This is a genomic window from uncultured Formosa sp., from assembly GCF_947500765.1.
In the GTDB taxonomy this organism is placed as follows: domain Bacteria; phylum Bacteroidota; class Bacteroidia; order Flavobacteriales; family Flavobacteriaceae; genus Formosa.
Map to the genome: position 1 here is coordinate 115,343 of NZ_CANMTH010000008.1, position 82,273 is coordinate 197,615.

The following is an 82,273-nucleotide window of genomic DNA, read 5'->3' on the forward strand; positions in this document are numbered from 1 at the left end:
TACAGGTAAATCTAATTGCATCATAGTCGATGTAGAAGGTGCAGTGTAACGCGATAATCCATCATATGTCGATTTACCAAAAGAGACAGCAAAAGGTTTAGATATATTATAGGTAGCGTATAAATCTAGTATTTTTAAATAGGGAAATGTTTTCCCTTTTGCATTAAAATTGTTTTCTCCAACCCCAAAACGGAATAAAAATTTATCAGAATATGTAAAGTTAGCTCCAAGTCTAAAACGTCTAATCGCTAGGCCAATGTCATCGTTTTTATACTTGCCAGATTCGCTTTTACTTCCAGGATTCCACTCGGTATACTGTGCACGAGGTTGTATATAACCACCTATTTTTACTTTTAAATCAGGGTTTTTAAATAGGGGATATTCAAACCTTGGTTTCTCAGTTTTTGGTGTAATACTATCTTTGTTTTGACTGTAAGTTTCAGAAGAAAGTAGTACTAAAAAAAGTAATAGTATTGGACTCCAACTCGTTAAGTTTCGTGTATACATATTAATAATCGCTTTATAATAATTTGATTTTTTGTTAAGCATTATAATATAATTTCAATTGAAATCGAGTTGTTAAAATTGATTTCTATTTGTTAAAATTTAAGAGTGCAAAATTCGGCTATCTATCCAGTGTATACAATGACTTATGTCATGTTTATTTGAGATTTTATTCGTAACTTTATCCTATAGAAATAGTATAATTTTTTTTGTACAGATGAAAAAAGTAATGAAAATTTTAGTACCATTTGATTTTACTGAAACTGCAAACAACGCACTAAGTTACGTTAAAAAATTTGTAGGTTATGATGAAAATACAGAAGTTGTGTTTGTTTATGTGAATGAAAATGAAGACAGTAAGGCTGAAGAAAAATTAGAAGCTGTCAAAACAGATTTCGAAGAACACTCTATCAGTAAAGTTAGGACTTTAGTTGTAAAAGGCGAATTTCATGCTGCGATATTAAAAGTTGTAGAGGCTGAAGCATCTGATTTAGTTTTTATTGGAACCAGTTTAGTTAACGATAAGAAGTTAAATACTAATGCATCTAAATTTGTACTTTCTGCAGACTGTCCTGTTATTGTGATACCTAAAGATTACGATGCTTTTAAAATTAAAAAAATAGCTTTAGTTATAGGAGAAGATCTTATACATAATAGTAAATTATTACAAACCTTATTAATGGTAGCTCGACGATTTAGCGCAAAAGTAGATGTGTTAACCGTTAAAAAGGGTGAGGCTGAATATGGCTATACTAATGAAGATGAAAAAAATGAAAATACGATTTCATATTATTTAGAAGATTTTTATTCTGGACATGTCTTTATTGATGGACCAGATATTCCTGAAAGTATTTTTAAATATGCTGAAGAAAAACATATAGATCTAATTAGTATTTTACCAAGAAACAATGCCGAAGGAGAATTAAGTTCTAAAGGGGCTTTAACTAAAGCATTATCTGAAGTTTCTAAAATACCATTATTAGTAATCGATTAATAATAAATGTATTTATTGAGTGATGTAAATCATGATTTAAATCTGGTTGAATATTTAAGGCTGTCTCTAGAGATGGCCTTTTCTTTTTATACAATTAGCGAGATTTAAATAAAAAATTATTTCAAAGCTAAAATAGTTTTTGCATTGTATCATATAATAGTAAATTAGCAGACAGTTGTAAGAAAGATCACTGTTTAGTAGACGATCTTTACGTTTTAATAGAAAATAAATAGAGCATGAGTAAAACTATAAATGGTAATAATACTTTAATAGATTCAAATTTAGAAACCTATTTTCAAACATTTAAAAAAGGTGTAATAGGAGATAAGTATACTTTTAAAAGCATATTTGGAGAACAACAAGTATTGTATGCAGATTGGATTGCTAGCGGACGTTTGTATGCACCTATAGAAAAAATCATGCAAGAAGAAATTGGCCCTATGGTTGCCAATACCCACTCTTTTTCTAGTGAAACAGGAAAAGCCTCTACTTACGCTTATAAGCATGCACGTAGTATAATTAAAGATCATGTTAATGCTAATGAAAACGATGTCTTAGTTACGGCTAATACAGGTATGTCTGGTGTATTGTCTGTTTTACAACGAATTATGGGGTTACGTTTTCCAGATGCTAAACAGAAAAAATCTGAATTAGCAGAAAACGATCGTCCTGTAGTTTTTATCTCACATATGGAACACCACTCTAATCATGTACCTTGGTTAGAAACCATTGCAGATGTGGTGATTTTAAAATGTAATGACCAAAAATTAATTTGTCCAGAACATTTAGAGACTGCTTTAATTCAATATAAAGATAGAACAACTAAAATAGGTTCGTTTACAGCCTGTTCTAATGTTACAGGCATTATTTCTCCATATGCTAATCTAGCAAAAATGATGCATAAACATGGCGGTTATTGTTTTGTCGATTTTGCAGCTTCTGCACCTTATGTAGATATTGATATGCATCCAGAAGATGAAGATGCTAGTTTAGATGCAATTTTCTTTTCGCCTCATAAATTTTTAGGCGGTCCAGGAACTTGTGGTGTGTTGGTGTTTAATAAAGATCTTTATAAAGCTAATTGTCCAGATGTTCCCGGAGGTGGAAATGTACAATGGACGAATCCTTGGGGAGAATATGCCTATTTTAAAGATATTGAAGTGCGTGAAGATGGAGGAACACCAGGGTTTTTACAAGTGATGCGTACCGCTTTAGCTATGCGTTTAAAAGATAAAATGAATACAGCATTGATTGCTAAACGTGAAGAAGAATTATTAGATTTTTGTTTTGAAAAATTAAAAGAAATTCCAAACGTATTTATTTTAGGAAACACAGAGGTTAAACGAATTGGTTGTGTGTCTTTCGGAATAAAAGATGTGCATTATAATTTAATCGTGAGATTGTTAAACGATCGTTTCGGAATTCAAGTACGAGGTGGATGGTCTTGTGCAAGTACTTACGGGCATTATTTGTTTGATTACGACGAAAATAGATCTTTAGAAATGGTTGATGATTTAAATTCTAAAAACTTAACCAATAAACCGGGGTGGGTACGTTTATCATTACATCCTGTAACTACGAATACAGAAATGACATTTATTTGCGACGCCATTAAACAAGTGGCAGATAATCATGAAGCATGGAGTAAAGACTATGTTTATAATAAAACAAATAATGAATTTGAAGATGCTACAAACGATGCAGATATCATTAAAAAAGTTAAAGATTGGTTTGTAATCTAATGCTAATAAAACTTCAAGATTATATTGAAATAAAACATACCAAAAACTTCATCTGTAACACATAGATGAAGTTTTTTAAGTTTAACAATTGTTTTAAGAGATAAAAGTTAACAAAATAAAATGCACATAAATATTAAGGTTAATCTAAATTTGTAGACAAATAGTAATTTATGAAATTTAAAATCGATCGTTTTATCATAGCAATTATATTAACCATAATATTTGCGTATTTCTTCCCACAGTGGGGAATAAAAGATAGTAGTTTTCCCATTTCTACATTAAGCTCGATCGGATTCTTTTTAATTTTTTTCTTTTACGGATTAAAATTAAGTCCGCAACAAATTAAGTCCGGATTATACAATTGGAAACTCCATGTTTTAGTACAATTATCTACCTTTTTATTATTTCCGTTAATTATTTTAATGTTTTATCCTTTTGTTCAAAACGCAGAGCAGCATAGTTTTTGGTTAGCACTTTTATTTATGGCGGCATTGCCTTCAACCGTGTCCTCATCTGTTGTAATGGTTTCTGTAGCTAAAGGAAATGTTCCTGCAGCTATTTTTAATGCGAGTATTTCTGGAATTATAGGAATATTGATTACACCTCTTTGGGTAGGTTTATTTCTAGAAAAATCAGGAACAGATTTTGATTATGGCTCCATATACATAAATCTGATTGTAGGAATAATTGTACCCGTTATTTTGGGGGTTTTACTTCAGCGATTTGGACATGCTTTAGCATTAAAATACAGTAAACAACTCACCCTTTTCGATAAATCGGTTATTCTATTGGTTATTTATAAAAGCTTTGCAGAGTCTTTTTACAATAATATTTTTAGCAGTATTAAGCTGTTAGATTTTCTAATGTTGTTTGTAATTGTAATCGCAATATTCTTCACAATATTTTATATCGTGGGGTATATTGCTACAAGATTAAAATTTAGTACAGAAGACAAAATCACGGCTCAGTTTTGTGGTACAAAGAAGTCTTTAGTTCATGGTACTATATTTTATAAAATACTATTCAAGAATACAGCAGCTTCTAGTGTGATTTTATTGCCACTCATGATTTTTCATGCTTCTCAAATATTCATTATTAGTATTATAGCTTCAAAATTAGCAAAACGAGAAGACATAATTGTGAAATAAAATTTAACTGTTTTTTATATGATTTTAATTGTTGGACGGATTAACTTTTTGCACCTTTATGTAAATTAAAGGTCATTTTTTTAATACTAAAATAATATTCTCATGTATACATTTCAGGAGCAATTAGAACGAATAAAAGAAGGAAAAGGATTTATTGCCGCTTTAGATCAAAGTGGAGGAAGTACACCAAAAGCATTATTAGGTTATGGTATTGCTGAAGATCAATATAAGGATAAAGCAGAAATGTTTCAATTGATTCATAACATGCGTACACGAGTAATTTCTAATAAAAACTTTACTCAAGATAAAATATTAGGAGTTATTCTTTTTGAAAGAACAATGAAAGGGATAATAGATGGTACATCTGTACCGTCTTATTTATTAGATAAGCATATTGTGCCTTTTTTAAAAGTAGATAAAGGATTAGAAGATTTAAAAAATGGTGTGAAATTGATGAAACCCATACCAAATTTAATATCTCGTTTAACTGAAGCTAAAAATTTAGGAATATTCGGTACGAAAATGCGTTCTGTTATTTATGAAGATAATTTTTCAGGTATTAGTGAAATTGTAAAACAACAGTTTGCTTTTGGGTTAGATATTCTTGGATGCGACTTAATTCCTATTCTAGAACCGGAAGTAGATATTTATGCTGAAGACAAAGCAGAAATAGAAGCTATTTTAAAGAAAAACATTCTATTAGAGTTAGATAAGTTAAAAGGCAATCAATCTGTTATTTTAAAACTTACGCTACCAACAGTTCCCGATTTTTATAAAGACTTAGTTAATCACTCTAAAGTAATTCGTGTATTTGCACTTTCGGGTGGTTACGATATAGAAACAGCAAATACTTTATTGGCTAAGAATAAAGGTGTTATTGCTAGTTTTTCTAGAGCACTTTTAAATAACCTTAAGTTTGAACAAAGTGATGATGAGTTCTCATTGGCTTTAGACAGTGCTATAGATAGCATTTATAAGGCTTCAATCACTTAAAAAAAGTTATATTATAGAATTAAAAGACTAGTCAGAGACTAGTCTTTTTTGTCTTCATTAAGTTCTAAAACGGCATTGTACCATATTTTTACTGTTTCTGGACCATAAATACGTTCTAACTTTCTAACAATAAAATGCCCTTTGGCAACATCTTGAAAATGGTCTATAAACAAGGTGTTTATTATACCTCCTCCTATAGCTCCAATGGCAGGAATGGCTTGTGCCGCTGCTTTTTCTGTAACAATAACATTAAATCGTGTAGCTACATTTACTATAAATTTCACAAGTGCAGGAGCACTTTCTTCAGATATTTTTTTTGTCGCTACAAATCTAGATGCTTCTGTAATAGAATTTGCTAAAGCCGCACGAACTATAAAATATCCACTTTCTGCATCATCATCTGTAGTGCTTTCTCCTCCTAAAGCAAACACCTCCATACAGGCTAATTTGGTGTCATAATCACTTAGCGATTCGCCCTGAGAACGTGCAATATCTGCAATAGAGCGTAACATTATGGTTGTAGATACGGGTAATTCTACTGCCAAACCAGGTAAACCAAAGAACCCGCCAACACCTCCAGAAAGTGCAGCACCAAACTTGTGCCATACATTAGAGGGGTGTTCTACTTGAATATCGTCTAGTGACCAAATGGCTGCTTCTGTAGCTTTTATTAAAGATTTTTGTGTGATTTTTCCAATATTAGCTTGCCAGTTCTCAGGAAGAAAATCGATTGCCTTTTCAATAGGCATACCAATAACATTGGTTATTTTTGCTGCTATACTAGGGTTTTCCAATAACTCAACAGCTGTAGTTAATTCTTGTATATGTATATCGCTTAAGGATGTGTCCATAAGTGTGTGTTATTTTATAAGTTCAAACTGAAAATTACAAAATCTATACCAGAGTCCTTTAAAAGTTATCTTAAGATGTCTGTTTTTTTCAAGAAGTTAACAGTAGTCGTTAATTTTGTTCAATAAACGAGGCCACTTTATATTAAGCACCTTCATTTGTTTTGTTTAAAATCTTTTGTTTATCATATAATGATAAAACTTATATTTGCCGACTTATAAAATACTTTTAAATGATTTCAATAGACTCGATTGCCGTGGAATTTGGAGGAACAACATTGTTTAGTGATGTTTCTTTTTCTATAAACGAAAATGATAAAATTGCTTTAATGGGTAAGAATGGTGCTGGAAAATCTACACTATTAAAAATTATAGCAGGAGCGAGTAAACCGAGTCGTGGAAATGTGTCTTCGCCTAAAAACTATGTGATTTCGTATTTACCACAACATTTATTAACAGAAGATGATTGTACGGTTATGGAAGAAGCGTCTAAAGCATTTGCTTCCATTTTTAAAATGAAGTCTGAAATAGAGGCTATAAACGAAGAACTTACAATACGTACAGATTACGAAAGTGATGCGTACATGAAACTGATTGAGAAGGTTTCAGAATTGAGTGAAAAATTCTATTCTATTGAAGAAATTAATTATGAGGCCGAAGTTGAAAAAATATTGGTTGGTCTTGGTTTTGTGCGTTCAGATTTTAATAGACCAACATCCGAGTTTAGTGGTGGATGGCGTATGCGTATTGAATTGGCAAAAATTTTACTTCAAAAACCAGATTTAATTCTTTTAGATGAGCCTACAAACCATATGGATATTGAAAGTATCCAATGGTTGGAAGATTTTTTAATAACGCAAGCCAAAGCAGTTGTGGTAATTTCTCACGATAGAGCTTTTGTAGATAATATTACAACGCGAACTATTGAAGTAACAATGGGACGTATTTATGATTATAAGGCGAAGTATTCTCATTATTTAGAATTACGTAAGGACCGTCGTGCACATCAGCAAAAAGCATACGACGAGCAACAAAAAATGATTGCCGATAATCAAGAGTTTATCGATCGTTTTAAGGGTACATATTCTAAAACCTTACAAGTACAATCTCGTGTTAAAATGCTTGAAAAATTAACACCTATTGAAGTTGATGAAGTAGATACAGCAGCCCTTAAATTAAAGTTTCCACCATCACCACGATCTGGTCAATATCCAGTTGTTGTTAACGAATTGTCTAAATCGTACGGAGATCATGTGGTTTTTAGTAAAGCTAATTTGGTTATCGAACGTGGACAAAAAGTAGCATTTGTAGGGAAAAACGGTGAAGGTAAATCGACTATGGTTAAGGCCATAATGAACGAGATCGATTTTGAAGGTAGTATGGAATTGGGACATAACGCGCAAATAGGATATTTTGCTCAAAATCAAGCTTCTTTATTGGATGGTGATCTAACGATTTTCGAAACGATAGACCGTATTGCAGTTGGTGATGTTCGCAACAGAATTAAAGATTTATTAGGTGCCTTTATGTTTGGTGGAGATATATCTACAAAGAAAGTTAAAGTGCTTTCTGGGGGTGAAAAAACACGTTTAGCAATGATTAAATTATTGTTAGAACCCGTGAATGTTTTAATTCTGGATGAGCCTACAAACCATTTAGATATGAAAACCAAAGACATTATTAAAGATGCCTTAAAAGATTTTGATGGCACTTTGGTGTTGGTATCTCATGATAGAGATTTTTTAGATGGATTAGCGACTAAAGTATTTGAATTTGGTGATAAACGCGTGAAAGAACATTTTGAAGATATAACCGGATTTCTTAAACATAAGAAAATGGAAAGTATGCGAGATATAGAAAAATAAATATTTAATTTATTTTCAATTTTTTAATATTAAACACCTTTTAGATTTAGTCTTTAAGGTGTTTTTTTGTTTCTTAAGATTGTATTCTTCAACAATCTTAATACTTTATACTATAGTCGAGTATTCAATTTTTTAGATCAATATTCTTTGTATTCACTTTCTCAGTGATTAAAATATGTAAAATAACAATAGGCTAACAATCAGTTGTTTTTGCAAAGAAATGGGGATAAAGTTGTGCGAAATGTAAAAAAATCATTCGACTCTTATGAATTCAATTATATTTGGTATTCTAAATCATCCAATTTAATGAAATTTAAAAGTTTTTTTCTAGTCCTTTTGTCCGTAGGATTTTGTCAAATTATGTCTTCTCAGATCACAGGGGAGATTATTAATTCTCAAGATAAAACTACTGTCGATTATGCAACTGTTGCTTTATTTAAAGTGAAAGATAGTACATTGGTAACAGGCGTTATTACAGATGAAACTGGGAGTTTTAAAATATTGGATATTAAAAAAGGAAGATATTATCTAGAAGTTTCTTTTATAGGATATGATAAAACAACTTCTGAAGTTTTTACAATTTCAAAACAAAATGAAACAGTATCATTAGGGAAAATATATTTAAACCCCAGTTTAGAATTGTTAAAAGAAGTTGTACTTCAAGGGACTACAAGCTCGGTTATTAATAAAGTAGATCGACAAGTGTTTTCAACCGAGAACTTTCAAAATGCTTCTGGAGGAAACGGAATTGATATTCTAAAAAATATCCCATCTATAAATGTAAATGGGGAAGGGCAAATCGCATTACGCGGAAGTACTAGCTTTATGCTTTTACTTAATGGCAAACCCATTCAAAGTAGTGCCACTCAAATATTGGGTCAGCTTCCTGCAAATGCTATAGAACGTGTAGAAGTCATAACTGCACCGTCTGCAAAGTACGATCCAGAAGGGAAAGCAGGGGTTTTAAATATTATCACTAAAAAAGGAGCAACTAACGGCGCTTTTACACAGATAAACTTAAAATTAGGATTTCCAAGTATAGAAGATTACGATAATGCAGAATCTGCGGGACGTTACGGTGGTGACTTTACTTATAATTTAAGACAAGATAGATGGAACTTATCATTGGGTGCAAGCTACCAACGTAACGATGTTTCTGGGCGTAGGGAAGGAGATGTGTCTACAATTATAAACGATACATTAACACGATTTCCTTCGGATGGAGAACGTAGTTTTGATGAGATTAATTATTCAGGACGCATAAATTTAGATTATACACCAGACGATTCTAATAGTTTTTCACTTGGCGCATATGCAGGAAAAAGATCTAAGGACCGATTAGCAACTATTTTGTATTACGATAATCATGCGATAACACCTATAGATGGAAGTGATGACAATCGTATTTATACTTTCCAGTATTTAAACGATAATTTGAGAATTCGTAAAAGTGATTTTGCTGTAGCAAGTTTTGATTATGGACATGTTTTTGAAAATGAATCTAATTTATCCACTTCGTTTTTATATGAATACACCTTTTTAGGAGGTCCGACAACCAATGAGAATTTAGGATATCCTGATACCTCAGAAATATTACAAGAAGAATATAACACGAATGACAATCCATTGCATGGGACTCGGTTTCAAATCGACTACAATTTCAAACCTATGAAAATGGGGCAATTAGCCGTAGGGTATCAATTCAGAAATTTAGACCATAAAGGGGATTTTATTTACGAACGCAAAGATTTAGATACAGGCGAGTTTGTTTTAATTCCAGAGTTTTCTAGTGAAGTAGATTTAACAAGACAAATTAACTCTGGATATGTGCAGTTAGATAAATCTACAGACCAATTCGATTACAGTGTGGGGCTTCGTCTAGAAAGTATGAATAGAGATCTCTATTTAAAAGATAAAGTGGGTGTAGTAGATACCACATATACATACGATTTTGTGAAATTATATCCTTCGGCCTCTATACAATATAAAGTAAACGATAATTTAATATTGAAAACGGCCTATAGCCGTAGAATAGAGCGTACAACTTCATTTAAAATGAATCCGTTTCCAGAGCGTGAACATTCAGAAACCTTAGAACAAGGAGATCCAACTCTAAAACCTGAATTTATAGATTTAGTAGAACTTGGTGTTGTTAAAGCCTTTGAAGGTGGAGCATCACTTTACGGAACGTTTTATTATCGCGATGTACAAAACTTAATAAATCGTGTAAATACTGTGTATAATGATAGTATTTTGAATAGAATTTACTCCAATGTTGGCTCAGGTAAATCTTTAGGATTTGAATTAGGTTCAGAGTTTAATGTTACCGACAAATGGAGTAATTTTATAGGAGCTAATTTATATAACTTTAGTATAGACGGAGCTTACAACGGAAATCCAATAGATACAAGTAGTTTTGTATATTCGTTAAATGTGAATTCTACTTACGACTTCTCTGACACGGCTTCTTTACAGTTTACATTTAATTATTTATCAGATCGTGTAACTGCTCAAGGTGAGGATTCCGAATTTTATTCGCCTAATTTGTCCTTTAAAGAGTCATTTTTAAACAATCAATTAGTTGCGACATTACAGTGGCAAAATATAGATATGGGATTATTAGACACGAACGAACAACGTATTAGTACATGGCAAGACGGTTCGTTTTATACCACAACTAATTATGTGTACGAAGTAGATATGGTGTTTTTAAACTTAACATATGCCTTCAATAAACGAAAAAATCAATCTAAATTTATTGAAAGTGAATTTGGAAAGCGTGAGTTTTAGATCGTATAAACAGCATACTTGGTCATATTATTAAATTGTCATTTTATATTTAATTTAGAATTATATGTAGCAGATAACTAGTGGATAATAATGGTAATCTGAATCAGGTTTTGTTAACGATTATCAATGTACTAGAGATAGTAAATAATTATATTTTAACAGCCTTACAAAATACTTTTGTAAGGTTGTTTTTTTATTTAAACCCCAAGAATTTTGGCATCTACATAAAAAATGGTTTTAATATCTATGTCGTAATCTTCAGTTAAAACTTCATCAGTTCCAGTTTCAATTTTCAGATAAAAGGAATCTTCAAAAATATAATCTTTTAAGTCTTCATCTGAAGTTTCTAAATACATCACATTCGTGTTATTTTCTATGGGGGTCGAATTCCAAGCTAATTTAGTATCTTCTAAACCATCGGCAGCAATATAAATTTCTATAGTTTCTAAGAAACTAAAATCTTCATCATTCGGATTTATTAAAGTGAGTTTAAATTCGGTTAACTTAATATCTTCAATTAAATCTTTAGAGGTATCATTAACCTCAAAAGTAGATTCAGAATTGGTTGAAATTTCTGGTGTACTTATTGTAAAAGGTAAATCTATAGGTGTTGTTGCAGGAATGGTAACAGACTCTTTATAGGAGATTTCAAATTTTGTAAAATCATCTAAAGTACTACAGGAAGTAATTATAAGTATAAAAGAAAGTGTAGTAAGCGATTTTATTTTTAAGTATAATGTTTTCATGATTTTTAAGTTTTAAAACGGTTAAAGATAGGGACTATTTAAAGTATAAATAAAATACATGTTTTATTGCTGTTTTTTACTCGAAAAACTTATCGATATTATAAATATTATCAGTTTTTTAACATCATGATTTCTAATGTAATACTATTTCATTGTAAATTTAAGAGAGAAATATAAAATGAATATTTGACTCTAAATTTTAAAGCAATGAAAAAAATACTTTTCCTTACAGGCGATTTTACTGAAGATTACGAAACTATGGTGCCTTTCCAAATGTTAGAAATGGTGGGGTACGAAGTACATGCGGTTTGTCCAGAAAAAAAGAAAGGTGATGTTATTAAGACGGCCATACATGATTTTGAAGGCGACCAAACGTATACAGAGAAACCTGGACACAATTTTGTATTGAACTATACTTTTAACGATGTAAATGTTACAGATTACGATGGCTTGGTTATTGCAGGAGGTCGTGCTCCAGAATATTTAAGATTAAATAAAAAACTTTTAGAAATGGTTCAGTATTTTTTTACTGAAAATAAACCAGTAGCTGCAATTTGTCATGGTATACAAATTCTTACTGCTGCAAATGTGGTGAAGGGTAGAAAATTAACAGCTTATCCTGCAGTAGCTCCTGAAGTTACGCTTGCTGGTGGTGAGTTTCAGGATATAGCAGCAGATAAAGCCTATGTAGATGGTAATTTAGTAACATCGCCTGCTTGGCTAGGACATCCAGCATTTATAAAAGGATTTTTAGATATTATGGGGGCAAAAATTACTTTATAATACTCTTTAAACTTAATAAAAATTCCAAGTATACTTTTGTTGAATATACTTGGGATTTTTTTATTGTGTTTTAGCGATTTTAGAAATTCCATTTACATAATTTGAAACCATGTGGAGTTCTGAAGCTAATTCAGAGCCTTCGAAACCAGAAATATCTGCATCTGTAATATTGGTGTTATAAAACTCTAAATATTGGCAGGATAAAGGCATATAAGACCAATGCCATTTTTCTTCATTGTATCCTGTTCTTCCGTTATTTTTAGAGGTATAAACTTGGTAAAACCCATAGTCATGTGCATGGGCTATTAACCAGTTGTATTCTTTTAAACCTTGTCCGCTTTCAAAATAAGAGTTTGATAGATTATTTATATCTAAATCGGTTCCCCAATGGTGTCTAGAAGTGCTAGGCATAGAACTGTAAAGTAATATTTTTTTAGCATTTTCAATAGGAGAGAGGTTGCTGTTTGTTTTCCATTTACGATCCCAAATAGATTTCTGGTAGAAAAAATTTCTTGTTCCAGAAATAACTTTAAATTGAACACCGTCTTTTTTTGCTGCTGTATTCATCTTTACAAAAGCATCATACACTTCTTTTTGAAGATAAATGGTTTTGTTAGATAATTCTGGAGCCACTTTTATAAAACACGAATCTGTTTCAAAATCGAATTTACCAAGTACAAAATCTTTTGTAATAAATTTGTAACATTCTTGTGCTTGAGTTTGTACTGAAAATAAAATAATGTAAAAAAAAGAAAAGGCAATACATGAAACTTTCATAAAAAGGATTTAAAATACTGATAATTTAGATACAATGATAACGTAATTTATAACCATTTCTTATCCTAAAATAGATTTATTGATTCTCGTAAAATTGTAATTTATTTTTTGTTTGCGATAGTTGATTTTGCAAATAATCTACTCTTTTTAGTAAATTAAACACCACATCTATACCTTCTAAGTTTACGTGTAATTCGTTGTGCATACGAATCATTTTTTCTAGATCGGTTAATGTATCTTTATGTAAACATTTATTATTTTCTATTGTAATAATATCTACTAAACCAATGCCTTGTAATTCTTCTATAAATACAGGTTCAATGTTGTATTGTATACAAATAGTTTTTACTAATATATAATGATTATCAGCCATGTTATCTTAGTTTTTTTAATTCTGAAAACAACTCTTTTTCTTTATCGGTAAGGTTTTTAGGTGTATTAATATGATAGGTTATTATAAAATCACCAAATTGACCATCTTTTTTATAAATAGGAAATCCTTTTCCTTTTAATTTAACTTTAGTTTCATTTTGTGTTTCTGGAGCGACTTTTAATTTTACTTTTCCAGAAAAAGTATCTACCATAATTTCACCACCTAAAAGCGATGTGTATAAGTCTAAATCTACATCTAAATGAAGGTTGTTACCGTAACGTTTAAATTTTGTATTATTTACAATATTAAATGTAATGTATAAATCACCATTTGGTCCGCCGTTTACTCCAAGGCCTCCTTTGCCTGGTATTTTTATAACCTGTTCGTTTTCTATACCAGCAGGAATTGTTAATCTAATTTTCTTTCCGTTTACAGTTAGAATTTGAGATTCTTTAGTGTAAACATCTGTAAGATTTAATTGGAGTTCTGCATTAAAATCTTGACCTTTAAATTGTACTTGGTTTCTGCCTTGTCTAGAACCAGAAGCACGTTGACTACCACCAAACATAGATTCAAAGAAATCTGAATAATCTTCGTTAGAATTTTGTTGGCTAGAATAACTTTGATAGCCTTGTTGTTGTCTAGAATTTTGTTGTTTCTGTGCGCGTTCAATATCGTCTGCATGTTGCCAATCTTTACCATGTTTGTCGTATTTTTTACGATTTTCTGGGTGTGACAATACTTCGTTCGCTTCGTTAATATTTTTGAAGTTCTTTTCAGCCTCTTTATCGTTCGGATTTAAATCAGGATGATATTTTCTTGCTAATTTTCGGTATGCTTTTTTTATATCACTTTCTGAAGCATTTTTGTCAATTCCTAAAATTTTATAATAATCAATAAAATTCATAATTAAGACGTATTATAAGTGGTTAAAAAGGTCGTGTTTAACTACTATAAATATCCGAAATTAATAAGGATTAACAAAGGATTATTTGGTATCAAATTTTAATTGTTCAAAAAAGAATGGTAAGGTTTTAGAGGCAATACGTTCAGCTATTTTATTGGTGTGGTCGCCTTCATAACTCTCGAACGTATGGTTTACATCATAATTTAATAAGGTGTTGTGTAGCTTTTTAGAGGCTTCATAGATTTCGACATCTTCTGTTCCTGCATCTATAGCAATGACTTTTAGTGTTTTTAGATTTGGAATGTACTTATCTATCATATTTAAAATCTGATTGTTTTTAAACTTTTCAAGAACCTCAGGTATAGCTTTTCCATCTTTATACGCTAAATCTATATACAGTGGAAATTTTTTAGGATTTGAAGCCCAAGCCGCAGAAAAAGCCATGTTAATTCCTTCTATAAAAGACAACTCTGCAACATCGTATTTTGAATGTACAGCTTCCATGTTTTTTATGTTTTCGGCATCAGGTATGTAACTTTCTTCCAAACAACATGCACTTAATACATATATTGAGGAGTAAATTTTTGGATGTTTCATCGCTAATCTCAAGGTGCCATAACCCCCCATAGAATACCCTGCCAAACCACGGCTGTTTGCGTTATCAAGTGTTCTAAATTTTTGATCTACAAACGAGACTAATTCTTTGGTAATAAAGGTTTCCCAATCTCCCATAGTTTCCGAGTTCCCATAAAAGCTCCCTTTATAAGTGGTGTAGGCATTGGGCATAACAACTATTATTTCTTTAGAACTGTTATTAAGCATGGTTTTGTTAAGAATATCGTACATATTTATCCAATGGTGTTCCCAACCAAACCATTTACTATCGTTATCTGTAAAGCCATGTAAAAGATATAATACGGGATATTTTTTGTCGAGTTTAGTTTGATACGATGGTGGTAAGTATACAGTAATATCTCTGGTAGACGGATCGTTTATTAAATTATTTTTAAGTGCTTCGCTTGGGACTTTTAAACGCATTCTAAAGCCTTGTGCTTGAATTGTAAGCAGACTAGAAAAAGTGAAAATTAAAGTGAAAATAATTGATTTTAATTTCATTTTTTATGATTTAAAAATTAGTTCACCTCTGTTTGAAAACACTGCTGAAGCATATTAAATAATGCTGGATGTTGTTTTTTCATAAGGCTTGGAGTTTCAAAAAAATATTCTGATGCTACAGCAAAAAACTCAGCCTGATTTGTGCCACCATAATGTCTAATATCCGATTTGTTATTATTTATAGCTTCCATTTCTTTGTGAATTAATTTTAACCAGGGAATGGTATAAGAGTTTTTCATAATAAATTCTGGAACACCATCTGTATCTCCGTCCATTTTATCTATTAAATGTATAAATTCATGAATAGCTGTATTGCTTTTATCCTTAGTATTTGCAAAACCATGATACAATGCTTTTTTAGAAAGAATCATTTGTTTCTCTAAACGTCCCGTACCAATCATTCCTGCTATAATTCGGTTTTCTTTTTTATTTCCGAATTCATAATCCGAATTAAAATTATCTGGATATAAAAGCACACCACTCAAATTACTATAGTGCCATTCTGGGAATCCAAATACAGGAATTACGGCACTAGCAGCAATTAATATTTTATCTAAATCTTGTAGTTCTAATTGTACACCTTCAATGTGAACTTCGCTTAAAAAAAGCATCATTCTATTCTGAAATTTTTTTTGTAATTCTGGGGGTAACGATTCGTAAAAATCAACATGTTTTAATAATACATTGTGCCAGTTTTTAGGAAATGGATCTGTTTTTTTTGCTTTTAATTTACTTAAAGCAAATACAGCGAATACTAAAATAATAAGGAAGGCTAAACCTATAAAAAACATAAATTTTATTTTTTTAATAATTGACAAGTTAAGCTAAAAAAACACAGTGATGTATTAGAAATTACCATAAATAAAAATGAATTTTCGAATCGAAATTCAAAAACTCATTTTATAATTGGTTTAATTATTTTTTTATTAGATTTATTTTTTTGAGCTATAAATTAGTAATACTAATTTGAGCTGTTTTTTAGTTTCTTTGTGTTAAAAAGCTGAATACTATTTTTTTAATTTTGTTAATATTGCTTTTGATTTATTCTGACGTATAAAAAAAACAAAGAGTAGAATTAAATTTGTTATAGCTAGAGTAAAGAAAATGAGACGTAATTGATTGTTTTGAGAGAAATCTAGAACTAATGAATTTAAAAATAATTTTATTGAAGGAAATATTAATTCTATTATATATAACAATACATAAACTGAACCTATAATTCTTAAACAAAAAATTATGTTTATTCCAATATTTAATTTGAAAACGTCGATGTATAATAGCCTATTTAGATTTTTATTAAAATCTATTAATTAGGTGTATGTAGGGAAGATTGTAATCTTAATTAATTGATTACTAGTAATGAAATTAAGTGTTTTTTATAATAAAAGGTGTTTTATTCTGAAAAAAATAATACAAGTGTAGTTCTAATTACCGATTTAAGGTTTTGTTAACTATTTAAAGAATATTGAATATGTAATTTTACTTCAAACTAAAAAGAAAAATAATGAAACAAATTATGTTAGGTTTAATGGCTTTAATAGCAACGTTTAGCCTTCAAGCACAAGTGAGCACACCGCAACCAAGTCCGTTAAGTAAAATTGAACAAACCGTTGGATTAACCAATGTAGTAATAGAATATTCTAGACCAAGTTTACGTGGTCGTGAGCTCTATGGTAGCCTTTTACCTTACGGTGAATTATGGAGAACAGGAGCAAATGAAAACACAAAAATTACATTTTCTGATGATGTAATTATAGATGGTAAACCATTAAAAGCAGGTACCTATGCAGTGTATACTAAACCAGATAAAGTAGCTTGGGACGTTATTTTTTACACAGATACAGATAACTGGGGATTACCAAAAACGTGGGATGAAAGTAAAGTAGCTTTAGAAACTAAAACAGAAGTATACCCAAATCCGGTTTCGCTTGAAACATTTACAATCTATTTTTCTGATTTAACAAACAATTCTGCCATACTACGTTTTTCATGGGGAGAAAGATATGCATCTTTTAAAATTAATGTCCCAACAGACGAGATTGTTACTAAAGACATTGAGCGTGCTATGAATGGTACCACTGCAAGTGATTATTATGCTTCTGCAGTGTATTATTTTGAATCGGGAAAAGATATTAATCAGGCAAAAATATGGATTGACAAATGTATTAGTATGACCGAAAATCCAGCTTTTTATCAATTACGTAAACAATCTTTAATCTATGCTAAAGCAGGCGATAAAAAAGGAGCTATTGTGGCTGCAAAAAAATCGTTGGAAGCAGCTAAGGTAGCTGGAAATACAGATTACATAAAAATGAATACAGCTTCGTTAAAAGAATGGGGAGCTTTATAATAGTTAACTAGTTAATAGATTATAAAAAAAATGCCATCAATTTTGATGGCGTTTTTTATACTTAATATTCTAAATGTATTAGGTTTCTAACCTTATCTAATGTTTTTATAAGTTTTAAGCTGAAATCGAAAGTCATAATATCACTTTCGGTTTTTCCTTCTCTAAGCAATTGGTTAAAATGAAGTGTTTCAAAATTATAACCAATAGTATCTCCTGTATAATCTAATATGTTTTCTTGTCCGTTTTGGGAGATTGTAACTGTAGTTGGTGCATGAAATTGCGTATTCAATGTTATGGTGCCATTCTCGCAAGTAAAGGTACAAGAGGTAGGCGTATCTTCAATTAAAGTACTTTTTAATAAAGCTTCAGTATTATTAGAATATTTAAAAAGCATATCGCAAGTTGAATCTGCTCCGTTTTCAAAGTTGGTGCAAGTGGCTTCAATATGTTCTGGTTCTCCTAAAGTAGAAAGCGTGGCAAAAATAGGGTAGATACCAATGTCTAATAAACTACCGCCTCCAACAGATTTATCAAATAATCTAGAGGATTCATCAAAAGGTCTTGTAAAGCCAAAATCAGCTTCAACTTTTAATAATTTTCCATAAGTTTCATTTTTTAATTCGGTTAAAGCAAACTGATAATGTGGTAAGAAATAAGTCCATAAAGCTTCCATTAACAGTACATTTTTTTCCTTTGCAAGTGCAATCATGTCTTGAACTTCTTCCAGATTCATGGCAAATGGTTTTTCGCATAACACAGCTTTTCCATGATTTAAGCATAACATGGCATGTGCTTTATGAAAACTATGCGGTGTTGCAATATAAACAGCATCTATGTCTGGATCTTTAGCTAAGGTGTCGTAACTATCGTAAGCTTTTATAGATTGAAATGTTTCTGCAAATTCACGTGCTTTATCAATAGATCTTGAAGCTACTGCTTGTAACTGTGCATCTTTAATAGTTAATAAATCTTTTGCAAATTTATGAGCAATGTTACCAAGCCCAATAATGCCCCATCTTATGGTTTTATATGGTTGAGATGTCATTTAATTTTGGATTTAAAAATTTAACGAATAGCGATATAATTAAAGCTATTGTAATTACTAAAATACAACCAAAAAGGTTAAGCCACAAATATGGCATCCAATCATTATACCATCCAAAAATTACAATGGCTTGTGTAATAATGGCTGCTGAGAAAACGGCATTTGCTTTGACGTGTTTAAAGAAAAATGCAAGTAAGAAAATTCCTAAAACATTACCGTAAAAAATAGATCCAATAATATTTACTAACTGAATTAAATTATCTGCTAAATAAGCAATGCAGGCAATACAAATGGCTAAAATACCCCAACCAAACGTAAACCATTTGGTGGCTTTTACATAATGCATATCGTCTTTGTCTTGCACAAAACTACGTTTGTAAATATCAATAGTTGTTGTAGATGCTAATGCATTTAATTCGCTAGCTGTACTAGACATGGCTGCACTTAAAATTACAGCAAGTAAAAGCCCAATTAATCCGCGAGGTAGATTGTTTAATATAAAATGAATAAAAACGTAATCTTTATCGTTAGTTTCAATTTTTGTTTGATGCTCGTTTGCAGCTTTTTCTAATACTAATTTAGCTTGATCTCGATTTTCTTTTTCAGCATTATTTATTGTTGAAATTCTAGATTTTAAACCATCATTTGGATACGTTATATAGGCATTTAATAACGTTTTCTTTTTTTCGAAAAGCTGATGTTGTTCGTTTTCTAATGTTTTAAATTCATCTGAATATGATGAGGCTGCAACGACTTCTTGTGCATGTGGATTAAAATGAATAGGGGATTCGTTAAATTGATAAAATACAAAAACCATAACACCAACAAGGAGAATAAAAAACTGCATGGGTACTTTTAATAATCCGTTAAATATTAGTCCCAATTGCATTTCTCGTAACGATTTTCCTGAAAGATAACGTTGTACTTGACTTTGGTCTGTACCAAAATAAGAAAGCATTAAAAATGTACCTCCAATAATTCCACTCCAAAATGTATATCTGTTTTCAAAATCGAAAGAGAAATCTAGAATATTCATTTTATTGTTAACCGTAGCAATTTCTAGAGCATTAGAGAAATTGATGTTTTCAGGTAAGTAACTTAAAATTAAAAAGAATGCAATAAACATTCCAGTGAAAATGACAGCCATTTGGTGTTTTTGAGTCACACTTACAGCTTTGGTTCCTCCAGAAACGGTATATATAATAACGAGTACACCAATAATAATATTTAACTGATTTAAAGACCAACCTAATACGGCCGATAAAATAATAGCTGGAGCATAAATGGTAATTCCAGCGGCTAAGCCACGTTGTACTAAAAAGAGTCCTGCGGTTAAACTTCTGGTTTTTAAATCGAATCTGTTTTCTAAAAATTCGTAAGCGGTGTATACTTTTAAACGATGATACAGCGGAATAAATACCATACAAATAATAATCATTGCAATTGGTAATCCGAAGTAGAATTGTACAAATCCCATACCGTCGTTAAACGCTTGTCCTGGCGTAGATAAAAAGGTAATGGCACTGGCTTGTGTAGCCATTACAGATAAGCCAATCGTCCACCATTGTGCTTGGTTTCCGCCACGAATATAATCCTGAACATTTTGGCTTCCACGTGTTTTCCATGTGCCATACCCAACAATTGTTAGGAGCGTTCCTATTAATATAATCCAGTCTAAAGTCTCCATGTTAAAAGGCTCTCATTAAAAAATAAAACAAAATAATGTAAACAGCATTAGCAATTAACACCCAAGTATACGAGCGTTTCCAAGTTTGTTTTATTGGTTTCTCTTCTGGCATATTAATTTTTTAAATTAGGTTTTGTATTTATATTTTCTTTTCCAATAGATAACATATTTGCAAACAATCTGTAAGCTCCAGAAACTCCTGCAGGAAATTCTCTAAAAAAACTTAAACCCGTATATATGTAGTATCCTTTACCGTATTTAGCAACTAGTAAACTTCCGCTTTTTTCAGTTTCATTTTTATCGTGCATGCCTAAAACGGGAGTAAATTCTTTGCCCCATACTTCAGGGAAATATAAACCACGTTCTTGTGTCCAGCCTTCAAAATCTTTCTCTGTAATCGTATTAGGGAAGTTTAGTAATTCGTTTTTAGGATCTAAGAATGTTATTTTTGCGTTTTCATCGGTTACGCGGTCTCTCGATAATTCTAATTGGTAAGGGGCTATATTATCTACTTTTAAACCGCGATTAGTATTGTATTGTGCAATTAAATTTCCGCCTTCTTTAACATAGTCAAATAAAATGTTTTGCTTGTATGCTAAATCATCTACAGTATTATAAGCTCTTATTCCAATAACAATAGCATCAAAACGACTTAAATTTGAAGGGGTAATATCTTCTGGTTTTATAATAGCAACGTGATATCCTATTTGTCTTAAACTCTCAGGAACAACATCTCCTGCACCTTGAATATAACCAATATTTTCTCCTTTTTTAATAATATCTAAACGCACAAATTTACTTGGTTTAGGCATTACAACAGTTTGAAACGGAATATGATCGTAATCAATTTCTATTAAGGCTTTATTATATGCTGTTCCGTTTACGGTTACGGTAGATGTGATTTTAACTTCACTCTGATTTTTAGGCGGAGTTACAGTAAAGAAAACTGTTTTAGATTCGCCTTGATGCGCTATTGAAATTGGTGACAATTTTGGAGAAATGGTCCAATCTTTAGGCGTGTTTAAGCTAACAGTTCCTTCTAGATTATTTTTTCCAGCCGTTACAATTACAGCCACTTGCTTAGGTGTATTGTTTTCGAAAATTAAAACAGGTTCTGCGAGTTGTGAGGCTACAGCAGGAACAATTTCGAAAGGTTTATAAACTTCACCTTTAACAGGATCGTTTGTTTTGTAAATAATAGATTTTGTAAATGGAATAGAAACGTTTTCAATAACCAAATTAAATGTTACATTCTGACTTCTTGGTGTTTCTGGTTTCCCAATTAACGATTTATCTTCTACTTTATACATCCCCAAGCTACCTTGTGTAGTTAACCAATACGGTGTGGTTATTTTTGTATTAGAAAGAACAGAATAATGCTCGTTAAAATTGAATTTAATGTTATTTGTTAAACTAATTTTTTTTGAAATTGAAACACCATTTGGATTTACAATACTTTGTAAAGTGATAGGCTCTGTACTTCTATTTATAATTTCAATATTTAAATTGACATCTTCATTAGTTGTTGCCCAATTGTTTTCTGCAGCAGCTTCTATATATAAACCAGCACAAGCTGCGATTACATTTTTAATATCTTCTGTTTTTATTGTTTTCCAATGCGTTTCATCTAATTTTTGAATTAATGTATACGCTTTTACTAATTTTGGAATACTTGCAGATGGATTTTTAAAATCGTATTCTTTTTCAACTTGACTTAAAAGTTGTCCAATAGCTTTTCCGTTTTTTACACGATTCCAACTGGTGTCTATACCTTCAAAAATATTAGATTTATCTTTTGGCATATCACCTTTAATTAATTCAATGTATTCTAGGCTAGATCCTCGTGTTCCTGTATTTCCGAAACCTTGAGATTTATGCTGACTTCTACTTAAAGAAGATATTTCTGTGTTAGATAATCCGCTTGACGGAAAATAAACACCTGTATCTATAGTAAGCATGTTGCTTTTATCTGCGGCATCAAATTTTTTCTGAGACCCATAAAACCAATATGATGTATTAAAAAACATGCGTTTTGGTTGCCAAATAGCTGTTGTTTTAAGTTGTTCTGGAAATTTAGAAGCATCATTAGTTAAATTGAAAGCCTCAACACTTAGCATAGCAGAACTGGTATGGTGACCGTGTGTTGTTCCTGGCGATCTGTGATCGAATCTGTTAATAATTATATCTGGCTGAAAGTTTCTAATTGCTAGAACTACATCGCTTAATACTTCGTTTTTATCCCAAATGGCTAAGGTTTCGTCTGGATGTTTCGAATATCCGAAATCGTTAGCGCGTGTAAAAAATTGTTCTCCGCCATCGGTACGTCTTGCTGCCAATAATTCTTCGGTACGAATAACGCCTAAAAGTTCTCTAATTTCTGGACCTATTAAATTTTGCCCGCCGTCACCACGTGTTAAAGATAAATAAGCTGTTCTAGCTTTAACCTTATTAGACATATAAGAAATCATCTTGGTATTTTCATCGTCTGGATGCGCTGCTAGATATAAAACAGAACCTAAGAAATTTAGTTTTTTTATAGATTCGTGTATTTCTGAAGCATTAGGTTTTTTAGGTTGTTGTGCAAAAGAGGTAGGTAATACTAACAGTACTGTTAGTATTGTGAGGATAATTTTTTTCATTAATTAGAGATTGTATTAAGGCTTTAACTTCAAATATAAAAAGTAGCTATGGCTTTTATAGTCTTTTAAGCTTTCTTTAACTCTAATTGTAGACGAAGTGGCATTAATAAAATTTCAAAATATGTTGAAAAAATATAGATTAAATACTTATAGCCATTTTTTACGCTTAAAGTAATAAATCATGATTGCAACCATTATTACCATAATACATATTAAAATGGGATAGCTGTATGGATGATGTAATTCTGGCATATTATCGAAATTCATTCCGTAGATTCCGGCAATAAAAGTTAACGGAATAAATATGGTTGAAATGATGGTTAAAACCTTCATCACTTCATTCATTTTATTACTAATTCCTGTCATGTACATATCCATTAATCCCCAAACCATTTCACGATAAACTTCAGTGTTTTCGTTAACTTGTATGGTATGATCGTAAACATCTCGAAAAAAGGGCAAGGTTTTTTGATCGATTAATTTGTGTTCACTTTTTTCTACACGATTAATAATGTCTCGAACAGGGAAAATAGCACGTCTAATTCTTAATATTTCACGTTTTAAATCTTGAATTTGAGTCGATAAGTTTCCTTGAGTAATACCGTTAAAAAGTTCGTCTTCTAAATCTTCAATTTTATCGCCTAAACGTTCTACAACTACAAAATAATGATCGACAATATTATCTATTAAAGCATAAAATAAGTAGTCGGAGCCTAAAGTTCTTAAGCGCCCTTTTCCGTGTCTTATACGTTCTCGTAATTCATCAAAAACATCGCCTTCAGATTCTTGAAAAGTAAGTACGTAGTTGTGTCCAAGTATTAAGGTAATTTGCTCAGATATTAATCCGTTTTTAGAATCGTAATACAACATTTTCATACTTAACGACAGATAATCTTCAAATTCATCAATTTTTGGACGTTGAGAAATGTTGGCTATATCTTCTAAAATAAGCGGGTGAATATTGTAAAGTTCACCAATATTTTCTATCGCTTTAGTGTGGTTTAATCCATTTATATTAATCCAGGTAACTTCTTCTGTAGAGTTGGATTTATAAGCATAAGAATCTTCAATTTTAGGAAGTTCTTTTTCATAAACATGCGTAGGACTATAATTAAAAACCTCGATAAAAAGTTGTTGTGTTTGTTTTTGTCCAGTGTAAACAATGGTTCCAGGAGACAGTCCTGTTTTTTGCTTATTTCTTTTTGTTCTAGGTTTTTTTTGCATAATGAAAATAACGTATGTTTAAATGGCATCATTGCCATCTGTTATCGCATCCTTCTGAACTAAAGTTACGGCTTTTTGTAATATTAAATTATTTGGATAAGTGACTAAATTGCCATTATCTAATCTTAAATGTAATTGAAATGCACGAATATCTTCAATAACGGCTTCAATAGGGAAATCTTTATCATGAATACTAATCTTGTCTCCAACTTTATACGGAAACGAGAAAAACATAATAACGCCAGAGGTTATATTACTTAAAATAGACCAAATTGCAAATAAAGCAATACCAATAACTGCAAAAACCGAAGAAAAAACTAAAGCTAAATCTTCAGGTTTTGCTCCCATAATAAAAGATAAAAATAGCAGCCCAATAAAAAATAAAGTTACTGTTGAATAACGTTGAATGAGTTGAATTCGAGCTTCATTAATACCACTTTTTCGTCCAATTTTCTTGACTAAAAGTAGAACGATTGCACGTATTATAAGAAGTACAATTAATAAGATTATACAAGATACAATAATTTTATAGTGAGCTTCAAAAAACATAAATAGAGTTGAATTTAATACTACAAATATAGATGAAGCAAACCACAATATGGATAACTATTTATGAAGTTTGAAGATGATTTTTTTAGGAAACCATTTCATTTAAAACGCGATAAACAACATCTGTAGGAAGTCCCATAACATTAAAATAAGAACCCTCAAGTTTAGTTACTCCAATATAACCAATCCATTCCTGAATGCCATATCCTCCAGCCTTATCGAAGGGTTTGTAGGTGTTAATGTAATAATTAATTTCGTTGTCCGTAAGTGCTTTAAAGGTTACTTTAGTTACAGAATTTACTGTTTTTTCAAAGTCAAGCGCTGTAAAACACACCGAAGTAATAACCTCGTGAGTGGCATTGCTTAACGATTTTAGCATTTGGAATGCTTGAGTTGTAGTTGTTGGTTTTCCTAGAGCAATTTCGTTATGCCAAACAATAGTGTCGCTAGTAATTAAAATATCATTAGAGCTAAGTTTATCTTTAAATGGAAGTGCTTTTAGTTGTGCTAAATAATCACTGATTTCAAAATGACGTAAACGTGGCGGATAAACCTCTTCAACAGGTTTTAGTTCTATTGAAAACTCTAAACCTAAGTCTTTGAAAAACTGTTGTCTTCTTGGAGAACCAGAAGCTAGTATAATATTATAATTACTTATGTTTTTGTGTAGCATTACGATAGTATTATTGGATATAAAAGTAACGATAATACTCCTGTTAACATCACTAATTTTAAAGCGTTACTAATTTTATTGTGGTCTTTTTTAGTTTTTGCACTAAATAGTTCTATAGAGACATATAGTAAGGGACCAATAACTAAAAATGTAAAATATGCAGCTTCTAGGGGTGTGTTATATAAAAACATAATAACATAATATACTAAGATCCCAAGGGGGATAAAAGATAATACAAAAGCAATTTTAGAAGATCGGCTTCTTCCTATTAAAACAGGTAATGTTGCTATGCCAGATGCATAATCGCCATCAATGTCTTCAATATCTTTTATAATTTCACGAATAAAATTTAGAATAAAGGCCATACCTGCATATTCTAAAACAAGTTTGAAAACCATGCGTTGACTGTCTTGATTTTCGAAAGTTATTGCAGGAATTAAATCGAATAATCCTACGATAACAATACTTAAAGCCACCAAAATAGAAATGATAATATTTCCAACTAAACAGGTGCGTTTTAAATAGCTAGCATATAAATATAACAATACAGAAATAATTACGAAAAGTGCAAAAAAGCCACCTTTTTCTACGGCATGAGATAAGTAAAAGCCAAGAATTACACCAATAACATTTAATGTAATAAACATGTTGTAAGCCGTTTTTTCTGAAATAGACTTTCCTACAATTACTCGATCTGGCTTATTAATATGGTCGGTATCTACATCGTAAATATCATTTATTATATTTCCTGCAGAAGCTAAACATAGCGTTGCTAAAATAAGAATAATAAATTGCCAATCTTGTAGGGCGGTATCTACATGAAAAACAGGGAATAACGCATATTTAATTAAAGATTGGACAAGAACGATTAGTAAGAGGTTTTTCCAACGTATTAGGTTTAATACCTTCATTTTAATCGTATTGTGCATTAAAATTACCACTCCATTTTCCTTGTACTTTTAGTACTTGCTCGATAACATCTCTAACCGCCCCTTTTCCTCCATTTCTATGAGATACGTATTTAGATATGTTTTTAATTTCTGGAACAGCATCTTGCGGACAAGTTGGTAAACCTACAATTAACATGACAGGGAAATCTGGAATATCGTCTCCCATATAAAGTATGTTCTCTGTTTTTATGTTATTGTTTTGTACATATTCGTCTAATTGGTCTATTTTATTATGGGCACCCAAAAAGATGTCGGTAATTCCTAAACCTTCTAGGCGTTTACGAACACCTTCATTAGATCCGCCAGAAATAATACAAATGTTATAACCCGCATCTATAGCTGTTTTTAAAGCATAACCATCTTTTATATTCATTACTCTAAGCATTTCTCCGGTTGTGGTTACTGTAACGTTTCCATCGGTTAAAACACCATCCACATCAAAAATAAAAGTGGTGATATGTTCTAGATATTCTTTATAACTTTTTTCTTCCATGTGTTTCAAGTATTGAGTTGGTTAGTAGTTTGTAAATGGCTTTATGCTGTGGGTTCTCTATTAGATTTAAATGCTTCTTAATCGTTTTTTTATCACCACGAACGGCAGGTCCAGTTTGCGCTACATAAGGAGACATGGTCTGAATTTTTTTAGCCGTTTCTAAAATTAGTGGTTTTAAAATTTCGAATTCCATTTGATTTGCTTCTGTAATCTCGTGTGTAATTCGGTATAATTGATTCGTAAAATTATTTGCAAAAACGGCGGCAATATGTAATCTTTTACGCTGTTCTGTAGATACTTTATAATCTGTGCTACCAATAGCTTGCGCTAATTTTTTCAACAATTTAAAATCTGCTTTTTTAAGCGCTTCAATACATAAAGGAATATTAGAAAAATCTATATCTGCTTCTTTTGTAAATGTTTGTAACGGATAAAAAACACCACGTCTATGTTTTTCGTCTATGTCGTAAAGACTTGCCGTCCCTGAGGTATGCACTACAAAACGATCTTGAAAAGGTAAGGCTTTAGATACGGATGAAATGGCATCGTCACTAATCGCCAATATATAAATATCGGCTATGTTTAAGGCATTTAAATCATCGGTAACTTCAACCTCATTTTTATAAGTTGAAATTTTATTAATATGCCTATTATACCATTGCGTAACAGTAATGGTATCAGAATTTTTAAACTCTTTATATAAATGTGTGGCAACATTTCCGGCGCCAAGTAATACAACTGAAATCATCCCGCTAAAATACAGTTTTTCAGAATAAATTTTTACAACAAAAGAAGATTTTAAAGTTAGAAGATATATTTACACGCTTTAATATAATGAGAACTATATTTGTAATGCATTACATAAACTAAACAATTAAAGAAAAATGGATGTTACAAAATTAGATATTAAAGATAGAGCAGATGTGTTTAAATTGGTTTCTACGTTTTATGATAAAATTAAAACCGACGATGTTTTAGGTCCGTTTTTTAATACTATAATTACAGATTGGCCAGCACATTTAGACCATTTAACTACGTTTTGGGAATCGAGTCTGTTTTTAAAAACTAAATATTATGGGAATCCGATAGAGGTTCATGTTAATGTAGATGAAAAAACCGATAATCGTATTTCTGAAAAGCATTTTGGAATTTGGTTAAATTTTTGGGTTCAAACGGTAGACGAACTTTTTGAAGGCGAAATTGCTAATAATGCAAAACAAAGGGCTCGGAAAATGGGAACATTTTTATACTTAAATATCTTTCAGGCAAGACAAAACAAAGGCTAATCTTCTTCTTGTCTTAAAATTAGGTTAATTTTAACAGACTTTAGATTTATACGTAACAGCCAACTGAACAAAATAAGCTAAATTTGCCCACTTAAAATTTAGAGAAACCATTATGCAAAATAAACTTGCCAAAATTCTTTTTTCTACCCGTCTAACTTCTGTATTATTTATTGCTTTTGCCGCAGCGATGGCTATTGGTACATTTATGGATGCGGGGCAGGATACGTCTCCAACTCCATATTCCAGAACTCTAATTTATAATACATGGTGGTTTACAGCCATTATGGTTGTTTTCGTTATAAATTTTGTTGGGAATATAAAACGTTACCAACTTTACAAAAAAGAAAAATGGGCCTCACTAATACTTCATTTATCCTTTATTTTTATTCTAATTGGTGCTTTTATTACTAGATATATTGGTTTTGAAGGGATGATGGCAATTCGTGAAGGTGCAACCGAAAATACGTTTCTAACACAAAAAACATATATCACAGCTTTTATTGATGGTGATTATATGATTGATGGTGTACCACAACGTTTACCTTTAGAGCAAGAAGTTGATTTTTCTCCACGTTTAGATAATGAATTCAGTATTAAAACAAAATACGATCAACAACCTATAAGTATAGAATTAGAATCGTTTATTAGCGGAGCAGAAGAAGATATTATTCCTGATGAATCTGGCGAAGAGTATTTAAAAATTGTTGAAGCTAGCGAAGGCAAACCACATAATCACTTTTTAAAAGTAGGAGAAGTTCAAAGCATTCACAACGTTTTAATTGCTTTAAATAAAGAAACCCCTGGAGCCATTAATATTACATCTAATGATGATGGAATTTTTATTAATTCACCATTTGAAGGTGAATATACAACCATGGCTACCATGCAGAGTGGTAAACTAGTAAAAGATAGTTTGCAACCTTTAATTTTGCGTTCGGGTTATGTTATTGCTAATATGCAATTTGTATTTCCAAAACCTGTAGTTAAAGGAAAATTTGATTTAGTGAAGAAAGCAGAATTCCTTAAAAATGATGAAGATGGAATCGTACTCAAAGTAACTACAAATGGTGAAACCAAACGTGTTGGCTTATTAGGAGGAAAAGGAACAAATAGCAATTTTAAACAAGTAAAAATTGGCGGGTTAGATTTTGCATTTAAATATGGTTCTAAAGTTTTGGAGCTTCCTTTTAGTGTAAAACTAAACGATTTTGAAGCCGAGCGCTATCCAGGAACAGAAAAAAGCTTTTCTGCATTTTCTAGTAAGGTTACTGTTATAGATGAGCAAGAAGGCGACTTCGATTATAAAATTTTTATGAATCATATTTTAGATCACCGCGGATATCGCTTTTTCCAATCTGGTTTCGATCCAGATGAAAAAGGAACTATTCTTTCTGTGAATCACGATTATTACGGAACGTTATTTACATATATTGGTTACTTCTTATTGTATTTCGGACTTTTAGCGACTTTAGTAGCAAAAGGTACACGTTTTGGAGATTTACGTAAAAAATTAGACCAAGTAAAAGCTAAGAAAGCTAAAATTTTATCAGTTTTATTAGTGTGTTTAGCTTTTAATGGCTTTGCTCAAGGACATTCAGAAAACGATGGTCATGCACATAATAACAAGCCAACTAAGGCTCAAATAGATTCTATTTTAGTCGCAAATAAAGCCCCTGAAGCACATGCCGATAAATTTGGGCATATGGTGATTCAAGATTTAAGCGGACGTATGATGCCAGTGAATACGTATGCATCAGAGTTGTTACGTAAGCTTACAAAAGCAGATACATATGCAGATTTAGATGCCGATCAAGTGTTTCTATCAATGCAAGAAAGTCCGTTGTTATGGTACAATGTACCGATTGTGTATTTAAAATATCAGAAAGCAGATTCTATTCGATCTTTAATAGGTATTCCAAAGGAGCAGGAATTTGCAACCTTAGCCGATTTCTTTACAGATCGTGGTGCCTATAAATTAGGTCCATATTTAGAAGAAGCTTATAAAGCGCCAATTCCTAACGGATTTCAAAAAGAATTTAAAGAAACAGATCAGCGTGTAAATTTATTATATAACACTATTGAAGGGCGTTCGTTACGTATTTTTCCTGTTCCAAACGATGAAAATAATAAATGGATTTCTTCTATTGAATATAAAAATGGAACCATTAAAGTTGAAGATTCTTTATACGCAAACTTTATAAAAAGTGGATTTTCAGCTTATTTAATGACGCTAAATCAAGCGAAACAAACTGGCGATTTTACAGATGCCGATAAGCTTTTAGAAGCATTTCATAAAACACAGCAACAATATGGAGCTAGTGTAATGCTTTCAGATAAAAAAATAAAAACTGAAATTTTATATAACCATTACGATATTTTTAAAGGATTATTTAGCTGGTATATGTATGCTGGAACATTAATGTTTATTGTGCTAATTATTCAGATATTTAAAAGTAAAAGCAAACCTGTAGATATTAGTGTGTCTGTGTTTAAATGGATAATTGTAGCCTTGTTTTTATTACATACTATAGGTTTAATTGCACGTTGGTATATTTCTGGACATGCACCTTGGAGTGATGCTTATGAATCGATGATATATGTAGCTTGGGCAACCATGTTATTTGGATTGTTATTCGGTAGAAAAAGTGATTTAACCATAGCGGCAACAGCATTTGTAACGTCTATGATTTTAATGGTTGCACATTGGAACTGGATGGATCCTGCCATTGCAAACCTGCAGCCTGTATTAGATAGCTATTGGTTAATGATTCACGTCGCTGTTATTGTAGCCAGTTACGGGCCGTTTACTTTAGGTATGATTTTAGGATTAACAGTGCTTTTCCTTATGATTTTTACAAATAAAGAGAATAAAGAGAAAATGCTGATTAACATTAAAGAGCTGACTATAATTAATGAAATGGCGTTAACCGTAGGTTTAGTAATGTTAACTATAGGAAACTTCCTTGGAGGAATGTGGGCTAACGAAAGTTGGGGACGTTATTGGGGATGGGATCCAAAAGAAACTTGGGCTTTAATTAGTATTATGGTATATGCATTTGTAATTCATATGCGTTTAGTGCCTGGATTAAGAGGTCGATTCGGATTCAATTTAGCATCAATTCTAGCATTTTCTAGTATTATGATGACGTATTTTGGAGTAAACTTCTACTTAGCAGGATTACATTCGTATGCTAGTGGAGATCAAATTGTAAGTGTTAAATTCATTTTCATTACATTAGGAATCATTGCTGTAATAGCAGGATTTGCCTATGTGAAATACGCTAAGTTTTACAAAAAAAAGTAAATAATTATTTTTAAATAAGCGGAAGTATTAATTTAAAAATTAATCCGCAACTTACAGCAAGACCGAAACTTAATAGGGTACCAATTAAAACGTATTCTGTTAATTTTCGGTCTTTTGCTTTTGATAAATCACCGAAACGAAATACAGATTTTGCAGTGATTAAAAAACCAATTCCTTCCCAATAATTCATAACTATAAATACGAATACAAACAAACGTTCTAACATTCCAATATAAGCACCAGCATCTTTAAGCGAAGCTTTATTTGTATCTTCTAAAGACCATTTAGATATAATAACCTTCATTATAATTGAAGCAACAACGGTTACAAAAATGATACAACATAAAACGAGTAGTAAGTGTGTATCGTAAAAATAAGCTATTAATATAGGAAAAGGCTCGTAAATACGTACGGTTAGAATGAGTATAACAAGATGCGCTAATTGATCTAAACTAAATAACCAACGCGAGTTTACTTTAATGTTTAGGTATAGTTTAATTGTATCGAAAAGGAAGTGTGATATTGTAATTAATAAAATACCCCATATATATTTAAAATTAAATTGAAGCACCACTAATAAAGCCATAAGATGTACTGCAATATGTGCATACAAATATTTAGATTTTAGTGTGTGTTTTTCTTTGTGTTTTACCCATTTTGTAGGTTGTAATAGAAAATCTCCAATTAAGTGAGCAAGTAATAATTTTATAAATAGCGCAATCATAGGTTTACGTTTTTAGAGTAGAATTGAATCATTTTTAGGATTTCGTCGTAACCTGCACGTTTTAATCCTTGGCTAATATTTCCTTGTGTACTTTGGGTAAGTTCTGCTAATTCTTTTTGATTAGATTCGGGATGTGTTAATGCTAATTTTACAAGAGAAGCTGTAGTAGGAGTCCATGTATTCATAGTTAATAAGGCTAACTCTAGCATGATATTTAGTGGAGCATCAAATTCTGGTCGATTTGATTTTAATGCTAAATTTGTTTTTTTGAGTTGCTCAAAACATTCTCCAGAGTTAATGAATGCACTTCCATTAGCTTCTGTTATATTATTAGCATCATAATTTTTATCTCCTAAACCAATAGCTATTCTTACGTCCATAGTTTTGAATTGCTTCAAGCTTGCTTTTATTAAAATAGCAGCTTTTAAGGCGTGTTTGGGCTCGATTTCTACCTGAAAACTATCTCCTCTATATATTTCCCATTGTTTAGGACTTTTTCCATAAAGGTTAAGTTCTGCTTTTAAAAGATTTAACCAATCCTTTGCATCATGTGTCCTAGAATTAATAATATCTCCTGTAAGAATACTCGTCATGTGTATTTTGCTTTGTATCAAATATATTTTAAATTTTATTAAGTTCAAAATTATTAGCTTAAAAACTAATATTTAAAAATATAATCTTAAAAGCTAATATTGTATTTTATAATTGAATTAGATAATAATAAGAAGTTAAGAATCATTTTGAGAAGCAAGAGATAAAAAATATATTTGTTAAAAAAGAATGTATGAAATTACTTCAAGAATTTAAAGAGTTTGCTGTAAAAGGAAACATGATAGATATGGCAGTGGGTATTATTATAGGGGCATCTTTTAATAAGGTTATCGATGTTATGGTAAAGCAAGTGTTTATGCCGCCATTATCATTATTGTCTGATGGTATTCATTTCCAAGATAAAGTCTGGGTATTAAGGAAGGCTGTTAACGATGCATCTGGATCTGTTTTACAGCCACAAATAGCAGTAGGATATGGAGCTTTAATAGAAGCACTTTTAGATTTTTTGATTATAGGATTTACAGTGTTCATTGTCGTAAAATTCATGAACAGACTAAGAAATAGGTCCGAAGATCCCAAAGATAAAAGAGTAGAAACACCTAAAGATATTCAGTTATTATCAGGGATTACAGAACTGTTAGAAGAGCAAAATACTTTATTAAAAACAAAAGTTAAGAGATAAAAAACTACCATAATAACTTGTATTATGATAGTTTTTGTAATTAACAGTTAATTAATAGCATTTTTATATGAAAAAACCTTAATTTTTAAAAAGGTTACATAGTCTTAGTAATATATTACAAATTTAAGATTAACATGTAACATATGGAATACCTGAATTCAGGTATTTTTTTATTTAGGAATACAAAATTTTAATTATCTAATTATAAATATTGTATAATTTTTAAGAATACATTAATTTTTAGTAAATGTATAATTTATACCTTTAGCTTATGAAAACAACCATGCTATTACTAGTTGCAATAGTACTTTTTAGTTGCAAACAAAAAATAAAAGAAAAGCCAGTTACAGCGAGTAACGCATTGCAAATATCAACGATTGAAAAAAATCCGATGAAAAAAGAAACTATTTATCAATTTAAAGTTGAAGATTTATATGGAAAACCATTTGATTTTTCAACTTTAAAAGGAAAAAAAATTATGGTGGTAAATACCGCTAGTAAATGTGGATTGACACCTCAATATGAACAATTACAAGAGATTTACGAGTCTTATAAAGATATTGGTTTTACAATTGTTGGTTTTCCTGCAAATAACTTTAAAAGTCAAGAACCAGGAACAAACACAGAAATTGCAGCTTTTTGTGAGTTAAATTATGGAGTAACATTCCCTATGATGAATAAAATTTCGGTTAAAGGCAATGACATGGATGATGTTTATAAATTTTTAACTCAGAAAAGCAGAAACGGATTTGAAGATTCAGAAGTAGAATGGAATTTTCAAAAGTATTTAATAGATGAAAATGGATATGTTGTTCGCGTAATATCGCCTAAAACATTACCAAACGACCAATCAATAATTTCTTGGATAAAAAGTTAAAAGATGACAAAAAAAATAGGATTAGAAACCACGTGTGTACATGTAGGAGAAGTAAAGGACGAACAGTTTAAAGGTGCTGTATCTCCAATTTATATGTCAACGTCATATCAGTTTGATGATGTTGATGTTAAACGTTATCCACGTTATTTTAATACACCAAATCAGGAAAGTTTATCTAAAAAAATAGCAGCAATAGAACATGCCGAGGCAGGTATGGTTTTTGGTTCGGGAATGGCTGCAATTAGTACTACGCTATTGGCCTTTTTAAAAGTAGGCGATCATATTGTAGTTCAAAACACATTATATGGCGGAACAAGTAATTTTATAAGAGAAGAATTTCCTAAATATGGTATAGAATTTACCTTTACAGATGGTTACGAAATATCTGATTTTGAATCTGCAATACAAGATAATACTAAAGTTATTTATATAGAAACACCTTCAAATCCGTTATTAACAATTACAGATATAAAAGGGGTATCAGATTTAGCAAAACAGAAAGGCATATTATCTATTATAGACAATACGTTTGCGAGTCCTGTAAACCAGAATCCAATAGATTTTGGAATCGATATTGTTGTGCATTCTGCAACAAAATACCTTGGCGGACATAGCGATATTTTAGCTGGAGCCGTAGCGTGTTCTAAAGAACATATGGATACCATTTGGAATGTTGGGAAAAATTTAGGTGGAAACTTAAGCGATTTCATGGTTTGGATGTTAGAGCGTAGCATGAAAACATTAGTATTACGTGTAGAAGCACAGAATAAAAATGCGAAGAAATTGGCTAAGTTTTTAAATGCACATTCAGATATTAAAAACGTGTATTATCCAGGTTTAAAGAGTCATCCTCAATACCGTTTAGCAAAATCTCAAATGAGAGGTTTTGGAGGTATGTTATCATTTGAATTAAATGATGAATTAGATGCATTAAAGTTTCAAAAAGAGTTGAAACTAATAAAACCAGCAATGAGTTTAGCGGGTGTAGAAAGTACAATGTTGTCACCTTATTTAACGTCACACGCCTTATTAACTCAAGAGGAACGCGATAGTATTGGAGTAACCAACGGACTTATTCGTTTTTCTGTAGGAATAGAATCTAAAAAAGATTTAATTAAAGATATTGAACAAGCTATAAAAGCGGTTAAAAAATAAGTTAAAGTAGAAGTTTAATTATAAAATAGAGCATTCTAGAATGCAATTAAAGTAAAACAAATGAAATTAGATATACTTGCAATAGGAGCACATCCAGACGATGTTGAATTAGGATGTGGAGCAACAGTTGCAAAAGAAATTGCCAACGGAAAAACTGTTGGGATTATCGATTTAACCAGAGGAGAGTTAGGAACCCGAGGAACAGCAGAAACACGAGATGCAGAAGCTAAAGATGCTGCAAAAATTTTAGGCGTTTCAGTACGAGAAAATTTAGGCTTCGCAGATGGGTTTTTTACAAATGATAAAAAGCATCAATTAGAAATTATAAAAATAATTCGTAAATATCAACCAGAAATCGTGCTTTGTAATGCTATTGATGATAGACATATAGATCATGGAAAAGGAAGTAAATTGGTTAGTGATGCTTGTTTTTTAAGCGGATTAAAGAAAATTGAAACTGAAGTAGGAGGAGAGTTACAAATACAATGGAGACCAAAACATGTTTACCATTATATACAGTGGAAACATATAGAGCCTGATTTTGTTGTAGATGTTACCGGATATATGGATATTAAAGAAGAAGCTGTTTTAGCTTATAAAACACAATTTTTTGATCCAGAGAGTAAAGAACCAGAAACACCTATTTCAAGTAAGAATTTTACTGATAGTGTAAAATATCGTGCAAAAGATTTAGGACGCATAATTGGAGTAGAATCAGCAGAGGGCTTTACTTCAGAGCGTTATGTTGCGGTCGAAAATTTATTTAAATTAAAATGAAAATTTTTTTTAAAATAATTTGGTATATCTGTAATTTCGTTTAAATTTGCACACGCATTACAAAAATGCAGTTACATGGTGGTTGTAGCTCAGTTGGTTAGAGCATTGGTTTGTGGTACCAAGGGTCGCCGGTTCGAATCCGGTCTTCCACCCAAAAAGTAAAAGCCTTTCGATTTTTCGAAAGGCTTTTTTTGTGGATATAAGTTTCGTGCTTTTATAATTCTAACTTAACACCTTGTTCAGGGAAAATTAAATCTAAACCTAAATCGTTTTGGTCATGTAATTGCGTTTTAATTTTTACCATGTTTTCTACAGGTGGCTTTTGGTGTGTTATTATGGTTTTAAATCCGTGTAAAGCGTTTTTTCCTGTTAATTTTTGTAAGTTTTTTAATTCTTTATAAAACCAATTTGGTGTTAAATGCCCGTACAAAGCAGTATTGGCTTGTTCATTAGGGAAGGAAACTTCTATAAACATGGCGCGTAATTTTTTTGTTTTAATTAACGGAGAAACAACAGTCCATAGCTGCTTTAAATCGTTACTGTTTTCAATAGCATCAGGTCCTGTGTCTCCTAAATAAAGTAGATAATCTTCGTGATAACGGACTAAAAAAGCAGTGCTTTCAAACGGACTTACATGGCTTAGAGGAAATGCAGTTACAAACATATCTGTATTTGTAACTGGAATTTCTTGTTGGTGATTTAAAGTCTGAAAATGATAGCGTTTAATTTGAAATCCAGGACCTTCATCACCAAAATTAGCCCATGTTTCTCCATTAAAATAATGGTCTTGCATCATTGTCATACATTTTTTAGTTGCATAAACTGTTTTTGATGAATCTGCAGGAGAATTAATAATCAAGCCAGAGACATGATCTAAATGCGCATGAGATATAAAATAACCTTTTATGTATTCTCGTAGTACTTGTTTTGCAGATATGTTAAAGGCTTTGTTTTCAATAGCTTTTTCTATTCCGTAATGCAGAGTTCCTGCATCTAAAGATATAAAGTCGTTAGTTCCTGTAGGAGCCACCAAATAAGCAGATAAGTTTGTTTCGTCTATACCCCCTTTCACACCAAGCGGAATCAATTGAAAGGCTGCTTTTTGTTGTGCAAAAAGTGTTGTTGTAACCCATAGAATACAAATCAAAAAAGATATAGTAGATTTCATTTTTTATACATTTTTTTAATAATCATGAAACCACAAATTTAAAGGCTTCATATTAATAAAGAGTTGCTTTTGTTTTAAAAAACAGAATATATTAACGTTTAGTAATGTTGTTAATTCATATGGTTAATCAATCTGCATTTTGTTTACTTGAAATGATATTAAAATCAATTTAATAATAATAAGTGATTTTAAATATGTTTTTGTTCTAATTTAGCCTGTTTTTTAAAGTATTTATAACCTTATTTCGTAAAATTTTATTTTTAATAATATGTGTTTTCGTAAAAAAAAACAATTCAATAAATATGTTCTATATTTATGAATATTATTCATTAATAAATAGATTGGAAATTGAATTTTATATTTAAATGTATCTTATTTTTTGCGGCTATACTAACGGTTTTACATGTGCATGCACAGAATGAATCTGCAAATTGGTACTTCGGAGAAACAGCAGCATTAAGTTTTAAAAGCGGAGAGCCCGTTTCTCTTGGAAATAGTGCGTTGTTTACTCACGAAGGAAGCGCAACAATTTCCGACCAACAAGGTAATTTAATGTTCTATACAGATGGTGTAACCATTTGGGATAAGCGAAATAGAGCCATGCCAAATGGTAATAACTTATTTGGAAATAAATCGAGTACAATGTCTGCTTTAATCATTCCAAAACCAGGTACCATTAATAGATATTATGTATTTACTATCGATGAGCCTGGGAAATCTAATGATGGATTGGATGATGGTTTTATTAATGGAGCAAACTATAGCGAAGTCGATATGACTTTAAATAGTGGTTATGGAGATGTGGTGTCTAAAAACAATCCACTAATTACATACGATGTTAATGATGATGCAGAACGTTATTTTAAATCTTCTGAAAAAATTACTGCAGTTACCCACGATGACGAAATTTCAATTTGGGTAATCACACATTTAGGAAACACCTTTTATTCTTTTTTAATTGACGAATTGGGAGTAAATGAAAACCCTGTAATATCAACAGTTTCAACAGAGATTCCTCCAAGAATTACTTCAGATAGTATAAATATATCAGCAATTGGGTATTTAAAAGTGTCTCCTAACGGAAAAACTATAGCTATAGCACATAGTTCTACAGCATTAGGAAGTCCAAGAACAGGAACTAAAAGAAGCGGAAAAGTGTTTTTGTACGACTTCGATAATATTACAGGAGCAGTTACAAACGAAATATTATTAAAAGATGGACTTTATCCTTATGGTTTAGAGTTTTCACCCAATTCTAAATTGCTGTATGCCACGATAGGTAATTATAATACAGATGATCGGTTTGTAGAGGGGTATTTATATCAATATGATTTGTTTAGTGATAATATTCCTGCTTCAGAGGTATTGATTCACAAATCAAATTATTATGCAGGGGCTTTACAATTGGCTATAGACGGACGGATTTATCGTGCAGGATATACTGGTGCTTCAGGAGTAAAGACCTTGTCTTATATAAAAAAACCTAATGTTCTTGGTACTGATAGTGATTATCAACATGCTAAAATAAAGATAGATCACGGACTTGTTAAGTTAGGCTTACCACCCTTTATACAGTCTATATTTAAATATAGATTTAATTATACATACGAATGTTCTGGTTCTGGTTTTAATGCAAATTTTACTATACTGCCTGATCCAGCAGAAGAAGATTCGGATTTTACAATGTCGTGGGATTTTGGTGATGGAACAACATCTACAACAAGTACAACTCATTTTTACGCTGTGCCTGGTGATTATGATATTGTAATGGAATTAACCATTAATAACGAAGTTCAAAACTATAAGAAAACCATTAATATTGCGAGTCTTCCAACTTTAGAAGATCAATACGAGTTTATTGCTTGCGATGCCTTTGATGAAGATGCTAACGATGGCTTAACCTTTTATAGTTTAACAAACCAAAGTAGTGCTAATACTGTTTTTACTACAGATCTAGTTCAAGTTTATTATTATAAAACAGAAGCAGAAGCAAATACCGATACCACGAATGTAAATAGTATTAATGACGTTTTTTATAATACGGTTAAGAATCAAATTGTGTATGCTAAAGTGTATGCTAATAATTCTAACTGCTACCAGATTGTTAAAGTGAAATTAACAACTAAAGATCCTATTCCTATTGGGCAGTTTGCTCTTAATTCGTGTGCAACAGATATTCCTGGAATTGCAAATTTTGATTTGTCGGATGATTATAAAAATCAGGTTAGAATTGCTGGAAATTTGCCAAACTCTGTGGCAATTTCATTTTATTCAAGTAGGGAAGATGCTCAAAACGGAGTTAACCCTTTATCATCTAATTTACAGTCTGCAGATACTACAATTTATGTAAAAGCAGAGAGTAGTGATGCTTGTTACGATGTAGGTGAAGTGAATTTAAAGGTCAATTCATTTCCAATTATAGAAGATCGTATTTATAATGTATGTCCGTCAGAATTTCCTATAATAATAGATTCAGGTATAGGAGATTCTGCTTATAATATTGATTCTTATACTTATAGTTGGGATGGTGTTGGGACTATAAAAAATGAAGCACAAAGTAAGAATGATGAGTTAGAAGTATATGCAGCAGGAGATTATTTTGTTACCATTTACGATGAAAAATTGAATTGTGATACAACTGTTAAGGTTAGTGTGGTTGTGTATCCGGCACCTATAATTAATAATTTAGATATAGATGATGATAATTTAACTGTAAGTTTAGCTAATGCAAGTTCTGATTATGAATTTTCTGTAGATTATTTAAATGGATTTCAAAGCGACAATACATTTAGAAATTTAAGTACAGGAGTACATACACTCTATGTAAGAGATTATTTTAGGTGTAATGTTATAGAACAAACGTTCTATGTGTTTGGATTACCAAAATTTTTCACACCTAATGGAGATGGAATACATGATTATTGGAATGTATTAGGTATTGATCCTTCTGCTTTTACAGATCCTGTAGATGTTTATATTTTTGATAGATATGGTAAGCTTTTAAAAGTTTTCGATCCGTTAAGTTCTAAGGGATGGGACGGTACAGCTAATGGTCAAAAAATGAGTACAGACGATTATTGGTATCGTTTTGCATTGCCCGATGGTAGGGTATATTCTGGCCATTTTACTCTGAAAAGATAAATAAGAATCTGAAACAATTGTGATGCATTAAGTATATAATTGTTTCAGAAATAGAACGGTAGCTTAAGCCTTTTTTGGTATTATTTTTTTTATTAAATTAACGATAAGTAAAACAATAAATCCGATTACAATTCCTAAAATTAATTCAGAAACAATACTTGGTAAGGCATGAAATAAATCGTGTAAATAAGGTATGTTGTGCATAAATATTCCTCCAGAAACAAGTAATAGAGCAATTGTACCAATAAATCCAAGACTTTTAATAACCCATGGCAGTGCGTTAACTAAAAGACGACCAACTTTATCTGAAAAACTATTATCTTCTTCGTTTAAATTGATAAGTTTTAATCCAAAATCGTCCATACGTACAATAAGCGCAACAATACCGTAAACCCCTACAGTAGCTAAAAGTGCCACTACAGAAACGACAATAATTTGGGTTGTTAATGGATGATTGACAACTGTACCTAAAGCAATAATTACAATTTCTACAGAAAGAATAAAATCAGTAACAATAGCTGCTTTTACTTTTTCTTTCTCCAATTTCAGTATCTCTGCTTCTGTACTTACTTCTATTCGAGCTTCTGCGTGATGTTCATGCGGAACAAAGTATTCGTAAATTTTTTCGGCGCCTTCATAAGCAAGATACAATCCACCTAAAGTTAGAATTATGGGAATAGATATTGGTAGAAAAGCACTTAATAAAAAAGCAAAAGGTAGAATAATTACTTTGTTTTTTAGAGATCCTTTAGTAATAGCCCATAAAACAGGAATTTCTCTAGAGGATACAAATCCAGAAGCTTTTTCTGCATTTACAGCTAAATCATCACCTAAAATTCCAGCGGTTTTTTTAGTCGCTAACTTTCCCATAGTTGCAACATCGTCCATAAGTACTGCGATATCGTCTAATAATGCAAAAAAACCTGATGCCATTAAAGTGTGTTTTAAATTGGTTGAAATATTACGTTTAAATAATTCTGAAAAATCAAAAAAATCGATTTAAACAGCTGCTAAAATAATATGTTTATATTTTACAGTAGGTCTCAATTGAAAATAAATGTGATTAATTTAAAGTTTTAAGCTCTGTATGTCATTTTACGGGTAATAATTTTATGGTGTAATATTATTTTTAATTTCATATTATGTTTATTTTTTGCTTTTGTAGCGTGTTATTGTATGTGGTTAAGTAATATAGTTGTTAATTTAATAGTATTCGTGATAAAAGTTTTAGGTTAAATTAAAAATAATTACATTTATTAGTTATAATACAACTCTTTAAAAATTATGATATTTAAGCATATAGAAGAATCACAAATAACCATGACACAATTAATGTTACCTTCTCATTCCAATTTTAGAGGTAATATTCATGGTGGATTTATTTTAAATCTGATGGATCAAATTGCATTTGCATGTGCTTCTAAACATTCTGGCCATTATTCGGTAACAGCATCTGTTAATAAAGTAGACTTTCTAAATGCAATTGCAGTAGGAGAATTAGTGACTTTAAAGGCATCTATTAATTATACAGGAAGAACATCTATGGTTGTTGGTTTACGTGTAGAGTCGGAAAATATACATACGGGAGTAATTAAACACTGTAATTCGTCTTATTTTACAATGGTTGCAAAAGATAAAGAACATAATAGTGTAGAAGTACCGGGGTTAATTTTAGATACAGAAGATAGTATTAGACGTTTTGCTAGAAGTATAAAACGACAAAAACAAGCCAGAAAACGAAGTGAGAATTTTAGTCAGGCAGATTTTAAAATGGATGAATATATTGAAGAAGTAAAATTACATAATGTGAAAATAGAATTGTAGACGTACAATTTGAAATAATATACAAGCAGTTAACTTATTTGAGTTAGCTGCTTTTTTTGTGCCTAAATTTTAACTAAAAAGAAGAATAAGCTTCTTTTTAGCACATACTGTTTACTAGGCTGTGTAAAAAGTGTGTAAATTTTTTACGGCTATATTTTGTTTTACACACCTGAATATACACTAAAAATTATTGTAAAAATATAATATATCATTTAAAGGCTTGTATTCAGTGCGTTGTTGAAGTTTGCTCATATATTTATTATGCATGGCATGTTTATTTCATATTATATATCAAATCACTTTAATTACACACAACATGAAGAATATAGCAATAGCATCGGCATTAACATTAGGAAGCGTTTCATCTTTCGCGTCAGCTTTTCAGACTACCTTTTTTCACGATGGAATTATGGATATTGTGTTTCAAGAAGATTTTACTCCCATAGAAATCGAAAATTTACCAACAGCTATTATAGATGCTGTTTTGAAAAACTATGGTGAAGATAAAATTGGTAAAGCTCATAAAAACGAATTAAAAGAATACAAGTTAGAACTACGTGTAAATAATGAAACACAAGTGGTTTACACAGATGAAGATGGGCATTGGATTAGTAAATAAATTAATAATGGTAGTTAAATGTATAATTTAAGAGCATTGAATTTATAATGCTTTTATAGATCTAAGACACATAGATTAATTTAATTTTTTTTACACAAAAAAATAACAGAGTAACCAGAATATAAATCAATTAAATCGAAAATTATGAAACATTTATTTTTATCAGCCGCAATTTTTGGAATAGTATTAACTAGTATGACTTTTTATGCAGCAGCTCCCGTAAAAGTAACATTTGAAGATGGTAAATTTGCTTTGCAAGATGAATATACACAAATAGAAGTAACGGCATTGCCAATAGCAATTACAGAAGCTGTTTCTAACGATTATCCAGGAGCAACTATAGCTAAAGCTTATGTAAACGAAGCAAAGACATATAAATTAATACTTACTAAAGAAGGAGCAATGGCAACTGTTTATGCAGATGAAACCGGACAATGGATTACTAAATAGTTAAAACCAACTAACCCTTATTTTGAACTATTTGTTTTACATGAAAAATGAAAATGAAATTATGAAAAAGATAATTATAACATTAGTATTTGTATTAGGTAGTGTCTCGATTTATTCAACGGCAACCCGATTTGAGAATAGTGAAAAACGAATTATAAAATCTCTACAAGATGAATTTAAAGAAATAGATATCGCTATTTTACCTACAGCAATAACAGAAGCTGTTGCAAAAGATTTTAAAAGTGCAGCAATTTCTAAAGCGTATATAAATGACGTTAAGGAATATAAGTTAATACTTAAGGAAGAAGGAGTATTAAAGACTGTTTATGTGACAGAAACAGGAATTTGGATTAATAAATAATTTTGAATTCATGTTTATAAAAGAGGGTGTTTTATTTTAACACCCTCTTTTTTTGTGTAATTTTATAACTTAATTTCTTAGACCATTTATTCCTACATGAAATCAATCCTTTTAATAGAAGATGATGTTGCTTTTTCTAATATGCTTAAACGCTTTTTAGAAAAACACAACTATAAGGTATCTATAAGTTACGGTTTTGAAGATGCAAAAGCGACAATCTTAAAAGACGATTTTGATTTAATTTTTACAGATTTAAGATTGCCTGATGGTGATGGATTAACCTTATTAGAAATTGTAAAAAAGAATAAAGAGAAAACGCCCGTAATTTTAATGACTGGTTACGCAGAGGTGTCTACAGCTGTTAAAGCGATGAAACAAGGTGCTATAGATTACATCTCGAAACCATTTAATCAAGATGAAGTTTTACATGTAATTAGTAATGCTTTAAACTCATCTAATCAAACGGCGATAACGACTAAAAAAGTAGAAAAGAAAGAAACCAAAATTAATTCTGATTTTGTTACCGGAATTAGTTCAACATCAAAAAAATTAAACGAGTACATACAATTAGTTGGACCAACAGACATGTCTGTATTAATAACAGGAGAAAGTGGCACGGGAAAAGAAGTTGTTGCAAAATTTATTCATAAATTAAGTTTAAGAAAAAATAAACCATTTGTTGCTGTAGATTGTGGAGCGATCCCTAATGAAATAGCTGCGAGCGAATTTTTCGGGCATAAAAAAGGATCATTTACAGGAGCTATTAACGATAAAAAAGGTCATTTTGAATCGGCAAATCATGGAACTTTATTTTTAGATGAAGTCGGAAATTTATCTTACGAAAACCAAATACAATTGCTTCGAGCACTTCAAGAACGTAGAATTAAACCTATAGGAAGTAGTGAGGAAATTGAAGTAGATATAAGATTAATAACGGCGACTAACGAAGATTTATTAAAAGCTGTTGAAAAGGGGCAATTTCGAGAAGATTTATATCACAGATTGAATGAATTTACTATTAAAATTCCTAATTTAAACGAACGTAAAGACGATCTTATTATTTTTGCCGACTACTTTTTAAGTAAAGCAAACGAGACATTAAATAAAAATATAATAGGTTTCTCAGACGATGTTTTAAAAGTATTTCATAATTATTCTTGGCCAGGGAATTTAAGAGAATTTGGAAATGTAATAAAACGCGCAACACTATTAACTTCAGGCGATTTTATACAAAAAAAAGTATTGCCTACAGAATTAACTCAAGATTCTACGGTAAGCGATTTACCACTTCAAACTAAAAGTTTTTCAACCAAAGACAACGAAAAAGATTTAATTATTCGTGCTTTAGAACAGGCTAATAACAATAAAACACATGCTGCTAAATTGTTAAGTGTTACTAGAAAAACATTATACAATAAAATAAAGGAATACAATATTAGTCTATAAATTGCTCCATTTCTATAATAGTTAAATGTGCTTCTTCTTTTAGTATTTTGAATGTAGAAGAGATGTTTGCGTCATTACTATCTTTTAATTTATCGAAATACGTTAAATGAGGAATTACCTTTTTAATTTCTAATTGCTTAAACATAGTCAGCATTTTATGGCTTGTTGCATGAATTACATCTAAGTCTTTTGTGTTAATTCCTGTTTCTAGTGTTTTTAGATTTATTTCTGTTTCATTTAAAAACAATTGTAGCGTATCTTTTAATGATTCGATATCGTCGTTTAAAAAAGAACTAATTGGAGCTAAATTAAAATGTTTAAAGCTCTGTGTTTTTGGTGCTGTAGTTTGTGTGTTAGATTTTAAGTTTGCATTTGGTAACCACTTACTCAGAGTATTAATCAAATCGTTAGCACCAAAAGGTTTAAAAATAATATCGGCAAATCCACTTTCTTTATATACATCTCCTTTTAGATCTTTTCTTCCTGTAGATGCTATTATAGGTTGATTTTTATAAAAATCAGATGCTTTTAAGGTTTCCATGAAGTGAAATCCATTCATTTTAGGTAATTGTATATCTGTAATCACCAAATCGTAATGCATGGTTTTCATTGCTTTTAATGCTTTTTTAGCAGTTTCAAAAGCAGTTACATTTAAGTTCTGATCTTCAAGAATATCGGTTAATAATTGTCTTAAAGAAGCATCGTCGTCAATTATGATTATATCTAAATGGCTTGTTAAGTGCTTTTTCTTTGGTTTTAGTTTAGCAATAGGTTTTACACTATATACTATAGGTAAGGTTAATGTAAAAGTACTTCCTTTTTGTGATTCGCTTACAAAAGATAATTCGCCACCAAGAAGATTAGATAGTTTTTTAGAAATGGTTAAACCAAGTCCAAAACCGTCATGTTTTATTTCATTTTCTCCTTCAATTTGTGTGAATTCCTCAAAAATGATAGACTGTTTTTCAATTGGAATTCCAATACCTGTATCTGTTACCTGAATTTGCAATATTGGTTTTCTATCAATGTTTTTAAAGGTTTTAGTTTCAATAGTAATTTCGCCAAATTCAGTAAATTTATAAGCATTTCCAACTAAGTTATAAAGTATTTGACGAATTCTAAAAGGGTCTCCTAAAATCGATTTTTCAATGTTGGTTGTGTCCTTAACTTTTAGTTTAATATCTTTATCTGGATAGACAGATTTTACACTAGTAATAACTTCATCAATAATCGGATTTAATAGAAAAGGAATATTTTCTATCGTAATTTTTCCGCGTTCTAATTTCGAAAATTCTAATAAATCATCTACTAGATTTTTCATGTATTTAGAGGCTTTAGAAATACGATCGATGTAGTGTTTAGACTTCGTGTTAGTTGTTATTTTTGCTAGTAAATCGCTATAACCTGTAATTGTGCTTAGAGGTGTTCTTAAATCGTGACTGACCATAGAAATTAATTGTTCACGACTTTGAAGTAGGGAAGATGTATAGGCGTTTGCCTTCTCTAACTCTTTTCTATATTTCTGACTTTTCCAGAAATCGTTTAAAATTATAAAAGAAAATAGTATAATTAAAAGTGTACCTATAATGGTAGAAAAACTTAAAATTTTAGTACTTCTATTTAATGCAGAATCACGTTCTTCGTTTATTTTTTTGGAATACTCTAAAATTTCGTGTTCTAAATTAAAGAGTAATTCTCTTAAACTGTGAGAGACATTTAAATCATTTTTTAAGAGTGAATTTTCTCTGTTAGATAAATTGTTTTTTTGTGCTAAAGCATCTTTTTTAACTTGCTTAAGCATATCTCTTGCCGCAATAATAATAGAATCTAAGGTCTTTTCCCTAGTGTTATTATCTTTCTCTTTAGGACGATATTTGTTTAAAATACTAATATACTCTTCTATAGATTTTCTGTACTCAGGTGTTAAAGATTCTGGGTTTTCGGCAAAATCAGCAATAGTTAAACGGCCAACAGAACTTTCAATAGTATTTATTTTTTTTAAAGCGTTTTCTATAGATTTTTCAGAGATATCATCTTCTTTTATACGTCTTAATGCTTTAATGTTTTCAAACTTAATCGCTATTAATTGTTTAACACTATCTAATAGTTGGACTTGATGCGTGTTATCTAATTTTACTTTTAAACTGTCAATATCATTATTTAAATTTTCGTTTTTTAATATATATAAGTCAAACTGATTCTGAGATCCACTTTGTATTGCTGCTCTTGCAAAACTTTCATTTTCATAAATGTCTGCAATTAATCGTCCAACTGTGATTACTTTATTTCTATCACTAACATCATCACGTTTTAAATTCAGGAAATTCTTTATTTCCGAAAAAACTAAAAGTGTAGTCGTTACAGCAACAATGGCTAAAATAATATAACCAATAATTACTTTTAAAGTGATTTTTCTGTTCGATATCTCCATGTGGTAAAATTAGTAAAATGAATGTGGATAATAAGGTAAACAAACTGTTTTTGAAGTGATTTTTAATGAATAAATATTTGATTTAATATATTTCATAAAATTTTGAAGCGGTATTAGAAAATGTAATATCAATTTTTTTTTGATAAATAGAAACAACTTATCGTTTACTTCTATATTTAGAACAATTTAAGAACATGTAATTATTTTTATCAATTTATTTTAAAAGAAACCTTTTGATAATCAATTAATTAAGAAAGTAGTTAAAAAATTACGGTAAAACCGCATGTATATTAAAATAGTATAGTTTATTTTTGTAAAAGCTATTAGTTAATTAGGGGGTATTACTAAACGGTAATACAAATAAGGCACACGGTATATACTGTGTGTCTTTTTTTTTTAATTGTTTTAATATATTAGCTTTGTATTCATGGTTTCTAAAAAAGTAATTTTATTTTTAATTATTATGTGTAGCTGTATATTTCTATTGGCTATATATTATTTTAGAATCGATTTAAGTATAATATATCATAGACTTAATCAGGAAGTAACTTCTGCAAACACAAAGAATGAATCTATTTTTAAAAGATACCCAAGGTCTTTATATGGGATAGATTTATCTCATTATCAAGGTGCAATAGATTGGAAACATGTTAATTATATTAACGACAGTATTCCTATAGCTTTTATAATTGTGAGAGCCACAATGGGTGTAGATGGTTTAGATAAAGAATATATTTCTCGTTGGGAAACCATAAAAAGTAAACGAATTATTCGTGGTGCTTATCATTATTACAGACCAAATCAACATTCTTTAAGTCAGTCTAAACAATTTAAAGATCATGTTAATTTAGGGCCTGGAGATTTACCACCAATTTTGGATATCGAAAATTTATCGACTATTCAGTCTGTCGAAAATTTAAAACTTGGTATAAAAAAATGGTTAGACGATATCGAGTTTTACTATGGCGTTACGCCAATAATTTATACAGGAGATCATTTTTATCGTAAGCATTTAAATACACCTGAGTTTGATAAATATCCTATTTGGATTGCAAACTATGGGAATTATGCAGAGCCTTTTGCACAACCATGGATTATATGGCAATTTACAGAACAAGGTGAAATTAAAGGCGTGGATGGGTTTATAGATCTAAATGTTTTTAAGGGAACCTATCCAGATTTAAAAGCATTATTAATTAAATAGTTTTAATTTTCGAATTCAGATTTAATCTTATCAAAAGTAATCTCGCTATAATCTGAAATTAATTTATTAGCTAAATCATAATTCTGATTTTTTGAATGCGGACTTTTATAAGCCACACAATAAATACCTGCAGTATGAGAAGCTTTAATACCACTTGTAGAATCTTCAATAACCATACATTCTGATGGTTTAAAACCTGCAATTTCTGCGGCACGTTGAAAAATTTCTGGATGTGGTTTAGACGCTTTTAAATCTGCACCTGAAATACGACCTTTAAAATATTGATCTAAATTAAATCTTGTAAAGACATCGTGAATGGTAATTTGAGAAGCAGAAGATGCCAATACTAAGGTTATTCCGTTTTCGTAATAATTTTTAATTAAATCTAAAACTCCTGGAAGAAGATCTAAATCAGGATCTGCTTTAAAAAGTTTTTGAAAGGCTTTACGTTTCAATTGTACTAATTCTTTAGGATCCTGTTCTAATCCAAAATGTTCACAAATACCAGTACATGTACTAATTGTAGAGCGCCCAGTGTAACGTTGATAGTGTTCTAGAGGCACTTCAATATTTACAGCTTTAAACATATCGTAATACGCTTTGTAATGTAATGGTTCGGTATTTACAATAACACCATCCATATCGAATAAAACTGCTTTTAACATAAAATTTTTGTTTGCTAAGATATAAAAGCATTTTAGCAAAGTAGATAAGAAATGATAAAAAAATAGTTTGAATTAATTATTCTAAATTTAGAATCTACACCTTTTTAAAATTGTAATTTTGAATTGTAATTTTGAAACTATGGCTAAAACAGGAAAAGAGAAGAATACAAAAAACAAAGCAAAGCATACCAAATTAATGGATCGTAAGAAAAATAAAGCACGTTCTGAAAAAGAGTTGCGAAAGGAACGACTACAGGCTATTGTAAAGAAATCTCAGGAAAATAAATCTAATTCATAATTAAAAATGAAATGTCCGTGTTGTAGTGATAAATTGTATAAAGATTGTTGTGAAATTGCACATAATGATATGCTGCAAGTCAAGACAGCAGAAGCGTTAATGCGTTCAAGATATTCAGCTTTTGTATTTGCAAATGGTGATTATTTAATGAAAAGCCATCATGAAAGTACCCGCCCTGTAAAAGAGAAAAAATCGATTGTAAAATGGTCTAAATCAGTAGATTGGATTAAACTAGATATTTTAAATACAACTAAAGGATTAGAAGCTGATACTGAAGGCACAGTCGAGTTTAAAGCCATTTTTCAAGAAGAGGGTGAATTACAGATGATACATGAAAACTCCCGATTTGTTAAGGAAAATGGGTGTTGGTTTTATGTAGATGCTCTGTAGATGATTACATCGGTTTTTTTAAGATTATAAGACTAATCTCCATTTAGTCTTTTTGTTTATTTAAAGCTGTTAGTATAAACTTTAAAGTTCTTGTTAAATACAATTCTAAAAGTATTTGGTTTAACTCAAGAATAAGTATTTAATAATTCAATTATCTGTCTTCATCACGTTGTTTTATCTACTATCTGTAACGTGATCATTATCAATAAAATTAAATTAAAGCTTTTTCAAATTTTAAGGATTTGTAAAGGCTTTATTGTGTTTATAGGTCTTTATCTAAGTGAAATTGACTTATAATTGATATAAAAAGACTTATAATTTATATCGACTTGTTTTTTTAATAACCATTTTAGTAATGTGTTAGAATTTTAAAAAATCAAGACAGTAATGATTGTTGACAAAGCATATCAAACGTCTGAAATTTTCCTTATTATTAGGTTGAACTCACCCAAAGTAGTGGTTTTATTATAGCATTGAAATTAGTGTAACACACATTAAAAATTTTAAACTCTATCAATAATAAATAAACGATTTAAAATGATGTCAGTAAAAACCAAATTCATAACCGTTATATGTTTAATGTTATTTTTTATAACACATGCAACAGAATATCATGTGTCTAAAATAGGAAGTGATTTTAATGTAGGAACTAAAGAGGCTCCCTTTAAAACCATTTCTAAAGCAGCAAAAATAGCACTGGCAGGCGATGTTATTATTGTTCATGAAGGAGTTTATAGAGAATGGGTAAATCCTTTAAATGGAGGGCTAAATAATAGAAAACGTATAGTTTACAAAGCAGCCAAAAATGAAGAGGTTTGGATTAAAGGTTCTGAAGTTATAAATACTTGGAAAAAGCATAAAGGTAAAGTTTGGAAAGTTCAATTAGAAAATAAATTTTTTGGAGATTTTAATCCGTATCAAGAAATTCTTAATGGAGATTGGGTGGTTAATACCTATGGAAGAGATCATCATTTAGGAGAGGTTTATGTAAACGGAAAAGCTTTGTATGAAATTGATAGTTTATCAAAAGTGTTTTCAGAAAAACCTCTAGAACGTGCTACAGATACAATTGGTTCTAAATATAAGTGGTACACAGAAAGTAATGATAAATTTACCACTATCTACGCTAATTTTAACGGCCGTAATCCTAATAAAGAAAACGTTGAAATCAATGTGAGACCAACCGTGTTTTTTCCTGTAAATACGGGGATAAATTACATTACGGTTAGTGGTTTTAATCTGAGTCAGGCAGCTACACAATGGGCACCGCCTACGGCTGCTCAAGAAGGGTTAATCGGTCCTAATTGGAGTAAAGGTTGGATTATAGAAAACAACTTAATATCAGATTCTAAATGTTCGGGAATTAGTTTGGGTAAAGAGCGTGCTTCTGGTCAGAATTTATGGCTATCCGAAAAAAATAAGCATGGCACACAACGCGAACGAGAAGTTGTTTTTAAAGCATTACAATTGGGGTGGTCTAAAGAGATGATTGGATCTCATATTGTTAGAAATAATACCATAAAAGATTGTGAACAAGGCGGTATTATTGGGCACTTAGGTTGTGTTTTTAGTGAAATTAGTAATAATCATATCTATAATATTAATGTAAAGAAACAATGGTTCGGATATGAAATTTCAGGAATTAAACTTCATGCAGCAATAGATGTTGTGATTAAAGATAATTTTATACATGATTGTCACAGAGGGATTTGGTTAGATTGGCAGGCTCAAGGTGCACGAGTTTCGGGGAATCTTCTTATAAATAATAATGATAATGAAGATTTATTTATTGAAGTAAATCACGGACCAATGATTGTTGATAATAATATATTCTTATCAAATAGGTCTATTCTTAACGCATCTCAAGGTACTGCTTTTGTAAATAATTTAATAGGAGGTTATGTACAAATGAGAACAGCTACAAACAGGTTTACACATTATCATTTTCCGCATTCTACAGAAGTTATGGGGATGATGTCAGTTATTTTAGGAGACGATCGTTTTTATAATAATATTTTAGCTTCAAAAATAGATCGTTTAGGTAAAAGTCAATTTTACGGATTAAATGCTTACAACGATTTCCCAACTCCTGATTTTGAATGGAAATTTAAGCGTAGTCTTGGGTATTATAATAAACAGAAATTCCCCGTGTTTATAGATGCAAATTTATATTTAAATAAAGCAGAACCTTCAAATATAGAAACTAATAGTGTAGTAAATAGAACATTAAAACCAGAGATTTCTTTATCTGAAGAAAGTGATGGTTATTATTTAAATATTACAATAGATAATAGTTTTAATTCAGTAAAAACGAAAACTGTAAATACAGAATTACTTGGTGTTGCTTTTCAACCCGAAACACCTTTCGAGAATCCAGACGGTACTCCTGTAACGGTTAACAAAGATTATTTTGGAAACCAAAGAACAACTAAAACACCATTTGTTGGGCCTTTTAATGAATTAAAATCAGGTAAGAATAAAATTAAAGTGTGGGATAAGTAACAGTTTTTTTATATGAAAAGCTTAGAATGACATAATTATGAAACGTAAAGAATTTATAAAAGCAATAGGATTAGGAAGCTTAGGGATTTCAGTAATTCCAAACGTTTTTTCGACTAATTTAAGTGATAAAACTAACGAAGAAACTTGCCGCTTACAATGGAACACGTTATGTGGCAATATTGGAGAAGTCTACAAAACAGATGCCTTTAAATATGTGCATCCTCAAAAGCAGAAACCTAATGTTTTAATTTATGGCGATTCAATTTCTATTTTATATACTTCGGAAGCGAGAAAACAATTAGCAGATAAAGCCACTGTTTTTAGACTCTTTAAAAATGGAGGCTCAAGTCATGATTTTATTCCGAATATGAATACACTTCAAGAGACTATGTTTCAGCCCAATTTAAAGGAAGGATGGGATTTTAACTGGGATATTATTCATTTTAATGTCGGGTTACACGATTTAAAATATTTAAAAGGAAGAAACTTAAATAAAGATGGAGTACAAGTGTCTTCAATTGAAACGTATAAATTAAACTTAACTAATAGTTGTAACTATTTGAAAATTAATTTTCCAAAAACTAAATTAATTTTTGCCACCACAACTCCTGTTCCTGCAAATGCAAAAGGCCGATTTGAAGGCGATAGTATACGGTACAACAAGGCAGCATTAGAGGTTCTTGCAAACTATCCAGATATTGTTATAAACGATTTATACACTTTTACAAAACCTCATTTAGAAGCATGGGCACAAGAACCAGGAAATGTGCATTATAAGGATGTAGGATTTCTTGCTCACGGTAAAGAAGTTGCTAGAATTATTTCAGAACAATTATAAGATGTTTTAATAAAATTTATAAGTAATGCTGTAAATATTTCTGAATGAATGGAGCTCTCACTTGTTCATATTCGAGAAGAAGTCTCTTAGGGATAGTAAAGTGTAAGAGGTTTATTATTAGGTGTTTGTAAAAATAATAATAGAAAATTATATGTTGTATAACAATTTAAAAAACGAAATCTGAAATGAAACTAATTACCAAAATTATATTACTATTGTTAACAACATTTCTCTTTAATTGTTCAACCCCAAAAGACCAATTTCTTGAAATTAATGGAAAAACAATTGGAATAGACTCAAAATCAATTCTTTTAGTTAAAGCAGGTGAATATTTGGATTCTGATTCAATAATTGAAATACCTATTACAGATGGAAAATTTTATTATAAAACAACATTAGATTTTCCTGAATCTGTTGAATTGTTCTTGGGAAAAGCAAAAACTCAAGGAGGCAGATATATGCCTTTATTTTTGAATAATGAAAAAATTGATTTAACAATATACTCTGAAGAAGAATTTGACAAAAACCAAGTTGTAGGTGGTAAACTAAATTCTGAATATAAAAAGTATAAAGAAAATTATGATAATACATTTAACTCAAGAATAAAACCTTTACAAGACAGCCTAAGTTTACTATTTGAAAATGACCAATATTATAGTGAAAAGGTGAAATTACTTTATGCTGAATTAAGAAAAACTAATAGCCATGATGAAAAAATTATTATCTATGAAAAGATAGGTAATTTAAAAGATTTAAATCAATATTTAAGCCCAAAAGCAGAACGTATAAATAATAAATTAAAGCCAATTTACGAGGAACAGAAAAAATTTCAGCAAGCATACATAGAAAATAATCCCTCTATTGTATCCTATTCATTCTTTATAAAAGACCTGATGTACAATAAAGAGAATATGGATATTAATTTGGCTAAAAATAATCTGCAGATACTTTCAAAAGGAAACCCTAATCATCCTTACAATGAATTGGCTTCGAAGTTAACAGATGCAATTGAAAATATACAAGTCGGAAAAAAATATACAGATTTTTCAGCACCAGATTTAAAAGGTAATGAAATCAAACTTTCCGATAAAATTGATGGAAAAATAGCATTGTTAGATTTGTGGGCAACTTGGTGTGGACCATGTATAGCAAGAAGCAGAACGATGATTCCACTTTATAATGAGTTTAAAAACAAAGGTTTTACCATTATTGGAGTTGCAGGAGAACGAAAAAATACGGATAGATTGGTTAAGTTTTTTGAAAAAGAAGAATGGCCTTGGTTAAATTTAGTAGAACTTGACAAACAAAATAATATATGGCAACAATATAATGTAGATGGAGGAGGAGGTGGAATGTTTTTAATTGACGAAAACGGACTGATTTTAGCTAAAGACCCGACTGCAGAAGATGTTAGAAATAAATTAGAGTCTCTTCTAAATTAAAAAACTTAGCAAACAAGTCTAAAATAATGCTTAACGTATTACTTAATTAAGGATGATGAACTGTTCTTCTTACGTAAAAGTTATACTTTACTACAAACTATCATAATTTTATTAGAATTTATATCTGTGGTAAAAAACAAATATATACCGCCACCATCTTTAATTTTAAATGTTTTTCTGATTTTAGATACGGGGTCAGGAAAATTCCTTGTTGTAATATTGGCTTTATCTATGCGTTCCTTTTGAATGGTTTTTTTATGGTAAGGAATTATTTTTTCAATTTTAAATACACGTCCAGGAAAATTTATTTCTTTTTCAGAAGTATATAAATGCGAATGTTTATGGAGTTTAAATAGGTCTAATTGGTGTGCTATAGAATTAAAAGCACCAGCTTTCATTACAGCCGAATTAGGTTCGTAAAGATAGTTTAATGGTTCTCGATAGGTTGTATTTAAAGTGCTTTCTAAATCTAAAGGAAAACTAAAAGTTTCTATGCCTGTTTTTGTAATATTGGCTGTATGTATAGTAAAAGAGTTGGTAGACTTAGGTGTTAATACCCAAAGCAGTTCTTTTACTTCATTATGTAGTGCAATTACATGTAATGTTTTAACGAATTTTAGTTCTTGAACACCTATTGAGATATCTAATAACGGAGACGTTTTAACTAAAACGTGTTTACCACGTTTAAAGAGTAAATCTAAATGTTCGGGAACATTAGGAAGGCAATCGTTTAAAAAAAAGACTTTGCCTTTACTATCGTTTCTACGAGAAGGATCTACATAAATCCAATCGAAAGACTGTGATGTGTTTCTTAAATATAAAATACCATCTTCACTAATATTTTTAATATTATTAACGTGTAACTGTCTAAAATTATGTGCTACTTTTTCGCTTAATTCGGTATTAATTTCGCAGTGAGTAACTTGTTTAAACTGTTTAGAAAACGCAAAACAATCTACACCAAAACCACCAGTAATATCAATAATAGAATCACCAGAAATTAAAGATGCTTTATAGTTAGCAGTCTGTTCTGAAGATGTTTGTTCTATATTTAATTTATTAGGATAATAAATATTTGGAGTTTTGTACCACGTTTTTAATTTGGTAACACAGCGGTTTTTAGCTTCAATTTGTTCAACAATATCTCGTGTTTCAACACCATTAAAAGACGTGCCTTTTAATAAAATTGCTGTGGGATCTGAATTTAAATTAGCTGTTATAAAATTCTGAATTTCAGTATTTAAAATAAGTGTGTTCAATAAAAACTAGAGGTCTTTAGTTAAGTGTTTAACAATTTCGTTTTCAGAAAGGAATTCTTTAAGAATAACTTTTAGAGCAGTATATGCAGGAACGGCGATAACCATACCTATAATTCCGAAGAGGATTCCTGTAATAATAATGATTAAAAATATTTCTAGCGGATGTGATTTTACACTTCTGGAGAATATAATTGGCTGGCTAAAAAAGTTATCTATTAACTGGGCAAAGCAGAACCCGATAAGTACATAAATTGTGGTAGGTAAGGTCACACTAAAGTCGTTATGCATGTTGCTAGAAAGTGTTAGCGCAATCATTAAAACAGCACTAATTAAAGGGCCTATATATGGGATTAAATTTAATAATGCACATAAAAAAGCAATAACTATAGAGTTTTTAATTCCGAAAACAGACAATACTATGGCATAAATAACAAACAAGATTAAGATTTGAATTAATAATCCTAAGAAGTATCTAGAAAGTAAATGTTTTATAGAATAAATTGATTTTTTAACGCGATGCTTTTTAGTTTCAGGAATAATCACCATAAAGCTGTTTTCTAATAGTTTTCTGTCTTTTAGGAAGAAAAAAGAGATGAATAATACCGAGAAAAAAGCAATACTAAAAGTTCCAAATCCGCTTAATAATGAGTTTAAAAATTCGGGTATAGCTGAGTAATTAATTTTAGATAGTAAGTGATAGTCTTCTAAAGAATCTTCTAAATAGATATGCTTACCTTCTAAATAATGAGCTACTTCTATGTAAACATTATTAAAATTACCTTGAAGTTTTTCAATATTTAAAAGCGATAAATTATGTCCTTGTTCTATTACTAAAGGTATAAAAAGCAGTATCAATCCAAACAAGGAGCCAACAATTAAAAACATGGCAAGAACCACAGAAAATGAATCGTTGAATTTAAAACGGTTTCTAAAAAGTTGCACTAAAGGCGATCCTGTTAATGAAATTACAGCAGAAATGACGATATACACAATTACAGATTGTATTTGGTAAAGAAAGTATACAAAAAGGGCAATCAGAACTAAAGTAAAGATTGCTCTTAAAATGCCGTTTGCTATGGTTTTAGAATTCATATAGCAAATATATATAAACGTTTAAAGACTTTGTTTGGTTATTTCGTATAAAATAATATTAGTTGCTTGAACCACATTCATACTACTATTTTGTCCAAACATATCGATGTGAATAACCATGTCCGATTGTTTTAATAGTGTTTCTGAAACTCCAAAATTTTCGTCGCCAATAAGAATCGCAATAGGTTGTGAGGTAGAAAAAGTGGCTTCACGAAGTGATATACTAGTATCTGTAATTTCTAAAGCAATAATTTGATAGCCTTCAGATTTTAAACGAGTAATAACTTCATCTGTGTTTTCCTTGACTTCAAAAGGGACTACTTTTTCTGTAGCACGAGACGTTTTAGTCATTTTTCGACCAAGCGGAATATAACTACCACAAAGTATTAATTTTTCTACACCAAATGCATCAGCAATTCTAAATAAACTTCCAATATTAGGCGCATTGGCTACATTATCACAAACTAAAGTTATAGGAAATGTTTTTTTGTTGAAATGTGTATTGTAGTGATTAAGCTGAGCCATTTAAATTTTAATGATTGAAAACGTAATATATAATATTTGCACCCATTTTTAGTGCTTTTTCTCTAACTTCTTCGGGATCGTTATATATTTCAGGATCTTCCCAACCATTTCCTAAATCACTTTCGTAGGTAAAAAGTACAATCATGCGGCCTTCATAAAAAAGAGCAAATGCTTGTGGGCGTTTGCCATCGTGTTCATGAATTTTAGGCAAGCCTTCAGGGAATTGATTTGGTTTCTGAAAAATCTCGTGAGATGTAGGTAACTCTACTAATTCTTGTTCAGGAAAAACCTCTTTTAGTGCTTTTGTAATGTAAGGTTTAAGTCCGTAATTGTCATCTACATGAAGAAAACCACCAGATATTAAGTAGTTTTTTAAATTGATTTTATCGTTATCATCAAAAAAAACATTTCCATGCCCAGTCATATGCACAAAAGGATATCGAAATAAATCGGGGCTTGCTGTTTCTACACTTACAACTTCTGTGTTTATTCTTGTATTTATATGTGCATTACAATATTTTACTAAGTTAGGTAGCGAGGTCGGGTTACCATACCAATCGCCACCACCTTTATATTGTAAAACGGCCACATCTTGTGCCGAAACACTAGAGGTAATCATAATTAAGGTAAGTGCCCAGTACCACTTCATAAATACTTTTATTCGTTAATTAAGGCTGCTGTATGGCAAGCTACAATAGCAGCTGTTTCTGTTCGTAATCTTGTGTGTCCCAAAGTTACAGGAATGAAATTGTTTTTAAGCGCCAATTCAATTTCTTTTATACTAAAATCACCTTCAGGGCCAATTAATATAGTAAGATCTGTTTTTGGTTTTATAAGTTGCTTTAACGATCTTTTATCTGTTTCTTCGCAATGTGCAATAAAACAATCGCCTGTTTGTTGCTTAGTTATAAAGGTTTTAAAAGGAATAGGTGCGTTTAAAATAGGCAAATAATAATGTAAAGATTGTTTCATGGCTGCCTGTAAAATCTTCTCATAACGATCTAATTTTACAACTTTACGTTCGCTATGGTCGCAAATAATAGGCGTAATACTATCGATACCTATTTCGGTTGCTTTTTCAAGAAACCATTCGTAACGATCGTTCATTTTAGTAGGTGCAACTACTAAATGTATGTTATAATCTCTTGCCTTTTGAAATGTTTTTTCTGTAATTGTAGCTAAGCAATTTTTAATATCGGCTAAATTTAATTCAGCCGTAAACAACCATCCTTTTCCGTTAGTCACGAAAACAGTATCTCCATTACTTTTTCTTAACACTTTTACAATATGTCTGCTTTCTTCTCTAGAAAAAGCAAGTTGCGCTGTGTTTTCGGTAATATCTGGGTTGTAAAATAGTTGCATAGTTTAAAGGTCTTCGGTTATTTTTAAAACCTTGATTTCCTCAATAGGTTTTGGCTCTTCCGTTTTTAAAATAATGTAATGCCAATTCTTCTCTGGAATATCTACAGTAAATAATTTATTTAAATAATGATTTTTGTTATTTCTAATCAATTCATCTTCTACTTCTACAGGCATTTTTCCATCAATAAACCAACCCGTATCACCACCTCGAGATGCATTTGCATCCATAGAGTAACGTTTAATTAAACTAGCAAAATCCATACCCTGATTATATTTAGAATAAATGGTCTGTTTTAATCGTTTTAAATCGGATTCGTTTAAATTGTCACTGTTTATAAAGATATAACTTGCACGATAATATATTGTTTCCGTTTTATCTATAATCTTATAAGTGGTTTTACTATATTCATTTTCATACACTTTAGAATAACCAATAGAGGTATCAAAAAGTTCTTTTGCTAAGGTTGTATTGTGTTTTTCTTTATTAAAAACAAAAAATTTACCTTTAAGTTTTTTGTGTGCTTTAATAAAAGCTTTGGCTTGTTCTTCTGATGTAATATTTTCTAATGGGCCTTTAAAAGATTTTTGGGCATAACATATAACAGAGCACATTATGGCTCCTGTTAAAAGTAGATTTTTTAACATAAAGTAGGTAAATAATTTGGGGTTAAGTATAACTTTAATTTGGACTGCAATTATACTACATTTTTGTTGAAAAATGGGTGCTTTTCCTAGATTTTTAATCGTGCATTGGCTGTAATATTAGATTTAGAAAAATCCTTGTCTAAGTATTTTAAATAGCCAACAATTGCAATCATAGCCGCGTTATCGGTTGTAAATTCAAATTTAGGAACATAAGTTGTCCATCCAAATTTTTGTTCTCCATCTTTAAGCGCATTTCTTATGCCAGAATTGGCAGAAACTCCACCACCTATAGCAATATGTTTAATGCCTGTTTGTTTACTTGCAAGCTTTAATTTATCAATTAAAATACCAATTATAGTATATTGAATAGACGCACAAATATCATTTATATTTTTGGTTATAAAATCTGGATCTGCTTTTGTTTCCTTTTGTATAAAATATAAAATGGCTGTTTTTAATCCTGAAAAACTAAAGTTTAAACCGTCTACTTTAGGTTTTGTGAATTTAAAAGCTTTAGGGTTTCCTAATTGGGCCCGTTTATCTATTTCTGGTCCTGCAGGATAACCTAAACCTAGTATTTTTCCGCTTTTATCATACGCTTCTCCAACGGCATCATCAATGGTTTCTCCAATAACTTCCATGTCAAAATAGTGTTTCACTTTCACTATTTGTGTGTGTCCACCAGAAATGGTCATGGCTAAAAATGGAAATGGCGGTTTATTAAAACCTTCTACATCTATAAAATGTGCAAGAATATGCCCTTGCATATGGTTAACATCGATTAACGGAATATTTAATCCGTACGCTAAAGATTTAGCAAAAGAAGTTCCTACTAAAAGCGATCCCATTAATCCCGGACCACGCGTAAAAGCAATGGCATGTAGTTGGTTTTTAGTAATATTCGCTTTTGCTAGTGCTTGGTGAACAACGGGAACAATATTTTGTTGGTGTGCTCTAGAGGCAAGTTCTGGGACAACGCCACCAAATTCTTCGTGTATGCTCTGGTTTGCAACAACATTACTCAGTATTTTTCCGTTGTGTATTACTGAAGCCGCAGTATCATCACATGATGATTCAATTCCTAAAATGTAAATATTTTCTGAATGCATTAGAATGTATTAGAAGTATTGTTATTTTTGGTCAAAGTTATAACTTTAAAACGTATCAAAAAATTTTTAAAAATACTATCTAAACTGGCAGCCATTATTTTGCTGCTCTTTATTATTTTAATTTTGATTTTAGCAATTCCAGCTGTACAAACTAGATTGGGAAAATATGCAACATCAAAATTAAATGAAGCGTATAATACACATATTAATATAGGTGCTGTTGGACTTCATTTTAATGGCGAAGTACAAATTAAAAACGTGTACATAGAAGATTATAAGCAAGATACGTTAATTAATGCGAAATTATTAGAAACTCATATTGTTAATTTTAGAAATTTATATAATGGAAGATTGGTTTTTTCTGATATAACAGCAACCAATTTAGATTTCAATATAAAAACGTATAAAGGAGAAAACGAAACAAATTTAGATGTCTTCGTTGCTCGGTTTGATGAAGATAATAACGATAAAAACCCGAGCAATTTCTTGTTGTCATCTAGCGATGTTTCTATATATAAAGGACATTTTACATTTGTAAATGAAAATTTAGACACTCCAGAGGTCATGGTTTTTAATGATATTACCATTAATGCCTCTAATTTTTTAATTCATGGGCCTAAAGTTTCTACAAGAGTTAATACTTTAGAATTTACAGATAGCAGAGGACTTCATGTAGATAACATGAGTACTAATTTTGCCTATACTTTAAACGATATTACGTTTGCTAATTTAGATTTAAAAACAGAAAAATCGACTTTAAAGGGAAACGTTAAGTTTGAATTTGATAGAGAAGATTTAAGTTCTTTTACAGATAAAGTTCAGGTAAATGCAAATATTACGTCCGCAGATTTAGCTTTGAGCGATCTTAATTATTTTTACGATGAGTTTGGTGTTAATCAGCGTGCAAATTTTTCAGTGTTGTTAACAGGAACTTTAAACGATTTGAATCTTAGTGCTTTAAATTTAACTACCAATCGTGGTTCAAGAATTATAGGAGAGTTAAACTTTAAGAATCTGTTTACCCGAACAGATAATAATTTTTATATGAGAGGGCGTTTTTCTCGCTTGTCTTCAACTTATAAAGATTTAATTATTTTAATGCCTAATTTATTAGGGCAGTCTATTCCGTCTAATTTCGAAAGATTTGGAAATTTTAATATTACTGGAACTACAGAATTAACCACTTCAAGAATTAATGCCGATTTAAATATAAATACAACCTTAGGTTTAATTAAGTCTGATTTGGTTTTAACTAATATAGATAATATAGACAAAGCAACTTACAAAGGAAATATTATTGTAACCGATTTTGATTTAGGAACCTTCTTAGAAAATTCTAATTTCAATAAAACATCTTTAGATATAGATGTTGATGGAAGCGGATTTACAGAAGAAAATGTAAACACTAAAGTTAATGGCGAAGTTTTTTATATGGATTTTAATAACTATTCGTATAAAAATTTAGATGTATTAGGAACCTTTAAAAGTAGTGTGTATAACGGTAATTTAGTAAGTAATGATCCTAATTTTAAACTAGAATTTAATGGGATTGCCGATTTTTCTAAAATTACAAAAAAAGTAGATTTTGTAGCCGATGTAAAATATGCCGATTTAAGATTACTGAATTTTGTTAAGAATGATACCGTTTCTACCTTTAAAGGTCTTGTAGAAATTAAGGCGTTAGGAACCACAATTAACGATGTAGAAGGTCTTTTTGCAATAACCAATGCTAGTTATAATAATGAGCACGATAATTACGTGTTCGACGATTTTACCATAACCTCGGTATTCCGAGATTCTATTCGATATGTAACAGTAAATTCTCCAGATATAATTGAAGGAGAAATGAGTGGTAATTTTAGGTTTCGAGATATTGGGATTATGTTTAAAAATGCTGTAGGAAGTATTTATAGTAATTTTGAACCTATAGCTGTCCCTAAAGATGAATTCTTAGATTTTAATTTTACCATTTATAACAAGATTGTAGAAGTCTTTTATCCCAATATAAAATTAGGTAAAAATACGTTTGTAAAAGGGCATGTACAAAGTAACGACCAGTTGGTAAATCTTATGTTTAGATCTCCAGAGATTAAACTGTACGATTATTTTGCAAGCGATATCGCTATAGATGTAGATAATAATAACCCATTATACAACACCTTTATAGAAGTAGATAGTATTAAGACTAAATTTTACAATCTATCGCGGTTTAACTTAGTGAATAAAACCATTAACGATACGTTGTTTATGCGTACAGAGTTTCAAGGCGGAATTCGGGATAACGATGTCTATAATTTAAACTTTTATCATACAATTAATAAAGAAAATAATTCTGTATTTGGTTTTAAACGATCAGATGTTACCTTTAAAAATAGTACGTGGCTTATTAACGAAGCACGAGATACGTTAAACAAAATAGAGTTTTCTAACGATTTTAAAAGTATAAATGTAGATAAACTACAAATGTCCTTAGGAGAAGAATTAATCTCCTTGTCAGGGTTTTTAAAGGATTCTACAGAAAAAGACTTAAAACTAACTTTTGATAAGGTAGATTTAGCAAAAGTGTCTCCAGAATTAGACAGTTTAGAATTAGGAGGAATCTTAAATGGTAAATTCGATGTTGTACAACAAAACGGTCAATATTTACCAAGTGCAGATGTTTCCATAGATTCATTAGAAGTAAACGATTTTCAATTAGGATCATTTACAGGAAATATTACTGGAAATGAAAACTTGACTCGTTTTTATGTAAATTCTAAAATTAAAAACGATGAAAAAAATTCATTTTTGGCAATCGGATATATTGATGCCTTAAACAATCAATCCTATATAGATATCGATTTAAAATTTGACGATCTTAGTCTAGAACCTTTTAGTCCGTTAGGAAAAGATGTTATAAGTGATATTAGAGGTTATGTCTCAGGTAATGCCAAAGTAATAGGTAATATAAAGAAACCAGCAATAGAGGGCGAGCTAAAATTAAGGGAAGCAGGTTTATTGGTTCCGTTATTAAATATTAATTTCGATTTTGAAAATGGGTCTCAAGTTATATTAAAAGACCAAGATTTTATTTTTAACGATATAAATATTACCGATAATGTATATAATACAAAAGGTGTTTTAGGCGGATTTATACGCCATAATAATTTTTCTGATTGGGAACTTGGTATCGATCTTAAAACTGATAGATTATTGGTTTTAAACACAGATGACTCTGAAGATGCACTATATTATGGTACAGGATTTATTGGAGGTCGTGCAACTATTTACGGACCTACAGACGAATTGGTAATATCTGTAGTTGGAGAAACAAAAGAAGGGACTATTTTTAAAATTCCGATGAGTGATTCTGAATCTTTTGGAGATAATACATTTATTCATTTTTTAACTCCAGAAGAAAAGCAAGCCAAATTAGAAGGTAAAGAACTTACAATAAAAGACATTAGAGGCTTAGAATTAGATTTTGATTTAGAGATTAATAACAATGCCGAAATTGAAATTGTTATGGACCGTGATTCCGGAAGCACAATAAAAGGCCAAGGAATAGGAGGTATGCTTATAGAAATTAATACCAATGGTAAATTTAATATCTATGGTGACTTTGCTGTGTTTAAAGGTGTTTACAATTTTATGTATGGTGGTTTAATTCAAAAAGTGTTTACCGTACAACCAGGAGGTACATTAAACTGGGATGGAGATCCATTAGGAGCTAGAATTAATCTTAAAGCAATCTATAAAACGCAAGCAAACCCATCGCCGTTGTTAGATAACCCTATAAATCAAAGTATACCTGTAAATGTAGAAATAGAATTAACAGAGCGCTTAGAGCAGCCTCAGGTTAATTTTGGCTTCGAATTCCCTAATGTAAACTCGACAGTAAAATCAGAGCTTAATTATAGATTAGAATCTAAAGAAGATCGCGATAACCAAGCCTTATACTTATTAACTACAGGATCGTTCTCAAGCGGACTAACAGGAATAAATCCTTATGGTACATTAACCGAACGTTTAAATGGTATTGTAAACGGTTTATTTTCAGATGGAGATAATATATTAAATATCGGATTGAATTACGAATTGGGAGAAAGTAATCCCGATTACGAAACCGATGATAGATTTGGAGTCACACTTCAAACCAAAATTAGCGACCGAGTTATTATTAATGGTAATGTCGATGTTCCTATTGGTGGCGTTAGTCAAACTGTTATTGCAGGAGATATAGAAGTAAACTTTTTATTAAACGAAGAGGGGACTTTAACGGCTAATGTTTTTAATCGCGAAAATAGTATTCAAGACTTCGGTGAAGAAATTGGATATACCCAAGGAGTAGGGATTTCTTATAATGTAGATTTCGATACTTTTAAAGAATTACTTCGCAAGATTTTTGATGGTGAGAAAAAGAAGAATGATGATAAAAAATCGAAAAAAGAATCACCTAATTCTAGTAGTACGCTTTCCGACCCTATTTTTGTGAAACCCGAAAATTCAGAGGAATAATTCGTCTAAATATTCCCATTTAATTAATTAATAAATAAGTTTTTAACTTTTTTGTCAATTCAAACGTTATAGTTTATAGGCTTTGTTAAAAAGTCTGTAAAGGGGTTTTTTATGTTAATATTCTTTAGTAAATTAGCTAATAAATCAATACAAGATGTCAAAAACAATTAAAAAAATAGGTGTTTTAACATCAGGGGGAGACTCTCCTGGAATGAATGCAGGTATTCGTTCGGTTGTTAGAACATGTGCTTACCATAATATAGAATGTGTCGGAATTGTACAAGGTTATCAAGGTATGATTCGTGGCGAATTTGTTCCTATGGATGCGCGAAGCGTGAAAGGAATTATTAATAAAGGTGGTACTATTTTAAAGACGGCAAGGTCTAAAGAATTTATGACTAAAGAAGGTCGTCAATTGGCTTACGATAACTTAAAGAAAGAAGGTGTAGATGCTTTAGTTGTTATTGGTGGTGATGGTAGCTTTACTGGGGCTATGGTTTTTAGTTCAGAGTTTGATATGCCAGTAATGGGAATTCCTGGAACTATAGATAACGATATTTACGGTACAACACATACATTAGGTTACGATACAGCTTTAAATACAGTGGTAGAAGTTATCGATAAGATTAGAGATACCGCAAGTTCTCACGACCGTCTATTCTTTGTAGAGGTTATGGGACGCGATGTTGGGCATATTGCTTTAAATGTCGGAGTAGCTGGTGGGGCTGAAGAAGTCTTAATACCAGAAGAAAATTTAGGATTAGACAGATTGCTAGAATCTTTACATAGAAGTAAAACTTCTGGTAAATCGTCAAGTATAGTAGTTGTTGCAGAAGGCGATAAAATTGGTAAAAACGTATTTGAATTAAAAGATTATGTCGATGAACATATGTCAGAATATGAAGTACGTGTATCAGTTCTAGGACATATGCAACGTGGAGGTTCACCATCGTGCTTTGACCGTGTTTTGGCAAGCCGTATGGGAGTAAAAGCAGTAGAAAGTTTGTTGGAAGGAAAGTCTAATTACATGGTTGGTTTATTAAGCGATGTAATGTCTTTAACACCTTTAGATCAAGCTATAAAAGGTCAATCGAAAATTAACTCAGAATTATTACGTGTGTCAGATATTATGACCACTTAAACATTAAATTTAGAATAAGAATATGTCAAAATTAAAAATTGGAATTAACGGATTTGGTAGAATAGGTAGAATTGCTTTTAGAGTAGCAGTAGCAAGACCAGAGATTGAAATAGTTGGTATTAACGACTTATTAGCTGTTGAGCACTTAGCTTACTTATTAAAGTATGATTCTGTACACGGAAGATTTGACGGTACAATTGAAGTGAAAAATGGTCATTTAGTAGTTAACGGTAATGAAATTAGAATTACTGCTGAACGTAATCCAGAAGATTTAAAATGGGATGCTGTAGGAGCTGAAGTAGTTTTAGACTGTACAGGTATCTTTACAACTCTTGAAGGTGCTCAAAAGCACATTACTGCTGGAGCTAAGAAGGTTGCAATTTCTGCACCATCTGCAGATGCACCAATGTTTGTAATGGGAGTAAACCATAAGCAAGTAACTGCTGCAGATACTATCGTGTCTAATGCATCTTGTACAACGAACTGTTTAGCGCCTTTAGCTAAAGTTATTAACGATAAATTTGGTATCGTAGAAGGTTTAATGACAACTGTACATGCTGCAACTGCAACTCAATTTACAGTAGACGGACCTTCTAAAAAAGATTTCAGATTAGGTCGTGCTTCTTTAAACAACATTGTACCTGCTTCAACTGGAGCTGCTAAAGCTGTAGGAAAAGTAATTCCTGAATTAAACGGAAAATTAACAGGTATGGCTTTTAGAGTACCAACTGTAGATGTATCTGTAGTAGACTTAACTTGTCGTATCGAGAAAAAAGCATCTTGGGATGAAATTAAAGCAGCATTAAAAGATGCTTCTGAAAATGAATTAAAAGGTATTCTTGGATATACTGAAGAAGGTGTAGTTTCTCAAGATTTCGTATCTGAACCAAAAACAAGTACATTCGATGCTAATGCAAGTATGGCATTAAACGATGGCTTCATTAAATTAGTTTCTTGGTATGATAATGAATTTGGTTACTCAACTAAATTAGTTGACTTAGCACAACATATCGCATCTGTAAAATAATTTGTATTAATTAATATAATAACTCCATAGAGTTATTGTGTATAAAGCACAGTATTCTGTGGAGTTTTTTCTATCTCAAAATTTATGATTTTAATAGTTGATAGTGGTTCTACAAAATCCGATTGGATGGCAGTAGATAAAAATGGGAAACAACTTCTCGAAAAGATAAGAACTAACGGGTTAAATCCTGCAATACTTTCTGAAAAGAAATTAAGGAAAATTATCAAAAAAAGTGAAGTCTTAAAAGAATATAAAAAAGACGTAACTCACGTGTTTTTTTACGGTGCAGGTTGTGGAACAGATAAGCCAAAAGAACTATTAAAAAATATTTTAGAAGAGTTTTTTGTAAATGCTGAAGTGACTGTAGACGAAGATACAATGGCTGCAGTATATTCTACAATAAATAAACCAACAGAAGCTGCAGTAGTATGTATTTTAGGTACAGGCTCTAATTGTAGTTATTATGATGGTGAAAAAATACATCAACGTGTTAAATCTCTAGGCTGGAGTTTAATGGACGATGCTAGTGGTAATTACTACGGAAAACAATTAATTCGTGATTATTACTTTAATAAAATGCCAGAATCTATTCGAGTAGCAATGGCAGATAAGTATAATCTAGAAGCAGATTATATAAAATACAATATTTACAAGCAACCTAACCCTAATGCATTTTTAGCATCCTTTGCAGAGTTTATGTTTTTGAATAAAGATTCAGAATATATTCAAAACTTAATTAAAACAGGAATTAGATTATTTGCTAGTAACCAAATTTTACAATTTAAAGACGAAATAAAAACAGTTCCAGTTCATTTTGCAGGATCTATAGCATATTTTGCTAAAGCTGAAATATTAGAAGTCGCAAAAGAAATGAATTTTACTGTTGGTAATTTTGTAAGACGTCCAATCGAAGGTTTGGCGAAATTTCATACAGAAGATATAGAATAATGGAGATAGCAATTATAGCTCACGACGGAAAGAAAGCTGAAATGGTTCAGTTTTTAAACGAACACCGAGAAATTTTAGATCAAAAGAAAATTTCTTTAGTTTCTACAGGAACTACAGGAACTAAAGTAGAGAAAGCAGGATTTAAGGTTACGCCTTACTTATCTGGACCTCTAGGTGGAGATGCGCAAATAGCAGCTCGTGTAGCAGAAGGTTTATGCCATATGGTGTTGTTTTTTAGAGATCCTTTAGAGAAACATCCTCATGAACCAGATATCTTTATGCTCATGCGTATCTGCGATGTGCATGATGTGCCTTTAGCAACTAATCCAGCTACAGCAGAATTAATGATAAAAGGCTTATAAAACACTAAAAAATCTCTAAACGAGATTTTTTTTTTGCTTAAATATGAATCTGATCTGTATTTAAGTGTAACTTGTATAGATTCAAATTATTAACAGAATTAAGCAGAAGTATTAGCTCCTGCTTTTTTAATAAGTGCTCTTTAAAACACATTTAGAATAATGTTTAGACATCAAGGTAAAAGCCGAACTTTAAAGCATAATCTTCGTATTGCTACAATACTATCTTTTGTAGCAGGTGTTGTAAATGTTTCTGGATATTTGGCTTTTAAACAATTAACAACCAATGTTACTGGTCACTTTGCTTTGTTTATTAAGGATGTAGAAGGTTTTGAGTTCTGGAAAGGTACCGTTTATTTTCTCTATATTTTCTCTTTCTTGTTCGGGTCTTTCGTCTCTAGCTTTTTAATCGAAAAATTTAAAGCAAATAAAAAACTTAATGTATTTGTATTGCCTACACTTTTAGAGTGTGTTATCCTTATTTCAATCGGACTGTTAAGTAATTTTATAACCTTTAAATATCCAGATTTTATTATTTGTTCTCTGCTTTTTGCTATGGGACTTCAAAACTCCTTTGTTACTAAAATTTCGAATGCTGTAGTAAGAACCACACACTTAACAGGACTTTTTACAGATTTAGGAATAGATATTTCTCAATTGTTTTTTCCAAAATTACACCATAATAGAGAGAAGCTAAAGTCTAATATAAAGCTTCGTATTTTTATTATATTGTTCTTCTTTTCTGGAGGATTTGTTGCTGGCTTTTTATTTTCTGAAGTGCACTTTAAACTAAATACTTTAATTTTTGCAGCAATAATTCTATTAATAAGTCTGTTTTTTGATGACTTTAGATTTTCAATAATTAAAACCAGACGTAAATATACCCGTAGAACTATTGTTGGTTAACCTTAGTGAGTCTTGCTTATATTTTTTAATATGACCCCATACTTTTTAGAAGTAAATTTAATAATCTGGTTTTGTTTAATTCAGATTTTATGATCATTTAGTCTAAAAGAGTTGTTTGTTGTTTATTTGAAATATCTAAACGATTTAGTACTTTAGTTCTATCGTTAAAGGTATTATTGAATTTAAATATACTATGGAATTGAAAGTTATAGAGGTTCATAAAAATGAATACACCATTTCAACAGATATTGAAAAATTAGACATCTCTAGTATCCACGAATTCCTTTCAAAGGAAACAGATTGGAGTAAAGGAATCCCTTTAAATACTTTAAAAACATCTATTGAAAACTCCCTCAATTTTGGGCTCTACTTCCAGAACAAACAAATAGGATTTGCTCGAGTTATTTCAGATTATTCTACAATTGCATATTTAGGAGATGTTTATATTCTAAAAACGTATAGAGGACATGGTTTAAGTACATGGTTGATTAATGAAATTATGGAGCATCCTAATCTTCAGGGGTTAAGACGGTGGATTCTATTGACAGATACAGCAGAATGGCTTTATGGAAAATTTGGATTTACAGCACTACCTCACCCAGAATGTTACATGGAGAAACATAACCCGAATGTTTATATAAAAAATAAATGATTTTAGTGTAATTAATTTAAGTTGTTCGTTTGCTAGATTCTCGTTTTTTATACCGAAGATATGATAAACAAATGTTCACCTTTTTTAATATTTTACCTTATGTATAAAACAAAAATAAGCATGAAAAGAATATTAATAATTGGCTTTCTATTTTTAAGTTTAACGAGTTGTAATCAATTAAAAGTCAATATTCCTGAAGAATTTGTTGAAACCAAAATTCCTACACTATTCTCTGAGGAATGGGCAATGCTAATTCACGATCGAAATGAATTCGGTGTAGAAATAATTGATAACAAACTTAATATTGAAAAAATTACAGAACGTAAGCAGGCAGAGTTAAAAATAGAAGGTGGAAAATTAAAAGGAATTAGTGAAGGGGAATGGAGCGGAAAATTATTATTTGTACCTAACAGCACAGCTAAAAAGGAAGTTGAAATTAAAAGCGGTAATATTAAATTTATTTTTCAATTTCAAGGAAAAACTTATTTTATAGAATCCCTTGAACATTTAACGTATACTGGAGGAGCTATTTATGAATTAAAACAAGATGGTGAACACTTTACCTACGAAAAACGTTTAGAATTTAAGGATGCACCCGAAGCATTTACTATTCATGGAGATTCATTTTTAATAGCTACACATCAGAATTTTTATGTGATTAAGGATTTTAAAACAAAAATAATTTTTAGAGATACATTTTGGTCTAGTTTATTTCCTCATTCCATTGCTGTATTTGATTACAAAAATGTATACATGGGGATTAGAAGCGGATTTGTAAAATTAGATTTAATAAATAAAAAAATGAAGTTTTATAAATACACAGAATAAAAATGAGATTATAAAAAGGTTGTATTATTTATTTCAACGACCGTTTATTATAATTTTTAGTAGAAGAATTCAATTTCACAAAACTAAGGAACAAATAAAAGAGTAGTGTTAGTCTTGAAAATATTAAGCAATACATTCTTTTTAATTAAGATATACGGTGTTTCTAGTAATTGTTTTTTTATTCGTTTAATACTGTTTTCATTTCGTCAATAGAATTTGTATAATCCGACATTTTTCTTCCTTTTCCGATATGAATCGGATTTGTATTCAATCGGTTTGTCAAATCTTTTATTGGCATATTTTCTAAATTTCCAAATTCGTATTTCCACAAATCTAGAGTTTCCAGATTATGATTTTGAAATCCAGTTGTGCTACGGTCATTATTGGTAGGTAGAAAATCTAGTCCGCCAATAATTGAATCCAAATTTTCAAAATCTGTCATTATTCCGTCATAAATTAGTTGTTCGAAGAGTGCTTCTTTAAAAATTTGTTCAATCTTACTTAAGTCAGATGATTTTATATCAGTCAGAATTACGTTGTATTTGGTCAATCCGTTTGTAATTAGCCAGCATTTTTTTCTGTCAATATGAAATATTGTTGCATTCCATTTTCCAAGAATTCCACAATCAGTATTTTGGTCTGTCTTGATAAGTTTCTTGACAAGCTTTTCTAATTTTTTAGTTGTATGTATTTTAGTTCGTATCAAATGTCTTGTTCTGAAATATGGCTACAGTTTAAAATTAAATTTACGCTGATAATAGATAAACCATATTTGTGTTTTATAGTCTAAAAATAAATATAATCTTTTTTTAGAGTTCTTAGGCATCCTTTTAACTCTAAATTATTACTAGGGCATAACTCACTACTTTTATATAATAGATATCTGTAATGAATGCTAAATAAATATTAATTACAGACATCTAATTATACTAATTAAAACCGTTACTTATTTGTTATAAACGGTTTCTCCTTCTTTAATAGTTTCAACGACTTGAATATCTTTTATTGTATCTGCTGTAACTTTTAATGGGTTTTTATCTAAAATCACTAAATCTGCCAATTTTCCTTTTTCTAAGGTACCTTTTTCGTTTTCCTCAAAATGTTGGTAAGCAGACCAAATTGTGATGGCTTTTAAAGCTTCATAAGGTGTTAATCTTTCCTTTTCACCAATAATTGCTCCAGATCTGGATGTTCTGTTAACTGCAGTCCAAACAACACGCATTAAGTTGGGTAGTGCTACAGGTGCATCTGTATGAATAGTGATTTTAACACCTTTGTTAAGAGCTGTTTTTACAGGACTAATTCTGTTTCCTAAAGAGTCGCCTATAATTTCTTTATGCCAGTCTCCCCAATAAAAGGTATGTAACGGAAATAAAGAGGTAATTACATTTAAGTTTTTAAACGCATCTAATTGATCGTCTCTAATGTATTGCCCATGAATTAAGACATTTCTGCGGTCGTTGTTACCATATTTTTTAACTAAAGGCGTCATTGTACGTATCATCTGGTCCATTGCTGCGTCTCCGTTGGCATGTGTTAATATTTGGTAATTATTAGCGAAGGCTTTCTCGTAAATAGCAGTCACGTCTGCGTCATCTGGAATTGCGGGATAACCTGAGTAGTTTTTGTCTGCTCCATCTGGTGGTAATAAATAAGGAGTTGTTCTCCAGGCAGTTCGTCCTTGAGGAGATCCATCTAAAGTAATTTTCATACCACCAACGCGATAGTGATTATTGTAATTTTTGGAATACCACTTTGTTTCTAAAGGCTCGGTAAACATATAATCTACATAGGAAACCACATCTAATTTCCAAAAATTCATCTCAGCTAATTTTGATAATAAAGCATGCTCTCCCATGGTACGCCCATCTTGGGCAGTTGTATAACCGTAACTTAAAGCCATCTCTTGACCTGCGGTCATAAATTTCATTACAGCCTCTTCTGAAGCAGGTGTTAAAGCTTTAGAATATAAAGGTATGGCTGCAAGTTCTTCTAGAACTCCGTTAGGTTCTGTAGTATTTGGCATTCTTCTAATAATACCTCCTTCTGGATTTTTGGTGTCGGCATTGATTTCTAACAGTTCTAATGCTTTAGAATTTAAGGAAGCAAAATGTCCGGAAATATGAATAATCATTATAGGTGTTTCGGTACTCACTTTGTCTAAATCTTCCTTTGTAGGAAATCGTTTTTCTTTAAGAACAGAATCGTCAAATCCCATTCCAAAGATCCATCCAGTAAGTGCTCTGTTTTCAGGAGTATTCCAATCTTTAAGAATTTTAATTAATTTAGAAATGTCGTCTGCTTTTGCATCAGGAGATGGCAGTATTTGTGCACCAATTGCTTGCGCAGCAAAACTTGCGAAATGCGCATGACCATCAATAAGTCCGGGAAGTAGTGTTTTTCCTTTAAGATCAATCATTTTATGTCCTTTTCCGGCAGCTTTCATAGCATCAGCGGAAGCCCCAACAAAAGCAATTTTACCATTATTTATAACAAGTGCCTCGGCATATTCCGGAGTATTACCTACCATTGTAATAATATCTCCACCATAATAAACGGTAGCGGTGTTTTCTGTTTGTTTCTTTTCGTTTTCATTACAAGAGAAAAGAATAATTCCTAATATTAGTAGTAAGATTTTTTTCATTTATTTCGTTTTCAAATTAATGTTAATGTGTTTGAGTAAGAGTTTAACACAAGCGCTTATATTAACTCTAGCTATTGTTATTCTTTATGTTCATTTAAAGTCCATTTTAAAGCCTTTTCTTTTGTTGCTCTAAAAATGGTGTTATGTTTTTCTTTTGGCTCGTCTGAATATTTCCAGTTTAGTTTATTGGGTGCATTATTTTCTAAAATTGTGTTCAGTTCATTTGTATATTCAGAAATATCTTCGGCACTTGAACCTGCAAACCAGAGTTTAATTTTTTTATCAGGAAATGTAACAAATAGGTTAGTAGCATTTCTAACTAAATAATGATTATTCCACCATAAAGAGGGATCGAATGCTATGTAAAAATCGAATAATTCAGGATGTTGCATAAATGTTTCCATTACAAAAAGTCCTGACAATGATTCTCCTATAATTCCTTTTTTATTAGAGGTTCTATACTTGCTATTTATCTCTGGTATTAATTCGTCGGTTATAAATGCTCGGAAGTTTTTTGCGCCATCTGTTAACGGACAATATTGCGCATCGTATTCCGATTTAGAAAAACCTGTTAAATCACGTCCTCTTTCAGTGTTTTCAATACCTACAAGAATAATGGGTTGAATATTTTTTTCGGCTATAAGTTTTGAAATGGTATTTGCTATGTGCGGAAAATCTTCTTTTATTCCACCGTCAGCCATATACAAAACAGTATATTTTTCATTGCTGTTTTGATAAGATGAAGGTGTCCAAACATTTATTGTTCTCGTTTCTCCAACTTGTTTTGATTCTATTCTAAAAGTTTCATGTTCTGGAATGGAGTCTTGATTTAGTTTCTGATTTCCGCAAGCGAGTAATAACATACTTACAAAACATAGTATAAATAATTTCTTCATATATTCAATGTGTTTGGCTGAATGTCAATGCGTTTGGATATAATTAGTTAAGTTGTTCGAACTACTAATTTAACAAATAAATAACAGATTATACATTCTAAATGAATATAAGTAAGCTAGAATACGCCATTAATTATAGGTGGATTTACAAATGGAGGTTATCCTTTTTCAATATTTATATACAATCGCTTTATTTACCATTGTTATAACTATTGGTTTTAAAGGTCTAAGATTAATATTTAGAATTGAGTTGTGTGTAGATTATTTTTTTATAGATACTAGTTTGTTGATGTACTCTTTTTCTTAGATATTTAAAGTGTTCTATAAGTAAATCAATTAAGACTTATCTTTTTTTTAACCATTCCTTAGCTAAATTAGGCCATGTTTCAGCGGCTATATTTCCAGAGCGTTTGCCATACCCATGCCCACCTTTTGGTAACAAATGTAATTCAACTGGTATTTTATTATCCCTTAAAGCAGTGGTCATGACAAGTGTGCTGTTGCTATAATTGTCATCTGCTGTTCCAAAAATAAAAAAAGGAGGTGTTTCTTTAGTTATTTGTAATTCGGGTGTAATATTTCTATTTTTTCCTTTGTCTAGATAAGCTGGATAAATAAGCATTGCAAAATTGGGGCGACTTGATAACGTATCGATATGGTCTGATTTTTCATAGGTATCTAAAGTAAACATTGTAGATGCACGTGCACATAAACTTCCTCCTGCCGAAAAGCCTAATACTCCTATTTTTTCATTGTTTAAATTGTATTTTAACGAATTACTTCTAATAATTCGAATCGCTCTTTGTATATCGTTTAAAGCCCCTTTTTGTTTTTTTGGTACTCTATACTGTAAAACAAAAGCTGTATATCCAAGCTTGTTAAGCCATTCGGCTATCTCATAACCTTCTTTATCAATTGCTAGAATATCATATCCACCACCAGGACAAATGATAATTCCTACACCTGAATCATTTTGTTTTTCAGGTTTAAAAACCACTAATGCAGGGTTTGTAACGTTGGTTAATCTAACGACATTACCTTTTGTATTGTCTGATTGTACTGGTGCGTGTTTTGCTTCATTTTCTCCAGGTACTGTGTTTGTCCATAAATAAATTGTATCCCTAGTTTGAGCTTGAACCATTGATAAGAACAAAAGCATCATTAGGGTTAAAGAAGCAGGTTTGAAATTGCTAAAATATGTTCTGTTTATGTACATCATTTTAATACAGTGTTGGCAATAGTAATTTAGTTTTTTCTTTTGTAATGTTACTTTTATAACCATAATAAACTACTTGACTTTTATTATTTTTAACTTTTTCTAATGTATTGTTATTTGCGTTTACATAGAAACTTAATTTTGAATTTTCTTTGAGTCACAGCAATACTTCGTGGTATTTGAAATTCCCATATCAAAAAGGAATATCGTTTCTTGTTCGAGAACGATAAGTTCCATCCAATTCCAGTTTATCAATATCCTCACATTGAGCAAATCCGCTAATTGAAATCAGAAAGATTATTAATATACTAAAAGTTTGTTTTATTATTATTGCCAACGGTTTTGTGAATGATTTCGTTGCGTGTTTAAGCCTTAAATTTAGCAAATAAATCACAGATAGAAAGTCCTCGAGAACTTTTGTAAGTAAGTTATAACTTGCAAAATTATACACATTGTTTTACTGGGTTTATTTCATTTTTGATGCAAATATAGTCTTAATGGTATCTAATTCTTTTTTGTATTTCAAATCTGTTCTTGATGCAAAATATAAGGTGTTTTCCGTTTTTACTTTTCCTTCCCAAACTAAATGTATGTCGTTTCTTAAAATTTGTTCTTGACATAAAAAATCTGGAACTAAAGCAAGTCCGTTACCATGGTTTAAACATCTAATAATAGAAGTGATGTTTGGTAAAATGTAGTTGGGTTTAAAAGCGGGTTTCTTATTAAAATTCTCAAACCAAAACCGTCTAAAATGTTCCATTTCGTTAGATGAACTATACCAAATGTTTTTAAGTAGTTCGTCTTCTAACTTGTTTAAATTATTAAATTTCAGGTGTTCTTGTAATTGGGTGGTGTCGGTTTTATTGCCTGCTATTAATACGATTCTTTCTTTTGAAAACGGAATATACTCCACTAACGATTTTTTTTCATGCTGTTTTTTAGGTGTGATTACTAAATCTAAAATGCCATTGTTTAGGTCTTTTATTAAATCTGTATGTGATCCAAATCTAGCGACTAGGTCAAAGTTTAGTTTGGGGATTTCGGGTTCAATAATAAGTTGAAACATTTCAGAACACATGCCAATGTTTAGAGATGGATTTTTTTCTTGCGTTGTTCTTTTAAAATGCTGTTCTGCAATTTCAAGTTTTTTTAAAGATTCAATAATATATTCATATAAAAATTTCCCATCTTCTGTAGGAATCATTTTTCTAGAAGTACGTTCAAACAGTTTTTTGCCAACATAAGCTTCAAGTGCATTTAAGTGTACACTAACTCCGGGTTGAGAAGCATATAAAGCAATAGAAGCTTTAGTTAACGTTCCGTTTTCATATATTTCTTTAAATGTTCTGTACCATTCTAAATTCACCATAACTATTATAATATTAATACAAAGGTATGATTTGTATTATTTTTACAATAACAAATGTTGCTTTAGTTTTGTCCTAAATAAAATAAGAGACAAATGAAAAATATATTTATAATTAACGGAAGTCATCCATTTGCACATTCTGGAGGAAGATTTAACGAAACACTTTTCAATACTACTATTTCATATTTTGATACGCTTGAAGAATTTGAAGTGAAATGTACTCAGGTTGGTGAAAACTATAACGTAAAAGAAGAAGTTGAAAAATTTAAGTGGGCAGATCTTGTGATTTATCATACGCCAATTTGGTGGTTTCAAATACCATTTGGATTTAAAAAGTATATAGATGAAGTTTTTACGGAAGGTCATCAAAATGGAATTTATGCAAGTGATGGAAGAAGTAGAAAAAATCCAAACATCAATTACGGGACTGGTGGTTTAATGCACGGAAAAAAATATGTATTGACTACAAGTTGGAATGCTCCTAAAACCGCATTTACTTTAGAAAATGAATTTTTTAATCAAAAAAGTGTAGATGAAGGTGCTATGTTTGGGTTTCACAGAATGAATGCTTTTACAGGAATGGAATTATTAGCCACACATCATTTTCACGATATGGAAAAAAATGCAGATGTTCCTTTTGAGTTGAATAATTACAGTGCTTTTTTAAATGATTTAATACTTAATTTGTAATTATCTAGTTTCGGTTCGAAAATGCAATATAAAGGTCTAGTATAAGAAAAGTAGGGCAGTTGTAAGCTATGCTTTTCGGACTAAGCTAAAGCCAAATTTTTAAATTTTGTTATTTATTTTTTTATTGGAAAGTCGCCAAATTTTTAAATTTGACGACTTTCCAAAAACGTCCAAGCCTTAGTGTTAGCAATGACTTTCTCTATTTTTTATATACATTGTTATCACATGTTTTATTTCTTCTAATTTTCTATTGTGCCGTCTTCATTAAACCAAATTTCTAAGGAAACACTACTTTCAATCGGTATTCCCTTTCGTTTAATTATATCAAATTGTAAACCTTTTAAGGCTCTTTGGATTGATTTAACACAATAATTATATTCACGTTTGGTGTCCCAATATTCCTCAATAAGCTCTTCCGTTTGGTATTCAGTCATTACAACATTAGAGATTTTGCCATTTTTCCCAATCGTTACAGTATAGTGTTCAGAACAATCAAACTTATCTTTTTTTGTCCATTTATAGTTTTTAATTCTGTTAAAAAGGACATTTTTAATATTTTCTCTATCTAACCTGTCAATTCCGTTTTTTAAATCTACATAATTTTGCTGTTCACTTATTTTATTGATAGTACCGTTTTCAATTTCTATGATATTTTCATACATAAAAATCCGCTCAAATACTCCATCCCAACTAATCATCTTATTGTCTGTTCTTTTGGTTGGAAAACTGATATTCCCGCTAAACCAATCTATGAAAACTTTATTGTTCTGAACCTTTTCTCCAAATAGTTTTCTAATATAATTTTCTGGAATTTGATTTTTATTTTCCAACGCATGACAATCGATAATAGCATTTACAAATAAGCTGTCATTTTTTATTTCGTAAATCGCTTGATATCCTCTCCAGCAATTTAATGAGGTTCCTAAAGTTCCTTCAATTGAGTTTCTGAAACTTAAATCAAACAATCTGCCTTTGTCCTCTTTTCTTGTTTGAAGATATTGTTCAACCAATAAGTTATAGGTTGGAATAGTATCGTTTTTGTAAATTAAATAGTCAGAAACTTGTGGACTTGAAGCAAATGAATTTAACACGGAAAAACTTAAAAAAAAGATTATCAATATTCTATTCATAATGTTGCTCTTAAATGTTTTATACACGTTGTAGTAAACCGTTTTTATTCGTTGTAAATTGTTAGTTCGACATCTCTTTTACTATATTCCAAAACAATTATTTTGTTGTTTTTTTTCCATTTTTGTTCAGTACCATTTTTGTCCGATTTATTTTCGTTGGGTTCTCCCAATTTGCTTCTGAGGTAATCTGAAATCCAATTAAATTTTTGTTTATAAAGCGTTTCTTCTTTCTCTTTATTTGACATTGATGCAACAACGTCAGCAATATTTTGATTTTTGTTCCTGTTTTCTCCCCATTCAAAGTTTATTAACTCAATTCTCTTTTCGTCTTGCGAATAGTAATAAATTGTTATTAGCCTTAATTCATCACTTTCAATTTTTCGATAAATTCTTGGTGTTTCAACATTTCGACCATCAAGTCGATAAGTTGAAATTTTATGTTTTTGGGTAATATCCGTTGCATATATCTCTTGCTCAACTTTATCTATTTGGTTTAAAGTCAATGTGCTAAAATTTGAATAATAATTATCAAAGGTATTTTCAATCCATTCATTCATTTTCTTTTCGCCAAATACTGGTTCTTTATAGATGTTGTTGAATTGGATAACTTTAAAATTATTTTTGTTTATCTCTATAATTCCGTAAACAGAATCCTTGTCTGTTCGGAATTGAACCGATTGAAAATTATTGTTTTGAATTGGGTTTCTCGTATCGTAATTCCATTGAAAAGGTCTGATTTCAGATTTAAATTCGTAAAATGGAACTAACTTTTTGTTTTCTATTGTTCCAATTTTGGTAGAAATACTGTCTTTGTATAAATGATAGAGTTTGTTGTTAGAAATGAATGATGTTGCTAATGAAAATGTCGGATTGAAATAATCGTCATTTTTATATTCAAATATTGTTTCCGCACCGTTTGTAGAATAATTACCTTCTCTGTGAAATCTTTCATCAAGTACTGCTTTCTGATAGACATAAGGTTCTTCGCTTTTATCCAGCTTTTTAGGATTGTCAATTTTTAAAACAGATTTTCCCGCTGTTAAATAGTATGTCTCTTTTAATTTATTTATAATCGGTGTAGTTGCACCAATCTCAAATTGTTTTCTTGTTTGTTTGTCTTTGAACCAAGTTACGCCACCCCATTCTCCAAAATCGAGAGAATAAACTGAATAATCTTTATCATCGTAGTACAAATCAATTCCTTTTTTTGTCTCTATCCAAGTGTTGTTTGTTTGGTCAAGATAAAAAGTGTTATGGTCATAATATTCCGTTGTAAATATTGTATCGTTCTTAATGTATAAATCGTAATAAAAGGTTTGAAGTTTTTTAGGAACATCAATTTGAGATTTGATTTTACCGTCTTTATCAAGAATGTAAAATTGATGATTAGAGCCTGAACTAAACTTGTCATTGTCAGTTCTGAAGTAACAATAAAAGTTGTCGCTGTATTTTAACCAAGGACCTGGGCTTCCAGGAATATTAATTTCAACATTTTTAATATTCACATTCAGTTCTTGAGATTGGCAAGAAGCTGTTATGAATGCTAAAATTATTATGTGAATTATGATTTTCATAAATGTCTAGTCCTGAAATATGGCTACAGGTTAAAATTGCTTTTAGGCAGATAATTGATATACCCTATTTGGTGTTTTATAATCTAAAGATAAATGTAATGGTATGTTGTTGTATAGATTAATTGCTCTTTTTCCAGCACTTTAATGCTTGTAAACCCAAAGTATATATCGGGAACTTAATGAGTGCATAGTTGCCAAAGAAAAGAGTAAAAAATTAGCATTAATAGCCGTGTGTAATAAGCTGTTAAAACAGGCTTTTGCCATAGCTAAATCAGGATTAACCTATGATAATAATTATAGAAGTGTTTTAGTGGAAAATTAATGCCTTTTTACTTGTTTTTTACCACAGTACTTTGTTGGCATTTCGTTGTTTTATTCAGTTTTCTTTTTTTTAAAATAATCATAACTAATTCCAATTATAACAAAAATCCAAACTAAACGATAAATCCAAATATTCATTTCAATTCCAAAAATCTGGTCAGATTCTTGATTTCCCCAAAAACTATAAATAATATTCGATAATGATAATAGTAAAACAAGTATTAATGTTAGTTTGTTCATTTTTATAATTTTTTGTTAATTTCTATTTGTTCAGTTTAATTCAAGTTGTATTTTTCTTACTATTAATTTTATTCGGTCAGCAATTTATTCCGCAAACTTTTTCAATTCCGATTGAGTGAGTAATTCCATAACTAGCTAAATTCCGCATTCAATTCACTTTTGCTTTTTAATTCATTTCCGATTCCGCAAACTAGCTAAAATTCCAATTTAGTAAAGATTATTTTCAGAATTTTTCTTTTCTTTTTTAAAGGATTCTGTCAAATTTTTTAGCTCACCAACTTTTTCTTTTTCAGTCAAAATCTTATTTCCTTTAATTTTCTCTTTTAGAGAATTGTAATTTTTCTTTAGAGATTCAATATGGTCATTTTGTCCAAAAGAATGTAATTTAAATTCTTCCATAATTATCGTTTTTTAGTTCGTTCGTCAATGAATGCCAACGTGTTTCTTTAGTTTGTATTAAATAACTTTAGCTAGAAAAAGAGGAGAACTATAACGTGTTTAAGAATTGTAG

Annotated in this window: 74 protein-coding genes, 1 tRNA gene and 1 pseudogene (1 of these 76 only partly in view); 37 read left to right on the forward strand and 39 right to left on the reverse strand. The window is 30.6% G+C overall.

Annotation, left to right across the window (positions count from 1 at the left end; genetic code table 11):
- Positions 1–549, reverse strand: partial view of a hypothetical protein gene (locus Q1B05_RS14220; protein WP_299781617.1) — the start only. The gene continues 849 nt to the left of window position 1, outside the view; only the first 549 of its 1,398 coding nucleotides appear in the window; it begins with the start codon at positions 547–549; its stop codon lies beyond the left edge, outside the window.
- A gap of 184 nt (positions 550–733) precedes the next feature.
- Here Q1B05_RS14220 and Q1B05_RS14225 point away from each other — a divergent pair, with 184 nt between their 5' ends.
- The 4 genes from Q1B05_RS14225 (at position 734) to Q1B05_RS14240 (ending at position 5,381) form a co-directional block, all read left to right on the forward strand.
- The gene (locus tag Q1B05_RS14225; protein ID WP_299781618.1) at positions 734–1,498 is read left to right on the forward strand and encodes a universal stress protein; all 765 of its coding nucleotides are present in this window, start codon (positions 734–736) and stop codon (positions 1,496–1,498) included.
- 236 nt (positions 1,499–1,734) lie between these two features.
- Complete coding sequence (locus Q1B05_RS14230) at positions 1,735–3,240, forward strand: aminotransferase class V-fold PLP-dependent enzyme (protein ID WP_299781619.1); 1,506 nt, start codon at positions 1,735–1,737, stop codon at positions 3,238–3,240.
- A gap of 170 nt (positions 3,241–3,410) precedes the next feature.
- Positions 3,411–4,388, forward strand: a complete 978-nt coding sequence (locus tag Q1B05_RS14235) for a bile acid:sodium symporter family protein (protein ID WP_299781620.1) — start codon at positions 3,411–3,413, stop codon at positions 4,386–4,388.
- 102 nt (positions 4,389–4,490) lie between these two features.
- Positions 4,491–5,381, forward strand: a complete 891-nt coding sequence (locus Q1B05_RS14240) for a fructose bisphosphate aldolase (RefSeq protein WP_299781621.1) — start codon at positions 4,491–4,493, stop codon at positions 5,379–5,381.
- A 38-nt stretch (positions 5,382–5,419) separates the two neighbouring features.
- Here Q1B05_RS14240 and Q1B05_RS14245 read toward each other — a convergent pair whose 3' ends face one another.
- On the reverse strand, positions 5,420–6,232 hold the full coding sequence (locus Q1B05_RS14245; RefSeq protein WP_299781622.1) for an EcsC family protein: 813 nt from the start codon (positions 6,230–6,232) through the stop codon (positions 5,420–5,422).
- A 230-nt stretch (positions 6,233–6,462) separates the two neighbouring features.
- Here Q1B05_RS14245 and Q1B05_RS14250 point away from each other — a divergent pair, with 230 nt between their 5' ends.
- Together Q1B05_RS14250 and Q1B05_RS14255 are read left to right on the forward strand one after the other, a co-directional pair.
- Positions 6,463–8,094, forward strand: coding sequence for an ABC-F family ATP-binding cassette domain-containing protein (locus tag Q1B05_RS14250; protein ID WP_299781623.1), 1,632 nt, complete (start codon positions 6,463–6,465; stop codon positions 8,092–8,094).
- Between the two features lie 360 nt (positions 8,095–8,454).
- Entirely contained in the window at positions 8,455–10,884 is a 2,430-nt protein-coding gene (locus Q1B05_RS14255; RefSeq protein ID WP_299781624.1) for a TonB-dependent receptor, read from the forward strand.
- A gap of 197 nt (positions 10,885–11,081) precedes the next feature.
- On the opposite strand, the gene Q1B05_RS14260 is transcribed toward Q1B05_RS14255, so the two are convergent.
- Positions 11,082–11,630: a hypothetical protein gene (locus Q1B05_RS14260; RefSeq protein ID WP_299781625.1), complete on the reverse strand. Its 549-nt coding sequence runs from the start codon at positions 11,628–11,630 to the stop codon at positions 11,082–11,084.
- Positions 11,631–11,837: 207 nt separating this feature from the next.
- Between Q1B05_RS14260 and Q1B05_RS14265 the strand changes: the two genes are divergently transcribed.
- On the forward strand, positions 11,838–12,413 hold the full coding sequence (locus Q1B05_RS14265) for a DJ-1/PfpI family protein (protein ID WP_299781626.1): 576 nt from the start codon (positions 11,838–11,840) through the stop codon (positions 12,411–12,413).
- Positions 12,414–12,473: 60 nt separating this feature from the next.
- Here the strand turns inward: Q1B05_RS14265 and Q1B05_RS14270 are convergent, their stop codons facing one another.
- The 5 genes from Q1B05_RS14270 to Q1B05_RS14290 form a co-directional block, all read right to left on the reverse strand.
- A complete protein-coding gene (locus tag Q1B05_RS14270; protein WP_299781627.1) occupies positions 12,474–13,190 on the reverse strand; it encodes a M15 family metallopeptidase in 717 nt (238 codons plus the stop codon).
- Positions 13,191–13,266: 76 nt separating this feature from the next.
- On the reverse strand, positions 13,267–13,563 hold the full coding sequence (locus Q1B05_RS14275; protein WP_299781628.1) for a chaperone modulator CbpM: 297 nt from the start codon (positions 13,561–13,563) through the stop codon (positions 13,267–13,269).
- A 1-nt stretch (position 13,564) separates the two neighbouring features.
- A complete protein-coding gene (locus tag Q1B05_RS14280; protein ID WP_299781629.1) occupies positions 13,565–14,470 on the reverse strand; it encodes a J domain-containing protein in 906 nt (301 codons plus the stop codon).
- Positions 14,471–14,551: 81 nt separating this feature from the next.
- Complete coding sequence (locus tag Q1B05_RS14285; RefSeq protein WP_299781630.1) at positions 14,552–15,586, reverse strand: alpha/beta hydrolase-fold protein; 1,035 nt, start codon at positions 15,584–15,586, stop codon at positions 14,552–14,554.
- 17 nt (positions 15,587–15,603) lie between these two features.
- Complete coding sequence (locus tag Q1B05_RS14290) at positions 15,604–16,377, reverse strand: M90 family metallopeptidase (protein WP_299781631.1); 774 nt, start codon at positions 16,375–16,377, stop codon at positions 15,604–15,606.
- 713 nt (positions 16,378–17,090) lie between these two features.
- Between Q1B05_RS14290 and Q1B05_RS14295 the strand changes: the two genes are divergently transcribed.
- Positions 17,091–17,936: a DUF2911 domain-containing protein gene (locus Q1B05_RS14295; RefSeq protein WP_299781632.1), complete on the forward strand. Its 846-nt coding sequence runs from the start codon at positions 17,091–17,093 to the stop codon at positions 17,934–17,936.
- 61 nt (positions 17,937–17,997) lie between these two features.
- Here the strand turns inward: Q1B05_RS14295 and Q1B05_RS14300 are convergent, their stop codons facing one another.
- From Q1B05_RS14300 to Q1B05_RS14340, 9 genes are all read right to left on the reverse strand, one after another.
- Complete coding sequence (locus Q1B05_RS14300) at positions 17,998–18,981, reverse strand: Gfo/Idh/MocA family oxidoreductase (RefSeq protein WP_299781633.1); 984 nt, start codon at positions 18,979–18,981, stop codon at positions 17,998–18,000.
- Positions 18,962–20,668 carry a sodium:solute symporter gene (locus Q1B05_RS14305; protein WP_299781634.1) on the reverse strand — a complete coding sequence of 569 codons (1,707 nt, stop codon included), beginning with the start codon at positions 20,666–20,668 and terminating at the stop codon, positions 18,962–18,964. Before Q1B05_RS14305 ends, Q1B05_RS14300 begins: the two co-directional genes overlap by 20 nt.
- A 113-nt stretch (positions 20,669–20,781) precedes the next feature.
- Positions 20,782–23,307 carry a PIG-L family deacetylase gene (locus Q1B05_RS14310; RefSeq protein WP_299781635.1) on the reverse strand — a complete coding sequence of 842 codons (2,526 nt, stop codon included), beginning with the start codon at positions 23,305–23,307 and terminating at the stop codon, positions 20,782–20,784.
- Positions 23,308–23,454: 147 nt separating this feature from the next.
- On the reverse strand, positions 23,455–24,531 hold the full coding sequence (gene corA, locus Q1B05_RS14315; RefSeq protein ID WP_299781636.1) for a magnesium/cobalt transporter CorA: 1,077 nt from the start codon (positions 24,529–24,531) through the stop codon (positions 23,455–23,457).
- A gap of 18 nt (positions 24,532–24,549) precedes the next feature.
- A complete protein-coding gene (locus Q1B05_RS14320; protein ID WP_299781637.1) occupies positions 24,550–25,080 on the reverse strand; it encodes a mechanosensitive ion channel domain-containing protein in 531 nt (176 codons plus the stop codon).
- Between the two features lie 85 nt (positions 25,081–25,165).
- Positions 25,166–25,753, reverse strand: coding sequence for a Maf family nucleotide pyrophosphatase (locus Q1B05_RS14325; protein WP_299781638.1), 588 nt, complete (start codon positions 25,751–25,753; stop codon positions 25,166–25,168).
- Entirely contained in the window at positions 25,753–26,664 is a 912-nt protein-coding gene (locus Q1B05_RS14330; RefSeq protein WP_299781639.1) for a geranylgeranylglycerol-phosphate geranylgeranyltransferase, read from the reverse strand. The genes Q1B05_RS14325 and Q1B05_RS14330 overlap by 1 nt, the downstream gene beginning before the upstream one ends.
- Position 26,665: 1 nt before the next feature.
- Positions 26,666–27,196, reverse strand: a complete 531-nt coding sequence (locus Q1B05_RS14335) for an HAD family hydrolase (protein ID WP_299781640.1) — start codon at positions 27,194–27,196, stop codon at positions 26,666–26,668.
- The gene (locus Q1B05_RS14340; protein ID WP_299781641.1) at positions 27,177–27,944 is read right to left on the reverse strand and encodes a Rossmann-like and DUF2520 domain-containing protein; all 768 of its coding nucleotides are present in this window, start codon (positions 27,942–27,944) and stop codon (positions 27,177–27,179) included. Before Q1B05_RS14340 ends, Q1B05_RS14335 begins: the two co-directional genes overlap by 20 nt.
- A 136-nt stretch (positions 27,945–28,080) precedes the next feature.
- Here Q1B05_RS14340 and Q1B05_RS14345 point away from each other — a divergent pair, with 136 nt between their 5' ends.
- Together Q1B05_RS14345 and ccsA are read left to right on the forward strand one after the other, a co-directional pair.
- Positions 28,081–28,482 carry a group III truncated hemoglobin gene (locus tag Q1B05_RS14345; protein WP_299781642.1) on the forward strand — a complete coding sequence of 134 codons (402 nt, stop codon included), beginning with the start codon at positions 28,081–28,083 and terminating at the stop codon, positions 28,480–28,482.
- Between the two features lie 112 nt (positions 28,483–28,594).
- Positions 28,595–31,786 (forward strand): cytochrome c biogenesis protein CcsA, encoded by a 3,192-nt coding sequence (gene ccsA / locus Q1B05_RS14350; protein ID WP_299781643.1) that lies wholly within the window; start codon positions 28,595–28,597, stop codon positions 31,784–31,786.
- A gap of 10 nt (positions 31,787–31,796) precedes the next feature.
- On the opposite strand, the gene Q1B05_RS14355 is transcribed toward ccsA, so the two are convergent.
- Both Q1B05_RS14355 and Q1B05_RS14360 read right to left on the reverse strand, forming a co-directional pair.
- Positions 31,797–32,510 carry a DUF3307 domain-containing protein gene (locus Q1B05_RS14355; RefSeq protein WP_299781644.1) on the reverse strand — a complete coding sequence of 238 codons (714 nt, stop codon included), beginning with the start codon at positions 32,508–32,510 and terminating at the stop codon, positions 31,797–31,799.
- A complete protein-coding gene (locus Q1B05_RS14360; RefSeq protein WP_299781645.1) occupies positions 32,507–33,103 on the reverse strand; it encodes a transcriptional regulator in 597 nt (198 codons plus the stop codon). The genes Q1B05_RS14355 and Q1B05_RS14360 overlap by 4 nt, the downstream gene beginning before the upstream one ends.
- A gap of 191 nt (positions 33,104–33,294) precedes the next feature.
- On the opposite strand from Q1B05_RS14360, the gene mscL reads away from it, so the two are divergent.
- The 5 genes from mscL (at position 33,295) to Q1B05_RS14385 (ending at position 36,706) form a co-directional block, all read left to right on the forward strand.
- Positions 33,295–33,744, forward strand: coding sequence for a large conductance mechanosensitive channel protein MscL (gene mscL / locus Q1B05_RS14365; RefSeq protein ID WP_299781646.1), 450 nt, complete (start codon positions 33,295–33,297; stop codon positions 33,742–33,744).
- 271 nt (positions 33,745–34,015) lie between these two features.
- On the forward strand, positions 34,016–34,621 hold the full coding sequence (locus Q1B05_RS14370) for a glutathione peroxidase (RefSeq protein WP_299781647.1): 606 nt from the start codon (positions 34,016–34,018) through the stop codon (positions 34,619–34,621).
- Positions 34,622–34,624: 3 nt separating this feature from the next.
- Positions 34,625–35,776, forward strand: coding sequence for a PLP-dependent aspartate aminotransferase family protein (locus Q1B05_RS14375; RefSeq protein ID WP_299781648.1), 1,152 nt, complete (start codon positions 34,625–34,627; stop codon positions 35,774–35,776).
- A 60-nt stretch (positions 35,777–35,836) separates the two neighbouring features.
- Positions 35,837–36,553 carry a bacillithiol biosynthesis deacetylase BshB1 gene (gene bshB1, locus Q1B05_RS14380; protein ID WP_299781649.1) on the forward strand — a complete coding sequence of 239 codons (717 nt, stop codon included), beginning with the start codon at positions 35,837–35,839 and terminating at the stop codon, positions 36,551–36,553.
- 77 nt (positions 36,554–36,630) lie between these two features.
- Positions 36,631–36,706: transfer RNA gene (locus Q1B05_RS14385), tRNA-His, on the forward strand.
- Between the two features lie 61 nt (positions 36,707–36,767).
- On the opposite strand, the gene Q1B05_RS14390 is transcribed toward Q1B05_RS14385, so the two are convergent.
- Positions 36,768–37,721, reverse strand: a complete 954-nt coding sequence (locus Q1B05_RS14390) for a 3',5'-cyclic-nucleotide phosphodiesterase (protein ID WP_299781650.1) — start codon at positions 37,719–37,721, stop codon at positions 36,768–36,770.
- A 348-nt stretch (positions 37,722–38,069) separates the two neighbouring features.
- Here Q1B05_RS14390 and Q1B05_RS14395 point away from each other — a divergent pair, with 348 nt between their 5' ends.
- On the forward strand, positions 38,070–40,862 hold the full coding sequence (locus Q1B05_RS14395; protein ID WP_299781651.1) for a T9SS type B sorting domain-containing protein: 2,793 nt from the start codon (positions 38,070–38,072) through the stop codon (positions 40,860–40,862).
- Between the two features lie 63 nt (positions 40,863–40,925).
- On the opposite strand, the gene Q1B05_RS14400 is transcribed toward Q1B05_RS14395, so the two are convergent.
- Positions 40,926–41,795: a DUF808 domain-containing protein gene (locus Q1B05_RS14400; RefSeq protein WP_299781652.1), complete on the reverse strand. Its 870-nt coding sequence runs from the start codon at positions 41,793–41,795 to the stop codon at positions 40,926–40,928.
- 351 nt (positions 41,796–42,146) lie between these two features.
- Here Q1B05_RS14400 and Q1B05_RS14405 point away from each other — a divergent pair, with 351 nt between their 5' ends.
- The 5 genes from Q1B05_RS14405 (at position 42,147) to Q1B05_RS14425 (ending at position 45,562) form a co-directional block, all read left to right on the forward strand.
- Positions 42,147–42,686, forward strand: coding sequence for an acyl-CoA thioesterase (locus Q1B05_RS14405; RefSeq protein ID WP_299781653.1), 540 nt, complete (start codon positions 42,147–42,149; stop codon positions 42,684–42,686).
- A gap of 316 nt (positions 42,687–43,002) precedes the next feature.
- The gene (locus Q1B05_RS14410) at positions 43,003–43,305 is read left to right on the forward strand and encodes a hypothetical protein (protein WP_299781654.1); all 303 of its coding nucleotides are present in this window, start codon (positions 43,003–43,005) and stop codon (positions 43,303–43,305) included.
- A 144-nt stretch (positions 43,306–43,449) separates the two neighbouring features.
- On the forward strand, positions 43,450–43,755 hold the full coding sequence (locus tag Q1B05_RS14415; protein ID WP_299781655.1) for a hypothetical protein: 306 nt from the start codon (positions 43,450–43,452) through the stop codon (positions 43,753–43,755).
- A gap of 61 nt (positions 43,756–43,816) precedes the next feature.
- Complete coding sequence (locus Q1B05_RS14420) at positions 43,817–44,116, forward strand: hypothetical protein (protein WP_299781656.1); 300 nt, start codon at positions 43,817–43,819, stop codon at positions 44,114–44,116.
- Positions 44,117–44,212: 96 nt separating this feature from the next.
- On the forward strand, positions 44,213–45,562 hold the full coding sequence (locus Q1B05_RS14425) for a sigma-54 dependent transcriptional regulator (RefSeq protein WP_299781657.1): 1,350 nt from the start codon (positions 44,213–44,215) through the stop codon (positions 45,560–45,562).
- Here the strand turns inward: Q1B05_RS14425 and Q1B05_RS14430 are convergent.
- Positions 45,552–47,993 (reverse strand): ATP-binding protein, encoded by a 2,442-nt coding sequence (locus Q1B05_RS14430; RefSeq protein ID WP_299781658.1) that lies wholly within the window; start codon positions 47,991–47,993, stop codon positions 45,552–45,554. The genes Q1B05_RS14425 and Q1B05_RS14430 overlap by 11 nt on opposite strands.
- 427 nt (positions 47,994–48,420) lie before the next feature.
- On the opposite strand from Q1B05_RS14430, the gene Q1B05_RS14435 reads away from it, so the two are divergent.
- Entirely contained in the window at positions 48,421–49,197 is a 777-nt protein-coding gene (locus Q1B05_RS14435; protein WP_299781659.1) for a GH25 family lysozyme, read from the forward strand.
- Between the two features lie 2 nt (positions 49,198–49,199).
- Here Q1B05_RS14435 and Q1B05_RS14440 read toward each other — a convergent pair whose 3' ends face one another.
- The gene (locus tag Q1B05_RS14440; RefSeq protein WP_299781660.1) at positions 49,200–49,862 is read right to left on the reverse strand and encodes an HAD family phosphatase; all 663 of its coding nucleotides are present in this window, start codon (positions 49,860–49,862) and stop codon (positions 49,200–49,202) included.
- A 118-nt stretch (positions 49,863–49,980) separates the two neighbouring features.
- Between Q1B05_RS14440 and Q1B05_RS14445 the strand changes: the two genes are divergently transcribed.
- The 5 genes from Q1B05_RS14445 to Q1B05_RS14465 all read left to right on the forward strand — a co-directional run bounded on the left by Q1B05_RS14445 (position 49,981) and on the right by Q1B05_RS14465 (position 55,332).
- Positions 49,981–50,160: a hypothetical protein gene (locus tag Q1B05_RS14445; protein WP_299781693.1), complete on the forward strand. Its 180-nt coding sequence runs from the start codon at positions 49,981–49,983 to the stop codon at positions 50,158–50,160.
- 6 nt (positions 50,161–50,166) lie between these two features.
- Positions 50,167–50,550, forward strand: a complete 384-nt coding sequence (locus Q1B05_RS14450) for a YchJ family metal-binding protein (protein ID WP_299781661.1) — start codon at positions 50,167–50,169, stop codon at positions 50,548–50,550.
- Positions 50,551–51,087: 537 nt separating this feature from the next.
- On the forward strand, positions 51,088–53,052 hold the full coding sequence (locus tag Q1B05_RS14455; protein ID WP_299781662.1) for a right-handed parallel beta-helix repeat-containing protein: 1,965 nt from the start codon (positions 51,088–51,090) through the stop codon (positions 53,050–53,052).
- A gap of 37 nt (positions 53,053–53,089) precedes the next feature.
- Complete coding sequence (locus tag Q1B05_RS14460) at positions 53,090–53,890, forward strand: SGNH/GDSL hydrolase family protein (RefSeq protein ID WP_299781663.1); 801 nt, start codon at positions 53,090–53,092, stop codon at positions 53,888–53,890.
- Between the two features lie 185 nt (positions 53,891–54,075).
- A complete protein-coding gene (locus Q1B05_RS14465; protein WP_299781664.1) occupies positions 54,076–55,332 on the forward strand; it encodes a peroxiredoxin in 1,257 nt (418 codons plus the stop codon).
- Positions 55,333–55,412: 80 nt separating this feature from the next.
- On the opposite strand, the gene Q1B05_RS14470 is transcribed toward Q1B05_RS14465, so the two are convergent.
- The 7 genes from Q1B05_RS14470 to tsaD all read right to left on the reverse strand — a co-directional run bounded on the left by Q1B05_RS14470 (position 55,413) and on the right by tsaD (position 61,324).
- Positions 55,413–56,591 carry an RsmD family RNA methyltransferase gene (locus Q1B05_RS14470; RefSeq protein ID WP_299781665.1) on the reverse strand — a complete coding sequence of 393 codons (1,179 nt, stop codon included), beginning with the start codon at positions 56,589–56,591 and terminating at the stop codon, positions 55,413–55,415.
- Between the two features lie 6 nt (positions 56,592–56,597).
- The gene (locus Q1B05_RS14475; RefSeq protein ID WP_299781666.1) at positions 56,598–57,683 is read right to left on the reverse strand and encodes an AI-2E family transporter; all 1,086 of its coding nucleotides are present in this window, start codon (positions 57,681–57,683) and stop codon (positions 56,598–56,600) included.
- 21 nt (positions 57,684–57,704) lie between these two features.
- On the reverse strand, positions 57,705–58,208 hold the full coding sequence (locus Q1B05_RS14480) for a TrmH family RNA methyltransferase (protein WP_299781667.1): 504 nt from the start codon (positions 58,206–58,208) through the stop codon (positions 57,705–57,707).
- Between the two features lie 7 nt (positions 58,209–58,215).
- Positions 58,216–58,857, reverse strand: coding sequence for a DUF4159 domain-containing protein (locus Q1B05_RS14485; RefSeq protein ID WP_299781668.1), 642 nt, complete (start codon positions 58,855–58,857; stop codon positions 58,216–58,218).
- Positions 58,858–58,865: 8 nt separating this feature from the next.
- Positions 58,866–59,570 (reverse strand): 16S rRNA (uracil(1498)-N(3))-methyltransferase, encoded by a 705-nt coding sequence (locus tag Q1B05_RS14490; protein ID WP_299781669.1) that lies wholly within the window; start codon positions 59,568–59,570, stop codon positions 58,866–58,868.
- Positions 59,571–59,573: 3 nt separating this feature from the next.
- A complete protein-coding gene (locus Q1B05_RS14495; protein WP_299781670.1) occupies positions 59,574–60,182 on the reverse strand; it encodes a peptidylprolyl isomerase in 609 nt (202 codons plus the stop codon).
- Between the two features lie 119 nt (positions 60,183–60,301).
- Positions 60,302–61,324 carry a tRNA (adenosine(37)-N6)-threonylcarbamoyltransferase complex transferase subunit TsaD gene (gene tsaD / locus Q1B05_RS14500; protein ID WP_299781671.1) on the reverse strand — a complete coding sequence of 341 codons (1,023 nt, stop codon included), beginning with the start codon at positions 61,322–61,324 and terminating at the stop codon, positions 60,302–60,304.
- Between the two features lie 123 nt (positions 61,325–61,447).
- Here tsaD and Q1B05_RS14505 point away from each other — a divergent pair, with 123 nt between their 5' ends.
- The 8 genes from Q1B05_RS14505 (at position 61,448) to Q1B05_RS14540 (ending at position 71,682) form a co-directional block, all read left to right on the forward strand.
- Positions 61,448–65,821 carry a translocation/assembly module TamB domain-containing protein gene (locus tag Q1B05_RS14505; protein ID WP_299781672.1) on the forward strand — a complete coding sequence of 1,458 codons (4,374 nt, stop codon included), beginning with the start codon at positions 61,448–61,450 and terminating at the stop codon, positions 65,819–65,821.
- Positions 65,822–65,975: 154 nt separating this feature from the next.
- Positions 65,976–66,962 carry a 6-phosphofructokinase gene (gene pfkA, locus Q1B05_RS14510; protein WP_299781673.1) on the forward strand — a complete coding sequence of 329 codons (987 nt, stop codon included), beginning with the start codon at positions 65,976–65,978 and terminating at the stop codon, positions 66,960–66,962.
- Positions 66,963–66,984: 22 nt separating this feature from the next.
- Complete coding sequence (gap, locus tag Q1B05_RS14515; protein WP_299781674.1) at positions 66,985–67,989, forward strand: type I glyceraldehyde-3-phosphate dehydrogenase; 1,005 nt, start codon at positions 66,985–66,987, stop codon at positions 67,987–67,989.
- Between the two features lie 84 nt (positions 67,990–68,073).
- Entirely contained in the window at positions 68,074–68,937 is an 864-nt protein-coding gene (locus Q1B05_RS14520; RefSeq protein WP_299781675.1) for a BadF/BadG/BcrA/BcrD ATPase family protein, read from the forward strand.
- Positions 68,937–69,299 (forward strand): methylglyoxal synthase, encoded by a 363-nt coding sequence (locus tag Q1B05_RS14525; RefSeq protein WP_299781676.1) that lies wholly within the window; start codon positions 68,937–68,939, stop codon positions 69,297–69,299. Before Q1B05_RS14520 ends, Q1B05_RS14525 begins: the two co-directional genes overlap by 1 nt.
- 159 nt (positions 69,300–69,458) lie before the next feature.
- Positions 69,459–70,202 carry a YoaK family protein gene (locus tag Q1B05_RS14530; protein ID WP_299781677.1) on the forward strand — a complete coding sequence of 248 codons (744 nt, stop codon included), beginning with the start codon at positions 69,459–69,461 and terminating at the stop codon, positions 70,200–70,202.
- Positions 70,203–70,395: 193 nt separating this feature from the next.
- Entirely contained in the window at positions 70,396–70,854 is a 459-nt protein-coding gene (locus Q1B05_RS14535) for a GNAT family N-acetyltransferase (RefSeq protein ID WP_299781678.1), read from the forward strand.
- A 120-nt stretch (positions 70,855–70,974) separates the two neighbouring features.
- Positions 70,975–71,682 (forward strand): hypothetical protein, encoded by a 708-nt coding sequence (locus Q1B05_RS14540; protein WP_299781679.1) that lies wholly within the window; start codon positions 70,975–70,977, stop codon positions 71,680–71,682.
- Positions 71,683–71,860: 178 nt separating this feature from the next.
- Here Q1B05_RS14540 and Q1B05_RS14545 read toward each other — a convergent pair whose 3' ends face one another.
- The 5 genes from Q1B05_RS14545 to Q1B05_RS14565 all read right to left on the reverse strand — a co-directional run bounded on the left by Q1B05_RS14545 (position 71,861) and on the right by Q1B05_RS14565 (position 77,807).
- Entirely contained in the window at positions 71,861–72,232 is a 372-nt protein-coding gene (locus Q1B05_RS14545) for a hypothetical protein (protein WP_299781680.1), read from the reverse strand.
- A gap of 396 nt (positions 72,233–72,628) precedes the next feature.
- Positions 72,629–74,326 (reverse strand): amidohydrolase, encoded by a 1,698-nt coding sequence (locus tag Q1B05_RS14550; RefSeq protein WP_299781681.1) that lies wholly within the window; start codon positions 74,324–74,326, stop codon positions 72,629–72,631.
- Between the two features lie 77 nt (positions 74,327–74,403).
- Positions 74,404–75,222: an alpha/beta hydrolase-fold protein gene (locus Q1B05_RS14555; protein WP_299781682.1), complete on the reverse strand. Its 819-nt coding sequence runs from the start codon at positions 75,220–75,222 to the stop codon at positions 74,404–74,406.
- A gap of 343 nt (positions 75,223–75,565) precedes the next feature.
- Positions 75,566–76,441, reverse strand: a complete 876-nt coding sequence (locus Q1B05_RS14560) for an alpha/beta hydrolase (RefSeq protein WP_299781683.1) — start codon at positions 76,439–76,441, stop codon at positions 75,566–75,568.
- Between the two features lie 463 nt (positions 76,442–76,904).
- Positions 76,905–77,807: a LysR family transcriptional regulator gene (locus tag Q1B05_RS14565; RefSeq protein ID WP_299781684.1), complete on the reverse strand. Its 903-nt coding sequence runs from the start codon at positions 77,805–77,807 to the stop codon at positions 76,905–76,907.
- Between the two features lie 93 nt (positions 77,808–77,900).
- On the opposite strand from Q1B05_RS14565, the gene Q1B05_RS14570 reads away from it, so the two are divergent.
- Positions 77,901–78,497 carry an NAD(P)H-dependent oxidoreductase gene (locus Q1B05_RS14570; protein ID WP_299781685.1) on the forward strand — a complete coding sequence of 199 codons (597 nt, stop codon included), beginning with the start codon at positions 77,901–77,903 and terminating at the stop codon, positions 78,495–78,497.
- A gap of 239 nt (positions 78,498–78,736) precedes the next feature.
- Here the strand turns inward: Q1B05_RS14570 and Q1B05_RS14575 are convergent, their stop codons facing one another.
- Both Q1B05_RS14575 and Q1B05_RS14580 read right to left on the reverse strand, forming a co-directional pair.
- Positions 78,737–79,627, reverse strand: coding sequence for a hypothetical protein (locus Q1B05_RS14575; RefSeq protein ID WP_299781686.1), 891 nt, complete (start codon positions 79,625–79,627; stop codon positions 78,737–78,739).
- Positions 79,628–79,671: 44 nt separating this feature from the next.
- Positions 79,672–81,201: a hypothetical protein gene (locus Q1B05_RS14580; RefSeq protein WP_299781687.1), complete on the reverse strand. Its 1,530-nt coding sequence runs from the start codon at positions 81,199–81,201 to the stop codon at positions 79,672–79,674.
- Between the two features lie 169 nt (positions 81,202–81,370).
- Between Q1B05_RS14580 and Q1B05_RS14585 the strand changes: the two are divergent.
- Positions 81,371–81,523: pseudogene (locus tag Q1B05_RS14585) on the forward strand (IS110 family transposase); the annotation flags it as partial.
- A gap of 50 nt (positions 81,524–81,573) precedes the next feature.
- On the opposite strand, the gene Q1B05_RS14590 reads toward Q1B05_RS14585, so the two are convergent.
- Positions 81,574–81,762 (reverse strand): hypothetical protein, encoded by a 189-nt coding sequence (locus tag Q1B05_RS14590; RefSeq protein WP_299781688.1) that lies wholly within the window; start codon positions 81,760–81,762, stop codon positions 81,574–81,576.
- Positions 81,763–81,969: 207 nt separating this feature from the next.
- Positions 81,970–82,161, reverse strand: a complete 192-nt coding sequence (locus tag Q1B05_RS14595; protein WP_299781689.1) for a hypothetical protein — start codon at positions 82,159–82,161, stop codon at positions 81,970–81,972.
- Positions 82,162–82,273: the final 112 nt, after the last annotated feature.

What these genes read in the sequence shown, in the direction of transcription:
- Q1B05_RS14520 (WP_299781675.1), top strand. Translation starts at nt 68,074, where the DNA reads ATGATTTTAATAGTTGATAGTGGTTCTACAAAATCCGATTGGATGGCA.
- Q1B05_RS14415 (WP_299781655.1), top strand. Translation starts at nt 43,450, where the DNA reads ATGAAACATTTATTTTTATCAGCCGCAATTTTTGGAATAGTATTAACT.
- Q1B05_RS14530 (WP_299781677.1), top strand. Translation starts at nt 69,459, where the DNA reads ATGTTTAGACATCAAGGTAAAAGCCGAACTTTAAAGCATAATCTTCGT.
- Q1B05_RS14335 (WP_299781640.1), bottom strand. Translation starts at nt 27,196, where the DNA reads ATGGAAGAAAAAAGTTATAAAGAATATCTAGAACATATCACCACTTTT.
- Q1B05_RS14280 (WP_299781629.1), bottom strand. Translation starts at nt 14,470, where the DNA reads ATGAATTTTATTGATTATTATAAAATTTTAGGAATTGACAAAAATGCT.
- Q1B05_RS14495 (WP_299781670.1), bottom strand. Translation starts at nt 60,182, where the DNA reads ATGTGCTCTGTTATATGTTATGCCCAAAAATCTTTTAAAGGCCCATTA.
- Q1B05_RS14290 (WP_299781631.1), bottom strand. Translation starts at nt 16,377, where the DNA reads ATGTTTTTTATAGGTTTAGCCTTCCTTATTATTTTAGTATTCGCTGTA.
- Q1B05_RS14345 (WP_299781642.1), top strand. Translation starts at nt 28,081, where the DNA reads ATGGATGTTACAAAATTAGATATTAAAGATAGAGCAGATGTGTTTAAA.
- Q1B05_RS14300 (WP_299781633.1), bottom strand. Translation starts at nt 18,981, where the DNA reads ATGACATCTCAACCATATAAAACCATAAGATGGGGCATTATTGGGCTT.
- Q1B05_RS14255 (WP_299781624.1), top strand. Translation starts at nt 8,455, where the DNA reads ATGTCTTCTCAGATCACAGGGGAGATTATTAATTCTCAAGATAAAACT.
- Q1B05_RS14295 (WP_299781632.1), top strand. Translation starts at nt 17,091, where the DNA reads ATGAAACAAATTATGTTAGGTTTAATGGCTTTAATAGCAACGTTTAGC.
- Q1B05_RS14425 (WP_299781657.1), top strand. Translation starts at nt 44,213, where the DNA reads ATGAAATCAATCCTTTTAATAGAAGATGATGTTGCTTTTTCTAATATG.
- Q1B05_RS14565 (WP_299781684.1), bottom strand. Translation starts at nt 77,807, where the DNA reads ATGGTGAATTTAGAATGGTACAGAACATTTAAAGAAATATATGAAAAC.
- Q1B05_RS14340 (WP_299781641.1), bottom strand. Translation starts at nt 27,944, where the DNA reads ATGATTTCAGTTGTATTACTTGGCGCCGGAAATGTTGCCACACATTTA.
- Q1B05_RS14450 (WP_299781661.1), top strand. Translation starts at nt 50,167, where the DNA reads ATGAAATGTCCGTGTTGTAGTGATAAATTGTATAAAGATTGTTGTGAA.
- Q1B05_RS14225 (WP_299781618.1), top strand. Translation starts at nt 734, where the DNA reads ATGAAAATTTTAGTACCATTTGATTTTACTGAAACTGCAAACAACGCA.
- Q1B05_RS14430 (WP_299781658.1), bottom strand. Translation starts at nt 47,993, where the DNA reads ATGGAGATATCGAACAGAAAAATCACTTTAAAAGTAATTATTGGTTAT.
- Q1B05_RS14400 (WP_299781652.1), bottom strand. Translation starts at nt 41,795, where the DNA reads ATGGCATCAGGTTTTTTTGCATTATTAGACGATATCGCAGTACTTATG.
- Q1B05_RS14320 (WP_299781637.1), bottom strand. Translation starts at nt 25,080, where the DNA reads ATGTTTTTTGAAGCTCACTATAAAATTATTGTATCTTGTATAATCTTA.
- Q1B05_RS14555 (WP_299781682.1), bottom strand. Translation starts at nt 75,222, where the DNA reads ATGAAGAAATTATTTATACTATGTTTTGTAAGTATGTTATTACTCGCT.
- corA (WP_299781636.1), bottom strand. Translation starts at nt 24,531, where the DNA reads ATGCAAAAAAAACCTAGAACAAAAAGAAATAAGCAAAAAACAGGACTG.
- Q1B05_RS14475 (WP_299781666.1), bottom strand. Translation starts at nt 57,683, where the DNA reads ATGAATTCTAAAACCATAGCAAACGGCATTTTAAGAGCAATCTTTACT.
- Q1B05_RS14240 (WP_299781621.1), top strand. Translation starts at nt 4,491, where the DNA reads ATGTATACATTTCAGGAGCAATTAGAACGAATAAAAGAAGGAAAAGGA.
- Q1B05_RS14560 (WP_299781683.1), bottom strand. Translation starts at nt 76,441, where the DNA reads ATGATGTACATAAACAGAACATATTTTAGCAATTTCAAACCTGCTTCT.
- Q1B05_RS14270 (WP_299781627.1), bottom strand. Translation starts at nt 13,190, where the DNA reads ATGAAAGTTTCATGTATTGCCTTTTCTTTTTTTTACATTATTTTATTT.
- Q1B05_RS14325 (WP_299781638.1), bottom strand. Translation starts at nt 25,753, where the DNA reads ATGCTACACAAAAACATAAGTAATTATAATATTATACTAGCTTCTGGT.
- Q1B05_RS14435 (WP_299781659.1), top strand. Translation starts at nt 48,421, where the DNA reads ATGGTTTCTAAAAAAGTAATTTTATTTTTAATTATTATGTGTAGCTGT.
- Q1B05_RS14490 (WP_299781669.1), bottom strand. Translation starts at nt 59,570, where the DNA reads ATGCAACTATTTTACAACCCAGATATTACCGAAAACACAGCGCAACTT.
- bshB1 (WP_299781649.1), top strand. Translation starts at nt 35,837, where the DNA reads ATGAAATTAGATATACTTGCAATAGGAGCACATCCAGACGATGTTGAA.
- ccsA (WP_299781643.1), top strand. Translation starts at nt 28,595, where the DNA reads ATGCAAAATAAACTTGCCAAAATTCTTTTTTCTACCCGTCTAACTTCT.
- Q1B05_RS14595 (WP_299781689.1), bottom strand. Translation starts at nt 82,161, where the DNA reads ATGGAAGAATTTAAATTACATTCTTTTGGACAAAATGACCATATTGAA.
- Q1B05_RS14355 (WP_299781644.1), bottom strand. Translation starts at nt 32,510, where the DNA reads ATGATTGCGCTATTTATAAAATTATTACTTGCTCACTTAATTGGAGAT.
- Q1B05_RS14550 (WP_299781681.1), bottom strand. Translation starts at nt 74,326, where the DNA reads ATGAAAAAAATCTTACTACTAATATTAGGAATTATTCTTTTCTCTTGT.
- Q1B05_RS14590 (WP_299781688.1), bottom strand. Translation starts at nt 81,762, where the DNA reads ATGAACAAACTAACATTAATACTTGTTTTACTATTATCATTATCGAAT.
- Q1B05_RS14245 (WP_299781622.1), bottom strand. Translation starts at nt 6,232, where the DNA reads ATGGACACATCCTTAAGCGATATACATATACAAGAATTAACTACAGCT.
- Q1B05_RS14330 (WP_299781639.1), bottom strand. Translation starts at nt 26,664, where the DNA reads ATGAAGGTATTAAACCTAATACGTTGGAAAAACCTCTTACTAATCGTT.
- gap (WP_299781674.1), top strand. Translation starts at nt 66,985, where the DNA reads ATGTCAAAATTAAAAATTGGAATTAACGGATTTGGTAGAATAGGTAGA.
- Q1B05_RS14480 (WP_299781667.1), bottom strand. Translation starts at nt 58,208, where the DNA reads ATGGCTCAGCTTAATCACTACAATACACATTTCAACAAAAAAACATTT.
- Q1B05_RS14420 (WP_299781656.1), top strand. Translation starts at nt 43,817, where the DNA reads ATGAAAAAGATAATTATAACATTAGTATTTGTATTAGGTAGTGTCTCG.
- Q1B05_RS14390 (WP_299781650.1), bottom strand. Translation starts at nt 37,721, where the DNA reads ATGAAATCTACTATATCTTTTTTGATTTGTATTCTATGGGTTACAACA.
- Q1B05_RS14260 (WP_299781625.1), bottom strand. Translation starts at nt 11,630, where the DNA reads ATGAAAACATTATACTTAAAAATAAAATCGCTTACTACACTTTCTTTT.
- Q1B05_RS14540 (WP_299781679.1), top strand. Translation starts at nt 70,975, where the DNA reads ATGAAAAGAATATTAATAATTGGCTTTCTATTTTTAAGTTTAACGAGT.
- Q1B05_RS14440 (WP_299781660.1), bottom strand. Translation starts at nt 49,862, where the DNA reads ATGTTAAAAGCAGTTTTATTCGATATGGATGGTGTTATTGTAAATACC.
- Q1B05_RS14265 (WP_299781626.1), top strand. Translation starts at nt 11,838, where the DNA reads ATGAAAAAAATACTTTTCCTTACAGGCGATTTTACTGAAGATTACGAA.
- Q1B05_RS14305 (WP_299781634.1), bottom strand. Translation starts at nt 20,668, where the DNA reads ATGGAGACTTTAGACTGGATTATATTAATAGGAACGCTCCTAACAATT.
- tsaD (WP_299781671.1), bottom strand. Translation starts at nt 61,324, where the DNA reads ATGCATTCAGAAAATATTTACATTTTAGGAATTGAATCATCATGTGAT.
- Q1B05_RS14580 (WP_299781687.1), bottom strand. Translation starts at nt 81,201, where the DNA reads ATGAAAATCATAATTCACATAATAATTTTAGCATTCATAACAGCTTCT.
- Q1B05_RS14455 (WP_299781662.1), top strand. Translation starts at nt 51,088, where the DNA reads ATGATGTCAGTAAAAACCAAATTCATAACCGTTATATGTTTAATGTTA.
- Q1B05_RS14275 (WP_299781628.1), bottom strand. Translation starts at nt 13,563, where the DNA reads ATGGCTGATAATCATTATATATTAGTAAAAACTATTTGTATACAATAC.
- Q1B05_RS14410 (WP_299781654.1), top strand. Translation starts at nt 43,003, where the DNA reads ATGAAGAATATAGCAATAGCATCGGCATTAACATTAGGAAGCGTTTCA.
- Q1B05_RS14525 (WP_299781676.1), top strand. Translation starts at nt 68,937, where the DNA reads ATGGAGATAGCAATTATAGCTCACGACGGAAAGAAAGCTGAAATGGTT.
- Q1B05_RS14285 (WP_299781630.1), bottom strand. Translation starts at nt 15,586, where the DNA reads ATGAAATTAAAATCAATTATTTTCACTTTAATTTTCACTTTTTCTAGT.
- Q1B05_RS14310 (WP_299781635.1), bottom strand. Translation starts at nt 23,307, where the DNA reads ATGAAAAAAATTATCCTCACAATACTAACAGTACTGTTAGTATTACCT.
- Q1B05_RS14575 (WP_299781686.1), bottom strand. Translation starts at nt 79,627, where the DNA reads ATGAATAGAATATTGATAATCTTTTTTTTAAGTTTTTCCGTGTTAAAT.
- mscL (WP_299781646.1), top strand. Translation starts at nt 33,295, where the DNA reads ATGAAATTACTTCAAGAATTTAAAGAGTTTGCTGTAAAAGGAAACATG.
- Q1B05_RS14375 (WP_299781648.1), top strand. Translation starts at nt 34,625, where the DNA reads ATGACAAAAAAAATAGGATTAGAAACCACGTGTGTACATGTAGGAGAA.
- Q1B05_RS14485 (WP_299781668.1), bottom strand. Translation starts at nt 58,857, where the DNA reads ATGAAGTGGTACTGGGCACTTACCTTAATTATGATTACCTCTAGTGTT.
- Q1B05_RS14460 (WP_299781663.1), top strand. Translation starts at nt 53,090, where the DNA reads ATGAAACGTAAAGAATTTATAAAAGCAATAGGATTAGGAAGCTTAGGG.
- Q1B05_RS14250 (WP_299781623.1), top strand. Translation starts at nt 6,463, where the DNA reads ATGATTTCAATAGACTCGATTGCCGTGGAATTTGGAGGAACAACATTG.
- Q1B05_RS14235 (WP_299781620.1), top strand. Translation starts at nt 3,411, where the DNA reads ATGAAATTTAAAATCGATCGTTTTATCATAGCAATTATATTAACCATA.
- Q1B05_RS14570 (WP_299781685.1), top strand. Translation starts at nt 77,901, where the DNA reads ATGAAAAATATATTTATAATTAACGGAAGTCATCCATTTGCACATTCT.
- Q1B05_RS14370 (WP_299781647.1), top strand. Translation starts at nt 34,016, where the DNA reads ATGAAAACAACCATGCTATTACTAGTTGCAATAGTACTTTTTAGTTGC.
- Q1B05_RS14465 (WP_299781664.1), top strand. Translation starts at nt 54,076, where the DNA reads ATGAAACTAATTACCAAAATTATATTACTATTGTTAACAACATTTCTC.
- Q1B05_RS14230 (WP_299781619.1), top strand. Translation starts at nt 1,735, where the DNA reads ATGAGTAAAACTATAAATGGTAATAATACTTTAATAGATTCAAATTTA.
- pfkA (WP_299781673.1), top strand. Translation starts at nt 65,976, where the DNA reads ATGTCAAAAACAATTAAAAAAATAGGTGTTTTAACATCAGGGGGAGAC.
- Q1B05_RS14360 (WP_299781645.1), bottom strand. Translation starts at nt 33,103, where the DNA reads ATGACGAGTATTCTTACAGGAGATATTATTAATTCTAGGACACATGAT.
- Q1B05_RS14535 (WP_299781678.1), top strand. Translation starts at nt 70,396, where the DNA reads ATGGAATTGAAAGTTATAGAGGTTCATAAAAATGAATACACCATTTCA.
- Q1B05_RS14405 (WP_299781653.1), top strand. Translation starts at nt 42,147, where the DNA reads ATGATATTTAAGCATATAGAAGAATCACAAATAACCATGACACAATTA.